Origin of the sequence: Erwinia sp. JUb26, assembly GCF_003751505.1 — a bacterium.
In the GTDB taxonomy this organism is placed as follows: Bacteria; Pseudomonadota; Gammaproteobacteria; order Enterobacterales; family Enterobacteriaceae; genus Erwinia.
In genome coordinates this window covers 113146-228488 of sequence record NZ_RJVB01000005.1, presented here as the reverse complement: position 1 = coordinate 228488, position 115343 = coordinate 113146, and the positions used below count along the sequence as shown (strand labels likewise).

The 115343-nt window shown below is 58.0% G+C and carries 100 protein-coding genes (2 of these 100 only partly in view); 56 read left to right on the top strand and 44 right to left on the bottom strand.

Going from position 1 to position 115343, the window contains the following annotated elements:
* The 6 genes from EC836_RS14670 to kdpD all read left to right on the top strand — a co-directional run.
* Nucleotides 1-596: the 3' portion of a DMT family transporter gene (locus EC836_RS14670; protein ID WP_123334368.1), read on the top strand. The gene continues 319 nt to the left of window position 1, outside the view; the window shows 596 of its 915 coding nt (coding positions 320-915); the start codon falls outside the window, past its left edge; its stop codon occupies nucleotides 594-596.
* A 112-nt stretch (nucleotides 597-708) separates the two neighbouring features.
* On the top strand, nucleotides 709-798 hold the full coding sequence (kdpF, locus tag EC836_RS14665) for a K(+)-transporting ATPase subunit F (protein WP_123334366.1): 90 nt from the start codon (nucleotides 709-711) through the stop codon (nucleotides 796-798).
* Nucleotides 798-2483 carry a potassium-transporting ATPase subunit KdpA gene (gene kdpA / locus EC836_RS14660; protein WP_123334364.1) on the top strand — a complete coding sequence of 562 codons (1686 nt, stop codon included), beginning with the start codon at nucleotides 798-800 and terminating at the stop codon, nucleotides 2481-2483. Before kdpF ends, kdpA begins: the two co-directional genes overlap by 1 nt.
* A gap of 18 nt (nucleotides 2484-2501) precedes the next feature.
* The gene (gene kdpB, locus EC836_RS14655) at nucleotides 2502-4550 is read left to right on the top strand and encodes a potassium-transporting ATPase subunit KdpB (protein ID WP_123334362.1); all 2049 of its coding nucleotides are present in this window, start codon (nucleotides 2502-2504) and stop codon (nucleotides 4548-4550) included.
* Between the two features lie 11 nt (nucleotides 4551-4561).
* Complete coding sequence (kdpC, locus tag EC836_RS14650) at nucleotides 4562-5128, top strand: potassium-transporting ATPase subunit KdpC (RefSeq protein ID WP_123334360.1); 567 nt, start codon at nucleotides 4562-4564, stop codon at nucleotides 5126-5128.
* Nucleotides 5129-5219: 91 nt separating this feature from the next.
* Nucleotides 5220-7910, top strand: a complete 2691-nt coding sequence (gene kdpD, locus EC836_RS14645; RefSeq protein ID WP_123334358.1) for a two-component system sensor histidine kinase KdpD — start codon at nucleotides 5220-5222, stop codon at nucleotides 7908-7910.
* Between the two features lie 166 nt (nucleotides 7911-8076).
* Here kdpD and EC836_RS14640 read toward each other — a convergent pair whose 3' ends face one another.
* The 6 genes from EC836_RS14640 to EC836_RS14615 all read right to left on the bottom strand — a co-directional run bounded on the left by EC836_RS14640 (nucleotide 8077) and on the right by EC836_RS14615 (nucleotide 12053).
* On the bottom strand, nucleotides 8077-8292 hold the full coding sequence (locus tag EC836_RS14640) for a YdgH/BhsA/McbA-like domain containing protein (protein ID WP_123334356.1): 216 nt from the start codon (nucleotides 8290-8292) through the stop codon (nucleotides 8077-8079).
* A gap of 312 nt (nucleotides 8293-8604) precedes the next feature.
* A complete protein-coding gene (locus tag EC836_RS14635) occupies nucleotides 8605-9003 on the bottom strand; it encodes a VOC family protein (RefSeq protein ID WP_123334354.1) in 399 nt (132 codons plus the stop codon).
* A gap of 16 nt (nucleotides 9004-9019) precedes the next feature.
* A complete protein-coding gene (locus EC836_RS14630; protein ID WP_123334353.1) occupies nucleotides 9020-9625 on the bottom strand; it encodes an alpha/beta hydrolase in 606 nt (201 codons plus the stop codon).
* A 20-nt stretch (nucleotides 9626-9645) separates the two neighbouring features.
* Nucleotides 9646-10605, bottom strand: a complete 960-nt coding sequence (locus EC836_RS14625) for a glutathione S-transferase family protein (protein ID WP_123334351.1) — start codon at nucleotides 10603-10605, stop codon at nucleotides 9646-9648.
* A 10-nt stretch (nucleotides 10606-10615) separates the two neighbouring features.
* A complete protein-coding gene (locus tag EC836_RS14620; protein WP_123334348.1) occupies nucleotides 10616-11032 on the bottom strand; it encodes a DoxX family protein in 417 nt (138 codons plus the stop codon).
* A gap of 112 nt (nucleotides 11033-11144) precedes the next feature.
* Nucleotides 11145-12053 (bottom strand): LysR family transcriptional regulator, encoded by a 909-nt coding sequence (locus EC836_RS14615; protein WP_123334346.1) that lies wholly within the window; start codon nucleotides 12051-12053, stop codon nucleotides 11145-11147.
* A 224-nt stretch (nucleotides 12054-12277) separates the two neighbouring features.
* Here EC836_RS14615 and EC836_RS14610 point away from each other — a divergent pair, with 224 nt between their 5' ends.
* Nucleotides 12278-14110, top strand: coding sequence for an ABC transporter ATP-binding protein (locus EC836_RS14610; RefSeq protein ID WP_123334344.1), 1833 nt, complete (start codon nucleotides 12278-12280; stop codon nucleotides 14108-14110).
* A 2-nt stretch (nucleotides 14111-14112) separates the two neighbouring features.
* Here the strand turns inward: EC836_RS14610 and EC836_RS14605 are convergent, their stop codons facing one another.
* Entirely contained in the window at nucleotides 14113-15240 is a 1128-nt protein-coding gene (locus tag EC836_RS14605) for a GNAT family N-acetyltransferase (RefSeq protein WP_123334342.1), read from the bottom strand.
* A 203-nt stretch (nucleotides 15241-15443) separates the two neighbouring features.
* Here EC836_RS14605 and EC836_RS14600 point away from each other — a divergent pair, with 203 nt between their 5' ends.
* Entirely contained in the window at nucleotides 15444-16349 is a 906-nt protein-coding gene (locus EC836_RS14600; RefSeq protein WP_123334340.1) for a siderophore-interacting protein, read from the top strand.
* Between the two features lie 8 nt (nucleotides 16350-16357).
* On the opposite strand, the gene EC836_RS14595 is transcribed toward EC836_RS14600, so the two are convergent.
* On the bottom strand, nucleotides 16358-17260 hold the full coding sequence (locus EC836_RS14595) for a LysR family transcriptional regulator (RefSeq protein ID WP_123334338.1): 903 nt from the start codon (nucleotides 17258-17260) through the stop codon (nucleotides 16358-16360).
* Nucleotides 17261-17478: 218 nt separating this feature from the next.
* Between EC836_RS14595 and EC836_RS14590 the strand changes: the two genes are divergently transcribed.
* Together EC836_RS14590 and EC836_RS14585 are read left to right on the top strand one after the other, a co-directional pair.
* A complete protein-coding gene (locus EC836_RS14590) occupies nucleotides 17479-17811 on the top strand; it encodes a helix-turn-helix domain-containing protein (protein ID WP_123334335.1) in 333 nt (110 codons plus the stop codon).
* Between the two features lie 158 nt (nucleotides 17812-17969).
* Nucleotides 17970-18479, top strand: coding sequence for a TIGR00645 family protein (locus EC836_RS14585; protein WP_123334333.1), 510 nt, complete (start codon nucleotides 17970-17972; stop codon nucleotides 18477-18479).
* A 30-nt stretch (nucleotides 18480-18509) separates the two neighbouring features.
* Here the strand turns inward: EC836_RS14585 and EC836_RS14580 are convergent, their stop codons facing one another.
* Nucleotides 18510-20498, bottom strand: a complete 1989-nt coding sequence (locus EC836_RS14580; protein WP_123334331.1) for a sigma-54-dependent Fis family transcriptional regulator — start codon at nucleotides 20496-20498, stop codon at nucleotides 18510-18512.
* A gap of 187 nt (nucleotides 20499-20685) precedes the next feature.
* Between EC836_RS14580 and EC836_RS14575 the strand changes: the two genes are divergently transcribed.
* From EC836_RS14575 to EC836_RS14550, 6 genes are all read left to right on the top strand, one after another.
* Nucleotides 20686-21699 (top strand): Gfo/Idh/MocA family oxidoreductase, encoded by a 1014-nt coding sequence (locus EC836_RS14575; RefSeq protein ID WP_123334329.1) that lies wholly within the window; start codon nucleotides 20686-20688, stop codon nucleotides 21697-21699.
* A gap of 11 nt (nucleotides 21700-21710) precedes the next feature.
* The gene (locus EC836_RS14570; protein ID WP_123334327.1) at nucleotides 21711-22487 is read left to right on the top strand and encodes a TIM barrel protein; all 777 of its coding nucleotides are present in this window, start codon (nucleotides 21711-21713) and stop codon (nucleotides 22485-22487) included.
* A gap of 110 nt (nucleotides 22488-22597) precedes the next feature.
* Nucleotides 22598-23521, top strand: coding sequence for a substrate-binding domain-containing protein (locus EC836_RS14565; RefSeq protein ID WP_123334324.1), 924 nt, complete (start codon nucleotides 22598-22600; stop codon nucleotides 23519-23521).
* 198 nt (nucleotides 23522-23719) lie between these two features.
* Nucleotides 23720-24616, top strand: coding sequence for an alpha/beta hydrolase (locus EC836_RS14560; protein ID WP_123334322.1), 897 nt, complete (start codon nucleotides 23720-23722; stop codon nucleotides 24614-24616).
* A gap of 194 nt (nucleotides 24617-24810) precedes the next feature.
* On the top strand, nucleotides 24811-25128 hold the full coding sequence (locus tag EC836_RS14555; protein ID WP_199735179.1) for a CopG family ribbon-helix-helix protein: 318 nt from the start codon (nucleotides 24811-24813) through the stop codon (nucleotides 25126-25128).
* On the top strand, nucleotides 25128-25439 hold the full coding sequence (locus EC836_RS14550; RefSeq protein ID WP_123334320.1) for a type II toxin-antitoxin system RelE/ParE family toxin: 312 nt from the start codon (nucleotides 25128-25130) through the stop codon (nucleotides 25437-25439). The genes EC836_RS14555 and EC836_RS14550 overlap by 1 nt, the downstream gene beginning before the upstream one ends.
* A 110-nt stretch (nucleotides 25440-25549) precedes the next feature.
* Here EC836_RS14550 and EC836_RS14545 read toward each other — a convergent pair whose 3' ends face one another.
* Complete coding sequence (locus EC836_RS14545) at nucleotides 25550-26368, bottom strand: alpha/beta fold hydrolase (RefSeq protein WP_123334318.1); 819 nt, start codon at nucleotides 26366-26368, stop codon at nucleotides 25550-25552.
* A 301-nt stretch (nucleotides 26369-26669) separates the two neighbouring features.
* Here EC836_RS14545 and EC836_RS14540 point away from each other — a divergent pair, with 301 nt between their 5' ends.
* From EC836_RS14540 to EC836_RS14530, 3 genes are read left to right on the top strand one after another with little or no spacing between them, the layout of a single operon-like run.
* Nucleotides 26670-27311, top strand: coding sequence for a hydrolase (locus EC836_RS14540; RefSeq protein ID WP_105593567.1), 642 nt, complete (start codon nucleotides 26670-26672; stop codon nucleotides 27309-27311).
* A gap of 54 nt (nucleotides 27312-27365) precedes the next feature.
* A complete protein-coding gene (locus EC836_RS14535) occupies nucleotides 27366-27782 on the top strand; it encodes a DoxX family protein (RefSeq protein ID WP_123334316.1) in 417 nt (138 codons plus the stop codon).
* Nucleotides 27779-29359, top strand: coding sequence for an MFS transporter (locus tag EC836_RS14530; protein WP_123334314.1), 1581 nt, complete (start codon nucleotides 27779-27781; stop codon nucleotides 29357-29359). The genes EC836_RS14535 and EC836_RS14530 overlap by 4 nt, the downstream gene beginning before the upstream one ends.
* Here EC836_RS14530 and EC836_RS14525 read toward each other — a convergent pair.
* Nucleotides 29353-30390 carry a LacI family DNA-binding transcriptional regulator gene (locus EC836_RS14525; protein WP_123334312.1) on the bottom strand — a complete coding sequence of 346 codons (1038 nt, stop codon included), beginning with the start codon at nucleotides 30388-30390 and terminating at the stop codon, nucleotides 29353-29355. The genes EC836_RS14530 and EC836_RS14525 overlap by 7 nt on opposite strands.
* A 447-nt stretch (nucleotides 30391-30837) precedes the next feature.
* Between EC836_RS14525 and EC836_RS14520 the strand changes: the two genes are divergently transcribed.
* A complete protein-coding gene (locus EC836_RS14520; RefSeq protein ID WP_123334310.1) occupies nucleotides 30838-33210 on the top strand; it encodes a membrane-bound PQQ-dependent dehydrogenase, glucose/quinate/shikimate family in 2373 nt (790 codons plus the stop codon).
* Between the two features lie 113 nt (nucleotides 33211-33323).
* On the opposite strand, the gene EC836_RS14515 is transcribed toward EC836_RS14520, so the two are convergent.
* Genes EC836_RS14515 through EC836_RS14505 form a run of 3 tightly spaced genes read right to left on the bottom strand, consistent with a single transcriptional unit; the run spans nucleotide 33324 to nucleotide 36456 of the window.
* Nucleotides 33324-35192, bottom strand: a complete 1869-nt coding sequence (locus tag EC836_RS14515; RefSeq protein ID WP_123334308.1) for an amidohydrolase — start codon at nucleotides 35190-35192, stop codon at nucleotides 33324-33326.
* Nucleotides 35185-35769 carry an antibiotic biosynthesis monooxygenase gene (locus tag EC836_RS14510; protein ID WP_123334305.1) on the bottom strand — a complete coding sequence of 195 codons (585 nt, stop codon included), beginning with the start codon at nucleotides 35767-35769 and terminating at the stop codon, nucleotides 35185-35187. Before EC836_RS14510 ends, EC836_RS14515 begins: the two co-directional genes overlap by 8 nt.
* A 45-nt stretch (nucleotides 35770-35814) precedes the next feature.
* Nucleotides 35815-36456 carry a hydrolase gene (locus EC836_RS14505; RefSeq protein ID WP_123334303.1) on the bottom strand — a complete coding sequence of 214 codons (642 nt, stop codon included), beginning with the start codon at nucleotides 36454-36456 and terminating at the stop codon, nucleotides 35815-35817.
* Between the two features lie 130 nt (nucleotides 36457-36586).
* On the opposite strand from EC836_RS14505, the gene EC836_RS14500 reads away from it, so the two are divergent.
* A complete protein-coding gene (locus EC836_RS14500) occupies nucleotides 36587-37495 on the top strand; it encodes a LysR family transcriptional regulator (protein ID WP_123334301.1) in 909 nt (302 codons plus the stop codon).
* A 119-nt stretch (nucleotides 37496-37614) separates the two neighbouring features.
* Here the strand turns inward: EC836_RS14500 and EC836_RS14495 are convergent, their stop codons facing one another.
* The 7 genes from EC836_RS14495 to EC836_RS14465 all read right to left on the bottom strand — a co-directional run bounded on the left by EC836_RS14495 (nucleotide 37615) and on the right by EC836_RS14465 (nucleotide 45701).
* The gene (locus tag EC836_RS14495) at nucleotides 37615-39102 is read right to left on the bottom strand and encodes an FGGY-family carbohydrate kinase (protein WP_123334299.1); all 1488 of its coding nucleotides are present in this window, start codon (nucleotides 39100-39102) and stop codon (nucleotides 37615-37617) included.
* Complete coding sequence (locus tag EC836_RS14490) at nucleotides 39099-39992, bottom strand: L-ribulose-5-phosphate 3-epimerase (RefSeq protein ID WP_123334297.1); 894 nt, start codon at nucleotides 39990-39992, stop codon at nucleotides 39099-39101. Before EC836_RS14490 ends, EC836_RS14495 begins: the two co-directional genes overlap by 4 nt.
* Nucleotides 39992-41038: an ABC transporter permease gene (locus EC836_RS14485; protein ID WP_123334295.1), complete on the bottom strand. Its 1047-nt coding sequence runs from the start codon at nucleotides 41036-41038 to the stop codon at nucleotides 39992-39994. The genes EC836_RS14490 and EC836_RS14485 overlap by 1 nt, the downstream gene beginning before the upstream one ends.
* A gap of 13 nt (nucleotides 41039-41051) precedes the next feature.
* Nucleotides 41052-42038, bottom strand: coding sequence for an ABC transporter permease (locus tag EC836_RS14480; protein WP_123334293.1), 987 nt, complete (start codon nucleotides 42036-42038; stop codon nucleotides 41052-41054).
* Nucleotides 42031-43545, bottom strand: coding sequence for a sugar ABC transporter ATP-binding protein (locus EC836_RS14475; protein WP_123334291.1), 1515 nt, complete (start codon nucleotides 43543-43545; stop codon nucleotides 42031-42033). Before EC836_RS14475 ends, EC836_RS14480 begins: the two co-directional genes overlap by 8 nt.
* Before the next feature lie 67 nt (nucleotides 43546-43612).
* Entirely contained in the window at nucleotides 43613-44617 is a 1005-nt protein-coding gene (locus tag EC836_RS14470) for a substrate-binding domain-containing protein (protein ID WP_123334289.1), read from the bottom strand.
* A gap of 274 nt (nucleotides 44618-44891) precedes the next feature.
* Complete coding sequence (locus EC836_RS14465) at nucleotides 44892-45701, bottom strand: DeoR/GlpR family DNA-binding transcription regulator (RefSeq protein ID WP_123334287.1); 810 nt, start codon at nucleotides 45699-45701, stop codon at nucleotides 44892-44894.
* Between the two features lie 439 nt (nucleotides 45702-46140).
* On the opposite strand from EC836_RS14465, the gene araD reads away from it, so the two are divergent.
* Together araD and EC836_RS14455 are read left to right on the top strand one after the other, a co-directional pair.
* Nucleotides 46141-46836 (top strand): L-ribulose-5-phosphate 4-epimerase, encoded by a 696-nt coding sequence (gene araD, locus EC836_RS14460; protein ID WP_123334285.1) that lies wholly within the window; start codon nucleotides 46141-46143, stop codon nucleotides 46834-46836.
* 450 nt (nucleotides 46837-47286) lie between these two features.
* A complete protein-coding gene (locus tag EC836_RS14455) occupies nucleotides 47287-47922 on the top strand; it encodes an acyl-homoserine-lactone synthase (protein WP_123334283.1) in 636 nt (211 codons plus the stop codon).
* A gap of 6 nt (nucleotides 47923-47928) precedes the next feature.
* On the opposite strand, the gene EC836_RS14450 is transcribed toward EC836_RS14455, so the two are convergent.
* Together EC836_RS14450 and gorA are read right to left on the bottom strand one after the other, a co-directional pair.
* Entirely contained in the window at nucleotides 47929-48651 is a 723-nt protein-coding gene (locus tag EC836_RS14450) for an autoinducer binding domain-containing protein (protein ID WP_370347849.1), read from the bottom strand.
* A gap of 694 nt (nucleotides 48652-49345) precedes the next feature.
* The gene (gene gorA, locus EC836_RS14445; RefSeq protein WP_123334281.1) at nucleotides 49346-50698 is read right to left on the bottom strand and encodes a glutathione-disulfide reductase; all 1353 of its coding nucleotides are present in this window, start codon (nucleotides 50696-50698) and stop codon (nucleotides 49346-49348) included.
* Nucleotides 50699-50899: 201 nt separating this feature from the next.
* Here gorA and rnz point away from each other — a divergent pair, with 201 nt between their 5' ends.
* Nucleotides 50900-51814 carry a ribonuclease Z gene (gene rnz, locus EC836_RS14440; RefSeq protein WP_123334279.1) on the top strand — a complete coding sequence of 305 codons (915 nt, stop codon included), beginning with the start codon at nucleotides 50900-50902 and terminating at the stop codon, nucleotides 51812-51814.
* 924 nt (nucleotides 51815-52738) lie between these two features.
* Here the strand turns inward: rnz and EC836_RS14435 are convergent.
* Together EC836_RS14435 and EC836_RS14430 are read right to left on the bottom strand one after the other, a co-directional pair.
* Nucleotides 52739-53581 carry a 23S rRNA (adenine(2030)-N(6))-methyltransferase RlmJ gene (locus tag EC836_RS14435; RefSeq protein ID WP_123334277.1) on the bottom strand — a complete coding sequence of 281 codons (843 nt, stop codon included), beginning with the start codon at nucleotides 53579-53581 and terminating at the stop codon, nucleotides 52739-52741.
* A 139-nt stretch (nucleotides 53582-53720) separates the two neighbouring features.
* Entirely contained in the window at nucleotides 53721-54545 is an 825-nt protein-coding gene (locus EC836_RS14430; RefSeq protein WP_123334697.1) for a CPBP family intramembrane glutamic endopeptidase, read from the bottom strand.
* A 226-nt stretch (nucleotides 54546-54771) separates the two neighbouring features.
* Between EC836_RS14430 and prlC the strand changes: the two genes are divergently transcribed.
* Complete coding sequence (gene prlC / locus EC836_RS14425; protein WP_123334275.1) at nucleotides 54772-56814, top strand: oligopeptidase A; 2043 nt, start codon at nucleotides 54772-54774, stop codon at nucleotides 56812-56814.
* A 6-nt stretch (nucleotides 56815-56820) separates the two neighbouring features.
* Nucleotides 56821-57573, top strand: coding sequence for a 16S rRNA (guanine(1516)-N(2))-methyltransferase RsmJ (rsmJ, locus tag EC836_RS14420; protein WP_123334273.1), 753 nt, complete (start codon nucleotides 56821-56823; stop codon nucleotides 57571-57573).
* An 88-nt stretch (nucleotides 57574-57661) separates the two neighbouring features.
* Here rsmJ and EC836_RS14415 read toward each other — a convergent pair whose 3' ends face one another.
* On the bottom strand, nucleotides 57662-58858 hold the full coding sequence (locus tag EC836_RS14415; protein ID WP_123334271.1) for an NAD(P)/FAD-dependent oxidoreductase: 1197 nt from the start codon (nucleotides 58856-58858) through the stop codon (nucleotides 57662-57664).
* A 133-nt stretch (nucleotides 58859-58991) separates the two neighbouring features.
* Here EC836_RS14415 and EC836_RS14410 point away from each other — a divergent pair, with 133 nt between their 5' ends.
* Nucleotides 58992-59495: an Rrf2 family transcriptional regulator gene (locus EC836_RS14410; RefSeq protein WP_123334269.1), complete on the top strand. Its 504-nt coding sequence runs from the start codon at nucleotides 58992-58994 to the stop codon at nucleotides 59493-59495.
* A 39-nt stretch (nucleotides 59496-59534) separates the two neighbouring features.
* On the opposite strand, the gene uspA is transcribed toward EC836_RS14410, so the two are convergent.
* Nucleotides 59535-59972 carry a universal stress protein UspA gene (gene uspA / locus EC836_RS14405; protein WP_123334267.1) on the bottom strand — a complete coding sequence of 146 codons (438 nt, stop codon included), beginning with the start codon at nucleotides 59970-59972 and terminating at the stop codon, nucleotides 59535-59537.
* A gap of 332 nt (nucleotides 59973-60304) precedes the next feature.
* Between uspA and uspB the strand changes: the two genes are divergently transcribed.
* Nucleotides 60305-60640, top strand: a complete 336-nt coding sequence (uspB, locus tag EC836_RS14395; RefSeq protein ID WP_123334264.1) for a universal stress protein UspB — start codon at nucleotides 60305-60307, stop codon at nucleotides 60638-60640.
* Between the two features lie 82 nt (nucleotides 60641-60722).
* On the opposite strand, the gene pitA is transcribed toward uspB, so the two are convergent.
* The gene (gene pitA / locus EC836_RS14390; protein ID WP_148050379.1) at nucleotides 60723-62222 is read right to left on the bottom strand and encodes an inorganic phosphate transporter PitA; all 1500 of its coding nucleotides are present in this window, start codon (nucleotides 62220-62222) and stop codon (nucleotides 60723-60725) included.
* Between the two features lie 242 nt (nucleotides 62223-62464).
* On the opposite strand from pitA, the gene EC836_RS14385 reads away from it, so the two are divergent.
* On the top strand, nucleotides 62465-63649 hold the full coding sequence (locus EC836_RS14385) for an NAD(P)/FAD-dependent oxidoreductase (RefSeq protein ID WP_123334260.1): 1185 nt from the start codon (nucleotides 62465-62467) through the stop codon (nucleotides 63647-63649).
* 94 nt (nucleotides 63650-63743) lie between these two features.
* Here the strand turns inward: EC836_RS14385 and EC836_RS14380 are convergent, their stop codons facing one another.
* Nucleotides 63744-64478 (bottom strand): FadR/GntR family transcriptional regulator, encoded by a 735-nt coding sequence (locus EC836_RS14380; RefSeq protein WP_123334258.1) that lies wholly within the window; start codon nucleotides 64476-64478, stop codon nucleotides 63744-63746.
* 275 nt (nucleotides 64479-64753) lie between these two features.
* Here EC836_RS14380 and EC836_RS14375 point away from each other — a divergent pair, with 275 nt between their 5' ends.
* The 8 genes from EC836_RS14375 to EC836_RS14340 all read left to right on the top strand — a co-directional run bounded on the left by EC836_RS14375 (nucleotide 64754) and on the right by EC836_RS14340 (nucleotide 70801).
* Nucleotides 64754-65281 (top strand): RidA family protein, encoded by a 528-nt coding sequence (locus EC836_RS14375; RefSeq protein ID WP_123334256.1) that lies wholly within the window; start codon nucleotides 64754-64756, stop codon nucleotides 65279-65281.
* A complete protein-coding gene (locus tag EC836_RS14370) occupies nucleotides 65265-65927 on the top strand; it encodes an amino acid ABC transporter permease (protein WP_123334254.1) in 663 nt (220 codons plus the stop codon). Before EC836_RS14375 ends, EC836_RS14370 begins: the two co-directional genes overlap by 17 nt.
* Before the next feature lie 2 nt (nucleotides 65928-65929).
* Nucleotides 65930-66586, top strand: a complete 657-nt coding sequence (locus tag EC836_RS14365; protein ID WP_123334252.1) for an amino acid ABC transporter permease — start codon at nucleotides 65930-65932, stop codon at nucleotides 66584-66586.
* A complete protein-coding gene (locus EC836_RS14360) occupies nucleotides 66567-67295 on the top strand; it encodes an amino acid ABC transporter ATP-binding protein (protein ID WP_123334250.1) in 729 nt (242 codons plus the stop codon). Before EC836_RS14365 ends, EC836_RS14360 begins: the two co-directional genes overlap by 20 nt.
* 17 nt (nucleotides 67296-67312) lie before the next feature.
* A complete protein-coding gene (locus EC836_RS14355) occupies nucleotides 67313-68086 on the top strand; it encodes a transporter substrate-binding domain-containing protein (protein ID WP_123334248.1) in 774 nt (257 codons plus the stop codon).
* A gap of 14 nt (nucleotides 68087-68100) precedes the next feature.
* Nucleotides 68101-69108 (top strand): succinylglutamate desuccinylase/aspartoacylase family protein, encoded by a 1008-nt coding sequence (locus EC836_RS14350; protein ID WP_123334246.1) that lies wholly within the window; start codon nucleotides 68101-68103, stop codon nucleotides 69106-69108.
* Complete coding sequence (locus tag EC836_RS14345) at nucleotides 69105-70049, top strand: threonine/serine dehydratase (protein ID WP_123334244.1); 945 nt, start codon at nucleotides 69105-69107, stop codon at nucleotides 70047-70049. Before EC836_RS14350 ends, EC836_RS14345 begins: the two co-directional genes overlap by 4 nt.
* A 116-nt stretch (nucleotides 70050-70165) precedes the next feature.
* Nucleotides 70166-70801 (top strand): hypothetical protein, encoded by a 636-nt coding sequence (locus EC836_RS14340; RefSeq protein ID WP_123334242.1) that lies wholly within the window; start codon nucleotides 70166-70168, stop codon nucleotides 70799-70801.
* Between the two features lie 129 nt (nucleotides 70802-70930).
* Here EC836_RS14340 and EC836_RS14335 read toward each other — a convergent pair whose 3' ends face one another.
* A complete protein-coding gene (locus EC836_RS14335) occupies nucleotides 70931-71413 on the bottom strand; it encodes an Lrp/AsnC family transcriptional regulator (RefSeq protein ID WP_123334240.1) in 483 nt (160 codons plus the stop codon).
* A gap of 119 nt (nucleotides 71414-71532) precedes the next feature.
* On the opposite strand from EC836_RS14335, the gene EC836_RS14330 reads away from it, so the two are divergent.
* From EC836_RS14330 to EC836_RS14300, 7 genes are all read left to right on the top strand, one after another.
* Entirely contained in the window at nucleotides 71533-72723 is a 1191-nt protein-coding gene (locus tag EC836_RS14330) for a diaminopropionate ammonia-lyase (RefSeq protein WP_123334238.1), read from the top strand.
* Nucleotides 72720-73940 carry a M20 family metallo-hydrolase gene (locus EC836_RS14325; protein ID WP_123334236.1) on the top strand — a complete coding sequence of 407 codons (1221 nt, stop codon included), beginning with the start codon at nucleotides 72720-72722 and terminating at the stop codon, nucleotides 73938-73940. Before EC836_RS14330 ends, EC836_RS14325 begins: the two co-directional genes overlap by 4 nt.
* A 32-nt stretch (nucleotides 73941-73972) precedes the next feature.
* Nucleotides 73973-75133: a Xaa-Pro peptidase family protein gene (locus EC836_RS14320; protein WP_123334233.1), complete on the top strand. Its 1161-nt coding sequence runs from the start codon at nucleotides 73973-73975 to the stop codon at nucleotides 75131-75133.
* 30 nt (nucleotides 75134-75163) lie between these two features.
* Nucleotides 75164-75997 carry a transporter substrate-binding domain-containing protein gene (locus tag EC836_RS14315; protein WP_123334231.1) on the top strand — a complete coding sequence of 278 codons (834 nt, stop codon included), beginning with the start codon at nucleotides 75164-75166 and terminating at the stop codon, nucleotides 75995-75997.
* Nucleotides 75998-76063: 66 nt separating this feature from the next.
* A complete protein-coding gene (locus EC836_RS14310) occupies nucleotides 76064-77572 on the top strand; it encodes an amino acid ABC transporter permease/ATP-binding protein (protein ID WP_123334229.1) in 1509 nt (502 codons plus the stop codon).
* 62 nt (nucleotides 77573-77634) lie between these two features.
* Nucleotides 77635-78450, top strand: a complete 816-nt coding sequence (locus EC836_RS14305; protein WP_123334227.1) for an urea carboxylase-associated family protein — start codon at nucleotides 77635-77637, stop codon at nucleotides 78448-78450.
* A 231-nt stretch (nucleotides 78451-78681) separates the two neighbouring features.
* Nucleotides 78682-80400: an ABC transporter ATP-binding protein gene (locus EC836_RS14300; protein ID WP_123334225.1), complete on the top strand. Its 1719-nt coding sequence runs from the start codon at nucleotides 78682-78684 to the stop codon at nucleotides 80398-80400.
* A gap of 1220 nt (nucleotides 80401-81620) precedes the next feature.
* Here EC836_RS14300 and EC836_RS14295 read toward each other — a convergent pair.
* Genes EC836_RS14295 through EC836_RS14285 form a run of 3 tightly spaced genes read right to left on the bottom strand, consistent with a single transcriptional unit; the run spans nucleotide 81621 to nucleotide 84558 of the window.
* Nucleotides 81621-82913 carry an FAD-binding oxidoreductase gene (locus EC836_RS14295; RefSeq protein ID WP_123334695.1) on the bottom strand — a complete coding sequence of 431 codons (1293 nt, stop codon included), beginning with the start codon at nucleotides 82911-82913 and terminating at the stop codon, nucleotides 81621-81623.
* 28 nt (nucleotides 82914-82941) lie between these two features.
* Nucleotides 82942-83364, bottom strand: a complete 423-nt coding sequence (locus EC836_RS14290) for a Rid family hydrolase (protein ID WP_123334223.1) — start codon at nucleotides 83362-83364, stop codon at nucleotides 82942-82944.
* A 54-nt stretch (nucleotides 83365-83418) separates the two neighbouring features.
* The gene (locus EC836_RS14285; protein ID WP_123334221.1) at nucleotides 83419-84558 is read right to left on the bottom strand and encodes a tyramine oxidase subunit B; all 1140 of its coding nucleotides are present in this window, start codon (nucleotides 84556-84558) and stop codon (nucleotides 83419-83421) included.
* A gap of 168 nt (nucleotides 84559-84726) precedes the next feature.
* Between EC836_RS14285 and EC836_RS14280 the strand changes: the two genes are divergently transcribed.
* Together EC836_RS14280 and EC836_RS14275 are read left to right on the top strand one after the other, a co-directional pair.
* Complete coding sequence (locus EC836_RS14280) at nucleotides 84727-85560, top strand: helix-turn-helix domain-containing protein (protein WP_123334219.1); 834 nt, start codon at nucleotides 84727-84729, stop codon at nucleotides 85558-85560.
* A gap of 193 nt (nucleotides 85561-85753) precedes the next feature.
* The gene (locus EC836_RS14275; RefSeq protein WP_123334217.1) at nucleotides 85754-87145 is read left to right on the top strand and encodes an APC family permease; all 1392 of its coding nucleotides are present in this window, start codon (nucleotides 85754-85756) and stop codon (nucleotides 87143-87145) included.
* Nucleotides 87146-88205: 1060 nt separating this feature from the next.
* Here the strand turns inward: EC836_RS14275 and EC836_RS25085 are convergent.
* Nucleotides 88206-88340, bottom strand: a complete 135-nt coding sequence (locus tag EC836_RS25085; RefSeq protein ID WP_255416844.1) for a hypothetical protein — start codon at nucleotides 88338-88340, stop codon at nucleotides 88206-88208.
* Between the two features lie 438 nt (nucleotides 88341-88778).
* Between EC836_RS25085 and EC836_RS14270 the strand changes: the two genes are divergently transcribed.
* The 5 genes from EC836_RS14270 (at nucleotide 88779) to EC836_RS14250 (ending at nucleotide 96805) form a co-directional block, all read left to right on the top strand.
* Nucleotides 88779-91169, top strand: a complete 2391-nt coding sequence (locus tag EC836_RS14270; RefSeq protein ID WP_123334215.1) for a membrane-bound PQQ-dependent dehydrogenase, glucose/quinate/shikimate family — start codon at nucleotides 88779-88781, stop codon at nucleotides 91167-91169.
* 161 nt (nucleotides 91170-91330) lie between these two features.
* Complete coding sequence (locus tag EC836_RS14265) at nucleotides 91331-93520, top strand: TonB-dependent siderophore receptor (RefSeq protein WP_123334213.1); 2190 nt, start codon at nucleotides 91331-91333, stop codon at nucleotides 93518-93520.
* A 37-nt stretch (nucleotides 93521-93557) separates the two neighbouring features.
* Nucleotides 93558-94559, top strand: coding sequence for an ABC transporter substrate-binding protein (locus EC836_RS14260; protein WP_123334211.1), 1002 nt, complete (start codon nucleotides 93558-93560; stop codon nucleotides 94557-94559).
* A 130-nt stretch (nucleotides 94560-94689) separates the two neighbouring features.
* Nucleotides 94690-96180, top strand: coding sequence for an MFS transporter (locus EC836_RS14255; RefSeq protein ID WP_123334209.1), 1491 nt, complete (start codon nucleotides 94690-94692; stop codon nucleotides 96178-96180).
* A 25-nt stretch (nucleotides 96181-96205) separates the two neighbouring features.
* Entirely contained in the window at nucleotides 96206-96805 is a 600-nt protein-coding gene (locus EC836_RS14250; RefSeq protein WP_123334207.1) for a TetR/AcrR family transcriptional regulator, read from the top strand.
* 52 nt (nucleotides 96806-96857) lie between these two features.
* Here EC836_RS14250 and EC836_RS14245 read toward each other — a convergent pair whose 3' ends face one another.
* From EC836_RS14245 to EC836_RS14225, 5 genes are all read right to left on the bottom strand, one after another.
* Nucleotides 96858-97943 carry a sensor domain-containing diguanylate cyclase gene (locus EC836_RS14245; protein WP_123334205.1) on the bottom strand — a complete coding sequence of 362 codons (1086 nt, stop codon included), beginning with the start codon at nucleotides 97941-97943 and terminating at the stop codon, nucleotides 96858-96860.
* 133 nt (nucleotides 97944-98076) lie between these two features.
* Nucleotides 98077-100242, bottom strand: a complete 2166-nt coding sequence (fhuE, locus tag EC836_RS14240) for a ferric-rhodotorulic acid/ferric-coprogen receptor FhuE (protein WP_123334203.1) — start codon at nucleotides 100240-100242, stop codon at nucleotides 98077-98079.
* A 380-nt stretch (nucleotides 100243-100622) separates the two neighbouring features.
* Complete coding sequence (locus EC836_RS14235) at nucleotides 100623-101639, bottom strand: NAD(P)-dependent alcohol dehydrogenase (RefSeq protein WP_123334201.1); 1017 nt, start codon at nucleotides 101637-101639, stop codon at nucleotides 100623-100625.
* Nucleotides 101640-102002: 363 nt separating this feature from the next.
* Entirely contained in the window at nucleotides 102003-103505 is a 1503-nt protein-coding gene (proP, locus tag EC836_RS14230; protein WP_199735186.1) for a glycine betaine/L-proline transporter ProP, read from the bottom strand.
* Between the two features lie 320 nt (nucleotides 103506-103825).
* Nucleotides 103826-105409 carry an EAL domain-containing protein gene (locus EC836_RS14225; RefSeq protein WP_123334198.1) on the bottom strand — a complete coding sequence of 528 codons (1584 nt, stop codon included), beginning with the start codon at nucleotides 105407-105409 and terminating at the stop codon, nucleotides 103826-103828.
* Between EC836_RS14225 and EC836_RS24625 the strand changes: the two genes are divergently transcribed.
* Both EC836_RS24625 and EC836_RS14220 read left to right on the top strand, forming a co-directional pair.
* Nucleotides 105409-105633: a hypothetical protein gene (locus EC836_RS24625; RefSeq protein WP_148050378.1), complete on the top strand. Its 225-nt coding sequence runs from the start codon at nucleotides 105409-105411 to the stop codon at nucleotides 105631-105633. The two genes, EC836_RS14225 and EC836_RS24625, sit on opposite strands and share 1 nt — an antisense overlap.
* A 93-nt stretch (nucleotides 105634-105726) precedes the next feature.
* Nucleotides 105727-106056, top strand: a complete 330-nt coding sequence (locus EC836_RS14220) for a DHCW motif cupin fold protein (RefSeq protein WP_123334196.1) — start codon at nucleotides 105727-105729, stop codon at nucleotides 106054-106056.
* On the opposite strand, the gene EC836_RS14215 is transcribed toward EC836_RS14220, so the two are convergent.
* The 4 genes from EC836_RS14215 to EC836_RS14200 all read right to left on the bottom strand — a co-directional run bounded on the left by EC836_RS14215 (nucleotide 106057) and on the right by EC836_RS14200 (nucleotide 110554).
* Nucleotides 106057-107094, bottom strand: a complete 1038-nt coding sequence (locus EC836_RS14215; protein ID WP_123334194.1) for an AI-2E family transporter — start codon at nucleotides 107092-107094, stop codon at nucleotides 106057-106059.
* Between the two features lie 81 nt (nucleotides 107095-107175).
* Nucleotides 107176-108831 carry an iron ABC transporter permease gene (locus EC836_RS14210; RefSeq protein WP_123334192.1) on the bottom strand — a complete coding sequence of 552 codons (1656 nt, stop codon included), beginning with the start codon at nucleotides 108829-108831 and terminating at the stop codon, nucleotides 107176-107178.
* 47 nt (nucleotides 108832-108878) lie between these two features.
* On the bottom strand, nucleotides 108879-109853 hold the full coding sequence (locus EC836_RS14205) for an ABC transporter substrate-binding protein (RefSeq protein WP_199735177.1): 975 nt from the start codon (nucleotides 109851-109853) through the stop codon (nucleotides 108879-108881).
* Nucleotides 109850-110554: an ABC transporter ATP-binding protein gene (locus EC836_RS14200; RefSeq protein WP_123334188.1), complete on the bottom strand. Its 705-nt coding sequence runs from the start codon at nucleotides 110552-110554 to the stop codon at nucleotides 109850-109852. Before EC836_RS14200 ends, EC836_RS14205 begins: the two co-directional genes overlap by 4 nt.
* Nucleotides 110555-110814: 260 nt before the next feature.
* Here EC836_RS14200 and EC836_RS14195 point away from each other — a divergent pair, with 260 nt between their 5' ends.
* Complete coding sequence (locus tag EC836_RS14195; protein WP_123334186.1) at nucleotides 110815-112008, top strand: MFS transporter; 1194 nt, start codon at nucleotides 110815-110817, stop codon at nucleotides 112006-112008.
* Nucleotides 112009-112115: 107 nt separating this feature from the next.
* On the opposite strand, the gene EC836_RS14190 is transcribed toward EC836_RS14195, so the two are convergent.
* The gene (locus EC836_RS14190) at nucleotides 112116-112931 is read right to left on the bottom strand and encodes a TIM barrel protein (RefSeq protein ID WP_123334184.1); all 816 of its coding nucleotides are present in this window, start codon (nucleotides 112929-112931) and stop codon (nucleotides 112116-112118) included.
* Between the two features lie 498 nt (nucleotides 112932-113429).
* Between EC836_RS14190 and EC836_RS14185 the strand changes: the two genes are divergently transcribed.
* Both EC836_RS14185 and iolB read left to right on the top strand, forming a co-directional pair.
* Nucleotides 113430-114935: a CoA-acylating methylmalonate-semialdehyde dehydrogenase gene (locus tag EC836_RS14185; protein ID WP_123334182.1), complete on the top strand. Its 1506-nt coding sequence runs from the start codon at nucleotides 113430-113432 to the stop codon at nucleotides 114933-114935.
* Nucleotides 114936-115000: 65 nt separating this feature from the next.
* Nucleotides 115001-115343 carry the 5' portion of a 5-deoxy-glucuronate isomerase gene (iolB, locus tag EC836_RS14180; protein ID WP_123334180.1) on the top strand. It continues 476 nt past the right edge of the window, so only the first 343 of its 819 coding nucleotides appear in the window; its start codon is at nucleotides 115001-115003; the stop codon falls past the right edge of the window.

The window sequence follows — 115343 nt, the reverse complement described above, 5'->3', positions numbered from 1 at the left end:
TGATCGGTGGCCTGCTGTTCAGCGAACAGTTTACGCTGCGCAAGCTGGGTGGCGTGGTGCTGGGATTATCGGGGATCGTGCTGCTGACCACCACCGGCAGCCTGGCGCTGACCCACGATGTGCTGCTGGGCATCGCCGCGTGTCTGGTCGCCACCGCCTGTTACGCGATGGCCGGGTTCCTCACCAAAAAATGGATCGGCGATCGCGGCGGGCTGGATGCCAAACTGGTGGCGCTCGGCAGCCAGATGGGGGCCACCCTGTTTATGCTGCCGATCTTTATCACCTCGGTCGCCGTCCAGCCCGCGGTGGACTGGCAGCATCCCGGCGTCTGGCTGTGCGTGCTGGCGCTGGGGCTGGTATGTACCGCCTGGGCCTATATCCTGTTCTTCCGGCTGATTGCCGATATCGGCCCGCTGAAAACCCTCACCGTCACCTTCCTGATCCCCCCTTTTGGCGTGCTGTGGGGCTATCTGTTCCTGGGCGAGACCATCTCCAGCGGCTTTATCGGCGGCGGACTGGTGATTATCGTGGCGGTGTGGCTGGTGACCGGCGGCGTGAAGCCGAAGGCGCAGATTAAGGATGTCTCGCTGAAGTGAAAAGTTAGTCCATTTTTATACTTTTTTTACACCCTGACCCCGCATTTTTACACCAACTTTGCACGCCGCTCGCAACAATATCAGCCATCTGAAACGCCTCTGGAGGTGTGCTGTGAGCGCTGCTGCTATAACCGGCATTGTGCTGGTGTTTGCCCTGTTGGGTTATCTGATTTATGCCCTGCTTAACGCGGAGGAGTTCTGATGGCTGCCTCCGCCTTTTTACTGATCGGCTGTTACATGGTGCTGCTGCTGGTGCTTGCCCGTCCGTTAGGCCGCGGGCTGGCGTGGCTGATTGCCGACCGTTCCGTGCCGGGGTTGGCCGCTACCGAGCGCCTGCTGTGGCGGGTGAGCGGCGTTGCGCCGGGGGGAATGAACTGGCAGCGCTATCTGCTGGCAATCCTGCTGTTTAACGCCCTTGGACTGGTGCTGCTGTTCCTGATGCTGCTCAATCAGAGCCACCTGCCGCTCAATCCGCAGGGGCTGCCGGGGCTGAGCTGGCATCTGGCGCTGAACACCGCGGTCAGCTTTGTCACCAATACCAACTGGCAGTCCTACGCCGGGGAAAGCACCCTGAGCTATTTCAGCCAGATGGTCGGCTTAACCGTGCAGAACTTCCTCTCCGCCGCCACCGGTATCGCCGTGGCCTTCGCGCTGATCCGGGGCTTTGCCAATCGCGCGCTGGACGATCTGGGCAACGCCTGGCGTGATATCACCCGCATCACCCTTTATGTGCTGCTGCCGCTCTCCCTGCTGATGGCGCTGTTCCTGGTCAGCCAGGGCGTGCTGCAAAACCTGCATGGCTACGTGGAACTGACCACGCTGGAGGGCGCGAAGCAGGTGCTGCCGATGGGGCCGGTGGCCTCGCAGGAGGCGATTAAAATGCTGGGCACCAACGGCGGCGGTTTCTTTAATGCCAACTCCGCGCATCCGTTTGAGAACCCCACCGCGCTGAGTAATTTTGTGCAGATGCTGGCAATTTTCCTGATCCCGGCTGCGCTGTGCTTTGCCTTCGGCGACGCGCTGCGCGACCGGCGTCAGGGCCATACGCTGCTGTGGGCGATGTCGCTGATGTTTATCGCCGCCGTGGCGGTGGTGATGTGGGCGGAGCTACAGGGCAACCCGCACTTCCTGACGCTGGGGGCGGATAGCGCCGCCAACATGGAAGGGAAAGAGACGCGGTTTGGCATCCTCAACTCCAGCCTGTTTGCGGTGATCACCACCGCCGCCTCCTGCGGTGCGGTGAACGCGATGCACGACTCCTTTACCGCGCTGGGCGGCATGGTGCCGATGTGGCTGATGCAGATCGGTGAAGTGGTGTTTGGCGGCGTGGGCGCGGGGCTGTACGGCATGCTGCTGTTCGTGCTGCTGGCGGTGTTTATCGCCGGGCTGATGATCGGTCGCTCGCCGGAGTACCTCGGCAAAAAAATCGACGTCCGGGAGATGAAAATGACCGCGCTGGCGATCCTGGTGACGCCGACGCTGGTGCTGTTGGGCACTGCGCTGGCGATGATGACCGACGCCGGACGCAGCGCGATGCTGAACCCCGGCACCCACGGTTTTTCCGAGGTGCTGTACGCGGTTTCCTCGGCGGCCAACAACAACGGCAGCGCCTTCGGTGGCCTCAGCGCCAACACGCCGTTCTGGAACCTGCTGCTGGCGTTCTGCATGCTGGTGGGCCGCTTCGGCATCATCATTCCGGTGCTGGCCATCGCCGGTTCCCTGGCGTGCAAAAAAATCCAGCCGCAGGGCAACGGCACCCTGCCTACCCACGGCGCGCTGTTTATTGCCCTGCTGATTGGCACCGTGCTGCTGGTGGGCGCGCTGACCTTTATCCCGGCACTGGCCCTGGGGCCGGTGGCGGAACATCTGCACATGCTCAGTCGTTAACGAGCGGAGAATCATAAGATGAGTCGGAATCAACAGGCGCTGTTTGACGGCGCACTGATGAGCGTGGCGCTGCTTGATGCGCTGAAAAAACTGGACCCGCGCGTACAGGTGCGTAACCCGGTGATGTTTGTGGTGTGGTTGGGTAGCGTCATCACCACGCTGCTGGCGATCGCCATGGCGGCAGGGAAAACGCCGGGCGAGCCAGGCTTCACCGCCGCCATCTCCCTGTGGCTGTGGTTCACCGTGCTGTTCGCTAACTTCGCCGAAGCGCTGGCGGAAGGGCGCAGCAAGGCGCAGGCCAATAGCCTGAAGGGCGTGACCAAAACCAGCTTTGCCAAAAAGCTCAGCGAGGCGCGCTTCGGGGCCAGCCATCAGCCGGTGGCGGCGGACAGCCTGCGCAAAGGCGACTGGGTGCTGGTGGAAGCCGGGGACATTATCCCCTGCGACGGCGAAGTGCTGTCCGGCGGCGCGTCGGTGGATGAAAGTGCGATCACCGGGGAGTCTGCGCCGGTGATCCGCGAATCCGGCGGGGATTTTTCCTCGGTGACCGGCGGGACGCGCATACTCTCCGACTGGCTGGTGGTTCAGTGCAGCGTGAATCCGGGGGAAACCTTCCTCGATCGAATGATTGCCATGGTGGAAGGTGCAACGCGGCGTAAAACGCCGAACGAGATCGCCCTGACCATCCTGCTGGTGGCGTTGACCATTGTCTTCCTGCTGGCCACCGCGACGCTGTATCCGTTCTCCGCCTGGGGCGGCAGCACGGTCAGCATCACCGTGCTGGTGGCGCTGCTGGTCTGCCTGATCCCTACCACTATCGGCGGCCTGCTGTCGGCGATCGGCGTGGCGGGCATGAGCCGCATGCTGGCGGCCAACGTCATTGCGACCAGCGGCCGCGCGGTTGAGGCTGCGGGTGACGTTGACGTGCTGATGCTGGATAAAACCGGCACCATCACCCTCGGCAACCGTCAGGCGACGCAGTTTCTGCCCGCACCGGGCGTCACGGCGGAACAGCTGGCCGATGCGGCGCAGCTGGCCTCGCTGGCCGATGAAACCCCGGAAGGGCGCAGCATCGTGGTGCTGGCGAAGCAGAAATTTAATCTGCGCGAACGCGATCTGAGCAGCCTGGACGCCACCTTTATTCCGTTCTCGGCGCAGACGCGCATGAGCGGGGTCAACGTGCAGCAGAGGGCCGTGCGCAAGGGCGCGGTGGATGCAGTGCGCCGCCATATCGACAGCAACGGCGGCCAGTTCCCACAGGAAGTGAACGGCCTGGTGGAACAGGTGGCGCGGGCGGGCGGTACGCCGCTGGTGGTGTGCGACGGCGCGAAAGTCATGGGCGTGGTGGAGCTGAAGGATATCGTGAAAGGCGGCATCAAAGAACGCTTCGCTGAAATGCGCAAAATGGGTATTAAAACCATCATGATCACCGGCGATAACCCGCTGACCGCCGCCGCCATCGCCGCCGAAGCCGGGGTGGATGACTTCCTGTCGGAAGCCACGCCGGAAGCCAAGCTGGCGTTGATCCGCCAGTACCAGGCGGAAGGACGCCTGGTGGCGATGACCGGCGACGGCACCAACGATGCCCCGGCGCTGGCGCAGGCTGACGTTGCTGTGGCGATGAACTCCGGTACCCAGGCGGCGAAAGAGGCGGGGAACATGGTCGATCTGGACTCCAACCCGACCAAGCTGCTGGAGGTGGTGCATATCGGCAAGCAGATGCTGATGACCCGCGGTTCGCTGACTACCTTCAGCATCGCCAACGACGTGGCGAAGTATTTCGCCATCATCCCGGCGGCTTTTGCAGCGACCTATCCGCAGCTGAATATGCTCAACGTGATGCACCTGCATTCCCCCGCCTCGGCGATGCTGTCGGCGGTGATCTTTAACGCGCTGATTATCGTGTTTCTGATCCCACTGGCGCTGAAGGGCGTGAGCTATCGTCCGCTGAGCGCGGCGGCGCTGCTGCGCCGTAACCTGTGGCTGTACGGCGTGGGCGGGCTGCTGGTGCCGTTCGCCGGTATTAAGCTTATCGATATGCTGCTGACCGTGACCGGTCTGGCGTAAGGAGAACCATCATGAGTCAATGTCGCCCTGCACTGTTTTTACTGTTAATACTGACGCTGATTGTCGGCGTGTTTTATCCTTTACTGACCACCGGGCTGGCACAGTGGTGGTTCCCGCATCAGGCCATCGGTTCGCCGATCGAGCAGGGGGGTGAAATCCGCGGCTCCGCGCTGATTGGGCAGAACTTCAGCCAGCCGGGCTACTTCCAGGGGCGTCCTTCGGCCACCGGCGATGCACCCTATAATCCGCTGGCCTCCTCCGGCAGCAACCTGGCGGCGAGTAATCCGGCGCTTGACCAGGCGCTGGAACAGCGTGTTGCGGCGCTGCGTGCGGCCAACCCGCAGGCCGTCGGACCGATACCGGTGGATCTGCTGACCGCGTCCGGCAGCGGGCTTGACCCGGCGATTTCACCGCAGGCGGCGCGCTGGCAGGCTCCCCGCATTGCCGCCGCAAGGCAGCTGCCGCTGGGCGTGGTGCAGAAGCTGATTGAGCAGCAGATCCACACGCCGGTGCCGGCGTTTATCGGCGATCCGACGGTCAACGTACTGGCGCTGAATCTGGCGCTGGATGCGATGTAGTCGCAAGACCGCCTTAATGGGCTGATACAACGAGCCGTATCGCGATCTTAATCCGGTGCGGTTTTTCGCCGTTTTGATCACAGGGAGCATTATGAACGATGAACTCCAGCGCCCGGATCCGGACGCGCTGCTGCGCCAGGCGGCGGATGAAGGCCGTGGGAAACTGAAAATCTACTTCGGTGCCTGCGCCGGGGTAGGGAAAACCTGGTCGATGCTGCAGGAAGCCCAGCGCCTGCGCGGCCAGGGGCTCGACGTTCTGGTCGGCGTCGTTGAAACCCACGATCGCCCGGAAACCGCGGCGCTGCTGGCCGGGCTGACTGTGTTACCCAGGCGCGCCACCGGTCAGCAGCGCTACCCGGAGTTCGATCTTGATGCCGCACTGGCCCGCCATCCGGCGGTAATCCTCATGGACGAGCTGGCGCACAGCAACGCGCGCGGCTCGCGCCATCCCAAGCGCTGGCAGGATATCGAAGAGCTGCTGGATGCGGGCATCGACGTGATGACCACGGTTAACGTTCAGCACCTCGAAAGCCTGAACGATGTGGTGGGCGGCGTGACCGGTATTCGGGTACGGGAAACGGTGCCGGACCCGTTCTTCGACGCCGCCGACGAAGTGGTGCTGGTAGATCTGCCGCCGGACGATCTGCGCCAGCGGCTGAAAGAGGGTAAAGTTTATATCGGTGCGGGGGCAGAGCGCGCCATCGAAAACTTCTTCCGCAAGGGCAACCTGATTGCCCTGCGCGAGCTGGCGCTGCGCCGTACCGCCGATCGTGTTGACGACCAGATGCGCGCCTGGCGCGATACCCTGGGGCGGGAAAAAGTCTGGCACACCCGCGATGCGATCCTGCTGTGCATCGGCGACAACGGCGGCAGCGAAAAGCTGGTGCGCAGCGCCGCCAGGCTGGCCGGTCGCCTCGACTGCGTCTGGCACGCGGTGTACGTGGAAACCCCGCGTCTGTACCGTCTGCCGGAAGCGCGGCGGCGCGGTATTCTGCGCACGCTGCAGCTGGCGCGCGATCTCGGCGCGGAAACCGCCACCCTCTCCGATACCCGCGAAGCCCGCGCGGTGCTGCGCTACGCCCGCGATCACAACCTCGGCAAAATTATCCTTGGCCGCCGCCCCAGTAAACGCTGGTGGCGCGAACGCTTTGCCGATCGCCTTGGGGAGCTGGGGCCGGACCTCGATATTTTGATCGTCGCCCTCGACGATCCGCCTGCGGATATTGGCCCGCCGCTGGCAAGACAGAACGCGGCGAACGACAACCGCTGGCGCACGCAGCTGCACGGCTGTGTGGCGGCATTGCTGCTCTGTACGCTGGTCACGCTGGCGGGGCGCTGGCTGCTGCCGCGCGTCGATTCCGTCAATCTGGTGATGGTTTATCTGCTGGCGGTAGTGGTGGTGGCGCTGCGCTATGGCCGCTGGCCGTCGGTGGTGGCCACGCTGCTGAATATCATCGCCTTCGACCTCGTGTTTGTGGCCCCCACCGGCACTATGGCGGTGTCGGATGTGCAGTATCTGGTGACCTTCGGCGTGATGCTGGCGGTGGGGATTATCGTTGGGAATCTGACGGCGGGCGTTCGTTATCAGGCAAGGGTGGCGCGCTATCGCGAGCAGCGGGCGCAGCACCTGTACGGTATGGCAAAAGCGCTCAGCCGGGCGCTCAGCCAGCAGGATATCGCCGCCATCCTGCAGCGCAGTCTGGAAAGTACGTTACAAGCCCGCAGCGAACTGCATCTGCCCGATGAAAAGGGCGAGCTGAAGGTGGTGGGCGAATCCCATCTCAGCACCCAGCCGGATCGCGCCATCGCCCACTGGAGCTTTACCAAAGGCCAGCCCGCCGGTGCCGGGACCGACACGTTGCCCGGCGTACCCTGGCAGATGCTGCCGTTAAAAAGCGGCAGTGATACCCTCGGCCTGCTGATCCTTGAACCGCTGAATCTGCGCCAGCTGATGATCCCGGAACAGCAGCGACTGGTGGAAACCTTTACCGTGCTGATCGCCAACGCCCTGGAGCGCATGGCCCTCAGCCAGCGCGAGGCGGCCTCAAGGCTGGCGGCCGAGCGCGAACAGCTGCGCAACGCGTTATTATCCGCGCTTTCCCACGACCTGCGTACGCCGCTGACGGTGCTGTTCGGCCAGGCGGAAATCCTGACCCTGGATCTCGCCAGCGAGAACTCGCCGTATGCACCGCAGGCCAGCGCGCTGCGCGAACAGACGCTGAACACCATCCGGCTGGTCAATAACCTGCTGGATATGGCGCGGCTACAGTCCGGCGGTTTCCACCTCAAGCGCGAGTGGCTGGCGCTGGATGAGCTGATTGGCAGTACGCTGCGCATGATGAATGCCTCGCTGGCCGACCGCAGCGTGCAGCTGGATCTGCCGCCTGAGCTGCTGCTGATTGACGTGGATGCGCCGCTGATGGAGCGCGTGCTGGCGAATCTGCTGGAGAACGCCTTGAAATATGCCGGGGCGGAAGCCGAGCTGGGGATCCGTGCCAGACGAATTGAGGCGCAGCCGGGTGACGCGTCGCGGCTTGAACTCACCGTTTGGGACAGCGGTCCGGGAATTCCCGTGGGCCAGGAGCGGCAGATTTTTGAGAAATTCTCTCGCGGCAACAAAGAATCTTCGGTGCCGGGTGTGGGGCTGGGGTTAGCAATCTGTCAGGCGATTGTGGCGATGCATGACGGGGACATTTATGCTGAGAACCGTCCGCAGGGTGGGGTAAGTTTTGTTATTTCGCTGCCGATGGCGACACCGCCGGAGCTTGAGGATTACGAGTGAGCTTGAGGATGAAGAAGATGGACGAATAAGGTGAATGAAGCAACTTAGCTGATTTTATCTTCTCTCAGTGCGGCATGACTCTCGTTTAAAACATTTCCGAACGCTGAAAACCAGAAGAGGCCGCCCATCGGACGGCCTCTTCTGGCATATCCTTATGCGACCATTTTTATTTGATCAGTTCCGCAGAAACGTATGCGCCGTTTTCAACGCGTGCGCTGGTAATTTTATAGCCTGCACCCGCCTGCTGAGCCTGAGCGGCAATTTTCGCTTCGGCGCCGTCAAGGGTAGAGGAGGTGGCAGTAACGCTCTGAGCAAAGCTACCGAAAGACATCAGTGACAGAGCAGCAACGGCAGCAACAGACAGGGTTTTAATGGTTTTCATGGTCATATTCCTTAATTTGTATGGTGAGGAGGTTGTTTGCCTCCGATGACCAAATAGTAACTCTAGTTACTATAAGTTAATTAACAATAAGTGCGGTAATCATGATCGTGCTAACTTTTCAATGAATGCATGATATGGGTCAGCCCTGGTTCAGTCAGTGAACTCAGGAGATTGGCTGTCGTCAGGGAAGGGTCAGGCGATGGACATTCGTCAGAAGATAAGCATGATGCCGGGCAGCAGGCAGCAGGCAGCAGGCAGCAGTGCTAAGGGATAATCTCGCCGGGCAGGGGGATTTCAGTCCGGCGATAAGACTTATTGCAGGTTTTGGTACAGATCCCAGCGGTTGCCGTAGAGATCCTCAAACACCACCACCGTGCCGTACTCTTCCTGCCGGGGTTCTTCACAGAAGTGGACGCCGGCCGCTTTCATCGCGTGGTAGTCGCGCCAGAAATCATCCGTTTGCAGGAACAGGAAAACTCGCCCGCCGCACTGGTTGCCGATAAAAGTTTCCTGTCGGTCGTTAGAGGCGCGCGCCAGCAGCAGATTACAGTCGCTCTCCGGGTTTGGCGTGACCACCACCCAGCGTTTGCCCGGCTGCGGCGTGTCTTCAACCAGCGTGAAGCCGAGCTTGTTGGTGTAGTAATCAATCGCCCGATCGTAGTCGTCGACCACGATGGCGACGTATCCCATGCATCTTTTTTGTGTTCTCAAAACCTTATCCTTCCTTTCAGCTCAAATTCAAACGCCCGGCAATAAACTCCGCCGCAAGCTGCGCCCCGCGTGCCGAAATGGTGTGCCCGGTACCCGGCTCGAAGTCGCTGCGGGTGCTGACGCCCAGATCGCGCAGCGTCTCCGCCGCCGCTTCGCTCTCCGCCACCGGGATCACGCCGTCGGCCATACCGTGGATCAGCAGCACCGGGGTATTGAGCGCCGGAGTCAGCGGCTGCGGTGAGGCCAGGCGGCCGGAAAAGGCCACGATCCCGGCGACCGGCCAGCGGCCGGACACCAGCGCATCCAGCGCCATAATCGACCCCTGCGAGAAGCCGACCAGCACCACCTGGTCGAGCTTATCGGTCATCTGATGCTGCTCCAGAATTGCCGTCAGCTCGCGGTCAAATGCCTCCCGCGCCTCGGCCACGCGCGCCGGGCGGTTAGACGGCGTAATGCCGGCCAGGCTGAACCACTGATAGCCCGCGCCGTGCTCAAAATGGAACGGCGCGTCAGGGCTGGCGAAACTCACGCCCGGCAGGATCGGCGCCCAGTGGCGGCCCAGCCCGGCAAGATCGTTGCCGTTGCTGCCCACGCCGTGCAGTAAAATAACCAGACCTGTCATAACATTTCTCCTGATGCAGATCACACACCGTACGCGGTCATATCGGGACCGGCAGGCACAATTCCATTCGGGTTCAGGCTCTTAATCGAGTAATAGCCCTGTTTAATATGGTCGATGCTCACCGTTTCGCGAACGCCCGGCAGCGCCAGCATACGCAGCAGATAGCCGTTAAGCGACGGGTAATCACGCAGCTGGCGCTGATTACACTTGAAGATACCGTGATAGGCCACGTCAAAGCGGATAAGGGTCACGAACAGCCGGATATCGGCCTCGGTCAGCGACTCACCAAACAGCCACGGGCCGCGCTGGCTCAGGCGCATATCCAGCGTATCGAGCATGCCGAACACGTCGCGATAGGCCTCGCGGTAGCTGATTTCGGTGGTGGCAAACCCGGCACGATACACGCCGTTGTTCAGGCGCGGATAGATTTCTGCGTTCAGCGCGTCGATCTCGTCCCGCAGGTCCTGCGGGCAGAGGTCAAGGTCGTTGCTCGCCAGGCTGCCGAAACCGCTGTTGAACATGCGCAAAATATCGGCGGACTCGTTGCTGACGATGGTACCGGTTTTCTTATCCCACAGCACCGGCACGGTGGCGCGCCCGGTGAAGCTGTCATCGGCGCGAGTATACAGCTGATGCAGATACGTCGCGTGATTCAGCGTGTCCCGATTCGCGCCGGGATAGTCGCCGAAGCGCCAGCCTTCATCGGTCAGCTTCGGCTCCACCACCGACACGCTGACCACGTCCTGCAGGCCTTTCAGGCTGCGGGCGATCAGCGTGCGCGATGCCCACGGGCAGATCAGCGCCACGTAAAGGTGGTAGCGATCCGCCTCGGCAACAAACCCGCCGTCGCCGGTGGGGCCGGGTGCGCCGTCGGGCGTCACCCAGTGGCGGAAGCTGGAGGTCTGGCGCACAAAGCCGCCTTTCTCATCGGTGGCCTGCACCGGGTGCCAGTCCGCCGTCCATTTACCGTTTACCAGCATAGCAACTTCCTTAACGCAGACGTGAAGAAGGCAGGGAGGCTTTCAGCGCGTATTTACCGTCGCCGATCAGCGCCAGTACCACCAGGCTGATGGCCCAGAATACCGGGTATTCCCAGCCGCCGTTCGGGTTAGTGAACCAGAAGCCCGCCGGGCCGTGTACGGTGAAAATCGCACCGAGCAGCACCGGGATCAGCACAATCGCGGCGATGCGCGGGCGGTAGCCAACGATCAACGCCACCGCACCGAGAATTTCCCAGACGATAGTCACGTATGCCAGACCACCGGGCAGGCCCAGCGAGGCGAAGAATTTCGCGGTGCCGGCGGGCGTAAAGACAAACAGTTTCAGACCGGCATGGGCCAGGAACAGGATGCCGAGAGAAAGACGCAGAATGAGCGCGGCCCAGGGAGCGGTGCGGGTATCAGTCATATTATTTACCTTCAGTGTGTCACAGGGGAGTTGATGAAAAGCACTCTACACTGATTCCCTGACGCTGATTATCCCGCCATAAACGCAAACATTCCTTCCATTTTGGAAGTAATTACCAGCCGCGATCCCACTCCGGCTCACCGGCGTAGTGGCTGACCAGGAAGTCGATTAGCGCCCGGACTTTATGGGCCAGATGGCGCGCCGGGGGATACACGGCATACAGTCCGAGCGGGGGGATTTCGCTGTGGCGCAGCAGGGGGCGGATGGTGCCCGCCCGCAGCGCCGGACCGGCAATAAACGTCGGCAGGCGGGCCACGCCCAGCCCGCTCAGCGCCGCGGTCAGGCTGGCTTCGGCGTTGGAAAAATGCAGCCGGCCGCGCACCGGCAGGGTGACCGCTTCGCCGTCAACGCTGAACGGCCAGTTGAACGGATCGCGGAAGTTGGTATCGATAATGCAGCTATGATCGGCTAACTGCTGATAGCGGGTAGGCGTGCCGCGTTCGTTCAGGTATTCATCGCTGGCGGCAATCACCACCCGCATATCGCTGAGGTGGCGGGCGATCAGGCGGCTGTCGCTCAGCCTGCCGATGCGGATCGCCACGTCAAAGCCTTCATCCACGATGTTGACCACCCGGTCGGAGAAGTTAACGTCCAGTTCGATTTCCGGGTAGTCGCGGGCAAACGCAATCAGTGCCGGGGCCAGCTGGCTGGCACCGAAGGTGATCGGCGCGCTGAGTTTGATGCGCCCGGTCGGTTTCCCCGCCGCGTGGCGCACCGAGGCATCCAGCGCGTCCCACTCTTCCAGAAGATTTTTAATGCGGTCAAAGTAGGCCAACCCGACTTCGGTCGGCGACAGGGCGCGGGTGCTGCGCTTGAGCAGCTGCACGCCAAGCTCGCTTTCCAGCCTGGCGACCAGCTTGGAGGCCTGGCCGCTGCTGGTGCCCAGCCGCGCGGCCGCCGCCGCAAAACTGCCCAGTTCCATTACCGCTACAAACATCCGATCGCAGTCCAGACGTTCCACATGCTTTTCCTGAATTCGAGGGGCAGAAATGCCTGCGGATAGAATTTTCCAGTCCACAGGCGCTGGGGCTATTAAAGCAGCCTTTGCGGCCGTTGTGCAGCCAGCAAACTGTCTTTCACCGCCCGGCCGGTGGATTTTTTACGACACAAAGGCACTGACTGACGCCTGACGATCGGCCTGATGCACTAAGCTTCAGGGTTCCGTTGGTCAACTGAGCCTGTCTTATGTTTTATCACCGTGTTGAAAGGATGATTGATACCTTCAGGGAAGCCCGGGGCACCACGCCGCCCGACAGCGTGTGGCCCTTCTATCTGTTCTATCTGCGCCAGGTGTGGCCGGTCTTTGCGCTGCTGCTGGTGATTGGCCTGATTGCGTCCTTGATCGAAGTTTCGCTGTTTCGCTATCTCAGCCGGATTATCGATCTGGTCAACAGCACCCCAGCCGCCAGCTTCTTTCAGGATCACTACGGCGAACTGCTGTGGATGGCGGCGGTCGCGCTGCTGCTGCGCCCGCTGTTTATCGGCCTGCACGATCTGCTGGTGCATCAGACCATTAACCCCGGCATGACCAACATGATCCGCTGGCAGCATCATAACTACGTGCTGCGCCAGAGCCTGAACTTCTTCCAGAACGACTTTGCCGGGCGCATTGCCCAGCGCATTATGCAGACCGGCAGCGCGCTGCGCGATTCCGCGGTGCAGATGGTCGATGCGCTGTGGCACGTGGTGATCTACGCGGTGACCACGCTGGTGCTGTTCGCCGAAGCCGACTGGCGGCTGACCATTCCGCTGATTATCTGGATTATCGGCTACGTACTGTGCCTGAAGTATTTCGTGCCGAAAATCAAAGCGCGTTCGGTGGCCTCCTCGGATTCGCGCTCGCGGCTGATGGGCTTTATCGTGGATGGCTATACCAATATTGCCACCCTCAAACTGTTTGCCCACGGCGATCTGGAACGACGCTACGCGCGTGAAGCGCTGGAAGATCAGACGCAGAAAACCCGCAGCCAGGGGCGGATGGTCACCGGGATGGACGTGGTCGTCACCACGCTGAACGGCCTGCTGATCGTCAGCACCACCGGGCTGTCGCTGTGGCTGTGGGGCCAGTCGCTGATCAGCGTCGGTGCGATTGCGCTGGCCACCGGGCTGGTTATTCGCATCGTCAATATGTCCGGCTGGATCATGTGGGTGGTGAACGGCATTTTTGAAAACATCGGCATGGTGCAGGACGGGCTGAAAACCATCTCCCAGCCGCTGAGCGTCAGTGATAAACCCGATGCGGCGGCGCTGGATGTCAGCCGTGGCGAAATCCGCTTTGACGGCATTACCTTTAACTACGGCGGCGAGCGGCGGGTGATTGATGACCTGCAGCTGACTATTCGCCCCGGCGAGAAAATTGGTCTGATTGGCCCGTCGGGTGCCGGGAAATCGACGCTGGTTAACCTGCTGCTGCGCCTCTATGACCTTAACGGCGGGCGCATACTGATCGACGGGCAGAACATTGCCGACGTCAGCCAGGAAAGCCTGCGCGCACAGATTGGCATGATTACTCAGGATACCTCGCTGCTGCACCGCTCAATCCGCGAAAACCTGCTGTATGGCCGCCCCGGCGCCAGCGAAGAGGAGATGCTGCAGGCGATCCACCGGGCGAAGGCCGATGAGTTTATTCCGCTGCTGTCGGATCTCCAGGGCCGCACCGGGCTGGATGCACACGTCGGCGAACGCGGCGTGAAGCTCTCCGGCGGCCAACGGCAGCGTATCGCCATCGCCCGCGTGCTGCTGAAGGATGCGCCCATCCTGATTATGGATGAGGCCACCTCGGCGCTGGATTCCGAAGTGGAAGCGGCGATTCAGGAAAGTCTGGAAGGGCTGATGGGCGGCAAAACGGTGATTGCCATCGCCCACCGACTGTCGACCATCGCTCGTATGGACCGGCTGGTGGTGCTGGAGCAGGGGCGCATTGTTGAGATCGGCAGCCACGCCGAGCTGCTGGCGCAGGACGGCCTGTATGCGCGGCTGTGGCGGCATCAGACCGGCGGCTTCGTCGGCGAGCCGTAGCGCTATCCGGCGTTAAGCCGGTACGGCAGCGCGTCGCGGGCTTCCCCCGCCCAGGCGCGCACGCCGTCGCGCTCCTGCTGCAGAAAATCCGCCACGGCGTCGTGCAGCCCGCCGTGGCGCAGCAGGTGCCAGGATTCAGTCAACACCGGTTCAAAACCACGTATCAGCTTGTGCTCCCCCTGTGCCCCGGCGTCAAAGCGCTGCAGTCCGTTATCGATCGCATACTCCATCCCCTGATAGAAACAGGTTTCAAAGTGCAGGTGGTTGAACTCCGCCAGGCAGCCCCAGTAGCGGCCATAGAAGGTGCTGCCGTCGACCAGGCTCAGCGCCATCGCCACCGGCTGGCTATGCTGGCTGGCGATGGTGATGCGGAGCGATCCCGGCATACGTTCCGCCAGCAGGCTGAAGAACTGGCGGGTGAGATAGGGCTGACGACCGCGAACGAAGTAGGTGTTGGCGTAGCAGGTGTAGACAAAATCCCACTGCGCTTCGCTCAACTGATGTCCCTGATACCAGCCAAACTCAATGCCCTGCTGGCGCACGCCTTCGCGCTCCTTGCGCAGCTGTTTACGCTTGCGCGAGGTTAGCGCGTCGAGAAAATCCTGGAAGTCTCGGTAGCCGCGATTGTGCCAGTGATACTGGCAGCCGAGGCGAGGCAGCCAGCGGCTATCCTCCGCCAGCCGATCGCCGAGCGAAGCGTCGTTAAAGTTGATATGGCCGCTGTAAAAACCGTGCCCGGCGAGAAAGTCGGGCAGCGCCTGCAGCAGCCGGCCGGCGGCCTGTGTTTCGCCCAGCAGCCGCGCGCCGCCGACCGGGCTGAACGGTACCGCCGACAGCCACTTGGGATAGTACGGAATGCCCGCCCGCTGGCTGGCATCCGCCCAGGCGTGATCGAAGACGTATTCGCCCATGGAGTGCCGCTTGCCGTAGCCCGGCATTGCCGCCAGCACGCGGTCGCCTTCGCGCCACAGCACATGCTGCGGCTGCCAGCCGCTGCGCCCGCCAACCGAGCCGCTCTCTTCCAGCGCGCTGAGAAAAGCGTGGCGCATAAAGGGCTGATCGTTGGGGGCCAGGGCATCCCACAGACTGGCCGGGATATCGGCCAGCTGCGTCAGAAGGCTTAACGACATCGATAGACTCCGCGATAAAGAAAAACCTTACGTTGAACGCTTTCGCGACGGAGATCAACGCCTTCCGCCCGGGTGGCACACGCGGATAAATTGCGCGCTGCGCATATTGGGTAATACGCATTCTCATTATCATTTGCCTTTGCTATTCTTGCTGCCCTCATGTGCGGCACGCGCGCACGGCTTTCGGTTAACAAGGTGGATCTATGGCTGCTCAGAGTTATCGCTTATTCAATGTCGTACTGGCGCGCAAGCAGGTACTGTCTCCTTCGATGCTGTGCTGCGTGTTTAGCGGTGAGGAAGTGCGCCAGATGAAGATGGACGCGCCGGACCAGCGCATCAAACTGCTGCTGCCCGCACCCAGCGGCAAGCACTTTGAGCCGGTCGATAACGGCCTGACGTGGTGGGAGAACATGGGCAAGCTGGCGGTGGAAGATCGCCCGATCATGCGCACCTACACCATTCGCCACGTTAACGCCGACGCCGAGGTGCCGGAGATGGAAGTGGAATTCGTGATGCACGGCACCGAAGGCCCGGCCTCGGCCTGGGCGCTGGACGCGCAGCCGGGTGATGCGATGCAGATTGCCGCACCGAACCGGGAATACGGCGAGGACAGCGGCGGCTACGAATGGAACCCGCACGCGCAGGTGAAGCAGGGGCTGGTGGTGGCGGATGAAACCGCGCTGCCGGCGGCGAAGGCTATTCTTGAGCAGCTCTCCAGCTGGCAGAACCCGCCACAGCTGCAGGTGTTTCTGGAAGTGCCCGAACGCGGCGACTGCGTCGATCTCAGCCAGTACGCCTTTGCCGATATTCACTGGCTGCCGCGTGACGCCAGCGGAGCCAGCTACGGCGAGGCATTGCTGAGCGCGGTGCGCGAGCACGTGCGCCTGCCGGACAGTGCGCTGTCGCGCGAAGATCTGCGCGAAGAGGCCGAAGGGCAGCTGGTGTGGGACCGCGCCGATCATGATGACGTTCGCTTCCACGGCTGGGTGGCGGCAGAGTCCAGTGCGGTGAAGCACCTGCGCCGCTATCTGATCGGCGAGCGCGGCCTGGCTCAGGACTGCATCAGCTTTATGGCCTACTGGAGCCGTGGCCCGCGCCGCAAAGGCTGATCGCCGCGTCAGTTCTCCATCAGTACCGGGCAGGCTTCTTTCAGCGTGTTATAGAACCAGGTCTTGGCGGTGATGTCGCCGATCTCGGTATGGCCGTAGAGATAAACCTCCAGATTCGGCAGCTGGAACGGCAGTTCGACGATCCGCCCGTTGCCGCGGGCGGCATAGATTTTCGCCGCGCTGAGCGGAATGGTCACCAGCAGTTCGCTGCTGGCGATAATCTCGCCCAGCGCGGTAAAGTGCGGCACTTCCAGCGCGATGCGCCGCTCAAAGCCATACTCCTTAATCTGCGCCTCCACCATATGATGCCCGCTGATGGTCGACACGATAATGTGCTGCTCGGCCAGATAGTCATGTAGCGTCAGCTCGCCGCCGATACGCGGATGCTGGTTATTCACCAGGCAGACGTAGCGCTCGTCCATAATTCTGTCGCGCTGGGCAATCGGTGAAATACTTTCGTTGCGGCTGCACAGCGTGGCATCCACTTTCCCGGTCAGCAGCCATTCATCAATACGCATCATCTCGATCGGCATCACTTCCAGCTGCACATTCGGCGCCAGCTCGCGCAGATGCTTAACCAGCCTCGGCAGCAGCAGCTGTTCGCCGAGGTCGGACAGCGCGAGGCTAAATTTGTGAAAAGATGTTTCCGGAGAGAAGCTGCGGGTATCCGCCACGGCTTTTTCAATCCCGCTGAGCGACTGCTTAAACACCTTGTACAGATGGCTGGCGACCGGCGTCGGCAGCATCCCTTTTCGGCTGCGCTTAAACAGTTCGTTATCCGTCGCAGACCGCAGCCGGGCTAGCGCATAGCTAGCAGAAGGCTGTGTGATGAACAGGCGATCGGCAGCAACGCTGACGCTGCGGGTTTCATAAATGGCAATGAATACCCGGACCAGATTGAGATCCATCATAGAGTTATATCATTCCTGTCTATATCAGCAGATTCAAATTATCTATTTGAGCTATTTTAAACTTGCTAATAACATCCTTTCTACTTTTTATTGATATGTTCCGTTAATTTTTGCATATCACCTGTTTCAACTTATAAATCAAAAAGATAATTCCATCGTAAAATATGAATGGCAGAAGCAGATGCGGGTAATTCGCTGCCGTTGTGGAGTGTGTAGAAATGAAAAATGAAATCGTAGACGTTATCGTGGACTGGATCGATCAGCATCTGGAAGAGGGCCTGAATATCGAGGCCGTGGCGGCAAAATCGGGCTACTCCAAGTGGCACCTGCAGCGCGCGTTTAAAGAAAAAAAGGGCATTACGCTGGCGAGCTTTATCCGCAGCCGCCGACTGGATCAGGCCGCACAGTGCCTGATTAATTCCACCAAAAGCATTATGACCATTTCGATGGATCTGGGCTTCTCTTCCCAGCAGTGCTTCCAGCGGGTGTTTAAAAAGCACTTCAACGTCACCCCGCGCGACTACCGCGTGCAGTATCGCCAGTATCACTAACGCCGTCGGCCATTCGCTGGCCGGTCTCCTTCGCTGCGGGATTATCTTCCCGCAACGTAAAGTCGTTTAAATTGTTCCCGTTCCCGCCTCTCCCCCTGCTTAAAGTTCATCGACCATCAGTTATACTGTGCGCCGTGTTGAACTCTGAACTGGATGCTATGGAACGTTTCGTTGAAAATCTGATTTACACCTCACGTTGGCTGTTGGCTCCAATCTACCTTGGGCTGTCGCTGGGCCTGCTGGCGCTGGGCATTAAGTTTTTCCAGGAAGTCTTCCACCTGCTGCCGCATGTGCTGGAGATGTCCGAAAACGACATGGTGCTGATGCTGCTGTCGATGATCGACATGACCCTGGTCGGCGGACTGCTGGTGATGGTGATGCTTTCCGGCTATGAAAACTTCGTTTCCAAGCTGGATATTGATGAGCACCGCGAGAAGCTTAGCTGGCTGGGAAAAATGGACTCCGGCTCGCTGAAGAACAAAGTCGCGGCGTCGATTGTGGCGATCTCCTCGATCCACCTGCTGCGGATCTTTATGGACGCGCGCAACGTGCCCGACAACAAGCTGCTGTGGTATGTGATTATTCACCTGACCTTCGTGCTGTCCGCCTTTGTGATGGGTTACCTCGACAGCATGTCGCGCAAAGATAAAGACAAAACGTTAATCTGATTCGCTCAGACTCTCGCCGGTAGCGCTGCGCTACCGGCGAAACTCATCCACGCTTATCGCGTACTTCTTCAGTTTGTTATACAGCCCGGCACGCGACAGGCCCATCTGTTGTGCGGCCTGCCGCAGATTGCCGTTGAGCGAATTTAGCGTGGCAATAATATGCACCCGCTCATTCTCATCCAGCCGGACAGTATGGGTGGCGGTGCTCCGTGAAACCGCCAACTCCGGCGGTAAGCGGCCCGCCTGGATCACCTCTTCCGGCAGGTCACCGGCGTCAATATGCAGCCCGTCATGGGTGTTGATCACCCGCTCAATAATATTTTCCAGCTCGCGCACGTTGCCCGGCCACGGATAGCGGCACAGCGCCTCTATCGCTCCTGAAGTAAACTGCACGTTCACCTTTTTCAGCTGGGTGCAGACCTTTTCGCGGAACCATTCGGTGAGCGCCGGAATATCGCTGCTGCGCTCGCGCAGGGCCGGAATAGGAATCGAGATGACGTTCAGCCGGTAGTACAGATCGCGGCGAAACGCGCCGGTTTCCACCGCCTTCAGCAGGTTGCAGTTGGTGGCGGCAATAATCCGCACGTTCACCTTCACCGCCTGCGACGCGCCGATGCGCACCACCTCACTCTCCTGCAATACGCGCAGCAGGCTGGTTTGCGCCTCCAGCGGCATATCGCCAATCTCATCGAGGAATAAGGTGCCGCCGTCGGCCAGCTCAAATTTCCCCGCCGCCCCGCCGCGCCGCGATCCGGTAAACGCGCCGTCGGCGTAACCAAACAGCTCGCTCTGGACCAAATCGCGCGGCAGCGCGCCGCAGTTCACGGCGATAAACGCCTCGCCGCTGCGCGGGCTTTCGTTATGGATCGCCTGAGCAAACAGCTCTTTGCCGGTGCCGCTTTCGCCGGTCAGCAGGACAGTACTGTCGCTGCGGCAGCTGCTGCGCGCTTTTTCCATTGCCACCATCAGCGCCGGTGCACTGCCGCACAGCATGTCAAAGGTATAGCTGGCGTTAACGCCCATCACCCGGCGGGTAATGGCGCGGATACGCTGGTTTTCCCGCAGGGCGATAATCTTGCCACCGGTTGGCGCGGGCATCACCGACACCAGGCAGGAGACGTGCTGATTTTCTGACGGTACAAACACCACTTCACGGTCGTTGCAGAAGGTCATGGTCGCCAGCCGTGCGTTTTGCGGATTCAGCACCGCGTCCACCTGATGACCGGTGCGGGCGAAGCCGTGAAAGATCTGCCGCGCGTAGCGGTTGATGGTTTTGATCGTCCCGCTGCGATCCAGCACGATCACCCCTTCATTCAGTGTTTCCAGGATCGACTTCTGCTCCGCCAGCAGGGCGCGGAGGATCAGCTGCTGGCCCACCGCTTCCGCCGCCGCCTGCACGGTGCCAAGGGTGTGATAGTGGAAGTTATCCTGGGTGGCGGTCAGCGTCAGTACGGCAATCATCCGCCCATCGGCATCGCGGATCGGCGCGGCGGCACAGGGATAGTGGCGGCTGCGCAGGGCAAACTTCCAGTTTTCACCGCTGAGCAGATAGACCAGCCGCTGCTGCTTCAGGCATCGCGCGGTGCAGTTGGTCCCCATTTCGGATTCACGCAGGATGCTGCCCACCGGGGTGATATCCAGACCGCAGTAGGAGAGGGTGATACCGTTGGCGTCGGTGAGATTGATATGGCCGTCGGGATTATAGGCCAGCAGATTTTCCATAATGCTTCTGGCGACTTCAATCAGCACGGCGTTATCCGTCAGTATCTGCTTCACCTCGTCCTGTGGCGGGAAGGTATAGGCAAAAAAATCCGGGTCGATACCGGCATCGCGGCTGTATTGCCACGAGTGCAGAATGTCGGGGCGCACAAAGGCCGGCTCTTTGCCAGCATCAAAATCACGGCGGGCCTGCTCAAGCAGTGCATCCCAGCGCCGGGCTTCCTGACTGTTCTCCGGCAGGCTCAGTTTGCCGTCGCCCGCTTCGCCTATGGCGGCGGTGACGATAGGTGGATGACTCATGCTCTTCCCTCCGCTAAATGGAATGTCCATTTTATCGACATGTTAACTTGACATGTTTTTTTTATGTCCATTTTGTGATCGCAGTGGGCAGAGAAAAGCGCGCCGTCAGGGGTTTGTCAGGCTGGCATAGCGTTTGCTTATATCAAAGACACAACGAATGTCTGCCAGTAACCTGAAGGGGAACAAGATGTCTGCAACAAAAAAAATCGTGCGCGTAGGTCTGATTGGCGCGGGACGGATGGGGAGCTTCCACGCCACCTCTCTGGCTCAGCGTATACCGGGTGCGGTGCTGGCGGCGGTGGCCGATCCGGTACCGGGGGCCGCACAGCGCCTGGCGGAAAAACTCGGCGTGGAAAGCTTCTACAGCGAGCCGCAGGCAATGCTCGACAGCCCGGACATTGACGCGGTGGTGATCGTTTCCCCGGCGCGTACCCATGCTGAACTGGTGGTCGCCGCCGCGCGCGCCGGTAAGCACGTCTTCTGTGAAAAACCGATGGCCGTGACCCTTGAAGAAGCCGATCGCGCCATTGCCGCCGCTCGCGAAGCCGGTGTGGTGCTGCAGGTGGGCTTTAACCGCCGCTTCGCCAGCGGATTCGCCGCCGCGCTGGCGGAAATCAAGGCCGGTAAAATCGGCACCCCGCAGCTGCTGCGCTCGCTGACCCGCGACCCGGCCCCGCTGCGCGATCCTACGCCGATCCCACCGTGGACGATCTATCTGGAAACGCTGATCCACGACTTTGACACCCTGCTGCACTGCAACCCGGGCGCGAAGCCGGTGGAAGTCTATGCCATGGCCGATGCGCTGGTGCGCCCGGACTTTAAAGACAAAGGCCTGCTGGATACCTCCGTGGTCACCATCCGCTTTGATAACGGTGCAATCGCCATTGCCGAAGCCAACTTCCAGGCGGTGTACGGCTACGACGTCCGCGGCGAAGTGTTTGGCAGCAACGGCATGCTGCAAATCGGCAATATCAACGTTAACAACGCGGTGCGTTACACGGCGGAAGGCATCTCGATTGATACCTCGCGCCAGGATACCGACCTGCTGGCCGACGCCTACGTTGCGGAACTGACCGAGTTTGTGCGCTGCGCCGCCACTGGCGAAACCCCGCGTGCCACCGGTGAAGATGCGCGTAACGCGCTGGCGATTGCGCTGGCCTGTATCGCCTCCGTGCAGCAGAACCTCCCGGTTAAATTATAAGGATCGCCACCATGTCCGATTACAGCCTGTCCGTCAGTGCCGAAATGGTTTTCCTCGATCTGCCATTTATTGAACGCGTGCAGCGCATTCACCAGTTGGGCTTCGGCGTGGAGATCTGGCACTGGGAAAACAAAGATATCGCTGCATTGGCGGCGACCGGTGCGCGCTTCACCTCAATGACCGGTTATCTGACCGGCAACCTGACCGACGATGCGGAAATTGAAAACCTGCTGAGCAGCGCCGAAGAGTCGCTGGCGGTGGCCGCGCGGCTGAACTGCCCGTCGCTGAACCTGCACGGCACCGGGCTGGATAACAAGGGCCTGCCGGTGAAGCCGGTGGATATCGTCACCGGCGAGATGTGGGTGAAAGCGGTGAGAACGCTGGAGAAGCTGGCGGCGCTGGGCGAGAAAGCCGGCCGGGTGTTCACTCTGGAAAACCTCAATACCGCTGTCGATCATCCGCGTACGCCGTTCGCCAAAGCGGCGGATACCCTGGCGCTGGTAGAAGCGGTTAACAGCCCGTATCTGAAGATGAATCTGGACCTCTACCACGCGCAGATCGGCGAGGGCAACCTGATTGAGCTGGTGCAGCGCAGCGGCGGTGCTATTGGTGAAATTCAGGTGGCGGACGTGCCGGGCCGCTGTGAGCCGGGCACCGGAGAGATCAACTATCGCGCGGTGGCGAAGGCGCTGCGTGCCATGAATTACCGGGGGGTAATTGCGCTGGAAGGCTGGGCGTCAGGGGACAGTGAAACCGCCCTGGCAAGCTTTAAAGCGCACTTTGAGTAATGCAGTACCGATGCGGCCAGCCCTGGCCGCAATTTTTTAAGCAATCAGTCGTTCATCAGTAGTTTGCAGTTAAAAAATAATAACTTACCTACACCTACAGGAATCACGCTATGAACACGAAAAAAATCGCACTGCTCGTTTGCGCTATGGCGCTGGCACCGGCATCCCAGGCGAAAGACCTGCGCATTGGCGTTGCGCTGGCCAACTTCGATCTTAACTTTGTTTCTATTCTGCGCACCCAGATGGCGAATGAGATGAAGAAGGAGAATATTCAGGGACAGTTTGAAGATGCCAAGGGCGATGTGGCGGTGCAGGTTCAGCAGGTTGAGAACTTCATTAATCAGGGCGTTGACGCGATTATTCTCAACCCGGTGGATACTCAGGGCGTGAAAAGAATGATGGATGCGGCCACCAAAGCCAATATCCCGCTGATCTTCGTGAACCGTAAGCCGGAAGTTGAGCTGACCGGCAAGATGGCCTACGTCGGCTCCGACTCGATGCTGGGCGGCCAGATGGAGATGGAAGCGCTGGCGAAAAAGATGAATTACAAAGGCAACGTCGCCATTCTGATGGGCGCGCTGTCGGCGGAGGAAGCGCGCCAGCGTACCAAAGCCACGGAAGAAGTGATCGCTAAGTATAAAGATATGAAAGTGATCGAGAAGCAGTCTGCCCAGTGGATGCGTAACGAAGCGGTGGATGTGACCTCCGGCTGGCTACTCTCCGGCGAAAAAATCGATGCGATTGCCGCTAACAACGATGAAATGGCCATCGGTGCAATTATGGCGCTCGGCCAGAGCGGTAAAAAAGATATCCTGGTCGCCGGTATCGACGGCACCCCGGATGCCCTGCAGTTTATTAAAAACGGCAAGCTGGCATTAACCGTGTTCCAGGATGCGGCGGGCCAGGGCGTGGGCGCTGTCACCATGGCGAAGCAGGTGATCGACGGTAAAAATACCGACAAATTTATGTGGATCCCGTATCAGGTGATCACCAAAGAAAACTACGAAGCATTCACCAAAAAGAACGTGAAGTAATCTTCCCGCCGGGTCCTGAATCAGCAGGACCCGCTATTGCGTTTTCCCGTCTGAGTAATCCCACATTTAGTGATGAAAAAAGTGTGACCCCTGTAGCATTTTGCCACGGTTGTGAATACTATTTCGCCACTGAGAACCGCCGTCCTGGCGCTCAACGATACCTTCCCTGTTTCCTGCTGAGAATGTTGGATATGTACGATGATTAGTCGCCGCCGCCTGCTGCTCGGCTCCGGCGCGTTTGTCCTTGCTATGAGCACCGATAACCTGTTCGCCCGTCAGGACTTTTTCCCACTGTGGCCGGAAGAACCGCCGGGCGGCGGCGGGCCGAAAGGGGCGCTGCGCATTTCGCCTAACGGCTCGTGGTCGAATATCGTCAGCCCCGGCATTCAGCGTTTTCAGCCGGAAGAACCGAACGGTAAAGCCGTACTGATTGCCGCCGGTGGCGGATATCGCTGGATAGGTATGGGGCGCGAAGGCTGGCCGGTAGCGCGATGGCTGGCCTCGAAGGGTTACACCGCCTACGTACTCAGCTATCGTCTGCCCGGCGAACACTGGCAGGACGGTAACCTGGTGGCGCTGCAGGATGCCCAGCGGGCGATCCGCCTGGTGCGTTCAATGGAGCGTAGCGTACATCTGCTCGGGTTTTCCGCCGGGGGGCACCTGTTCGGCATGGCCGCCGCCCGACCCGACTATAACGCCTATCAGCCGCAGGATGCGCTGGACCAGCTGTCGCTGAAGGTTGAGAGCGTGGGGCTGATTTATCCGGTGATCACCCTCGAACCCCCTTACACCCATACCAATACCCATCTGTCGCTGGTCGGTAACCATCCTTCTCCCGCCGAAGAGGCCAGCTGGTCGGTGCAGAACTACGTGACTCGCGCCTATCCGCCGCTGTTTATGGCGCAGGCGGAAGACGACACCACCTCCAACCCGGAAAACAGCGTGATCATGCACGATACCTGCCGCCGGATGGGCGTTTCGGTCCAGATGATCCGCATTTCCAAGGGCGGCCACGGTTTTGGGCTGGGTAAAGTGGGCACGCCGGCCGCAATTTGGGATGAAGCCTACGCGGTGTGGCTGGCGGCACGCGGGTGATTTTTTGCTTTTCCGTAGCCGTTGGATTTTAGGCTGCGAATTTGCGAGCGGCCTCGGTTAATCGGTCAAAATACCAGCGCTAACGGACAAGCTGTGGCATAAATAGCGGTGTCTATTCACATGGAGTCGCGCAGATTTTTCAGGCGTGTGGCACAGAACCCGACTGCTGGCGGGTGAGATCAGGATGATTTAGTATGATTAGAATTGAAGCACATTATGAGAGCTCCATTATGGGACAGACAAAAACACGTGCGGTTAGCGCCTGTGTTACCCTGGAAATGGCAGAGAAACTCGATCGGATAGCGGCGGACTACAGTTGCTCACAGGAAATGCTGATAAAGCAGGCCCTACAGGATTTAATTGACCAGGAAGAGCAGCGTCATCAGATGACGCTGGAAGCACTGGCCGCTGTGGATGAAGGCCGCGTTGTTGCCCATGATGATGTGATGCAATGGGCGACAAGTTTAGGCACAGAGAAGCCCTTATCGGTACCCAAATCCGGTAAACGGTAATGGCGTTGCTTTGGACGCAGCCGGCGATTGACGACCTCGACCGTATTTATCGCTTTCTGGAACAGGTTAATCCTCTGGCCGCTGCTGGCGCGGTACAATCGCTGGTAACGGCTGCAAATAATCTTACTGTCTATCCGCGCAGTGGAGCCGCTTTAAAGGCGTATCATCCGCGAGACGTTCGGCGACTCATCCTCGGGCATTATGAAATGCGCTATGAGTTTCAAGAAGAGACGGTCTCCATTCTTCGCATATGGCATACCCGGGAGCATCGTTTGATCAATGGCACTGAACCTGACAAACAAGAGCTTTGATTATCGGCTAACCATTTTGTGCAGCGATCGATGCTACCTGCGTGCCGAAAAAAATGAGCAATAAAAAAGGGGGCGATTGCAATAATCGCCCCCTTTAATGAGAAGTAAAATTAGCGCTGCAGGAAGGCCAGCAGATCCTGATTCAGCTGGTCCTGATGCGTTACCGCGAAGCCGTGTGGCGCATTGTCGTAGACCTTCAGCGTTGATCCTTTGATCATCTCCGCCGCCTGTTTGCCGGTGGTTTCAAACGGCACGATCTGGTCGTTGCTGCCGTGGATAACCAGTGTCGGCACGTCAATTTTCGCCATATCACCGCGGAAATCGGTTTCCGAGAAGGCGGTCACACAGTCAATGGTGCCTTTCAGCGAGGCCAGCAGGGCGATATTCAGCGTCTGGGTCAGTACGCCTTCAGAGACGGTCTGGCCTGCGTTGGTGCCGAAGAACGGCGTGTTAAAGTCGCTGATAAACTGAGCGCGGTCTTTACGCAGGCCGTCACGGATACCGGCGAACACCGACTGCTCAACCCCTTGCGGGTAGTCTTCAGTCTGGCCGAAGATTGGCGTTACGGCCCCCAGCAGAACCAGCGCGTTGATGCGCTCGCTGCCGTAGCGGCCAATGTAGCGGGACACATCACCGCCGCCCATAGAGAAGCCCACCAGGGTCACGTCGTTCAGGTCAAGGTGCTGGATCAGGTCGTGAATGTCGGAAGCGAACGTATCGTAGTTGTATCCTTCCCACGGCTGCTCCGAACGGCCAAAACCACGGCGGTCAAAGGCAATTACGCGGTAGCCGCGCTCGGCGAGGAAATTCATCTGGCTGTCCCACATGTCGGCATCCAGCGGCCAGCCGTGGCTGAACAGTACCGGCTTACCTGTACCCCAGTCTTTGTAATAGATTTGCGTGCCGTCCTGCGTGTTGAATGTGCTCATGGTTATTTCCTCGAATCGTTAATTAGGTTAATTACGTCTTGTTGGAATGAATCTTAGATGCCCTGCCGAATGATAGATACCGGATAGATTTTGATAACTTGTTAGAAAATTCTTATCAACTTATCTGACTGATATAGATGGATAAACTCTTCTATATAATGGCTAAAAACCTGTCAAAAAAATCTTAACGAGTTGCTAAATTCTTTCCGCTATCTGCTTTTCATCTCCTGCCGTAATCTTATTTCCAGCAGCACAACATCACTCACAAAATTGAAAAACGAAATATTAAGAGGAATTGAAAATGTCTAAATTCGACCTGCTGGACCCACAGAACTCTACCCTGATTTTCATCGACCACCAGCCGCAGATGTCCTTCGGCGTTGCCAATATCGATCGCCAGCAGCTTAAAAATAACACCGTTGCTTTAGCCAAAGCGGGCAAGATTTTTAACGTGCCGACTATTTATACCTCTGTTGAAACCGAAAGCTTCAGCGGCTACATCTGGCCGGAGCTGCTGGCGGTTCACCCGGAGTCCACCCCGATTGAGCGTACCTCAATGAACTCCTGGGAAGATGAAGCCTTTGTGAAAGCCGTAAAAGCCACCGGCCGCAAAAAACTGATTATCTCCGCCCTGTGGACCGAAGTGTGTCTGACCTTCCCGGCGCTGATGGCGCTGAAAGAAGGCTTCGAAGTTTACGTGGTGACCGACACTTCCGGCGGCACCAGCGTCGATGCCCACGAGCGCTCGATTGACCGCATGGTGCAGGCCGGTGCGGTACCGGTGACCTGGCAGCAGGTGCTGCTGGAGTACCAGCGCGACTGGTCACGCAAAGAGACCTACGACGCGGTGATGGACCTGGTGCGCGAGCACAGCGGTGCCTACGGCATGGGCGTGGATTACGCCTACACCCTGGTTCACAAAGCCCCGGCCCGTAAGGCCTGATCCATTAACCCGGTGCCGGAACTGGCCTGAAGGCGGTTCCGGCAGGAGAGAATCATGCGTAATGCCCTTATTCCTGCTTTAACGTCTCGCGTGCCGTTCCCGGCCGTTCGCTGGCTGGCGCTGTTAGCCCTCTGTTCCGCCTATATTCAGGGCGGCCTGGTCAAGCTACTGGATTTCCCCGGAGCGATAGCCGAGATGCAGCATTTTGGTCTGTCGCCTGCGGCTCCGATGGCCGCTGCGGTGATTGTGCTGGAACTGGGCGCATCACTGATGATCCTTAGCGGCCGCCTGCGCTGGCTGGGCGCGTTGGCCCTGGCGCTGTTTACCTTCTCAGCCACCTTTATGGCTAACGCCTTCTGGCAGGTGCCGGTGGCGGATCGCGGCATGGTGATGAACGGATTTTTTGAACACCTCGGACTGGCGGGTGCGCTGGTGTATGTCGCCTGCAATGATTTGAGGAACAGCAAATGACCACCCCAACGCAATCAGGGGCCTTCGCTCCGCTGAAACAGGGTCTGTTTGCCGCTATCTGGGCGGCGACCATACTCGGCAACACCGGGAGCTTTATGCGCGACGTCGCCAGCTCCTGGCTGGTGACCGGACTCTCTTCCAACCCGGCCGCCGTCGCGCTGATGCAGACCGCCGCAACCTTACCGATTTTCCTGCTGGCGATCCCTGCGGGGGTGCTGTCGGATATTCTTGACCGCCGCCGCCTGCTGATTTTCGTGCAGCTGCTGCTGGCCAGCGTCAGTGGAACGCTGCTGATTTTGTCGCATAACAATATGCTGACCGTAGAGTATCTGGTGGCGTTAACCTTTATCGGCGGGATTGGTGCCGCGCTGATGGGGCCAGCCTGGCAGGCGATTGTGCCGGAGCTGGTGCCGCGCCCGCAGCTGAAAAACGCCGTCGCGCTCAACTCGCTGGGAATTAATATTGCCCGTGCGGTGGGGCCGGCTGCCGGTGGTCTGCTGCTGGCGGCACTGGGTGCCTGGGCGGCCTACGGCGCTGATGTAATGAGCTATGTGTTTGTTATCGCCGCGCTGATCTGGTGGAAACGCCCACATAAAGCGCAAAATGAACTGTCCGAGCATTTCCTCGGCGCATTCCGGGCGGGGATTCGTTATGTGAAGGCCAGCCGCGAACTGCACCGCGTGCTGCTGCGTGCGGCCATCTACTTCTTCTTTGCCAGCGCAATCTGGGCGATGCTGCCGCTGGTGGCGCGTAACCTGCTGCAGGGCAGCGCCGGATTCTACGGCATTATGCTGGGCGCGGTAGGAACCGGCGCCATCGTCGGTGCGCTGATTATGCCTGCGCTGCGTCAGCGGATGAACGTTGACGGACTGATGCTGTTCTCTGCTGTGCTCTCTGCGGTGGTGATGGTGGTGATTGCCCTGCTGCCGATAAAAGCGCTGGCGCTGCCGCTGATGATCCTGCTGGGCGTGAGCTGGATCACCGCGCTGACCTCGCTGAACGGTGTGGCGCAGGCGGTTCTGCCGGACTGGGTGCGTGGCCGTGGACTGGCGGTCTACCTGATGATTTTCAACGGTGCGATGGCGGCGGGCAGCCTGGTCTGGGGCCTGGTCGGCCAGCAGATTGGCCTGGTGCCGACGCTGGTTATTGCTGCACTGCTGCTGCTGGTTTCCGCGCTGCTGTGTCTGCGTCTGAAACTGCCGGCCGGTGAAGCGGATCTTCAGCCTTCCGGCCACTGGGATGCACCGGAGCTAAGCGGTGACGTGACCACGGATCGCGGTCCGGTGATGATTCAGATTGAGTATCAGGTGGCGGTGGAAGATCGCCCGGCGTTCCTGGCAGAGATTAAGAAGCTGTCGCTGACGCGCCGCCGTGACGGAGCCTATGCCTGGGGAATTGCGGAACACAGCCACGATAGCGGCACGCTGATGGAGTGGTTCCTGGTGGAGTCCTGGCACGAGCACCTGCGCCAGCACCAGCGGGTATCGAATGCCGATGCCGATTTACAGAGCAGCGTGACCCGCTTCCATCAGGGAGAGGACAAACCGAAGGTGCATCACTTTATTTCTCTTCACTGATGGGGGTCGGCTGCAGGGTTTAGATGGGACTGGCGGATACGCAGTTCGCCGTACCGCCACGGACCTTGCTCGTCAGCCTGGGCACCTAACAGACGGTTCAGCGCTTCGGCAATTTGCAGGTCGGAGCGCTGCGCCCAGGTGGTCAGATTCCAGGTGGTGGTTCGCGCCTCTTCCACGTCATCAAAGCCGACGATGCCGATGTGCAGGTCGGCATCATAATCACGAATCGCCTGTATTGCCCCGAAAGCCAGCACGTCGTTCTCGCAAAACAGCGCATCAATCCGCGATTCAGCGGGCGTGACCCGTAAATAGTCACTCATGGCGCGATACGCAATTTCGCGATCGTAGTGGTTACATTTCAGCAGGATATCCAGCTTTTTCCCCGTCGCCTGTAACACCGATTCATAGCCTTCCATGCGCAGTAAATGAGTGGTCACCGTGTTGCGGCCTTCCATATAGCCAAAGCGCTGATAGCCCTGATCCAGCAGTAGCTGACCCATCTCCTTCCCGGCGGCGAAGCCGTCAATATTGACCACTTCGACATCCGCCGTGTCGGTGTTGCGGCAGACGTGAACCGAGGGCACCTGATGTATGCTTTCCGCCGTCAGGATCAGTTCGTCGCTGAGGATGGTGGCGAGAAACAGCAGCCCATCAACCTGCAGCTGCCCGGCCATTTCCAGCACCGAACGATAGTTCTCCTGCGAGTCTGTGTTCAAAAGCAGCATCATATAGCCGCGCTCATTCAACTGGTGGCTGACTTCGCTAAGCATTTTAAGGGTGTGCGGGTTGTTAAACTCATCGGTGACCACGCCGATAATGTTGGTTTTGCGCTGTTTCAGCCCTCTGGCCAGCAGGTTAGGGCGAAATCCCAGCCGGTTAGCGGCTTCCAGTACCTGTTCCCGCACTTTCGGTGAGATTGAAGCGCCGTTTTTGAAGGCGCGCAGGACCGTCCATTTTGATACACCAACCAGTTCGGCAACGTCACTGGCGGTGGCTTTCTGCTGCTGCTTCTCTCTCACTCTGTTTTTCATCGTTTTTATCTTCGTGGCCTCAGATCGCGAGCCACAGAATAAACAAAACCTCACCGGGGAGACAGCACGCGCTGGCGATAGTGTTAGCTACGTCGTTTCTTCACCGTATAAATTGAGAACAATTATCGTTGCTACCGTTGGCAAAGTTTTGCCAACGGTAGCAAACTCCGGTAACATTTGATCTCAGTCACAAACAACAAACATTACTGCATCATATTTTTAAATAAATTAACCAGACAGACTCAAATCCACAGCAAATGTAATGGGTTAGGGATGAGTGTTGCCTGCGTTCAGAGAATATGCCGCAGAAGGGGTGCAGAGGGGGGACGAAATCCGGGAATTACGTATTTAAAATCAAATAATTAGAATTAACACTACATTGTGCTGGGCAAAAGTCGTTTTCCCTATCTTCCTGAATGACTTTTTCTTAATGGAAAATATCTGATCATGAATAACAGTAAAAAAATTGTGGTTACACTCATCGGGATTGCGCTTCTGCTGCTGGGCTTAGGCCTGGCGGCGGGCGGCGCGTACCTGATCTCTCTGGGCGGTTCCTGGTTCTATCTGCCTGCCGGTCTGGCAATGGCCGCCAGCGGTCTGGGTCTGATCCGCCAGAAAGGCTGGGCGCTGTATGTTGCCTGGGCACTGCTGATCGTCAGCCTGATCTGGGCATTTAGCGAAGTCGGTACCGACTTCTGGCAGCTGGTGCCGCGTACGGTTACTTTCCTGGTGGTTGCGCTGCTGGTGACGCTGAGTGCGCCAACCCTGCGTAAAGCCGATCTGGGCCGCGTGATTTCCTGCAAGCTGGCCGCCGGCGTTTCTGCGGTGCTGGCGCTCGGTATCATCGCTATCTTTGCCGGTATGTTCCGTCCGCATCCTGAAGTGGAAGCCACCGCAGACAACGTGCCGGTGCTGGATGAGAAAGCGGCGGATGACAGCGGCAATGACTGGACCGCCTACGGCCGTAATACCGGCGGGCAGCGTTTCGCGCAGTTCGACCAGATCAACACCGCTAACGTGAAAGATCTGAAAGTGGCGTGGACCTATCACACCGGCGATCTGGCGATTAACGGTTCTGAGTACCAGACCACTCCACTGAAAGTCGGCAACACCATGTACGTGTGTACGCCGCTGAACAAGGTGATTGCGCTGGATCCGGTGACGGGCAAAGAGAAGTGGCGCTTCGATCCGAAAATCGAAGAAACCGCCGGTAATAAAACCTGGAAACGCTGCCGTGGCGTGGCGTATACCGAGCTGAGCGAGGCGCCGCAGGACGGCAGCCAACCGGCGATTGCTGGCAACAAGCGTATTATCAGCACCACGAACGATGGCCGCATCTTCTCGCTGGATGCCGAAACCGGCAAGCTGGATGAGAGCTTCGGTGACAAAGGCTTTGTTAACCTGCTGAACGGCCTGGGCCCGACCGCGCACGGCTCTTACTACCTGACTTCTGCGCCGTTGGCTGCCGATGGCGTGGTGATGGTGGGCGGTAAGCTGAACGACAACCTGACCACCGGTGAGGCGTCCGGCGTGGTTCGCGGCTATGATTCACGCAGCGGTAAACTGCTGTGGGCATGGGATGCGTCGCGCGGTGCAAAAGACAGCACGCCGCTGCCGGAAGGCGAAATCTACCCGATCGAAACCCCGAACTTCTGGGGCACGGCGGCCTACGATGCGAAGCTGGGCATTGCCTACTTCCCTACCGGCAACCAGACTCCAGACTTCTGGACCGGCAACCGCCATCCTTACTCTGACGAGTACAACGACTCCGTAGTGGCCGTTGAGCTGAAAACCGGTAAAGAAGTGTGGCACTTCCGCACCGCGAATCAGGATCAGTTCGACTACGACGTTTCTTCCCAGCCGATTCTGTACGATATGCCGGGCAAAGACGGTACCGTTACGCCGGTGCTGATCCAGCTGACCAAACGTGGCCAGGTATTTGTGCTGGACCGCCGTACCGGTAAGCCGGTAGTGGAAGTGGAACAGCGCAAAGTGTCTACCGACGCAATGCCGGGCATGAAAGTGGCCGAAACCCAGCCGTACTCGGCAATTTCCGTGGGTACCAAGGCGCTGAAAGAGTCCGATATGTGGGGCGCATCAATCTTCGACCAGCTCTACTGCCGCGTGCAGTTCAAAGAGATGCGTTGGGAAGGCGAGTTCACTCCGCTGTCTGATAAAAAACGTACGCTGATCTACCCGGGCTACTACGGTGGCTTTAACTGGGGCGGCGGCGCGATTGACGTCTCTACCGGTACGCTGATCGTTAACGATATCCGTATGGCGCAGTGGGGCCAGTTTATCAAGCGTGAAGATGCCGATGCCCGTGGCCTGCAGGCAACCACCGAAGGGGAATACTCCGAGCAGCTGGGCACCCCGTGGGGCGTTGAGCGCGGCATGTTTATCTCTCCGCTGGGCGTGCCGTGCTTCAAGCCGCCGTTCGGTTCGATGACCGCTATCGATCTGGCGACCGGTAAAACCCGCTGGCAGGTGCCGATGGGCACCATCAAAGATGCGCCAATCCACGGCGTCGCGCCGGGTCTGGACATCCCTCTGGGTATGCCAACCATGGGCGGCCCGCTGGTGACTAAAGGCGGCCTGACCTTCTTCCACGGTTCTCTGGACTACTACGTGCGCGCACTGGATAACAACACCGGTAAAGAGCTGTGGCGTGGTCGTCTGCCGGTAGGTGGACAGGGCGCACCGATGACCTACATCGGTGAAGACGGCAAGCAGTACATTGTGGTGGTTGCGGGCGGCGCAACCCGTACCGGAACCAACGACAACCGTGGCGATGACGTGATCGCTTACGCGCTGCCGTAACTTTCCGTTAAACGATCGAGCCGGGCTAAGCTGACGCTTAGCCCGGCTTTTTTTATAACTGAGGGATTACAGCGAAGGGGCGTGCAGCAGCTGGAGGCGGCCAGATGACGCTATCAGAACGCAAAGCAGGAGCAGCCCAGCGCGCCCCAGAAGGCATTGTCATCCGATACCGGCACCGTTGAGCGGCGCGCCACGTCGTGCGAGTGGCTGTGCACACCGCAGGGGCCGCTGCACTGGTGCGGCTGTGAGGCGAAAGCGGCACGGCCGTTAGCCTGCGGTGGCGCGCTGCGGTAGTGGCCGGGTACGGTGACCACGGGTGACCACTCCGGCAGCACCGGCACCGGCGGCGGCGACAGCGGGGTGAAGCCGCCAGCGGCGTAAACGATTTCGCCATCGACCACGGTCAGCACCGATTCAATACCTTTAATCGCCTCTTCCGTGACGCTGAAGTAGTCCTGCGACAGAATCGCGAGGTCCGCCAGCTGGCCTACTTTAATCTGGCCCTTTTTACCCTGCTCGCTGGAGAACCAGGAGCTGCCCTGGGTCCACAGCATCAGCGCGGTTTCACGATCCAGACGGGCACTGTCGTCGTACATCGCCATGCCGCCCACGGTGCGGCCGGAAACCAGCCAGTAAAGCGCGGTCCACGGGTTGTAGCTGGCCACGCGGGTGGCGTCGGTACCCAGACCTACCGGCACGCCGGCGTTGAGCATTTTGGCGACCGGCGGCGTGTGCTTCACGGCTTCTTTACCGTAGCGATCGGCGAAGTATTCCCCCTGGAAGGCCATGCGGTGCTGCACCGCGATACCGCCACCGAGCGCCTTAACGCGATCGATATTGGCTTCGGTAATGGTTTCCGCATGGTCAAAGAACCAGTGCAGGCCGTTGAACGGAATATCGCGGTTCACTTTCTCGAACACGTCCAGCATCCGGCTGATGGATTCGTTGTAAGTGGCGTGCAGGCGGAACGGCCAGCGGTGCTCAACCAGGTGGCGTACCACGCGCTCCAGCTCATCTTCCATGCCCGGCGCCAGATCCGGGCGCGGTTCCAGGAAATCCTCGAAGTCGGCGGCGGAGAACACCAGCATTTCACCGGCACCATTGTGGCGATAGAAGTCGGTTCCCTGGCCCGGTTTCAGCATATCGGTCCACTTCTCGAAATCTTCCAGCTCGTGGCCGGGGCGCTGGGTAAACAGGTTGTAGGCGATGCGCACCGTCAGCTGCTTTTTCGCGTGCAGCTCCGAGATCACTTCGTAATCGTCCGGGTAGTTCTGGAAACCGCCGCCCGCATCAATGGCGCTGGTCAGGCCCAGGCGGTTCAGCTCGCGCATGAACTGGCGGGTGGAGTTCACCTGCTGGTCCAGCGGCAGCTTCGGCCCTTTTGCCAGGGTTGAATACAGCAGCATCGCATTCGGGCGGGCAATCAGCATGCCGGTCGGATTGCCGTTGCTGTCGCGCTGGATCTCGCCGCCAGGCGGGTTCGGCGTATCGCGGGTGTAGCCCACCACGCGCAGTGCGGCGCGATTCAGCAGGGCACGGTCGTACAGGTGCAGGATAAATACCGGGGTGTCCGGCGCGGCTTCATTGATCTCATCCAGCGTTGGCATGCGGCGCTCAGCAAACTGGAATTCGTTCCAGCCGCCGACAACGCGCACCCACTGCGGGTTCGGAGTGCGCAGTGCCTGCTCTTTCAGCATTCGCAGCGCGTCGGCCAGCGAAGGCACCCCTTCCCAGCGCAGTTCGAGGTTGTAGTTCAGGCCGCCGCGGATCAGGTGCAGGTGCGAGTCGTTCAGGCCCGGAATACCGGTGTGGCCCTTCAGATCGACGACTTTGGTGTCGTTACCGGCGAACTGCATCACTTCCGCTTCGCTACCCACGGCAAGAAACTTGCCGTCTTTGATGGCCACGGCGGTCGCCAGCGGTTTTTCGCGATCGACGGTGTGGAAGTTGCCGTTGGTCAGGATCAATGAAGCACTATTCATTATTACTCTCCAGGTTCGACTTCCCACGCGGGGCGAGCCAGTTAGCGAATAGACGTGTTACCACCGGCATCCACAGAAACACCACCAGGGCGACAACGGATGCGTCGTTAAGTAAATGTCCCCACGGCGTGCCTTTAGCCGCGGGCAGAACCGCCCCCCAGAACCACGGCACCAGATTGGTGGAGGGATAGATAACCCCGAGGGTGATCAGAAACTGCTTCCACTTTTTCGGTGCCTTACGCTCCGGGGTGGGCGGGGTAAACCAGAATGCCGCGCCCGGCCGCAGTTCAATATGCTCCGGGCCGCACAGCATGGCCGGCAGTTCGGCGATCAGCGCATGGCGCTGGGTTGAGTTAATCCAGCGATAAAGATTATCCAGCGTGTCGAACCTGATCAGAACCGTGTAGGTCTGTTCGCCGTGAACCGGCCTTAAAATATTAACGCCGAGGTGGCCGTCGAATAATGCCGCCTGCGGCATCACTTTTTCCAGCCACTGTTCATACACCGGCTGCTTACCCGGCAGCAGACGGTGGGTGATGACCAGGGTAACGTGCTCAGGCTGATGTGGATAATCCATGTTACTCTCCTAAACGCCCCCGGATGCGATCCGGGGGCCGGGGGATCAGGCTTTACGGGCCGGGGCTTTGTGGACCATGGTGTAGGCGTAATCTACGCCCATGCCGTAGGCACCGCTGTGCTCGCGCACCAGGTCCATCACCGCGTCGTAGGTCTCTTTGCGTGACCAGTCGCGCTGGTACTCCAGCAGCACCTGCTGCCAGGTCACCGGTACTGCACCGGCCTGCACCATGCGGTCGATGGAGCGCTCGTGGGCATCGACGCTTGTGCCGCCGGAAGTGTCGGTCACCACGTAAACTTCGAAGCCCTCTTTCAGCGCCATCAGCGCCGGGAAGGTCAGACACACTTCAGTCCACAGGGCGGAGATAATCAGCTTTTTACGGCCGGTGGCTTTTACGGCTTTCACAAAGGCTTCATCTTCCCAGGAGTTCATCGAGGTACGTTCAATCGGCGTAGACTCCGGGTGAACCGCCAGCAGTTCTGGCCAGATGTAGCCGCTGAAGCTTTCGGTTTCGACCGAGGTATAAATAGTCGGCACGTTAAAAATTTTGCCTGCTTTGGCTAAAGCAACGGTGTTATTTTTAAGCTGCTGGCGATCGATGTTGGCGACGCCGAAAGACATTTGTGGCTGGTGGTCGATGAAAATCAGGGTGGAGTTCTGTGGGTCCAGCAGGTCAAATTTAGACATTTTTAAATCCTCGTTAAGTTGTTGGTTTGCAGTTCGTCTTGCGTGTTTACACAATACGAGAGGCGCGCTTTGGTTGATAACGGAAAGAATTTAGGTTGTTGTTAAACAATTTTTGGGTTTGGGGAACACCATGCGATTAAACCTTGAAGCGCTGCTGATTCTGGATGCGCTGGACCGGCACGGCACCTTTGCCGCAGCGGCGGCCAGGCTGTTTAAAACGGCCTCCGCGCTGAGCTATACCGTGCAGAAAATGGAAAGTGACCTGAATATCACGCTGCTGGATCGCTCCGGCCATCGCGCGACATTCACGCCAACCGGCAGGCTGATGCTGGAGAAAGGACGCGTCTTATTACGGGCAGTGGGCGAGCTTGAGCAGCAGGCGCAGTACGTGGAAAGCGGCTGGGAGAGCAAGCTCACCATCAGTCTGGATGCCTCTGTGCCGTTTTCACTGCTCTCCGGGCTGATCGACGAGTTTTACCAGCAGCACCAGCACACGCGGCTGATGTTCCGCCACGATGTGCTGGCCGGATGCTGGGAAGCGCTGAGCTACGGCGATGCCGATATTGTGTTTGGTGCCGTGCAGCAGCCCGCGCGCCACGCGGGCGTTGAGTGTGTGCCTATCGGCTGGCTGGAATATGTCTTTGCCATTGCGCCGGAGCATCCGCTGGCCGCGCTGCCCGCGCCGCTGCTGCGCGATCAGATCCGCCAGTACCGTGCCGTAGTCGTGCGCGACAGTTCGCGACATGCGGAGGGGATGGACCTGAGGATCCTCGACGATCAGCCGATCCTCAGCGTGCATAGCTTCAGCGATAAGGTGCAGGCGCAGGTGGCGGGGCTCGGCTGCGGCTATCTGCCGCGCTATCTGGCCGCACCGCATCTGGAAAGCGGTGCGCTGGTGGAGCGCCAGCTTGATAGCGAAACCCGCCGCGACCAGGCGTTCCTGGCATGGAAGTCCAGCGCCACCGGCAACGCGGCGATGTGGTGGCGCGAGCGGCTACAGAACTTCAACGGTATTCACGAAGTGTACGTTCCGGCCTGACGGGGCGGTTTGCGCGGCGGCGTCTGCCATTCCCCCTCTTCCTGCCGGGGGGATGGCAGTTCTCCCACTGGTTTTCATCGAGAAACCGATCGCTGGTGGGCTGTCAGGCGACTGCGCGATCAGACGATATCCTTCACCTCACTTAACGCCCCGGCAATCCGCTTAAAGCGTTCAAAGCGTTTTCTCAGCATCGCGTGTTTGGCCGGGTTCGGCTCCAGGCGAAGGGTGGGCGGCTGGCAGTGCTGCATCGCCGTCTGGAAATCGCTGTATTCGCCCGCGCCGACCGCCGCGCAGATCGCCGCCGCGCGGCAGCCGGACTGTTTCACGTCTACAATTTCCAGCGGCAGGTTGCTGGCGTCACAGAACATCTGCATCCAGATATCCGAATGCGTGGGGCCGCCGGTAAAGCGGATGATGGCGCTGCCCGCGGCCAGATCCTGCACGCGATCCTGATGCAGCAGATGGGAGAAAACGATGCCCTGATAGATGGCATAGATCATATCTTCCCGGCCGTGGTGGCCGCTCAGCCCCAGGAAACCGCCGTGCAGGCTGTCGTGGAAGTTGGAGCCGTACAGCCATGGATAAAACAGAATATCGCTGTCCTTTTCATAGCCCTCCTTCGCCCACTGATTAAACTGCCGGTAGCTGTCCGGCAGATCCGGGAAGAACTGCTTCACAAACCAGGCGAGGTTGCTGGCGGAAGTCGGGCTGCCTTCGTGGACGAAGAAAGTGCCGGGAATGCAGTATTTGCCCCACACGTAAGGGTAATCCGATGGCTCAATGCGGTCGAAAACGCGGGTGGCGATGCTCCAGGTGCCCGCCACGGCGCTCAGGCAGGAACTGTCGTGCACGCCCGACGCCAGCGCTGCGCCGACGACGTCAAACAGCCCGCCAAAGACCGGCGTTCCGGCTTTCAGTCCGCACTGCGCGGCGGCCTGCTCGGTAACGTATCCGGCGCAGTCGGCGGAACCGATTACCGGCGGGGCCTTCTCCGCCATCTCAGCAATACCGAAGATGTTAAACAGCGCAGGGTCGAACGCTCCTTCTTGCTGGTTAAACAGGTTACTGCCGGAGATGTTGGTCTCTTCGCAGGCAAACTCGCCGGTCAGGCAGTAGCGAATGTAGTCGTGGACCATCAGAATATAGCCCGCGCGCTGATAGTTCTCTGGCTCATGCTCTTTCAGCCAGCCGAGCAGCGCCGCCGGATGTGACGGCCACAGCTGTTGCAGGCTGCGCCCGTAAGCTTCGGCATCGCGGCCTTCACTTTTCCAGCGGCTGACCAGCGGCTGCGCGCGTGAGTCGGAGGAAACGATGCCGTTACGCACCGGCTGGCCCTGCTTATCCACCAGATAAAGCCCTTTACCGTGGGCGGAGAAGCTCACGCCGCGAATGGCTTCCGCCGCGATGCCGCTTTCCGCCAGCGCCTGGCGAATCACCCGGCCAGTGGCGGACCACAGCTCGGCCATATCGCGCTCGCAGAAGCCCATCTGTTCGCTGAGCAGCGGAACCGCCAGCTCAACGACTTTGACCTCCTGGCCGTCGGCGGTATAAATCCCCGCTTTGGTCACCGTCCCGCCTAAATCAACGCCCATATAGTAGTGGCTCATACTGCCTCCGGGCTGAGCAGCGCGCCACGGGTTTCACCCCAGCCTGCTGCGGCCATTTTGTCTTCAATCCACTGACGGGCGCGAATGATTTCCAGCAGCGGCTCGTCCGCTTTCTCCGTCCACATCTCAATCAGGAAGGTGCCGCGATAGTTCAGGCGGCGCAGGGTTTTAAAGAACTGCACAAAATCAACGCAGCCCTCGCCGAACGGCACATCGCGGAACTGGCCCGGTGAATCCGGCGTGACCGGCAGCGTATCTTTCAGGTGGATAGCCGCAATCCGATCGATGCCGCCGGTCAGCTCGCTGTCCACCTCGTTGCCCCAGGCCGTCAGATTGCCGATATCCGGATAAACCGTGAACCACGGCGAGTTAATTTTCTGATTTAGCGCCTGCCACTTGCTGATGGAGTTCATAAACGGCGTATCCATAATTTCCACCGCGCACATCACCTGCGCTCCGGCGGCCAGCTCAACGGCCCAGGCCACGGACTCCTCGAAGCGGGCGATGGTGTCGTCGTCCTGCGGTTCGTAATAGACGTCGTAACCGGCCAGCTGGATGGTGCGGATGCCCAGATCCTGCGCCAGACGCACGGCTTTCTCCATAATGGCATACGCCTGCCGGCGGGTTTCTGCATCGCGGCTGCCAAACGGGAAGCGGCGGTGCGCCGACAGGCACAGGGTGGGAATGCGCACGCCGGTCTGCTGGATCGCCCGGATAATCTCCATGCGTTCCGCCTGCGTCCAGTCCAGTCGCGCGAGGCGTTCATCGCTTTCATCCACCGACATCTCGACGAAATCAAACCCGCAGGATTTCGCCACGGCCAGCTTTTCCACCCAGCTGGTCCCTTTCGGCAGCGCTTTTTCGTAAATCCCTAATGGATGCCTACGCATTATCTTTCCCCACGTGTTGCCAGCAGCTGCTGGTGTTTTTTCCTGTTCAGCTTCATCGCCCGCTGCGCCTGCCATTTGTTTTTAAAGAATTTGAACGCCAGGGCGAAAATCAGCGTGATGCCCCACACCGCCAGGTTGAAGTGCAGGCTGACACCCGCCAGGCTCAGCCCGGTGGCGATCACCTGCAGCACCAGCAGCGCGCAGAAGACGTGGACAACTTTGCCCACGCCGCCGAACGGGTCGGTTCCGCCCAGCACAATCGCCAGCACCGTCAGCAGCAGATACGAATCGCCGTAGCCCATGCGCGCCGAGTTGAAGCGGGCCATCATGATCAGCCCCGCCAGCACGCACAGCAGGCTGGAAATAGCGTAAATCGCCATCATGATGCGGTCGGTGCGGATGCCGCTGAACCAGGTGGCGTTGATGTTGCTGCCGCACATATAGATATTTTTGCCAAGGCGCGTTCTGCCCAGCAGCAGGGCGAGAAAGACGGTGGCGACAAGAAAGATAATCAGCGGAACCGGGATCCCCCCGATCACCTCCGATCCCATGCTGCGCACGATCGGCGGCATGCCGCTCAGCGCCGCGCCTTTGGTCAGATACACCCCAACGCCGCTGATAATCGTCATGCTGCCGAGCGTCACCAGAATCGGGTGCGCGCCGATGCGGGAAATCATCAGCCCGGTCAGTACGCCGATCAGCACCGCAATCACCGCCGCGCCCAGCAGCGCCAGCAGCAGCCACATCAGCTGCACGCCGATACTGGCATCAACCGGCACGTAGTGGATCAGCAGCCAGGCCATAAACAGGCTGGTGAGGTTGGCCGTGCCGATAATCGACAGATTCAGGCCGCCGCTCAGCATCGGTACAAACATCGCAAAGGTCAGCAGGCCCAGCTCCGGCAGCTGAAACGCAATGCTCAGAAAGGTATTTTCGGTCAGAAAGCGGCCCGGCATCGCCAGTGAAAAGGCTACCGTGGCAATCAGGCAGATACCGAGCAGCCCGGTGCTGGTCCCGTCCAGGGGTAAAAACGATTTATTTTTCATTCAACAGTCTCCGTCAGACGAAGCCGACATCGGTTTCTTTGCGCTTCTTGTAGTGGGTGACGCAGATAGCCGCGACAATAACGACGCCAATCACGATGTTGACGAAATAGCTGGAAACGCCAATCAGGTTCAGGCCGTTTTTCAAAATGCCGATCAGGAATACGCCCATCAGGGTGCCGATCACTGAACCCCTGCCGCCGGAGAGGCTGGCTCCGCCCAACACCGCTGCCGCCAGCACGTCCAGCTCGCCGCCGACCAGCGCATTAGGCACCACTTCGCTCATACGATAGGCCTGCAGCATGCCGCCAATCGCCGCCGCCGCACCCAGGTAGCCATAGGCAAACAGATAGATAACGGAGACGCGGATACCGATGCGACGTGCGGATTCATTGCTGCCGCCGACGGCGTAGAGCTGCCGACCGATATGGGTTTTATTCAGCAGCAGCCAGGTCAGCAGTGCCATGCCGAGCATGACCACCACCGGCAGGCCCACCTGGTAGCTTTCCCCACCGAATTCGAAGGGCAGGATGGTGCGCTGGTTAACCCACCAGTCGGGCAGGTCGTAGATACTGTGGCCGTTGGTGATCCACATCAGCATGCCGAACAGCAGCGACTGCATGCTGATGGTGATAATGATCGAGACAATATTGAGGTAGTAGATAAGAACGGCGTTGATCAGGCCGAAGACGATGCCGCAGGCAATCGCCAGCACGATGCACAGCAGCGGGCTGGCGATGACATCGTTCAGCAGCAGCGAGGCAATGACATACTGGGCGACGGACGCCACGGCGGCGAAGGAAATATCAATGCCGCCGGTCACCAGCACCACAAACAGGCCCAGCGCAAAAATGCCGGTCACGGCATAACTTTCGGTTAAGTCCAGCAGGTTCTGAATCGACAAAAACTCACTGCTTAACGTCGAAAACAGCACCAGCATTAAGACGATAACCCAGCCCAGCCAGCCTTCGACCGAACGTGGCAATTTAAAAATGTTAGCCATTGATGGCCTCCGCGAGTTGATGTTCGCTCAGCGTTGAAGGAATTAACTCGTTGACGATCTTTCCCTGCTGCATATGCAGCACGCGATCGCAGTTGTAATAGGCTTCCGGGGCTTCATCGGTGATCAGAAGCACGGAAATACCGACGCCGGAGAGGCGGTGGATCAGCTTGTAAATACTGTCTTTCGCGCCGATATCCACGCCGACGGTGGGGGCATCGAGAATTAATACTTTTGGCCGGGTGAGGATCCACTTGGCCAGCACCACCTTCTGCTGATTGCCGCCGGAAAGGGTCGAAAGCGGGTTATCCGGGTTGGTCACCTTGATATCCAGGTCCTTAATCCATTCCTGCACCAGCGCGTCTTTGCGCTGCTCGTCAATCAGGTGCCACGGCGTTTTGATCTCATCGAGAATGGAAATCACCATATTATCGGCCACCGACTGCGGCAGAATGGCCCCCAGCGTCAGCCGGTCTTCCGAGACATAGGCAATACCCATTTCCCGCGCCTGGGTGTTGTCTTTGAGCCGCACCTTTTTACCGTCGAGCAGGATCTCGCCACGGTCAGGGTGGGTGATACCAAACAGGCTCAGCGCCAGCTCGGTGCGGCCGGACCCCAGCAGGCCGCACAGGCCAAGCACCTCTCCCCGGTGCAGCCGCAGGGATATATCGTCATACTGGCCTTTCCGGCTGAGGTTATTCAGCTCCAGCACCACCTTGCCGAGTTCGGCGTTCGGCAGCTTCTGCTGGTGCTCAATGACCAGTCCGGTCATCAGCTCGGTAATTTTTTCGGTGGAGAGGGCGGCCGCGTCCCAGGTGCCGATCTTCTCGCCGTCGCGAATGACGGTAATGCGGTCGGAAATCTCTTTCACTTCATCCAGACGGTGGCTGACGAAGACTACGGTGATATTTTTATCCCGCAGGTAGTTCACCGTGCGCAGCAGCTGGTTCACTTCCGTGCGCGTCAGCGAGGCGGTGGGCTCATCCATAATCACCAGCCGGGCGTCGGCAACCAGCGCGCGGCAGATGGCAATCTGCTGGCGCTGCGCAATCGGCAGATGCTGCACCAGCGCGTCCGGATCGATATTGAACGCCAGCTCGCTGAGGATCTGCTGCGCTTTTTCCCGGAGTTTTTTTTGCTTAAACCAGCCGAAATAGCCCTTCAGGTTATATTCGAAGGCGATGTTTTCGGCGACGGTCAGGTTTGGAAACAGCGACAGGTCCTGATAAATGACCTGAATGCCTAAAGCCCTCGCGCGGTCCGGCGTCAGGCGGGAATGGGTTTTGTCATCAATGATGATTTCGCTACCGGCATCGGGTGCGTAGACGCCGCTGATGGTTTTAATCAGCGTGCTTTTACCGCAGCCATTGGCCCCGGCCAGGCAGTGGACTTCGCCTTTATTTAAGGTCAGCGTGATGTTTTTTAATGCCTGATGGCCGCCAAAGCTTTTTGATAGCGCGTTCAGCGTAATCAGCGGGGCGGCATTATCGGCATGGTTATTATTCAGCATGGTTCTTGCCCTGGTGTCAGACGTGAATAAAGCCGGAGCGCAACGGCTCCGGCGATACGGCTCAGGGTCAGAGGCCCAGTTTCACCAGACGTTTGGTGTTTTCCACATCCAGTTTTTCCGGGTTATCGCTGAGGATGGTGTTGCCTTTAATTTTGATTTCGCCCATGTCGCCCAGCTTAACGCCGTCTTTGATCGGCTCACCGTTCATCATCGCGGTCGCCACCTGCACAAAGACCTTGCCGGCGGTCATCGGGTTAGAGATATAGCCGCCGTCGATCGCGCCTTTCTCCAGCAGTTTGATGCCCTGGCCCGGGGTGAAGGTGCCGAAGACGCAGATGTCTTTATTTTTCTTGCGCTTGTCGATAGCGCGGCCTGCGCCGATCGGGCCCTGAGAGCCGAAGGACATAATGCCTTTCAGATCTTTGTGTTTGGACATCAGGTCGTTGGCGGTACGCATAGAGTCGTCCACCGATTCGGCGACGCCAAAGCGGTCCTCAACCAGCTGCATTTTCGGATAGTGTTCTTTCTGGTAGGCGATGGCGGCGTTGGCCCAGTCGTTCACCAGCGGTACGGTCAGGCTGCCCACGAACATGGCATATTTACCTTCCTCACCCATACAGGCGGCCATATCTTTCATATGGTTAGCGCCCATGGTCTGGGTGTCCAGCAGCTCGAAGTCCCAGTCCGCATTGGCCTGCGCCGGGGATTCGTGGGTAATCACCTTAATGCCCGCTTCCTGCGCGCGTTTCAGCACCGGCTCCAGCACTTTGGCGTCGTTTGGCACCACGCCGATGACGTCAACTTTCTTGGCGATCAAATCTTCAATGGCACGCACCTGCTCGGCCGGGTCGGCGGTAGTTGGCCCCACCTGCCAGGCGTTAACGCCTAACGCTTTACCTTCTTCTTTAATCCCCTGCTCCATCACGTTAAACCAGGGAATTCCCCCCACTTTCACCACCACGCCCATGGTAAAAGGCTTGTTGGCTTTTTGAGGGACCGCTGCGTCATCGGCCTGGGTGGAAAATGAAGCGATCAGTGAGGCGATTACACAGGGTAAGAGTAATTTTTTCATTATTAGATCCTCAGAAGGTTATTTTAATTATCATCGTTGCTGAACAGTGCATTATTCGGTTTGTTTACCCTTCGCCATGACACCGCATGTTGCTTAATGAAATGAGCGGCTACGGATAACGCAAAGCACGCAACAATCCGCTTTAGCTATTTCATAAAAAATGGCGGGGTATTCAGGTTCAGGTTATTTATTGCAACTTTCACTGGTATTGACGGTAATAAACCATTCTGACTAAATGCGTCAGAATGAGTGTGGGTTTATTTCGCAATGAATGCTATTTGTCGACTTCAATTACGTTAAATTGCGGGCTGGGTCCCCAGTTTCTTTCTTCAGCCACTTTATTAGTGATTAATATATCAATGTCGTCGAGCATGCAGATTTTACAAAATGCGAACTGATCGAATTTACTGGCGTCGGCCAGCAGAATTTTCTTGCCGGAAACCTGCAGCATCACCTGCTTTAAGCGGGCGTTAATTTCACTGCCGTCGCGAATGCCGTTTTCCAGATTCAGCCCCTGGCAGGAAAAAAAGAAGGTATTAATCTGGAAGTTACGGATCGCGCTTTCGGCCACTGGGCCGTGGAAGTCGTCGTGGCGCTCCGAGTATTCGCCGCCGCAGCCGATGATGCGCACCTTATCGCGGCAGGCCAGCGCCTGGATGATTTTGACCGAATTGGTCACCACGGTGATATCAATATCCGGGATCTGCCGCGCCAGGAACCAGCAGGTGCTGCTGTTATCCAGCAGAATGCAGTCGCCCGGGTGAATAAACTGTAGCGCCGCCTTGGCCAGCTTCATTTTAACGTCGGGATGCTCTTCCGTTCTTTTACGTAAAGACTCAGCCCGGTCGATAGTATCCGCCTTATAGAACGCGTCCTGTACGGGCCGGGTGCGGTCATCATAGTCATCCAGCGACACCGCGCCGCCAAAGCTGCGTATCAGCTTTTTATTCCGCTCCAGCAGATTCAAATCGCGGCGGATAGTCTCCTGCGAAACGCTACACATGGTCGACAGTTCGGCAACCAGCGCGGAGCCATTCTGTTGCACATAGCTACAAATCATCTTGTAACGTTCAGCCTGTAACATAAATAGCCCGATTCCATTGCTTATCACATGATCTAATACTCTTACTTTTCAGTTATTTTTAAAGTGACTGATTTCAAGAAACCCGTTAGCGGTTTTTTCCATACACCTTAATGTGATTGATATCACTATATAATGATGATGGTGCCAGGATATATGCATTTTAATGTGACTTTTATCACGCAATATCGGGCATTAGCGCAGATAAAAAATCACCGACAGGTTTAAATCAACATAAACGGTCATGCTTTGATTGCCCATTTGTGACCGATTACGGCCGATTGTATTTGTTTGCCGGGTCTCATCCCAGCCGGAGGCTTTTCGCAGCAGTCTATTAGACGTAACGTAATAAAAGATCACTCCCTTCTTGAAAAGCGAAATGGATATTTCCAGAGACGAATAAATTCTCTGGGAATAAAATTTTTATTACGTGAGGTAAACAATGCTGCAGGAATTAAAACAACAGGTGTTTGACGCTAATCTATTATTACCCGCCCACAAGCTGGTCACCTTTACCTGGGGAAACGTCAGCGGCATCGATCGCCAGCGTGGTCTGGTGGTGATTAAACCTTCCGGCGTGGAGTATAAAGATATGACGCCGCAGGACATGGTGGTGGTCGATCTGCAAACCGGAAAAGTAGTGGAGGGTGATAAGAAACCCTCTTCCGATACCGCGACGCATCTGGTGCTGTATCGCGCCTTTGAGCATATCGGCGGCGTGGTGCACACTCACTCACGCCACGCCACCATCTGGGCACAGGCCGGTCAGCCGCTGAAGGCGCTGGGCACTACCCACGCAGACTATTTCTACGGCACCATTCCCTGCACCCGACTGATGCGTGATGAGGAGATTAACGGGCAGTATGAGCATGACACCGGCAACGTGATTGTTGAAACGCTGAATCAGCAGGGAATTAGCGCAAAGGATATTCCTGCCGTGCTGGTCAACGGCCACGGTCCGTTTGCCTGGGGCACCGATGCGGACAATGCGGTACATAATGCCGTGGTGCTGGAGGAGATCGCCTATATGAATCTGTTTACCCGCCAGCTGCAGCCCGGCGTGGACAGCATGCAGCAGACGCTGCTGGATAAGCACTATTTGCGTAAGCACGGGGCGAATGCCTATTACGGGCAGTAATCGCTTTCTCCGCCGGGAATAATTTTTCATCCGTTCTGGTATGGTGGATCTGCCATACCAGATTGACGTATCGAAAACGAGCCAGCGCCGATCGTTACAGTTACGGTTTATTCTATAGGGGACTGTTTTTTCTTAGAGATACACTGGTTTATAATTGAATTTCAGTGTTTTTGTTTTGATAAATACGTCTTGAGTCGAATTTCAATATATTAAATAATGATTTTTCGTTATTAATACCCTCCGTGTGATTTCCGTTGCGTAGCGGACGTCTTATCTCCATCCATTGCTACCAATATCTCTCCAGTACAATCATTACCCTCATTATTTTCCCGTTTTATTCTAATGGCGAAATGCCATAAAAAAGAATTACTATCGGTGTGCCCCGGCATGCTATGAATGAAGCTTCGCTGATGTTACCGGATTTTTATTTAAATTCTAAAAGGTAACATTATGTTTAATATTTATGCTGTAAACTATTCACTGTTGGATAACGAGAAAACGGAAGATCTTTTTATGCTGAGAAAGAACACCTTTAAAGATCGTCTGCAATGGGCCGTCACCTGTTCGGATGGTATGGAACGCGATGAATTCGATAATGAAAAGACGGATTATATATTTGGAGCAGAAAATGGAGTGATATTATGCGGCACAAGGATGATTGATATGAAGGAGAATAATATGTTGAATGATACATTTTCTGGGTTTTTTAATAAGGTCAATATCCCTGAAGGGAATTTTGTGGAGTCGACGCGTTTCTTCGTGGACAAGGAGAGAACCCACTCACTACTGGGTGGAAAATATCCGGTAACCATGAGCCTGTTCCTGTCACTGATTAACTACGCACAAGAGCGCCACTATGACGGCATCCTGGCGGTTGCCAGCCACTCGATGATGGCGATTATCAGGCGTTCTGGCTGGAACGTCACGGTGCTGGAAATCGGCATGTCTGAAAAAAATGAACCCGTTTATCTCCTGCTTGGGCATATTGATGCGAAGAGCCAGGAAAAATTAAAGGCGAAAATCAGACGCTATGAACAGCAGGATGAGCAGGAACTTAACGCCTGGCCATTGCCGTTTGCCGTATAATAACCCTTAATTAACCGGTTTAATCAGCTGAAGTTCCACGCCTAAACGCACAGCATGCCGGGCATTGGCGACTCCCAGCTTTTTAACGATATTCGACATATGGAATTTTACCGTACGCACGGTTATTCCAAGAATGATACCGGTTTCCTGATAGGTTTTACCAACGCTTGCCCAGTAGAGAATTTCATTCTCTCGCTCGGTGAACCCTGCCGTTTTTTCTTTACCTGATGAATTTTTCTCAGAAAGCGAATTTAAGGCCAGATAGGTTTCATGGACCGAGGCCAGTAAAATCGAGAGATCCCCTTTATTCTGAATCAGAGTCTGCATCACTTCGGCACTGTTCTCGGGGGGGAGGATAAAGGACAGCGTGACCAGATTATTATTATAATCGTGCAATACAAAGGTGTAGCCGTTGACTAAGCCAAATGCTTTGGCCTGAGTAAAGGGATCGGTGAGGTTAAATCCTGAGCTGACCAACAGATTTTCATCCCAGGCAAACGGCGTGAGGCGGTTAAGCGCGGTGATGACCACCGGGTCGGTGTACTGTAGCGAATTTTCGCGATAGCGTTGCACCCATTCATCGGGGTAATTTGTCACCCCAAAAATGCACGACATATCCTTTTTGGAAAGCACCACGTAGGCCCAGGTCAACGGTCCCAATTCATTTAAGGTGTTCTCAAGGAAACGCCTGATAACCTCCTCAACATTTTCTTCACTTCTCATTAACATGCACCGTCTCCTTGACAGCGATCGCGTGATGAACAGCAATATAGGGTAAAGAATGTGTTGCCTGTTGGATGAGGCGATGTAAGCTCTTCATATCTTCTACCAGTCAGGGTATCGACAAAAGGTACAGTCACAACCTGTACTTTTGGTCAGATTATTTATCAGACTAATTGTATTAATATCATGTACAGAATTACAGCGTGGTACGCATTGTAGTATAAAAATCCCCGACGCGTTTTATATTTGTTGGGGAAAAAGTGCCAACCACCAGGGAAAATGATTTACTAAAAATATAAAAAACGATAAAAGCGCAACCGTCAATGGTTGTGCTTTTTTTTATGTCCGTACGGCATATTGTCAGTACAATATCCTGTTTTCACCCACTGTTTATCAGGGGTTAGAATCGAACAGCGATCTGTTTTTGTCAAAAATATCGTTTCACAGAGGGATTAAATATGCCCCTGTCTTCCGGTCTTTTTTATTCACGTAGTGAAATAATGACTGAGACGTCCAAAAGTTCATCACCTGCGGTACATGTCTGGCGATAAAATCAGAATTCGTTAGCAATATCGCATATTCAGGTAAGCAAATCGTGGGGGTGACGTGCGAGGAATTATTATTTCAACCCTATTCTATTAATGAAATCGGCAGACGCGGCACACCCGCAGCTATCGCCACGGGTGTACCGGTAACGCTATTAACGCATGGTCACGAATTCTTCCGCACCGGTTGGGTGGATCGCAACGGTGTTATCGAAGTCTTTCTTGGTTGCGCCCATTTTCAGCGCTACCGCGAAGCCCTGTAGCATTTCGTCCATGCCGTAGCCGATACCGTGAATACCGACAATTTTCTCATCGGCACCGACGCAGACCAGCTTCATACGGCAAGGCTGACGGTGCTGAGTGACGGCGGTGTACATCGCGGTAAAGGCGGATTTGTACACTTTCACTTGGTCATCACCAAACTTCTCGCGCGCTTCCGGTTCGGTCAGGCCCACGGTGCCGATCGGCGGATGGCTGAATACCACGGTTGGCACGTTGCTGTAATCCAGATGCTCGTCCGGCTTGTTGTTGAACAGGCGTTCGGACAGGCGACGACCTGCGGCAACCGCCACCGGAGTCAACTCTACCGCGCCGGTGTTATCACCTACCGCGTAGATGCCTTTCACGTTGGTATTCTGGAACTTATCAACGTTGATATAGCCCTTGTCGTTCAGCGCAACGCCGGTCACGTCCAGGTTCAGGTTGTCGGTCATCGGCTCGCGGCCAATCGCCCAAATCAGGCAGTCAACGGTCTGCTCTTTGCCGTTTTCCAGCTGGAGTGTCAGGCTGCCGTCGGCATTCTTCACCACCGCTTTCGGAATGGATTCGGTGTGCAGCGTCGGGCCTTCGGTATTGATCACTTCCAGCAGCGTATCAACGATCAGCGGATCGAACGTACGCAGCGGCGCGTGTTTACGAACGAACAGGTGGGTTTCAGAACCCAGCGCGTTCAGCACGCCGGCAATTTCTACCGCGATATAGCCAGCACCCACCACGGCGGTGCGTTTTGGTAGCGCCTGCAGTTCAAAGAAACCGTCGGAGTTGATGCCGTACTCAGCACCCGGGATCTTCGGCTGAACCGGACGGCCGCCGGTAGCAATCAGGATATGGTCAGCGGTAATTTTTTCACCGTTCACTTCCACGGTATGCGCATCAACAAAACGCGCGAAGCCTTTGATGACATCCACGTTGTTTTTACCCAGTACGTTATCGTACGAGGTGTGAATACGGTCGATATAGGCGCTGCGGTTCTTCAGCAGCACGTCCCAGTTATGCTGGTTAACGGTGGTGTCGAAGCCGTAGTCCGGGCCGTATTGATGAATGGCTTCGGCAATTTGCGCGGCGTGCCACATTACTTTCTTCGGTACGCAGCCCACGTTCACGCAGGTACCGCCGAGATCTTTCGCTTCGATCAGCGCACATTTCTGTCCGTACATGGCCGCACGGTTGATGGAGGCGATACCGCCGCTGCCGCCGCCGATGGCGAGATAGTCATAATGTTTGGTCATCGAATCTTCCAGTTCAGTAAGTGAATTATTTTTCTGGGCATAAGTGTAACGCCACTCGGCCAAATGCCGCAAAGATTGCGTCTATGATTGCGATAGGGCGGAGGGCTAAACTCCCGGCATCCGCGGAATAACTAATGTTAAACTCGCACGATATGATCCTGCCCGCAGCAGGTAACCACGCGATGACGGAGTAAAAAGCGTATGGAACTGCAGTTTTTAGGTACGGGGGCCGGTACGCCGAGCCGCGAACGCAACGTCACTAGCATCTCGCTGAACCTGAGTGAATACCATCGTGGCTGCTGGCTGTTTGACTGCGGGGAAGGGACCCAGCATCAGATCCTGCGCACGCCGATTAAGCCCGGAAAAATCGAGAAAATTTTTATCACCCATCTGCACGGCGACCATATTTTTGGCCTGCCGGGTTTGCTGACCAGCCGTTCGATGAACGGTGCCGCCGAGCCATTAACGCTTTACGGCCCGGTGGGGATTAAGACCTTTGTGGAAACCGCGCTGCAGCTGAGCGGTTCGTGGCTGACATTCCCGCTGGAGATCGTTGAGATTACCGCCGGGGAGGTGTGCAACGATGAGCAGTTTCGCGTCACGGCGTTTCCGCTGACTCACCCGGTGGAGTGCTACGGCTACCGGATTGACGAGCATGATAAACCCGGCGCGCTGGATGCGGATCGGCTGAAAGCGGACGGTTTCCTGCCCGGCCCTTACTATTACGATTTAAAGCAGGGGCGCAGCGTGACGCTCGACGATGGTCGGGTGGTGAACGGCTGGGACTACGTTGGCAGCTCGGTCAAAGGGCGCAGTCTGGCGATCTTTGGCGATACCGCGCCGACGGCGGCGGCAACCGAATTGGCGGCGGGTGTCGATCTGATGGTGCATGAGGCGACGCTGGAAGTGGCGATGGAGGAAAAGGCCAACGGGCGCGGTCATTCATCGACGGTGCAGGCGGCCAGGGTGGCGAAGGAGAGCGGCGCGAAGCGGCTGATTATCACCCATCTGAGTTCACGCTATTTACGCCATGACTGTGAGCGGCTGTTGGATGAGTGTCGGGCGATATTTCCGGCGACGGAGATGGCGCACGATTTTGCGGTGTTTGTTGTCTGATGGTGGCTGAGTGGCTGCGCTGACGGGTCGCTGTGCTGTCTGGCACCAAGGGGTTCGCGCTGACGGGTCACTATGCAGTTTGACGCTATAGTGCCTGCGCTGACGGGTCGCTGCCCCGTCTGGCGGTCCTCGCGCCACGCGTTGCGTGGTTCCTTCGCGTCGTTCGTCAGCCGGTCGTACCGGCTCGGACGTCACGTCCCTGTGCCGACCGAGCCTTGCGCCCGCGTCCTGCGGGCACATCCTGGCTTTCTCTTTCCGCTCAGGGCTGTGGATTGCCAGCCGTGACAGCGACCCGTCAGCGCTGTGATTTCTGGTATTACCTGCAAGGGATAATCCAGCCTGGCGTTAAATGTTGCAGATAAGCCGCTAATGTCCCCGTCCCGGCATGGCTTTCCATCCTCGTTTTACGGGTAAGTTCTGGTTATCTCTCTCCGCTCGGCGCTGCGGATATGGCAAAGTGCCTTACATAGAAAACCGGATTGCCTGAAGTAAATTCACACAAAAGTTAGATAAATCACTTTCTTATGATTGTGAGGGAGAAGGAGGGGGAGCTGTGCATTTACCTGCGTACCTGCGTACCTGCGTATCGGCTAACCGTTGAGCGTTGAGCGTTGAGAAAGCAAAGCAGATTTATCGAGTGAAGACTGAACGCCGGCTTAACGAATAGCAAGCACGAAAACTGAAGGAGAACGGCCTCTGCGGCGGCAAAGTGGCAATCCGCAGCGCTGAGGTGGAGGCAGCTGGCCAGGAGACGACAGCAGGGACGCTGGCGTCAGTTTGAGCGCGGGCAGGAAGCCCGCTCTCAAACGGTCCGTCGGCCAGATGCCGGAGACGAGGGCACCGCGCAAAGCGCGGCGCGAGGACCGCCCGACGCCGCCGCAGAGGCCGTGCTCCCGCACGATGCGCCCCGCGAACCAGCAGCAGTTACTCCGGAACGATCCACTCAACCTTAGAATGCCCGGTCCCGGACGGCACCAGCACTTTTTCCAGCCACGGCAGCACGTTTTTCATCTGCTGCTCCAGCTTCCACGGCGGGTTAACCACAATCATTCCCGATGCGGTCATGCCGAAACGATCGCTGTCCGGGCGCACGCCCAGCTCGATTTGCAGAATACGACGGATGCCGGTGGCTTCCAGATCTTTGCACATGCGCTTAATCTGCTGACGCAGCACCACCGGATACCACAGCGCGTAAACGCCGGTACCGAAGCGCTTATAGCCCTCTTCGATGCCCTTCACCACCGCCTGATAGTCGCTTTTCAGCTCGTACGGCGGGTCGATCAGCACAAAACCACGGCGGGACAGCGGCGGCAGCTTGGCCTTCAGCTGCTGATAGCCGTCGGCACGATCGGTACGTGCGCGGCTGTCCTTCAGAAACTCGCCGCGCAGCAGCGGAAAATCGCTGGAATGCAGTTCGGTCAGCTGCAGCTTGTCATACTCGCGCAGCAGATAGCGGGCAATCAGCGGCGAACCCGGGTAGTAGCGCAGCTTGCCGTTGGGGTTGAGATCCTTGACCGCTTTGATATACGGCTCCAGCTCGGCAGGCAGATCGTCCTGCTGCCAGATACGTGCGATGCCTTCCAGATATTCGCCGGTACGCTCCGCATGCTCGCCGCTCAGCAGATAGCGGCCGGCACCTGCATGGGTGTCGAGGTAGAGATAAGGTTTATCTTTCTCGTTAAGCGAACTGATAATCAGGCTTTGTACGGTGTGTTTCAGTACATCGGCATGGTTACCGGCATGAAAACTGTGGCGATAGCTGAGCATTATTTATCCTGTTGATTTTATGCGGCTTTAATTGATGGTGAATCAATTTTCTACAATTATTACCCCACGGATTACCCTACAGAACGGCGCACAGCAACGGATGCAGGAAAAAGCATGAGAACGAATTGCGCCGATTATATCAGGTCGGCAGGCGTTGCCATACAGGATAGGTGAAGAACAGCAGGTGCAGCATATTAAAGGAAAAATGCACCAGCGTAGCGACCCACAGGCGGCCGCTCCACAGCCAGGCAAGGCCGTAAATCACCCCCGTCAGCGTGGCGAAAAATACCAGCATTAACCCACCGGAGAAGTGCGCCAGGCCAAATAATACCGAGGCAATGACCAGCGCCCGCTTATCACCGATTAACGGACTCAGGCGCTGCTGGATATAGCCACGGAACAGGGCTTCCTCCGCCAGGCAGACGAAAAACAGGTTGGCCAGCATAAAGGAGCCTATCCATCCCGGCACATGGGGTTCTACCCGCAGCGCGCCGAGCACGGTCGCCACCAACAGCAAAAGAGGCATCGACAGCAGCAGTATCAGCCACCACAGCGGATTCTGCGGCGGCTGTGAAGGGCGGGCGAACAGCGTCGGCATGCAGCCGAGCAGCAGGAAAGGGATTAGCGCTTTATCAAGGTTAAAAGAGAAGGTGAACGGCAGGCTCTGTGGCCCGGCCTGCACGCCCGAGGCGGCGATCTGATTATTAAAGCCGGGGATTAAATGCAGTACCAGCGCGATAGCGCCTGACACCAGCAGGATCTCCCCCGGCAGCGCAAATGGCGTTGGCCGCTGGCGATATCCCCAGCACAGGGCAATGCCGAACATGCCGCCGAGGGCGATAATCCCCGGTGGCAACAGCGTTTGATTGACGATGGCGATAGCCAGGGTAATCACCAATAACACCAGCGCGCTGCGCAGACTAAATGACAAAAACAGCAGAGACAGCGCCAGCAATAACCACATCATTTCACTCCCTGTTTAAATGAGTAATACGGCGTAACAAAGCGAAAGAGTATGCAATGCTGAATCTGCACCAGCAAAGCCGAAAGTGCGGTGAGCACGGGCTCCGATGGCGGATGAAGGGCAGATGTTACGTTGGCCACCATTGATTTTCGCTACACTTAGCCTCATGTTAAAGAAATCGTGCGTAAAAACGCGCTCCTTACACCGATTAAAGGACTACTGCGCTATGACCAACCCGTTACTCTCTTCTTTTACTCTCCCTCCGTTTTCCGCCATCAAGCCTGAACATGTGGTTCCTGCCGTGACCCAGGCGCTGGATGATTGCCGTGCGGCGGTTGAGAAAGCCGTGGCCCAGGGCGCGCCCTACAGCTGGGATAACTTGGTGCAGCCGCTGGCGGAAGTGGACGATCGTTTAAGTCGCCTGTTCTCCCCGGTCAGCCACCTGAATTCGGTAAAAAACAGCCCGGAGCTGCGCCAGGCCTACGAACAAACCCTGCCGCTGCTGTCGGAATACAGCACCTGGGCGGGCCAGCATGAAGGGCTTTATCAGGCATATCGTGACCTGAAAGAGGGCAGCCATTACGCCGCGCTCGATCTGGCACAGAAAAAAGCGGTGGATAATGCCCTGCGCGATTTCGAACTGTCCGGTATCGGCCTGTCGAAAGAGAAGCAGCAGCGCTACGGTGAAATCGCCGCACGCCTTTCCGAACTGGGGTCGACCTACAGCAACAACGTGCTGGATGCGACCATGGGCTGGAGCAAGCTGATTAGTGACGAAAGCGAGCTGTCCGGCATGCCGGAAAGCGCACTGGCCGCCGCGAAAGCGCAGGCGGAAGCCAAAGAGCAGCAGGGCTGGCTGTTGACCCTGGACATCCCAAGCTACCTGCCGGTGATGACCTACTGCGACAACCAGGCGCTGCGTGAAGAACTGTACCGCGCCTATTCCACCCGTGCCTCCGATCAGGGGCCAAACGCCGGTAAGTGGGATAACAGCGAAGTGATGGCCGAGGAGCTGGCGCTGCGCCACGAGCTGGCTCAGCTGCTGGGCTTTGACTCCTTCGCGCATAAATCACTGGCGACCAAGATGGCGGAAAGCCCGGCGCAGGTGATCGACTTCCTGACCGATCTGGCGAAACGCGCCCGCCCACAGGCGGAGCAGGAGCTGGCCGAGCTGCGTGCCTTTGCGAAAAAAGAGTTCGGTGTGGACGATTTACAGCCGTGGGATCTGACTTACTACGGTGAAAAACAGAAACAGCACCTGTACTCCATCAGCGACGAACAACTGCGCCCGTACTTCCCGGAGCAGCGCGCGCTGAGCGGCCTGTTTGAAGTGGTGAAACGCATTTACGGCATCACCGCCAGCGAGCGCAAAGATGTCGATGTGTATCACCCCGACGTGCGCTTCTTCGACCTGTTTGACGAAAGCGGCGAGCTGCGCGGCAGCTTCTATCTGGACCTCTACGCGCGCGAGCACAAGCGCGGCGGCGCCTGGATGGACGACTGCGTTGGTCAGATGCGCAAAGCCGACGGCAGCCTGCAAAAGCCGGTGGCCTATCTGACCTGTAACTTCAACCGCCCGCTCGGCGGCAAGCCTGCGCTGTTCACCCACAACGAAGTGACCACCCTGTTCCATGAATTCGGTCACGGTCTGCACCACATGCTGACCCGCATTGAAACCCCGGGCGTATCCGGCATCAGCGGTGTGCCGTGGGATGCGGTCGAGCTGCCGAGCCAGTTTATGGAAAACTGGTGCTGGGAGCCGGAAGCGCTGGCGTTTATCTCCGGTCATTATGAAACCGGTGAGCCGCTGCCGCAGGAACTGCTGGAAAAAATGCTGGCTGCGAAAAACTACCAGGCCGCGCTGTTTATCCTGCGCCAGCTGGAGTTCGGCCTGTTCGACTTCCGCCTGCACACCGAGTTCGACCCGGCGAAAGGGGCACAGATCCTGGAAACGCTGAAAGAAGTGAAATCGCTGGTGGCCGTCGTACCGGGCCCGTCGTGGGGCCGCTTCCCGCACGCCTTCAGCCACGTCTTTGCCGGTGGCTATGCCGCAGGCTACTACAGCTATCTGTGGGCGGATGTGCTGGCGGCGGACGCGTACTCGCGCTTCGAACAGGAAGGGATCTTCAACCGCGAAACCGGGCAGTCGTTCCTGGATAACATCCTGACGCGCGGCGGTTCCGAGGAGCCGATGGAGCTGTTCAAACGCTTCCGTGGCCGCGAGCCGCAGCTGGATGCGATGCTGAAACACTACGGCATCAAGGGATAAGCAGTTTTGAACATCTGTTTACTGGATGAAACGGGCACCGGAAACGGTGCCTTATCTATTCTGGCTGACCGCTGGCAGCTGACGCATGACGACGCTGCCCCGATGGCGCTGGTGATGACCGCCACGCATCTTGAACTGCGCAAGCGCGACGAGCCGAAGCTCGGCGGCATTTTCGTTGATTTCGTCGGCGGCGCGATGGCGCATCGCCGCAAATTCGGCGGCGGGCGCGGTGAGGCGGTGGCGAAAGCCGTCGGCATTAAAAGCGGCTATCTGCCGGATGTGGTTGATGCCACGGCCGGGCTGGGGCGCGATGCGTTTGTGCTGGCATCCGTCGGCTGTCGCGTGAGGATGCTGGAGCGTAATCCGGTGGTGGCGGCCCTGCTGGATGATGGCCTGGCGCGAGGCTATGCCGATGCGGAGATCGGTCCGTGGCTGCGCGAGCGGCTGACGCTGCTGCACGCCTCCAGCCTGACGGCGCTGACGGATATCTCGCCACGGCCGCAGGTGGTGTACCTCGACCCGATGTTTCCACACAAGCAGAAAAGCGCGCTGGTGAAGAAAGAGATGCGGGTGTTTCAGTCGCTGGTGGGGCCGGATCTGGATGCCGACGGGCTGCTGCACCCGGCGCGTCAGCTGGCGACCAAACGCGTGGTCGTTAAGCGCCCGGACTACGCGCCGCCGCTGGCCGATGTGGCCACGCCGAACGCGGTGATCACCAAAGGCCATCGGTTTGATATTTATGCGCCGTTAACAGCGTAACGGCGCGATTTGAACAGAGGGCACAGCCTGCGGTTAACATCCCAGGCCGTGCCCTTTTTTTTGCTATCGGCCCAGTGCTAACCAGCGATCACACAAACGGCGCGAGCGGGTCGGCGATGCGGAACGCGGTGGCTTTATCGGCGGCCGGTGGGTAGATCAGTTCACTGACGATCGACACCTTAAGCTTTTTCGCTTCCGCACGCGTCAGCTTGACCTGCTGATCCCAGCCTTCGCTGTAGACCGCGCCCCACGCGCCAAGATCGAGGCAGGTAACGTAATTTTCCTGACGATAGGGCAGCGGGGTGATATCCAGCAGGCTCGCCGCCGCGTTATTACCGGCAAATTTACCGAGCTGAATGGCGTGCTGGCAGGTCATCAGCGCGTGGTTGCCGCTGTCGTCGGTGGCGGCATAGGCCACGTCACCGGTGGCATAAATCTCTTCATGGCCGATGACCTGCAGCTGGGCGTTAACGTGCAGTCGGCCCTGGCGGTCACGCGGCGCGTCAATCTGCGCCGTCAGATCGTTGGCCTGTACACCAACGGTCCAGATAACGGTCTGCGCGGCAATAGTCTGCCCGTCCTTCAGCGTCACCCCCTCCGTTGTCACCTGTTCCACTTCCGCATTGACCCGCCACTCCACGCCCAGCTCGGCGGAAGCGTCGATAATCACATTGCGTAGCTCCTCGCTGAATCGCGCCGCAGGCTGAGGGCCACGCTCAATGACCACTACGCGGGTTTTTGCCTGTGCGCCGAGGATCTCGCGCAGGCGTGCCGGCAGTTCGGTCGCCATCTCAATCCCGGTAAAACCGCCGCCGCAGACTACCACGGTGTTGCGCGTCTCGCTGTCCGGGCGCTGCGCCAGACTGTTAAGGTGCTGCTCCAGTACCTCGGCGCTCTCCAGCTGGTCAAGGTCGAACGCGTGCTCTGCCACGCCCGCCACCTGCGAACGATTAACGTGGCTGCCGCTGGCCAGAATCAGGCGGTCATAGCGCTGCTGCTGCGTCATGCCGGATTCGTCACGCCAGTTAACCCGGCGAGCCGTCGCATCGATCTGGCTGACCTTGCCGCGCAGGAACGTGACTCCGGTGACGTCGAACAGCGGCTGCAAAGGGGCGACCAGCGAACGCACGGCGCTTTCATAAAAACGCGGGCGCACGCGCAGTTCGGGCTGTGGGGCGATAACGGTGATGTCGATATCGGTATTGCCCTCCGCCAGCCGTGCGGCGCTCAGCGCTGACCACATCCCCGAGAAACCTGCACCGACTATCAGAATCTGTTTACGCATTTTACTGTCACTCTTGTTACGGTTATTAACTCGGATTATATTGGTCGTAGTTTAAAAAGACAAAGGTGATTTGTGCGCACGGTGGTGCTGAAAACGCTACACTAGCGCGAGTTGAAAGGGTTGAGATAAGTGCATGGCATTCTATAGTTCTGGCGTTGAGTACGGCATTCACAGCCTGATGTTTATGGTTGATAACAGCGGGGACGCGCGTGAGATGAGCGTGCGGGAGATTGCCGATCTGCAAAATGTGCCTTACGACTATCTGGCTAAAATCTTTACCCGCCTGTCAAAAGCGGGGCTGGTGCGCAGCAGCGAAGGCAAGGGCGGCGGCTTTCAGCTGGCGCATCCTGCCGCAAATATCACGCTGCTCGACGTGGTGAATGCCATTGATGGCGATAAACAGGTTTTTGCCTGCCGTGAGATCCGCCAGCGCACCGCCGTTTTTGATGAAACACCGCCGGAGTGGGCCTGTTCGGGAATTTGCGGGGTGCGTTCGGTGATGGAGATGGCGCAGCAGCGCATGGAAGAATCGCTGGCGCAGCACTCTATACGGGATCTGGCGCTGAAGATGTACCGTAAGGCCCCACCGACGTTTGTGGTGGACGTTCAGGAGTGGATTGAAGCTCGGCGGGAATAAGAAAGGCCGGGCGAACCCGGCCTGTGCAACAAAACGAAATTAATCTTCGTCTTCGTCGTTCAGCGGCACAATCAGCATATCAATGTGCACGGTATTGATCAGCTGGCGGGCAGAAGACATCAGCTTGCTCCAGAAATCCTGGTGGTGGCCGCAGACCACTAAATCCACCTGATACTGCTTAATGGCATCAACCAGCACCTGGCCGAGATCGCCGCTGCCGCTGAGGGTTTCAGTAATCGGATAACCGGCGCTGTTCGACAGCTCGGTCAGCGCGGTGTGGGTTTCTTCCGAAATCCGTTTCTGCATATCACCCAGGTTAACGTCGATCAGACCGGTATAAAGATCTGAATAATTCACATCAACGTGGATCAATGAGACTTTTGCATCGTAAGGGCGAGCCATCGATACTGCTTTATCAACCAGCAGTTTACTTTCAGGCGACAGGTCAACAGCAATCAGAATGTGTTTGTAAGCCATGATGAATACTCCTTTTCGCGTAAGTTCTGATACATGCGGGATACGATTCAGTATAGCGAAAATTGTTAAAGGATGTTGTGGCAGCCTGCGGGCTTTGCGAACAGGATCAACATGAAATTTCCTCCGTTTATCGCGGATGCGGTACAGAGTGCTGGAAAAATTTTGTGCAGATCTCCTACACTGATAAGAGGCGCCAGTGAGCGCTTTCTTATCGCCTCGTCCGGCGGACCGCCGAATCTGGCCGATATCGATAACAGGGGCAGTTCAACCATCGCAGGGCGCAGCGGCTTGCCCGCTTTTCGTTTTCTGTGATGAATGGCCGGGAGGGGATCATGATCAGCACCATCGCGCTTTTCTGGGCTCTTTGTGTTGTTTGTGTGGTGAATATGGTGCGCTATTTCTCTTCGCTGCGCGCCTTGCTTGTGGTGTTACGCGGTTGCGATCCTTTGCTGTATCAGTACGTCGATGGGGCGGGGTTCTTTACCTCGCACGGGCAGCCGGGCAAGCAGGTTCGGCTGGTGTACTACATCTGGGCCCAGCGCTATCTCGATCATCATGACGATGAATTTATCCGCCGCTGTCAGCGCGTGCGCGGCCAGTTTATTCTGACCAGTTCCCTCTGCGGGCTGGTGGTGATCAGCCTGATTGGCCTGGCTATCTGGCATTAAGCGCGGCGCGCTGGCATAAAAAAAGCGGACCGAAGTCCGCTTTCAACTATTCTTGCGTGGCGGGCAACGCCGCCACGCTGCCTTAAATTAGCTTCAGCGCAATCCAGTACAGCACACCGGAAAGAACAATCGACACCGGCAGGGTAAACACCCACGCCAGCAGGATGTTCTTGATAGTGCGCCCCTGCACGCCGCCGCCGTCAACCAGCATCGTACCCGCCACCGAAGAGGAGAGAACGTGAGTGGTTGAAACCGGCATACCGGTATAACTTGCTACGCCAATCGATACCGCCGCCGTCATCTGCGCCGACATCCCCTGAGCGTAAGTCATGCCTTTCTTACCGATTTTTTCACCGATAGTGGTGGCAACACGACGCCAGCCAACCATAGTGCCTAACGACAGAGCCAGAGCCACCGCTACGATAATCCATACCGGAGCATACTCGATGGTGTTCAGCAAATCGCCTTTCAGCTTGGTCAGGAAGCGTTTATCGTCCGCGCTGGTTTCCGGCAGTTTCGCCGCCTTTTCCGCCGTATCCGAGATACACATCAGCATGCGGCGCAGGTGGCTGCGCTGCTCAACGGTCAGTGAATCGTAGCTGGACAGGTCGTTCAGCAGTCCCTGAGCACGCTGGATAACCGGCAGCGCGCGCGCGGCATCACAGTGGAACTCCTGAGGACCGGACGGAATTTCTTCCGGCGACGGGATCGCCGGTGGCGACATCTCAATGATGTGCGTCAGCGAAGCGGCGTGCTGCTGGTAATACTGCTCCAGATGGTTAACGGCATCACGCGTACGGGTGATGTCATAACCGGTGGAATTCATATTGACCACAAAGCCTGCCGGAGCCACGCCAATCAGCACCAGCATAATCAGACCAATGCCTTTCTGGCCGTCATTTGCACCGTGTGAATAGCTGACGCCAATCGCGGAAACGATCAGGGCGATACGGGTCCAGAACGGGGGCTTTTTCTTGCCATCGATCTTTTCACGTTCCGCTGGAGTCATGTGGACACGCATGCGCTTTTTGTTACCACTCCAGTAACGACGCAGCAGGAACACCAGTCCGCCAGCAACAACCAGGCCAACAATCGGCGAGATAATCAATGACATAAAGATGCCAATCATTTTCGGCACGTTCAGCGCATCCACAACCGAGGTTCCGGTCAGCAACGCGTTAGTCAGGCCGATACCGATAATGGCACCAATCAGGGTGTGGGAGCTGGAAGCCGGTAACCCAAAATACCAGGTTCCGAGATTCCATATAATGGCGGCAAGCAGCATGGAAAAGACCATTGCCAGCCCGTGAGCCGATCCAACGTTCAATAACAGATCGGTGGGTAACAGATGGACAATGGCATAAGCTACGCTCAGGCCGCCCAACAGTACACCAAAGAAGTTGAACACCCCCGCCATGACGACCGCTAACTGCGAGCGCATTGCACGGGTGTAGATCACGGTTGCGACCGCGTTGGCTGTATCGTGGAAGCCGTTAATTGCTTCATAAATCAATACAAACAACAAAGCCAGAACCAGTAACAGGCCGGTGTGAAAATCAAGACCAGCAAATAGATGTAGCATAAGCGTTACGCCATTTAGGAGGACATGAACGCGGCGCATTATCAGCGACAAACCGCACCGGGGGAAAGTGAAATATAGACTTTTTTTGACATTAATGTGTCAGTACAGTGACAATACCCCAAGAAAACTATGGTAAATCATTAAGTTACAAATTGTTTCCGCTCAGGTTTCGCCTGATGCTGGTATCCCTCCCGCCAACTCTCTACAATCAGCGTTTTTGTCGGGCAGTGCCGGGGTGAGCAGTGGAAAAATATGACGTTATCGTAATTGGCGCGGGGGCTGCGGGCCTGTTTTGCGCGGCGCAGGCGGGCCAGAAAGGGCTCCGCGTACTGCTGATTGATAATGGCAAAAAGGCCGGTCGCAAGATCCTGATGTCCGGCGGTGGCCGCTGCAACTTCACCAACCTGTATACTGAACCGGCGGCGTATCTCTCGCACAACCCTCACTTTAGTAAATCCGCCCTGGCGCGTTATACCCAGTGGGATTTTATCGATATGGTCAATCGCCACGGCATCGCCTGGCATGAGAAAACCCTCGGCCAGCTGTTCTGTGATGATTCTGCCCAGCAGATCGTCGATCTACTGCTGAAAGAGTGCGAGGCGGGTAACGTCGCACTGCGGCTGCGTAGCGAAGTGATGTCGGTGGTGCGTGACGATGCGGGCTATACGCTGCAGCTCAACGGCGAAGAGGTACAGGCGGCAAAACTGGTGATCGCCAGCGGCGGCCTGTCGATGCCGGGGTTGGGCGCATCGCCGTTTGGCTACAAAATTGCCGAACAGTTCGGCCTGAAGGTATTCCCGACCCGCGCCGGACTGGTGCCGTTCACCCTGCACAAGCCGCTGCTGGAACAGCTGCAGACGCTCTCCGGCGTGTCGGTGCCGTCGGTGATGACGGCGGAAGACGGCACGGTGTTTAAAGAAGCGCTGCTGTTTACCCATCGCGGCCTGTCCGGCCCGGCGGTGCTGCAGCTTTCCAGCTACTGGCAGCCGGGCGAGTTTGTCACCATCGACCTGTCACCGCAGCAGGACATCGACGCATTTATTAATGAAGAGCGTAATCAGCACCCGAACCAGAGCCTGAAAAATACCCTGGCGAAACTGCTGCCTAAGCGACTGGTCGAGTGCCTGCAGCTGCTGGGCCATGTGCCGGAATGCACCCTGAAACAGCTCAACAGCCGCCAGCAGAACGATCTGGCAACCACGCTGCACCAGTGGCGCGTGCAGCCGAACGGTACCGAAGGCTACCGCACGGCCGAAGTGACCCTGGGCGGCGTGGATACCACGCAGCTGTCTTCTAAAACCATGGAAGCCCGCGACGTGCCGGGGCTGTACTTTATTGGGGAAGTGGTGGACGTGACCGGCTGGCTGGGCGGATATAACTTCCAGTGGGCGTGGAGTTCGGCCTGGGCCTGCGCGCAGGCGCTGTGATTGCACTTTGGCGTTACGTTATCGCTTCATGCCAGCTCCGGGCAGCATGATGCGGCATGCCACGATAGTGAAAAGTGGCATAGCCCGATCTACATCACCCGTACAGGCTGAGTGACACAAGGATCCGCGTGAAGTAATCATCCGCGCGTTTTTGTGCCAGTTTACCGTCTCTGGCTTCCAGCGCGTCGACAAGAGGGACTAGCTCTTTCAGCGTTTGCTCTCTGACGATGCTGCTGACGGCGGCATGAACAGCGTGCTGACCGTCATACTGTACGGCGCGGCGGTCGGCGATGACGTTGTCAAAAATCTGTATCAGAAAACGGTTACGCGTTGCCGCAAACATCGCCTGATGAACGGCATAGATATGCTCTTTGTAGATAATCCATTCCTGAGCCTCGCGGATACCCTCCAGATGAAGCCTCATTCTGGCAAAATCTTCATCGGTGGCGCGACTCGCAACCATATTCATCATCATCGGCTCAAACAGCAGTCGGCCTTCTAAAATCTCGGTATAGGTCGGGACTTCCTGATGCCACGCCGCAACGGGACGATCGGTCACGTTCAGCTGCTGTTCTAAATTCTCAGACAGATAGGAGCCGCTCCCGACCTTACGCGTCACTAATCCCTGCGTGGACATCATCGCCAGAACGTTGCGAATCGTGCTGCGGGAAGTCTCAAAGCGCCGGGCCAATTCTCGTTCGTTGGGGAGTTTATCCCCGGCTTTCAGAGCGCCATCCTTAATTGCCTGCATAATGGAACGATAAACGCTAACCGCAGCCGTTTTATCGTGGCCCACTATGCGCTGGGAGATGTCATCGTTGCTATCCATCCTGTGACTCCAATCAATGCGCATGAATGGCTGACCAATTCGAAAGTAATCTGAACATTATAACCTTCCACAAGGTCGTAATTGAAAGGTTTATTTATCATCATATCCGCTGCTTATCGGCCCCTTGTTCCGCAACGGCCTCTGATCGCGGTGCTTATCTCATTATGTGAGGCACTACGCATTCACGCATATTAAATACTTATTGGTAAACCATTATGGTTGACCATTAAAAACCATGATGCTCATAATGCCTGAAATTCAATACGGGCTAATAAATGAACGCATCCATTTCCGAACCTCAACGACAGACTGATATCAGCCTTGATGACCATTTACGGGAACTGGGTATTGAACTGCCTCCGGTTCCTGCTCCCGTCGCAAATTTTGTGACCTATCGGATTTTTGGCAACTTTCTCTATCTCTCCGGGCAGGGACCGCTGGAAGCCAACGGCCATTTACATACCGGAAAAGTGGGCAGTGAAGTGAGCGTGGAAGACGCTTATCGCCATGCGCGTCTCACCGGGCTGAACCTGCTTGCCGTCGTCAGGCAGGCGACGGGCGATCTGGGCACCGTGAAAAGTGTTGTAAAGCTTCTGGGGTGGGTCAATGCCGGGGACGGTTTCAAAGAGCATCCGCAGGTCATCAATGGCTGTTCGGATCTGTTTGTGCAGGTGTTTGGCGAAGCGATTGGCCGGGGAGCGCGCTCTGCCATCGGGGCGGGTTCACTGCCGCAAAACCAGACCGTGGAAATAGAAGCCATTCTGGAAATTGAGGGGGTCATTGCCGATGGATTACGCATTTGATTTTGCCTCTTTGCTGCCCTATGCCGGGATCATGGCCAAAGGACTGATGGAAACCGCGATTTATGCGGCGCTGTCTATTCTTTTCGGCCTAATGATGGGCACCGGCTGTGCACTGACGCTGGTCTATGCCAGCAAAGCGTGGCGGCGGCTGGTGCGCTGCTATGTGGAGTTCTTCCGCAATACGCCTTCCCTGGTGCAGCTGTTTCTTATTTATTTCGGCCTTCCGGTGATTGGCCTGCATCTCTCACCCCCGGTTGCCGGTGTCATTGCGCTTTCTCTCTATTGCGGCGCTTACATGACCGAAATTTTACGCGCCGGGCTGATATCGCTCCCGCGCGGCCTGACCGAAGCGGGAGAAGCGCTGGGCCTGCCGAGAAGACACATCATCAGCCATGTGCTGGCACTGCCCGCGCTGCAGAATATTTTCCCTGCCCTGGCAAGCCAGATGGTGCTGACGCTGATCGGCACCAGCCTTATTTCGCAAATCGGCGTTGAGGAGATATTCCACAGTGGCAGCTTCGTTGAATCCCGCACTTTCCGCAGCTTTGAGATCTACATGGTGATCTGCGGTCTGTACTTTTTTGCCGTCAGCCTGATGAAAGTGTTGCTCAGGATTGTCTGGTATCGCTTTCAGGCAAGGAGGTAACCATGCGCGGTATTTCAATCAATGACATCTGGATGATCGTCGGCGCACTTCGCTGGACCCTGCTGCTGGCGCTAACGACGTTTGCTCTCGGCTCGGTTATTGGGCTGATGGTGGCGATGGCGCGTTCCTCTCACCAAAAGTGGCTTCAGGGGATCGCCTGGTTCTATGTGGAGCTGATTCAGGGGATCCCTCTGCTGGGGATGCTGTTTCTGCTTTTCTTTGGTTTGCCGACCCTGTTTGGCATTGATGTGAGCTCATTTATGGCCGCAACAATCGCCTTCTCGCTTTCTGCGGGCGCATTTTTAGGTGAAATATGGCGAGGAAGCATTGCAGCAGTCCCGAAAGGACAATGGGAGGCCTCGCTGTCGCTGGGTATTTCCCGTTTGCAGATGATGCGCAAGGTCATCCTTCCGCAGGCATTTCGTCTGTCGCTCCCGCCGACCATCGGTTTTTCGGTCCAGTTAATTAAAAACACATCGTTAGCAGCACTGGTGGGGTTCGTTGAGCTAACCCGTTCCGGGCAGATTGTGAGTGGTTCAACACTGCAACCCTTGCTGGTCTATCTGCTCGTGGCGCTTTGTTACTTTGCTCTCTGTTTTCCCCTGGCAAGACTTTCTCTTCATCTGGAGGCTCGTTTTCATGTCACTGGTCGTCATTGATTCAGTCAGGAAAAGCTTCGGGCAGAACGACGTTCTGCGCGGCATCAGCACCACCATTGAGCGTGGAGACATTATTTCAATCATCGGCAAGAGTGGTTCCGGCAAAAGCACGCTTCTGCGCTGTATCAACGGCCTGGAGAAGCTGGACGGTGGGTCAATTAATGTCGGCGGCATGGAGGTCGGCGGCTCTGCTGCTGAGCTGCAAAAGCTGCGGCAGAACGTCGGCATGGTTTTCCAGAGCTTCAATCTGTTCCCGCATCTCACCGCCGCGGAAAACGTCATGCTGGCCCCCTTATTGACCCGACGCATCACGAAAGCCGAAGCGCCTGCTCTGGCGAAGCGCCTGCTGGAACAGGTTGGTTTGGGGCAAAAAGCCGACGCCTTCCCCTCCTCTTTATCGGGCGGGCAGCAGCAGCGCGTGGCCATTGCGCGTGCTCTGGCGATGTCGCCGGAGGTGATGCTCTTTGATGAGGCGACATCGGCGCTGGATCCCGAGTTGGTTGGCGAGGTGCTGCGCGTCATGGAGGACCTGGCGAAGCAGGGAATGACGATGATCGCGGTAACGCATGAAATGGCATTTGCCCGCAAAGTTTCCAGCAAGGTGATTTTCATGCATCAGGGTGAAGTCTGGGAAAGCGGACCTCCCGACCAGATCTTTGGCGCACCTCGTACACCGGAATTACAACGATTCATACAAATTCCTGCTTAATCACACCGGAGAAATTCATGAAAAAATTATGCAAGACACTGGCACTGCTGGCTTTTTGTTCATTGCCTCTCCTGGCAAAGGCCAGCTCGCTGGACGATATTAAATCGCGTGGCGTACTGCGTGTTGCCACCACGGTTGATGCTGCACCGTGGGGATTCACCGACAGCAACGGAAAACCGACCGGGCTGGATGTCGATATTGCCCAGAAACTGGCCGATAACCTCGGCGTGAAACTGCAATTACAGCAGGTCACCGGAGCCAACCGTATTCCTTATCTGATGTCGCGCAAAGTCGATGTGCTTATCGCTGCGCTGGGCTCCAGCCCGGAGCGGGCAAAACTGGTGACGTTCTCCGAGCCTTACGCCGCGGTTTACCTTGGCGTCTATGGCGGCAGCAGCGTGCAGAAGGTTGCAAAGCTGGATGAGCTGGGCAACCGCACCATTGCCGTACCGAAAGGTTCCACGCCGGATTTGACGCTCAGTGAGTTATATCCGCAGGGGAATTATCTGCGCCTTGAGGATACCGCCTCCGCCATCAGCGCGTTCCTGTCGGGTCAGGCTCCGCTATTTGCCGAAAATAACCTGATCGCTCAAAAGGTCGGTCAGGAGAACCCGGATAAACAGATCGCGCTGAAATTCCTGCTGCGTAAAAGCCCCGCCTATATTGCCATTCGTCCAGGGCAGCCTGAGTTGATGGCAGCGATTAACCAGTTTATTGAGAAAAGCAGCAAAGATGGAGAGCTGCCGGCGCTGCGGCAGAAATGGTTTAACGACGCGCAAAACGATCTGTAAACGGAGCAGTCACTATGTCCACAGTTTTCACCAATATCGATTTTAATCAGCAGGGTAAGCAGGTTGGTTTCGCCCACCTGCCGCTGTCTGCCCACAATGATGCCTGGGGGACGATTGCGATGCCGCTGGCCGTGATTGCCAATGGCCAGGGCCCTACCGTGCTTATTACGGGTGCTATACATGGCGATGAGTACGAAGGCCCGATTATCATCAACGAGCTGATCCGTCATCTCACGGCTGAACGCGTTCAGGGCAAACTGATACTGCTTCCCTGTGCCAATACGCCCGCTCTACGGGCATCAATGCGCGTCAGCCCCGTCGACAACAAAAATCTGGCGCGCGTTTTTCCCGGGAATCCGTGGGGAACACCGACAGAGCAAATTGCTGCGTGGATCCATGATTCGATTTTCCCCCTGTGCGACTTCTATATCGATCTGCACAGCGGCGGGAGTTCACTCTTTATTGACGAGAGCGCACAGGTGGTGGTCACCGACGATTTATGCCCCGAGGTCCGCGAAAAAAGTGAGGCGATGGCTCGCGCCTTTGCCGCCAAACTTACCGTGGTCACCAATAACATGGGCGATCCGCGCACCAGCTGTGGCGCGGCGGCAAATCTGGGTATACCCGCAATTGCCGCAGAGATGGGCAGCAATGGCAGCGTCTCGCCACTCGGCGTACAGCGCACCCGGTTTGCGGTGGAGCGGGTATTGAATCACCTGGGTTTAATCAAGACGGAAACCCAACCGGCGGAGCCCTCATTACAGGTCTTCATTCCCGCCGGGGGCAATCTTCTTTCGCCCGGTGATGGCTGGTTTGAGCCCGTCATGGCAATCGGTGACGAGGTTCAGGCGGGTGATTTGGCGGGATGGCTTCACCGCCTCTCCGAACCGGAAGCCGTACCTCTGGCCGTGCACTTTCAGGTGAAGGGGCGCGTCTATTCTCAGCGTACGTTTGGAGCCACGTCTCAGGGGAACAGCCTGGCGGTCCTGGTACAAAATCTGTCTGAAAAGGAAAACTCATGAGCCAGAACATCACACTGTCAGACTATCAGGCGGCTCTGGACCGCGTGCGGGCGTGGGTGCGTAAAACTCCGCTGGTTGAAACCGCCCCCTGGCAGCCGGTGCCGGAGATTGAGCTGAGGCTGAAGGCCGAGTGCTGTCAGGTTACCGGTTCTTTTAAAGCCCGAGGCGCATTCAACCGTGTTCTCAGCCTTGCGGATGCCGTGCGCAAGCAGGGATTAGCCACCGCGTCAGGTGGAAATTTTGGTGCGGCCGTCGCCTACGTCGGGCAGCAACTGGCGATCCCGGCAGATGTCTTCGTGATGAATACCAGTACCGAGCTAACGCGAAAGCGCATTGAAAGCTACGGCGCAAAACTGACCGTTGAGGGCGATTTCTGGGATCAAAGCTGGGATGCGGCGGGTACGCGGGTGCAGGAAACCGGCGGGGCACTGCTGCATCCTTATGCCGATCGGGATGTGGTGGTGGGGCAGGGCACCATGGCGCTGGAAATCCTTGAGCAGTGGCCGGAGGTGGATACCCTGGTGGTTTCCATTGGCGGTGGCGGGCTGATTGCCGGGGTGGCGCAGGCGGCCAAACTGCTAAAACCTGGGATCCGGATCGTGGGCGTTGAAGCGGCGGGATGCCCGATGATGTGGACCAGCCGTCAGCAACAGAAAATCGTCAAACTGGAGAATGTTAAAACCCTCGTTCCTATTCTGGCCGCGCGTTCAACGGAAGAAATTAACTTTACGCTGACAGAACAGTACGTTGATGAAATCGTTCTGGTTCCCGAGGACCAGGTTGAGGACTCCGCGCGGGAAGTGTGGGCCGCGACGGGGCTGGCGATTGAATTAGGCGCAGCCACCGCCGTAGCGGCCGTAACAAGGAAGCTGTTTGCCACCCGGCCGGGTGAAAAGATTGCTGTCGTCCTGTGCGGTAGCGGGAACAACGGCATGACCTAGCGTTGTCCAAAACAGAAGCCGGGCACTTTGTCTGAAAAGCCATGGATCGGCTGATTTCGCCCCTCGTAAATGCTAAGGTGCTCGGCTGTTAAGGCGATTTTGAGATGAAGGGCTGAATGATGGAAGTGCTAAGCTCCAGCGATCCACTTTACACATTGTTCATGCACCCGAAATCAAAGCTGATCGTCAGCCGCTTCCGCAGCCTGGCCGGTGAAAAGAAGATGAGCGAGTGGCAGGTTTTTAACGTGCTGCTGGTGGGTTTTCTGAACTGTTGGGCCGTCAGATCGGACACCTTCAGGATTAACATTGAATTCGCCAAATCGAGCAACTTCGATTTCCTGTTCGACAAGATCGCTGTGCGGGTGTCGATCGAGGGGATGTCGGGAGATGTTAATCTGCTGGGGCCGGACTTTTCGTTGCCGCAGTACGATTCTCCCTATGAGTTTTGCCGCCTGGTGAATAAAAAAGAGTACGACTCGCGCACCACCTACCTTGGCATGCACGGTAAGGCGTACCATAAAGCCAACTTCCTCAGCCTGCCGCAGCAGGACGGTCAGTTCGCCCTGACCTGGGAAGGCACGGTGATGGTGTACGACAAGGCCTTCTTCCATCCGAAGAACTACGCTACGACGTTGGGCTTTTTGCAGGACGATCTGCATCGCATCGTTTCCGAGGCGTTAGTCAAAAGATTCAACCAGTTCTCCGCGCTGTACGATTATGTCTTCCGGCCGCTGCGGGCCAGAGAAGCGTAATTCCGATCGGCACGATCTGTTGCCGATCGCTCCAGTTCGGGTTATTTCAGCAGCGCACCCATGTTGAGTGACTTTTTATCTTGCTCTGTAATCGTATCGCATTTGTAAAATACGTTATTCTTATTACCGTTATATAGCGCTTAAATATAAGTCCTGAGAAGACTTAACCCTTTCCATCGCAACGTAGGTTCTGAAACGTCGAACGTTGCCGCCCTCAAAAAATAACTCCCGGGTGAGTCGCTCATATTCCTGCATATCCTTAACCGCCAGAATTAACACGAAATCAATGTCGCCGGTAACGTAATAACAGTGCTGGATTTGCGGGCACTTCATAAACCGTTCCCGGATTTCATCCAGTTCTTTGACCGCTTCATTCTCAACGGAAACATTAACAATTATCGTGTTATTTATTCCTAACAGGTCAGGGGATAATACGCTTTTGTTATGGGTGACGTAGCCAGTGGTTTTTAATCGCTGTAATCGTTTAGCGACTGCCGGTAATGAAAGATTAATTTTATCGGCAATTTCCCTCACTGGTGTGCTGTTATCGTGTTGAATTATATTCAGTATTTTTCTGTCAAAGTCGTCGATTGATTTTAGCGATTTAGCCATCACCGTGCCCTCAATTTGGCGGGAGAGAAAATTTCTCTTTTTTTGTCATTATTACGACAGCACTTATCTTATCGGGGATCTTATATTCTCTCGGTCACTTTGACAGCAAGGATAGAGAGATGCAACTTCATATAAATGCTTCTGACCAACTGCTGAGTTCCCACGATGCACCGGAATGCGATCCTTTTCGTTCTGAACATATTGCGGAAATTAATCATCATCTGGGCTGTTTCGACTATGCGGAAACGCCCCTGTATCGATTGACCGATCTGGCGAGATCGTTAGGCGTTGCGGATCTTTATATTAAAGATGAAGGTCAGCGCTCCTCACTGCGCAGTTTCAAAACGCTGGGCGGCGCGCATGCGGTGATTCGGCTGGTTCTGGCGGTGGCGGGAAAGGCGCTGGCTCGAACGGTGGCACCCTCTGAAGCAGATAGCCCCGAAGTGCGCGACGTTGCCCGGCAGATCACCATTACCTGTGCAACGGACGGCAACCACGGTCGTGCCGTTGCCGCGGCGGCAACGCGACTCGGCTGCCGCTCGGTGATTTATATCCACAGTGGCGTCAGCGAAAGCCGTGCGCAGGCGATAGCCGCGCAGGGCGCTGAAGTGATCCGCGTGAAGGGCAACTATGACGATTCGGTGGCGTTTACCACCCGCACCGCTGCAGAAAACGGCTGGCACGTGGTATCTGACACCTCATGGCCCGGTTACGAAATCATTCCGACCTGGGTGATGCAGGGCTATTTGCCGATGGCGGATGAGCTGATGGAACAGATTGCCGCCGCGGGAAAATCGGCGACCCACGTTTTCCTGCAGGCGGGCGTGGGCGGATTTGCCGCTGCGGTCGGTGCCCATATCCGCAGCCGGACCGGCGAGCGGCCACCGAAATTTATCGTGGTCGAACCCGAACGTGCGGCCTGCCTGTTTCACAGCAGCATCAGCAACCGTAGCGTCCGCGTTGATGAAAGCGAATCGACCGTGATGGGCATGCTGGAATGCTACGAGCCGTCCATGCTGGCCTGGAAAATCCTCGAAAAAACCGCCACGGCGTTTATCACCGTATCCGACGACTGCGGACTGCGCGCCATGGCGCGCCTGGCCACGCCGCTGGGCAACGATCCGGCCATCCAGGGCGGTGAAAGCGGCGCTGCCGGCCTGGCCGGTCTTCACGCCTGCGCCGACTCCGCCCGAGCGCGCGCGCTGCTGGGCCTGGATCAGCACTCCGTGGTGCTGCTGATCAATACCGAGGGCGCGACGGATGAAACGCTGTATGCCTCGCTGCTGAAGCAGGGAAGGGCGCTGCTATGACGCCTGAAATCAACGGCGATCGCCTGCTGGCGCGGCTGGAAGCGCTGGCCGCCATCGGCAGGAACCGCAGCGGTGAACTGACCCGTCTGGCGCTGAGCGATGAAGATACCCGTGCCAGAGCACAGGTAATACTGTGGCTGGAGGAGGCAGGATCCCGGGTATGGGTCGATCGCATTGGCAATATTCACGCCGTCTGCTCCGGTGAAAATACGCAGCCAGCGGTGTGTACCGGATCGCATATCGATACGGTGATTAATGCCGGAACGCTGGACGGCAGCTTCGGCGTGCTGGCCGGTATTGAGCTGCTGCAAACCCTTCACGAGCAGGGGCTGAAACCCACCACGTCGATTGAAGTCATCGTCTTCACCAATGAAGAGGGCGTCAGGTTTACCCCGGACCTGCTGGGTTCGCGGGTAATGGTCAAAGACGTCAGCCTCAGCGAGGCGTTAGCCGTGGAGTCCCGCACCGGCGAGCAGTTTGGCAACGAGCTGAAGCGCAGCGGCAGCGGCGGCGATGCGGACCCGTGGCGGCATCTGCCGGGCAGCTTCGTTGAGCTGCATATCGAACAGGGGCCGCTGCTGGAGGCAACAAACAACCAAATCGGCATCGTCGAAGGCGTGCAGGGGCATTCCTGGTGGCAGGTTGAGGTGCAGGGGCAGGCTAACCACGCCGGAACCACGCCGATGCATTTGCGACGGGATGCCGGACAGGCGGCCATGCGTCTGGCGCAAAGCCTGTCTGAGCATGCCGCACTGCAGGGAGTGCCCGCCGTGGCAACCGTCGGCACGTTGAGCCTGGTGCCTGGCGCCATCAACGTGGTTCCCGGACTGGCTCGTTTTACCGTCGATTTTCGCGATGCCAGCGCCGATGTGCTGCGGCAGGCCGATATCCGCCTGCACCAGGAAGCACGCCAGCTTGAGGACGACGGCTTTCGCGTGGATCTGCGCAGTATTTCCCGCGCGGAGCCGGTGTTTTTCTCCGCCGACATCGTGACGGCTATCAGCGATGCGGCGAGCGCCAGAACGCCGCGCACGATGCGGATGATTTCCGGCGCAAGCCACGACGCACAAATGATATCGAGGATCTGCCCGACCGCGATGATTTTTGTCCCCAGCGTGGGCGGCATCAGTCATCACCCGGCAGAAGCAACCGCAGTAGCCGACCTGATAATGGGCGCGCAGATCCTTGCCGACGTTGTCTGGACGCTTGCCAACTAACTCTTCATTCAGACCGTTACCAGGAGTTCACTATGGAACTGGCCTTTCCAGCACAGGAATTTGAAGCACGTTTGACCCGTGTGCAGGCAGAAATGCGTGAGCATCAGCTTGATGCCCTGCTGGTCACCTCGCCGCCTAACTTCCGCTACTTCAGCGGTTTTGACAGCCAGTTCTGGGAAAGCCCCACCCGGCCGTGGTTTTTCCTCATCCCCGCCGAGGGACTCTGTACCGCGATTGTTCCCGAAATCGGTGCGCCGCTGCTGAAGGGCAGCTGGATCGGCGACACGTTGAGCTGGCCGGCACCGTGCCCGGCGGACGACGGCGTGACGCTGCTGGCCGGTGCGCTGGAACGGCTGCCGAAGCGTTTTGGCCGCATCGGCATGGAGTTTGGCCGCGAATCTGCGGTACGCATGCCGCTGAACGACCTGTTCCTGCTGAAAGAGCGGCTGACCGGTTTTGAACTGGTCGATGGCTCACCCTGCATCTGGACTATCCGCGCCGTGAAGTCAGCGGCGGAAGTGGCGTATATCCATCAGTCCTGCACCGTGGTTTGCGATGCCTTCGATAAGCTGCCGGGCTATGCCCGCTGCGGCCTCAGCGAGCGCGAAATCGGCCAGCGGCTGACCGCCGATATCATTCTGGGCGGTGCCCACTCGGTGCCCTTTATGGCGGCGGCATCGGGCTGGGGCGGCTACGAACAGATTATCTCACGCCCGTCAGGCCGCACCCTGAACGACGGTGACATTCTGATTATTGACGTGGGGGCGACGGTCAACGGCTACTTCTGCGACTTCGACCGCAACTTTGGTTTTGGCCAGGTGCCGGATGCGGCGCTCCGGGCGAACGAAGCGCTGTGGGACGCCACCGATGCGGCGATTAAGCTGGCCGTGCCGGGCACCACCACCACCGATCTCTGGCGCTGCATGAGCGGCGTGCTGGAGAAGGCGGGCGCGCAGGGCTACAACGTGGGCCGACTGGGCCACGGTCTGGGATTACAGCTGACCGAACCGCCATCGCATATGCCGGGTGATAACACCGTTCTGCAAGAGGGCATGGTGATTACCATCGAGCCGGGCATGGAATATGCGCCGGGGAAAATGCTGGTTCATGAAGAAAATATTCATATCACCGCGTCCGGCCCGCAGATCCTGACCCGACGCGCACCGCGTGAATTGATTGTTATCGGTCGTTAATTCTTTTTCTGACACATCAGGGGGTTCACCATGGTTTGTAAATATAAAATCACCACCGTTAAAGCGCTGCTGGCAATCACACTCACCGGCCTGTTAGGCAGTGCGCAGGCGGCGGTCAACACCAAACAGGAAGGGATCCTGAGCATCGGTTCCGACTTAACGTGGGCACCCTATGATTACCTGGTCGATGGCGAGGCCGCGGGTTTTGATGCGGATTTAATGAAGGAAATGGCGGCCTCGCTCGGCCTGAAAACCAAAACCGAAGATACGCGATTTGCCAGCCTGATCCTCGGCCTTACCGGGCATCACTACGACGTGATTGCCTCGGCGCTGTATATCACCCCGGAGCGCGCAAAGCAGATTAACTACATTCCCTACCTGAAAACCGGGGGATCGTTAATGACGCTGAAAGGCAGCGAGTTTATGCCGCAAACGCAGAAAGACCTGTGCGGTAAGAAAGTCGCTTCGCTGAAAGGCGCGGCCTGGGTTCCGGCGCTGCATAAGCTCTCCGTCGGATACTGCGCGGAAAATAAGCTCGGGTCTATCACCGTGCAGGAATATCCCTCTTCACCGCTGGCGGCTCAGGCACTGCTTTCGCGTGCGGCCGACGTACAGTTTGACGATGCCGCCGTCTCGCAGATGATGGTCGATCAAACCAAAGGACGTCTGCAAATCACCTCAAAAGAGATTCTGGAGCCGGTGATTATCGGCCTCGGCGTGGCGAAGGGGAACGACTCGCTGCTGGCTGCCCTCACCTCGGCGCTGGAAGAGCAGAAGAAGAACGGCAACTATCAGGTGCTGCTGAAGAAATACAACCTCCAGGAACCGTCGGCGGAAGAGATTGCCGCCGCGTACAAAGGTTAACCCCCACCCAGCCCGGAGCCATGCACGGCGCATGGCTCCCAACTATTTTCTTGCGGAGAATGGGAAATGACCTTTGACTGGAACTATCTGCTGGGCCTGTTCGTGGACAAATCTTTCTGGCAGGCGACCGGAACCGTGGTGGAACTCAGCCTTTATGCCTGGGTGCTTGGCATTGTGTTTGGCTTTTTTCTGGCGCTGGCAAAGCAGTCAAAAAATCCATTCCTCAGCTACTTTGCCCGCGGCTATATCTGGTTTTTCCGTAGCCTGCCGCTGCTGGTCCTGCTGATTTTTGTCTACAACCTGCCGCAGTTCTTCGCCTCCACCAGTGCATTTCTGGGCAACCCGTTTATCGCCGGTCTGGTGGCGCTGGTGCTGAGTGAATCGGCGTATATTGCCGAGATCCATCGCGGCGGGCTGCTGTCGATCCCGAAAGGTCAGCTGGAAGCCGGTAAGGCGCTCGGCATCCGTTATCCTGGCGTGCAGCGGTTAATCGTGGTGCCGCAGGCCTTTCGCGTGGCGCTACCCACGCTGATTAACGAATACATCTCGATTGTGAAGCTCACTTCGCTGGTGTCGGTAATCTCTCTCGCAGAGATCCTGCTGGTGGGCGAGCAGCTATACACGCAGAACTTCCTGATCCTGGAAACGCTGACGGCGGTCGCATTTTACTATGTGCTGGTGGTGACGGTGTTCGGCCTGCTGCTGCAGCAGTTGGAAAAACGCCTCGATATCGCCAGAAGAACGCCCGGTATCACCAATGAGTTTAACGTTCCCCCGGCACAGGTCGCCACGCGCCGCAGGCTGAATATTCAGCCCGAGGGCGAGTTTGCGCTGGAACTGAAGCGTGGGCAGAAGTTTTACGGCGAAAATGAGGTGATCAAAAACGTCAGCCTGAAGGTGAAATGGGGCGAGGTGATCTCGATTATCGGCCCCTCCGGTTCGGGCAAGACCACGCTGATCCGCTGCCTGAACGGCCTGGAAACGCTGAATAACGGCGCCGTGTGGCTGCAAAACAAACCGTTCCTGATCGGCTCCTGGTCCGGTGAAAAATATGATGAAAAGAACCATCTCAGCCGCATCGTCCACGTCGGTATGGTCTTCCAGGGTTTCAATTTATTCTCACACCTGACGGTGCTGGAAAACGTCATGCTGGCACCGCTTTATCACCGGCACGACACCCGCATCGCCATCCGCCTGCTGAGCCTGGCGATGCTGCAAAAAGTGGGACTCGCGGAGCACGCGAATAAATATCCGCATCAGCTCTCCGGCGGCCAGCAGCAGCGGGTGGCGATTGCCCGAGCGCTGGCCATGCAGCCTTCGGTGATGCTGTTCGATGAGCCGACTTCCGCGCTGGATCCTGAACTGGTGGGCGAAGTGCTGAAGGTGATTGAGGAGCTGGCAAAAGAGGGCATGACGATGGTGATCGTGACTCATGAGATGAACTTTGCCTTCAGCGTATCGGACCGGATTATCTATATGGAAAAGGGCGAAGTCATACACGACGCCACGCCAGCGGAATTAAAGCAGGACAGCCAGCCAGAAAGGCTACAGCGGTTTATTGGCAGGGTGGGATAACGCCTGCAACCCGCTACCGCATTCATCCACAAAATCATCGTCAGTTGTAAAAGGAGTGTTCTATGCCGTCTTATCCCGCCGCTTATCAAAGCACCACCGGCTCGGCGTTAGATGTCGATCGTGATTTTTATCAGGGGCTGGCCGACGGTAAACGCCGGTTAATCCGTCAGGAGCTTGTGCCGATCCGCAGCGGATTTGCCTGGGAAGTTCCCGCCGGGCACCTGTTTCGTATCACCACCCCGGAAGGCCCGCAGGTTGGCGACCTGAACATCTGGAATCGTGATAATCCCCGCGAGCGGATGTGGGTTGCGCGCACGCGCCAGCTGCAGCGTGCGCACCTCTCCACCTTCGACCGGCTGTGGTCAAATCTGCCGTTTCTGCGCCCGATAGCCACGATTACCGCAGACAGCCTGGCGGATTACGGCATCGATGAACACGGTGGACGGGTACACGATCTGCTGGGCACCCGCTGCGATCCCTACGTCAATAAGATGCTGACCGGGGAGGACTGCGATGTTCACTGCCACTCCAACCTGACGCGCGCGGTGCAGCCGTGGGGATTAAGTGAGTTTGACGTCCACGACGTGATGAATGTATTCCAGTGCACCGGGCTGAATGATGAGGATAAGTACTTTATGAAGGCCTGCCCGGCAAAGCGCGGCGACTACCTGGAGTTCTTTGCCGAGATCGACCTGCTCTGCGCCATCTCCACCTGCCCGGGCGGCGACCTGTCGCTGGCGATGTGGGGCGATGAGGCGCAGGATACGCTGTCGGTCTGCCGCCCGCTGGGCATTGAGATTTATCAGCCCGAGGCATCGCTGCTAACAAACTGGCAGCCGCCGCTGTCGCCGGACTATTGCGGCAACCACGGTATTTGACCTACGGTCACTGGCATCGCTGCTGCCTGCTTAAAGGCTTACCCAGGGCTGGGTTAAATAACGCTGAGATTATTCCCGGTTAACTTTCCGGGAATAGCTGCAAATTAATCCCTACCCTTTTCAGGGCGTAATTAAAACGACTTGATATTCCCGCACAATGTTATAATCCCGCCGAAAATTACCGCACCCGCCGTCCGGCATTAAAAAATTATAGTGAATATTGAGGGAGTTATGCTCAGGCGTTTTTTTAGTTATTACGTACCCTACAAGAAGCTTTTTCTGCTCGATTTTGGCTGCGCCATTCTTGCCGGGCTGCTGGAGCTTTCTTTCCCGATGGCCGTTCGCGCCTTTATCGATAAGCTGCTGCCCAACCAGGACTGGGGGATGATTATTGTGGCCTCGGCTGCACTGCTGGCGATCTACCTGATTAACACCGGGCTGATGGCGGTGGTGAACTACTGGGGGCACGCGCTGGGCGTCGGCATTGAGACCGATATGCGCCAGCAGGCGTTCCAGCATTTGCAGAAGCTGTCGCTGGGCTATTACGACAACGTGAAAACCGGCCACATTATTACTCACGTCACCAAAGACCTGGAAGAAGTGGGAGAAATCGCCCACCACGGTCCGGAAGATCTGTTTATTGCGGTGATGACCTTTATTGGCGCCTTTATTCTGATGGCGACGGTGCATATGCCCCTGGCGCTGATGACCATTATTATCGTGCCGTCGATGACCTGGCTGGTCAGCCGACACGGCAGCCAGATGACCAACACCTGGCGCAAACTGTTTGGCCAGATCGGTGATTTCAACGCCCGTATCGAAGAGAGCATCGGCGGCGTGCGCGTGGTGAAGGCGTTTGCCAACGAGCATCAGGAAGAGAAGCTGTTTGCCCGCGATAACGTGAATTACAAAACCACCAAGCTGCAGGCCTACCGCATTATGACCGCCAGCATGACGCTGAGCTATCTCAGCACCCGTCTGGTTCAGCTGGTGATTATGGTGGCGGGCACGTGGTACGTGCTGAAGGGTGAGCTGAGCTACGGCGGCTTTATCGGCTTCCTGCTGCTGGTGGAGGTGTTTTTCCGCCCGGTGCAGAAGATTTCGTCGGTAATGGGGAGCTATCCGAAGGGGATTGCCGGTTTCCGCCGCTTCACCCAGCTGCTGGATACCGCGCCGGATATTACCGATAAGCCGGATGCGCGCGTGGTCAGCTCGCTGCAGGGCGATATTGAGTTTGATAATGTCACCTTCGGCTACAGCGCCGGTTCGACGGTGCTGAAGGATCTGAATCTGACCATCCGCGCCGGTGAAACGGTGGCGTTTGTCGGGCCGAGCGGAGCGGGTAAAACCACGCTGTGCTCGCTGCTGCCGCGTTTTTATGACGTGCAGCAGGGGGCGATTCGGGTCGACGGTCTGGATATTCGCGATATGACCCAGCAGTCGCTGCGCGGTCAGATCGGGATTGTGCAGCAGGACGTGTTCCTGTTTGGCGGTTCGATTCGCGAGAATATTGCCTATGGTCGTCTGCACGCAACGGAAGAGGAGATCTGGCAGGCGGCGACCCGCGCGCGGTTGGCGGATCTGATCAACAGTCTGCCGGACGGTCTGGATACGATCGTGGGCGAGCGCGGCGTGAAGCTGTCCGGCGGTCAGAAGCAGCGTATTTCGATTGCCCGCGTGTTCCTGAAGAATCCGCCGATTCTGATTCTGGATGAGGCGACGTCGGCGCTGGATACGGCGACGGAGCAGGCGATTCAGCAGTCGCTGTCCGAGCTGTCGGTGGGGCGCACGTCGCTGATTATTGCACACCGTTTGACGACGATTCAGAATGCCGATCGGATTATTGTGGTGGACGATAGTGGGATTGTGGAGCAGGGCAGTCATAAGCAGCTGCTGGAGCGCCGGGGGCGTTATGCGCATTTGTATGATGCGCAGCTGACACGGGCGTAGTTTTTCCGACAATTTGGAGGTGGATGTATGTGTCTCCAGTTTGTTGTCTGGCACCGTGGTGCTTAGGTGCTTAGGTGCTTAGGTGCTTAGGTGCTTAGGTGCTTACGGTGACTGCGCGGACGGGTGGCGGCTACGACTGGCGGTCCTCGCGCCACGCTCTGCGTGGTCCCTTCACGTCGTTCGTCAGCCGGTCGGACCGGCTCAGACGGCACATCCGTGTGCCGACCGAGCCTTGCGCCCGCGTCCTGCGGGCTTATCCTGGCTTCCTCTCTCCGCTCAGCGCTGCGGATTGCCCGTCGTAGCCGCCACCCGTCCACGCCGTGACTGTTGAGTTGTCTTTAGGCTGAACTCGTCATTAAGCAGCGGTAACTATGTCCCGAGAAGGTGCACAGCCTCTGCCGGGGATACCGGGCAATCCGTAAATCTAGAGTAGGTTCGGCTAGTTTGTGTTGTCTGGTGCCTGAGTGCCTGCGCTGACGGGTGGCGGCTACGGCTGGCGGTCCTCGCGCCACGCGCTGCGTGGTGCCTTCACGTCGTTCGTCAGCCGGGCGGACCGGCTCAGACGGCACATCCGTGTGCCGACCGAGCCTTGCGCACGCGTCCTGAGGGCTTATCCTGGCTTCCTCTCTCCGTTCAGCGCTGCGGATTGCCCGCCGTAGCCGCCACCCGTCCACGCCGTGACTGTTGAGCCGCTTTCAGAGCAAAACATTTGCATAGCGAAGCCTGTTGCTGCCTTGCGCTACATTCCGGCTCAATACTCATACTGAGTGCATTCGGCTAAACGGTTCATTAAGCAGCGACAACAATTTCCTGAAGGTGCACAGCCTCTGCCGGGGATACCGGGCAATCCGCAGCGCTGAGGTGGAAGCAGCTGGCCAGGAGACACCGACAGGACGTCGGTGTCAGGCGAAGTCGGGTCAGGGACGACACGTCTTCGGCGGTCCGCCCGGCCGGATGCTGAAACCGAAGGCATCACGCAGCGCGTGACGCGAGGACCGCCCGGGAGCACCGGCAGAGGCTGGGAACCCGGCACCGTTTTATCCGCGACTAAATTTGCCAAGCCGCCCGGCCGGATGCTGAAACCGAAGGCATCACGCAACGCGTGACGCGAGGACCGCCCGGAAGCCCCGGCAGAGGCTGGGAACCCAGCACGGTTTTATCCGCGACATCGGCAGAGGCTGGGAACCCGGCACGGTTTTATCCGCGACCCGGCATCACCCTCAAAACCGATCGAACCGGTACGGCGCAGGATCGATCAGCGGCGCATGCCCACACACCAAATCCGCCGCCAGCTGCCCTGCCGCCGGTGAAGTGCCGAAACCGTGCCCGGAAAAACCGGTCGCCAGCGTCAGACCGGGCAACTTCGCCACCGGGCCGATAACCGGATTGGAATCCGGCGTCACATCGATTGTCCCGGCCCAGGCTTCGGCAATTTCCGCCTGAGCAAACACCGGCCACGCCGCCCGGAGGTTGGTTAACGCCTCCTGATTCAGCGATGCATTGACCGCTGGATCTATCGTGCGTACCCGCTCGAACGGCGTGCGACTGCTGGCCCGCCAGCGCCGCGCCAGCATCAGATTGCGGACAAACGGCGTGCCGATTTTAATCCGTAGAAAGTCGCGCTGCGCCCGTAGCTGCGGCAGATAGCGCGTTCCCAGCAGCAGATGATCCAGCGTCAGCGAAGCGTCCAGCGCCCCGCGCTGGGTGACGATAAAGCCGCCGTCGATATGCTTGCGAAAGGAGAAATCCGGCGCGCCGACGGCAATCTCCGTCGGCCCGTCCATCGGCTTCGTGCGCAGCACCGAGCACACCAGCGGTAGCACCGGCAGCGAAATCCCCAGATTGCCCAGCAGGCGCCTTGACCAGATCCCCCCGGCCAGCAATACCTGCTCACAGCGGATTTCTCCCCGTTCAGTCACCACGCCGCTGACCCTGCCCGCTGCCGTGGTCAGCGTGCGCACCGCGCAGTGCTCAACAATCACCGCCCCTTTGGCCATCGCCGCGCGGGCAATGGCGCTGGAGGCCAGCGTCGGCTCCGCCCGCCCGTCGGAGGGGGTGAAGATCCCCCCGGCCCACTGGCTGCCGCCGCCCGGCACCTGACCAGCGATCTGCTGCGCGCTTAGCAGGCGGGAATCAAGCTGCAGAGGACTGACCGATTTCAGCCAGCCTTCGTACATCGCCATCTGCGCATCCGTGCGGGCGGCAAACATAATCCCCGCCTGGCGGTAGCCAACATCGCTGCCGACCCGCGCGGGCATCTCGGCCCATAGCCGATCGGCGGCCTGCGCCAGCGGAATATCCTCGGCCAGGCGGCTGGTTTTGCGCACCCAGCCGAGATTTCGGGAGGACTGTTCACCCGCAATGCGGCCCTTTTCCAGCACCACCACCGGAATATTGCGCTCCGCCAGCGTCAGCGCCGCCGTCAGGCCGACTATGCCACCGCCAATAATCACCACCGTGGTTTCCGGCGGGAAGTTCGCGGACGTTTGTACCGGCGTTATCGCAGGTGCCATCGCCATCACCTTCTTATGCTGAGTGGAATTAGAGAGAAACGTTAATATTTTCAACGCTGGCCGTGGAAGCGCCACGGTAGGCGGTGACCTCCAGTTCCACTTTGTACACCGTGGAACCCAGCGGCGGGCAGGTAGCCGTTAAGGCGGGATCTATACCGCGGAATTTCTCGCCGACGATGGCCATCACCGTATGGATATCGGCAGGATCCTGAATAAAGAGACGTGAACAAATCACGTCAGCCAGTGTGGCATCAACCGCCGCCAGCGCCTGTTCAACATTGGCAAACACCTGCTGCGTCTGCTCGGCAATGTCCTCGGGGATCTCTTTGGTCTGCGGGTTGCGCCCGGCGGTATTGGAAACGTAGATCCAGTTATCGACGGCCACTACGCGCGAGTAGCTGGCTTTTTCTTCGAAGATCGATCCGGTTTTTACTTTGATGATTCTGGTCATGTAGTTATTCCATTCAGGTGAAAATGTCAGGGGTATTGGCGTGTGAAAATCGGTTCAGCTCAGCGCCGGGCTGTCCCACAGGTTCAGCTTGACGCCGATGTTGTTAGCCAGCGCATTGCGGTAAACCACCGTGCCCCAGGCCACATCCTCGACCGGCATTCCCCCGACCGACATAATGATGATCTCTTCGTCATTCAGGCGGCCCGGCGCGTCCCCGGCGATGATTTTGCCGATGTCTTCCAGCTGCTCGGGAGCCAGCTGCCCGGCGGCAAGCATGTCCATAAAGCGCACGCCGATAACCGGGATGGTATGGTGGGCGGGTTTGGGCACCTCTTCGTACCAGGCGTGATACAGGCCGGTGTTATCCAGCACCTTGCGTACCTCGGGCTGCTCCATCCCTTCGTCGATATTGCACAGCGCGGGCATCGCGAGGAACGCACCGGGCTTCACCCATTCGCGTTTCACGATCGGATAGGTCGCCGGATCGCCCACTTCGCCGGAGCTGCAGTAGGTGACGATATCGGATCCGCGCACCACCTCTTCGAGGGTATCCACCACCTTCACGGTGGCGATCTGCGGCCAGGTGGCGGCCACCCAGGAGATAAAATTATCCAGGCTGCGCTGCCCGCGCCCTTTCACCTTGATGGTATCGATCTGCGGGCAGACGGCGAGAAACGCGGCGACGGCGGTTTTGCCCATCACGCCCGGCCCCAGCAGGCCAATCACTTTGGAATCTTTACGCGCCAGATGACGGGCACCGACCCCCGGCACCGCGCCGGTGCGGTAGGCGGACAGCAGGTTAGCGGACATATGCGCCAGCGGCGCACCGGTGTCGGCGTCGTTGAGGGTGAACATCAGGATCGAGCGCGGTAACCCCTTCTGGCGGTTGGCGATGTTCGAGCCGTACCACTTCACTCCGGCAGTGCAAAAGCTGCCGCCGAGGTAGGCGGGCATCGCCATCAGACGGCGATCGGCCGTCGGTTTCGGCATGGTGGGAAACGGCGAGTTTTCAGGGAAGGTGACCATCGCGCCGTGGGAGTCGTTGTTGGCCCCGGCCATGCGATAGTCGCCCTGATACAGCAGGCCGAACATCTCCTCCATCGTATCGACACAGCTCGCCATATCGGTGACTCCGGCGCGGATCATGTCCTGCTCGGAAAGGTAGAGAAAATCAATTCTGGTGTTGTCGGTCATCTCGGTCGCCTCTGGAAAACGGGTGATAGCGCAGGAATTGCGTTTATGAATATCGTGCGGCTGCCAGGGCTGTATTGAATATTTGCGACACGCGCCGAAAAGCGCCAAAACGGAAGTGGCACCCCGATTGCATTGACTGACCATCATCATTGCTATGCGGGAATGCCTATGTCACACGATCTTGTCTGCGGCCAGAGCGCCGTTATCCAGCCGGAACAGCCGTGGTTTGTGCTTAGCGCAGCGCATCAGTATTCGCTGATGGCCTCCCGACATCCGGCCATTGCGCACTTCTACAGTTTTGACGTGGCGCACTCCGCCAGCCTGACGCTGGCGATCCCGGACGGCTGCGTGGATATCGTGTTTGACTGTGATGCGGTTAAGCCGGTCGCGCGGGTATGCGGCACCACGCTGGAGGCGCGCAGCGCGGAGCTCATCCGCGATCACCGCTACTTCGGCGTACGCTTCGCGCCGGGGGTGGTTCCGGACTTTCTCGATCTGGTGGCGGAGGAGTTAACCGACCGTGAGTTTAACTTTCTGGACGTGGTGCCGGATGCCCGGCTGGCCTGCGAGCAGATCCTGCGTCATTCGCAGTTCTCGCGACAGATAGAGTTGTTTAATCAGCACTTTACCTCGCGACTGGTGCGCAAGACGTCCGCCGTGACCGGGGTGAGTATTCAAACGATCCTGCGGCAAAAGGGCAATATTCGCATTGAGCAGCTGGAGTCGCTGACCGGCTACACCTGCCGGACCATTCAGCGCCAGTTCAGGCAGGATACCGGGATGTCGCCGAAAACCTTTGGCCGCATTATGCGCTGCCAGGCTGCGTTGAACAGCCTGCATCAGCAGGGCGCGGTATCGTTTTCCGACCTCGCGCTGGACCTGGGTTTCAGCGACCAGTCGCACTTCCTGCGCGAGTTCAAAAAACTGGTCAGCACCACACCGCTGGACTATCAGCGCCGCACGCTGCACGAGTCCTACAACGGTCGTATTCGTCATCACTGAGCCCCGGTCGTTAGCGCAAGGTTAGCGACCCGTTAGCAGAAAGTAGCACTGAAATGGTGCAGGTGTTGCACCGCCGTACTGTCCGATTTTTTCTATCGCCGCCCTCACCGCTGGGAAATGATGCATATCAGTTCCCAGCTCAGAAAAGCGCGCTTCTCTGAGTTCGATTTCACTCTGTAATAAGGCGCTGGCGATGAGTAACTCAAGCGGTTTACGAAAAAATACCCTCGGACTTTCCTCCCTGGTGTTCTTTGTTGTGGCGGCGGCCTCACCCCTTACCGGGGTCGTCGGCGGGCTGCCGGTGGCGATTTTCACCGGCAACGGCGGCGGCATACCGGTTGTTTATATTATCGCCTGCCTGATCCTGATGCTGTTTTCCGTCGGCTATCTGACCATGAGCCGCTACGTCACCGATGCAGGGGCGTTCTATACCTATATCTCGAAGGGGCTGGGCGAAAGCTGGGGCGCATCGGCTTCGATGCTGGCGCTGCTGGCCTATTTCTCGGTGCAGACGGCGATTATGGCGATGCTCGGTTTCTTCAGCAGCCTGTTCCTGGAACAGCATCTGGCCGCACACATTCCCTGGTGGGCACTGAGCATGCTGTTTGCGGTGATTGCCTGGGTGCTGGGCATCAAGCGGGTTGAGGTCGGCGGCAAGCTGCTGGGCGTGCTGATGCTGGCCGAGGTGGCGATTGTGCTGCTGACCGACGTGATGATTCTGTTGAAAAAGAGCGGCCCGCTGAACTTCAGCTCGTTTGAGCCCTCGGTGTTTATGCACGGCAATCTCGGCATTGCCTTTGTATTTTCCATCGCCGCATTTATCGGCTTTGAGTCCACGGCGATCTATGCCGAGGAGTGCCGCGATCCGAAGAAAACCATTCCGCGCGCCACCATTTGTGCGCTGGTGATTATTACCGCCTTCTTCTGTTTTACCAGCTGGTCGTTTGTGCAGGTCTACGGCTTTGAGCAGATTGCGGCGATTGCCAGTAAAGATCCCGGCAACTTCGTGTTTGATATCACCCGGCAGTACGTCGGCCAGTGGGCGGTTGAAACCATGTCGGTGCTGCTGATTACCAGCTTGTTTGCCGCCACGCTGGCCTTCCACAACAATATTTCGCGCTATATCTACAGCATCAGCCGCGACGGGTTGATCTGGAAGGAGCTGTCGGAGACGCATCCGACCAACGGAACGCCGCACAAGGCCAGCCATATGCACAGTGTGATTTTACTGCTGCTGCTGGTGGGGATGGGCAGTACCAATATGGATCCGATGGTGCATATTTTCGCCTTCGGTTCGGCGATTGCCACGCTGGCGATTCTGATGCTGCAGGTGGGGGTTTCGGCGGCGGTTATCGTGTTTTTCCGTTATCGCGTTAAGCATGATAACGGCGCGTGGCAGGTGTTCTGGGCACCGCTGCTGGCGATTATTTTTATGCTGATAACGATTGTGTTGGTGATTGATAATTTGCAGTTGATTAGCGGCAGTGATTCGGCGCTGATTAAGTTTATTCCGTGGTTTATTGCGGCCTGCGCCTGTGCCGGGTATGTGATGTCGGGGAGGCGTCGGGCGGCTCGACAAATCTAGTCGCTCATAAAACGGTGCCGGGTTCTCAGCCTCTGCCGGGGCTCCCGGGCGGTCCTCGCGTCACGCGCTGCGTGATGCCTTCGGTTTCAGCATCCGGCCGGGCGGACCGCCGAAGACGTGTCGTCCCTGACCCGACGTCGCCTGACACCGACGTCCTGTCGGTGTCTCCTGGCCAGCCGCTTCCACCTCAGCGCTGCGGATTGCCCGGTATCCCCTGCTGTGCACCTTCATGGGATTTTTGTCGCTGTATTAGAAGAGTTAAGGCTATGGCGTCCAGCATGGGAATTCGGAGAAAGTGTTCTACTGGACAGACAGCTCAATAGTCACGGCCTGCGCCTGTGCCGGGTATGTGATGTCGGGGAGGCGTCGGGCGGCCCGATAAATCTAGTCGCTAATAAAACCGTGCCGGGTTCCCAGCCTCTGCCGGGGTTCCCGGGCGGTCCTCGCGCCACGCGCTGCGTGATGCCTTCAGTTTCAGCATCCGGGCGGGCGGACCGCCGAAGACGTGTCGTCCCTGACCCGACTTCGCCTGACACCGACGTCCTGTCGGTGTCTCCTGGCCAGCTGCTTCCACCTCAGCGCTGCGTATTGCCCGGTATCCCCGGCAGATGCTGTGCACCTTCATGGGATTTTTGTCGCTGTATTAGAAGAGTTAAGGCTTGCTCGCAGGTTGTTTTTCTTATTCACATCTCGGACGAGTTGCGGTTACGGTGAGCAACCCGCAGCGCTGTCTAAATAAAGGGCATCAGGGTGGCTATACAGCCTGGCACAACACCAATTTCCATTTGATGACTGACACAGATGTTGTCTGATCTGAAGACAACTCAAAAGTCACGGCGAGGACGGGTGGCGGCTACGACGGGCAATCCGCAGCGCTGAGCGGAGAGAGGAAGCCAGGATAAGCCCGCAGGACGCGGGCGCAAGGCTCGGTCGGCACACGGATGTGCCGTCTGAGCCGGTCCGCCCGGCTGACGAACGACGTGAAGGGACCACGCAGAGCGTGGCGCGAGGACCGCCAGCCGTAGCCGCCACCCGCCCACGCAGGTACTCAGGCACCAGACTATACAAACCAGCCGAATTCACCCCAGACCTGCGGATTGTCCGGTCTCCCCAGCCGTAGCCGCCACCCGTCCACGCAGTCACTATCGCACCAGACGGCACAAACCAGCATTCCCCACGCATCATAATAATCCATGCGCCATTCTGTTGAGAGTAATGCGGAGTTTCTGAGGGGTTTTAATATAATCCCTCAGGTTTTCTATAACGGCAGATAATTATTTAACGGAACTCTCCATTTTGTATTTAATCAAAATGTGCTGTTTATTTATTTCATATTTAATTTGCTGTTTAACCGGGATTTTACGAAGTAATAACGGAGGGTGTTGCTAACAGGACGTTATTTATTCTCTGTATTTCTCACTGGCTATCTTTATTTTTCTCTGTGAAATATATCCAATAAAATATTCTCCTGCATTTTATAAGGGTTATATTTTCGTGCATCTCACTGGTTTGAAATGTATCTTAAAAATTATGGTATTTATTTACCATGTCTATGGCTTTCACTTGCGGACCGGCACACTCGTGTCGGTCAGAGTGGTTCTGTTATTTTAATAATTAAAAAGGGATTCTTCTCATGTCATCTACAGGTGGTTCAGGGGGGCGCGTGAATAAGTTTTTCCCAATACTGGTTCTGGTATTTGGATTACTTACCGCCGTCACCGGGATATATTTTCTGATTGGTGGATGGAAACTCGCCGCGCTGGGCGGGTCTTTGTACTATATCATCGCCGGCGTGGCCTATCTGCTTCTTCTGGTTATGCTGGTGCTGAAAAAGCGCCCCGGACTCACGCTGTCGATTGTTATATTCGTGGCGACGGCAGTCTGGGCCTTAATTGAGGTCGGCGGCGTGGCTTACTGGCCGCTGATGGCGCGTCTGGTGGTTCCGGCGATTATCCTGATGCTCAGCCTGTGGGTCTTTCCCGCGCTGGCGAAGGAAATCCGCCCCAAACGCGCGGTGCATCTCAGCGGCTGGGGCGTATTTGTCTGCCTGCTAGGCGTGCTGGCCGGTGCGTTTGTGCCGCACGGCAAGATCTATCATCCCGACGCGGCGGCCAGTCAGCCCGCGGCCCTGGACGGAGAATATAAGGCGCAGGCGGATCAGGACTGGGATCATCTTTCCCGCAACGCCAGCGGCACCCGTTTCGCGGCCGTTGACCAGATCACCCCGGAAAATGTGAATAAGCTGCAGGTGGCATGGACTTATCGCACCGGCCGCATCCTGGAAGGCAAAGTCGCCGGGGTTGATGAAAATACCCCGCTGCAGATCGGCAACGTGCTTTACACCTGTACGCCGCAGAATGTGGTCGCCGCCGTGGATGCCGATACCGGTAAATCAATCTGGCGGGTCGATCCGAAAGCCGCTGCTACATCGCACGTCACCTGCCGCAGCGTCGGCTACTACGACCTCGATAAAGATGCGTCACTTTCCAGTGAGGAAAAAGCGCAGTCACCCGCCGAGTGCCGTCGTCGTATCATCGTGACTACCATTGACGCCCGCATGATGGCGCTGGATGCGAAAACCGGCAGTGCCTGTACAGACTTTGGCAATGCGGGCACGGTCGATCTGCGTGTCGGCATGGCGCCGACGGAAAACGGTCAGGGTTACCATCCGAGCGGTACGCCGGTGATCATGGGCCACCTGACCGTGTTTGGCACCTGGATCCACGATCACTCGGATAACGACGCCTCGGGCGTGGTGCGTGCTTATGATGTGCGTAGCGGTGCGCTGGTCTGGTCGTGGAATGCCGAGGAAGATGCACCGGATGCGGTGAATCACACCGGCGGCACGCCAAACGTCTGGGCACCGGCGACCTACGATCGCGACCTGAATACGGTTTACCTGCCGACCGGCATGGGGCCGCCTGACTACTGGGGCGGCAAACGTACGCCGTCGGCCGAGAAGTTCTCTTCCGCCGTCGTGGCCGTTGATGCCACCACCGGTAAGACTAAGTGGATCTTCCAGACCGTACACCACGACGTTTGGGACTATGACGTGCCGTCGCAGCCGGTGATGTACGAGATGAAGAATGAGGAAGGCGAGCGCGTTCCCGTTCTGATTCAGACCACCAAAATGGGCCAGATCTTCGTGCTGGACCGTCGGACAGGTAAACCGGCCAGTAAGGTGGAAGAGCTGCCGGTGACCACCACGCCGACCGGGCAGAATGACCATATGTCGCCGACCCAGCCGTTCTCGACAAATATGCCAAGCCTGGGCCTGTCGACGCTGAAAGAGAGCGAAATGTGGGGGATCACGCCATTTGACCAGCTTGAGTGCCGCATCACCTTCAAGTCCGCGCGCTATAACGGCATCTATACGCCATCGGGAGAATCCGACTATATCCAGTTCCCAGGCACCTTGGGCGGGATGAACTGGGGCGGTATTTCCATCGATGAACGTAACGGCATGATGTACGTTAACGACATCCGCATGGGCAAAGTGATGGCGCTGAAGACGGAAGAGCAGGCCAAAACCTATAAAGGCTCGCCGATCCGCTCGATGCTGGCCAAACCTTACGTCGGTCTGAAATCGGACTTCTTTATGTCGTCGCTGGGCGTTCCCTGCCAGAATCCGCCGTTCGGTACGCTGAGCGCGATTGACCTGAATACCAAGAAGCTGGTGTGGCAGGTTCCGGTCGGCACCGTTGAGGACACCGGCCCGCTGGGGATGAAAACCCATCTGCCGATGCCAATTGGTATGCCGACGCTGGGCGGCCCGACCGCGACGGCCGGTGGCGTGGTGTTCTTCGCGGGCACCCAGGATAACTATATGCGCGCCTTCAACAGCAAAACCGGCGAAGAGATCTGGAAATACCGTCTGCCGGTTGGCGCGACTGCGTCTCCGCTGGTGTATAAGTCACCGCAGACCGGCAAACAGTACGTGGTCATTTCCGCCGGTGGCGCTGCGCATGCGGCTGAACTGGGCGATTATCTGATTGCCTTCTCACTGCCGGACAGCCAAAAGTAAGCAGAACTGAATGAGCAAACCGATGCCGCACTCCCGTGCGGCATTTTTTTTACTCCACCCTTACCCTGAGGCAATGTGGCGCCAAAGTGTGATCGTGATCACTAAATGTCCATAGTATCGATCGTAATATATCATTTTATATAACGACAGCTAACTCCTTAATGAAAAACATATTTTTCGGCGCGATTTTTGTCGCGCTGCCGGGCTTCGCTGCCCAAAATGCCGTATCTGCTACGTCCTCTGCCAGCACTGAAAACAGCAAAGAACAGCAAATCCTCGTCACCGCCAGCGCGCCTCGCGATCTGATCGATGAAAGCAGAGCCGGCGCTGGCTTCACCACCGCCGAGACCGATCTGGGGCCGCTGGGCAGTAAAGACCGGCTGGAAACGCCGTATTCCACCACCACCGTTACCCACGAAATGATTGATAATCAGCAGGCGAAAAGCGTCAGCGAACTGCTGAAGTATTCGCCCAGCACGCAGATGCAGGCGCGTGGCGGCATGGACGTCGGCCGCCCGCAAAGCCGCGGCATGCAGGGCAGCGTGGTGTCCAACAGTCGCCTGGATGGCCTGAATATTGTTTCTACCACCGCGTTTCCGGTAGAAATGCTGGAGCGGCTGGACGTGCTGAACAGCCTGACCGGTGCGCTTTACGGCCCGGCCAGCCCCGCCGGGCAGTTTAACTTCGTCGCCAAGCGCCCGACCGAGCAGACGCTGCGCCGCGTCACCCTTGGCTATCAGAGCCGTAACGCTTACAGCGGGCATATCGACCTCGGCGGCCATTTTGACGATGAGAATAAGTTCGGCTATCGCCTGAATCTGCTGGATGAAGAGGGTGAAGGCAACGTCGACGACAGCACCCTGCGCCGCAAGCTGGTGTCGCTGGCGCTGGACTGGAATATCAGCCCCGGTACGCAATTACAGCTGGATGCCAGCCACTATGAGTTCCTGCAAAAAGGCTACGTCAGCGGCTTCAGCTACGGCACTGGTATCGACCTGCCAAAAGCACCGAATCCGAATAACAAAAATTACACGCTGCCGACCACCGGTAACGATCTGACCACCGACACGATCAGCAGCCATCTGATCCACTACTTCGATAACAGCTGGTCGATGACCGCCGGCGTGGGCTATCAGCAGGCCGACCGCGCGATGCGTACCGTGTCGAACACCCTGACCAGCAACAGCGGAACCATCAGCCGCTCGGTGACCGACTCCGCCGCCGCAGGCCGCTTCCGCGTGCTGAGCAATATGCTGACGCTGAACGGTCACGTTGATACCGGCAGCATCGGCCACGATCTGGCCTTTGCCACCAGCGGCTACGTCTGGTCTATCTACTCGGCGAAGGGCAGCAGCCAGCGCTACAGCCTGGGCACTAGCAACTACTACGATCCGTCGGCAATGCAGGAGCCGGGCGACGGGCGGATCATCAACAGCGGCGCGCGCTACCGCACCAGCGTGACCAGTCAGCAGAGCGTAACCATCGGCGATACGCTGACCTTTAACCCGCGCTGGTCGGCGATGGCCTACCTTAGCCAGAGCTGGCTGGAAACCCGTAGCTATAACAACCAGGCGGCGAAAACCGACCAGGTTAACGAAGACGGACTCAGCCCGAACCTGGCGCTGATGTACAAAATCACCCCGTCGGTGATGGCCTATATCAGCTATGCCGACTCGCTGGAGCAGGGCGGCACCGCGCCGACCGGCCAGGGGGTGAAAAACGAAGGCACCACCCTCGATCCGTACCGCAGCGAGCAGTATGAAATCGGCCTGAAGGCGGATGTGAGCGGCATGAATCTGGGCGCGGCGCTGTTCCGACTGAAGCGTCCGTTTGCTTACGTCGATCCCGACGACATGGTTTACAAAGAGCAGGGCGACCAGCTGAATAAAGGGCTGGAGCTGACCGCCAGCGGCAATCTGTGGCAGGGGCTGAACGTCTACAGCGGCGTGACCTTCCTCGATCCGAAACTGAAAAACACCGTTTCTGAAGATACCAGTAACAAGCGGGTGGTGGGCGTGCCGAAGGTGCAGTCTAACCTGCTGGTGGAGTACAACCTGCCGTCTATGCCGGAACTGGTTTACAGCGCGAATCTGCACTACACCGGTAAGCGCGCGGCTAACAACACCAACAGCACCTGGGCCGGGAGCTATACCACGCTGGATCTGGGCACCCGCTACAGCACCCGCATAAGCAATGTTCCGGCCACGCTGCGCCTGATGGTGAATAACGTCACTAATGAGCGCTATTGGGCGTCGATCTTCCCTGGCGACACCGACGGCAGCGGCAGTTCCGCCAGCGCCTTTGCCGGTACCGCCCGCGAGGTTCGCGCGTCGGTGACGTTTGACTTCTGATAACCGAGGGGCGCGCCTGCGGGTGCGCCAGATAACGATGATTTCATTACTTCAACGGCGGGCGCTCAGGCTGCTGGCCATCATGCTGCTGCCTGCCGCCGTGGCTGCGGCGGAGCCTGCGGGGCACACCGCCATCCGCGTGGCCACGCCCTGGCCCGCGCAGACCGCGACGATTGCCATGCTCGGCTACAGCCAGAATCTGGTGGGGACCTCGGTGGTGGCAAAGCGTATCCCGCTGCTGCTGCAAAGCTATCCGGAGCTGGCGAGGGTGCCGATTATCAGCGCCAACAACGGCCACGAAATCAGCGCCGAACAGGTGATTGCGCTCAACGCCCAGCTGCTAATCGTGCCTGAAAGCATGCGGCTGGCGCAGCCGGAAGCGCTGACGGCGGCGGGCATTTACACGCTGATGCTCAAGTCGAACTCGATGGCTGCCCTGCGCGAACGGGTCACCCGCACCGCGCAGGCGCTGGGGCCGGATGCGGTGGCGGTGGATGCACGTTACCAGCAATATTTCGACCGCAACGTGGCGCTGATCCGTGAACGCCTGAAGGATTTGCCGCCGAGCGAACGCGTCTCGTTGTATCACAGCATGGGCAGCCCGCTGACCAGCAGCGGTCGGCCTTCGCTTAATCAGGACTGGATGGATCTGGCCGGGGCGCGCAACGTGGCGGAACCGTGGTTCGGGCAGCGGAAAAACAGCAACGGTGAAGTGTCGCTGGAGCAGGTGGTGGCCGCCAATCCGCAGGTGATTGTGGCGATGAACCACCGCGATGCGGAAGAGATCCTGCACTCCCCGGCCTGGCAGGGCGTGGCGGCGGTGCAGCAGCATCGGGTGTATACCAACCCGCAGGGAATGTTCTGGTGGTGCCGGGAAACCAGCGAAGCCGCGCTGCAAATTCTGTGGCTGGCGAAAACGCTCTATCCGGCGCGCTTTTCCGATATTGACATATATAAGGAAGTATTTGATTTTTATCATGACTTCTTCGATACCTCGCTGACCCCCGACCAGGTGACGGCGATTCTCAATCCGGTTTAGCTTCCACAGCCGTAAAAACTCCTCTTGATTTTGAGCGGGTGCTCAAGTAATTTCCCGGTCTTGAGCAACCGCTCAAAATTGCAGTGCGGCGCGAGGGCTGACGACCAGTGCCGCTCAGAGAGGGTTTCCAATGCACGTTAATAACCGCTGGCTGGTGCTGGCGATCGTCACCAGTACGCTATTTTTGATCGTCATCGATATGACGGTGCTGTACACCGCACTGCCGCGCATCATGCAGGATCTGGACGGTACGGCGGCGGATAAATTATGGATTATCAACGCCTACCCGCTGGTGGTGGCCGGACTGCTGCCGGGCGCGGGCATGCTCAGCGATCGCCTGGGCCATAAACGACTGTTTATCACCGGCCTGCCGCTGTTTGCCGTTGCCTCGTGGTGTGCGGCATTTTCACCCACCGCCGGGCTGCTGATTGCCTCCCGCGTGTTTCTGGCCGTGGGCGCGGCGATGATGATGCCCGCCACGCTGGCGATTGTGCGCCAGGTCTTTACCGATGAGCGCGAACGGGCGCTGGCCATCGGCATCTGGGCGGCGGTGGCGTCCGGTGCAGCGGCGCTCGGCCCGGTGCTGGGCGGGCTGCTGCTGGAGTACTTCTGGTGGGGATCGGTCTTTTTGATCAATGTGCCGGTGGTGATGCTGGTGCTGCCTTTCGCCTGCTGGCTGATCCCCCACTGCGGCGGCAACCGCCAGCGGCCTTTCGATCTGCTGGGTTCACTGCAAATTATGCTGGGCCTGGTCGGTGCGGTCTTTGCCCTGAAAGAGCTGAGCAATATCAACGCCTCGCTCTTTTCGGTTGTGGCTTCTGCCGCCGTCGGCGCGCTGTTCCTGACGTTGTTCGTGCGTCGCCAGCAGCGCGCCGCGCAGCCGATGATCGATTTCTCGCTGTTTCGCAACGGCGGCTTTTCCGGCGGCGTCATGATTGCCATCGTTTCAGGGGTTGCGCTGACCGGCGTTGAACTGGTGCTGACCCAGCGCCTGCAGCTGGTGCTGGGCCTGTCGCCGCTGATGTCGGCGCTGATGCTGCTGCCGCTGCCGGTGGCGTCGGTGCTGGCCGCTCCGCTGGCGGGTGTGTTGCTGCCGCGCTACGGTGAGCGTGCGGTGATCCTGTTCAGCTTTACGGTCTGCGGGCTGGGGATTATCAGCCTGCTGGCATTGTTTAACAGTGCGCTGGTCTGGCAGATGCTGGCGCTATTTGTTGCCGGGAGTGGTCTGGGCGCGATGTTTACCGCGGCCTCAACGTCCATCATGCTCAATACCCCGGAAGAAAAGGCCGGTATGGTGGCGGCGATTGAGGATGTATCCTGGGAGCTGGGTGGCGTGCTGGGCGTGACGCTACTGGGCGGGATGATGACCGCCGTTTACAGCTACGGCCTGACTTTGCCGGATGGATTAGTTCACGGGGAAGCGGCTTATGATAGCATTGACGAAGCCCTGCGCATTGCCGCCGGTATGGGGGTAGAGCGTGCTGACACGCTGATTGGCCTGGCACAGAACGCCTTCGATCGCGCCTATCTTGCCGTGCTGAGCAGCGCCGCAGTGCTGCTGTTGATCGCTTTTCTGGTTCTCCGGAGGGTGCTGCGTCCGGCTCATTGCCCCGGACAATAAATTCAGATGTGACACGGAATAAGAGATGAAAGAAACGGCGGAAGAGCTGAGGGCCAACATTCTCAGCAGCGCGATTGCGTTATTTATTGAGAAAGGCGTGGAAAAAGTCACCACGCGTGAACTGACCGAGCGCGTGGGGATCTCCCGTAGCCATATCTATCACTATTTCCGTGACTGGCAGACGCTGTGCCTGGAGGCGCTGACCGTCTATATGCAGGCCGATCTGGATAATCTGAAGGCGCGGGTTGCCGGCCTGCCTGCCAGAGAGCAGCTGCGTTTACTGATTAACAACTATCTTCCCGAGGTGCAGGATGCGGTCTGGCAGCTGTACGGATCGCTGTGGCAGCTGGCCGTGCATAATGAAGACTATGCCGCGCTGGCCCGGCTGATGGTTGACCGATGGCAGCAGCTGATGGCCGATATCATCGCGGCGGGCATCGACGAAGGCATGTTCAGCAGCCGCGACCCGGCGCGCATCACCCGCCAGCTGGGCGCGATCGTTAACGGCTACAGCGATCTGCTGATTGTCGAGCCTTCCGCCAGTGCGCGGCAGCAGGCGATGGAGGATATCGATGCCTTTATTGCGCAGGTGCTGCTGACGCCTCCGGCGGCGGCCAGTCGGTGACCCCGCTGGCGTGCAGCCTTCATCGCCGTTCAGAATGCGCTACGGCCAGATGTTATTGATTCACCGCTGCGTTTTCCGGCGCGGGCCGCCACAGCTGAACGCCGTTTCTGCCCGCGCGCTTCACGCTGTACAGGGCCAGATCGGCGCGGCTTAACCACTGCTGCAGGCTTTCCGCCTCGCTGGCGGCGGCAATGCCGATACTGATCGAGCAGTGGAAATCCGCCGAGGCAGGTAGCCGCAGCTGGGTAATCTTCTGCTGCAGGGTTTCGGCGAGTGTGAGGATCCCTACCTCATCCGCGTCGTGAACGATAACCCCTAATTCATCACCGCCAAACCGCGCCGGAATATCCTGCTCACCCGCTTCGTTGCGCAGCAGCGCGGAAATTTCCGCCAGCAGAAAATCCCCCGCTTCGTGACCAAAGGTGTCATTCACAGTTTTGAAGTTATCCACATCGAGCAGCAGCAGCCAGGCGCGGCACTCACCGCGCCGGGTGCGTAAATATTCACTTTCCAGCCGGCGATCGAACAGACGGCGGTTGGGAATGCCCAGGCTGGGATCCATCAGCGAGATGCGTTCCAGTTCGCGATTTTTACGCCGCAGCGTTAGGGTCAATTTATAAGAAACGGCACTAAGCACGAACATGTACCCAGCGGCCAGCGGCAGGGTTAACCAGACTGTACGGGTACTAAAGCTGGTCTGCCACGGCATGCCGTTCAGCATCCACATCGGGATAAAGATCAGTAAAAACGCCCGCATGGCGGACTGCAGCTGCAGCCAGCCGCCCACGGCGTAGCGATCGGAGGCCAGCACCGCGATGATAATCAGCGACGGCATCGGGCTGATGCCCATCATCGCTACCCAGAAACCGCCAAGGGCCGCATCGATGGTCAGATTACGCCGCTCGCTGGCGGTGGGATCGGCGGAGGACATCGCCACGCGATAAGCCACCCAGGGCCAGACAAAGGCGTTGATAAACAGCAGGACGTAAAAGGCGTTGCCTTTTTGTAGTTCCAGCAGCACCGAGATAATCGGATTAAAACAGAGAAATGTGCCCAGCTGACGCATGGCAAACATGCGGCGGATAAAGCGCGTTGAGCGCATTTTCAGATGGCTGTGATCGGGTGAATTATAGTGCATGAATAAGCAGTGTTTATCCGGTCCATGGTGCAGTGTATCGGGAAACCAATAACGCGGATCGTTTTTTTGCTAATCAGGATAAGAAATGCCAGCCGCCGTAGCGGACTGGCATCAAAAGGCAGGTTTTACCGCATCAGAAATTGTAGTTAGCCGAGACGGAGAAGTTGCGTGGCGCACCGTAAACGGCGTAGGTGCCCAGGTAGTCGTAATACTCTTTATCGAACAGGTTGTTGATGTTGGCCTGCACGGAAAGCTGTTTGGTCACCTGGTAGCGGCTGAACAGATTCACCAGCGTGTAGCTGCTCTGCTCGACCTGCGTTGAACCCAACGGCCCGGCGACGTTGTCCTGCCAGGTGTGGTTCTGCCAGTTCACGCCGCCGCCGACGGTCAGATCCTGCAGCATCGGCAGGCGGTAGCTGGTGAACAGCTTCGCCGTGGTGCGCGGCAGTTCAGGTTTTACCGCCGTGCCGTCACGCTGCTCGGCGATATAGCGCGATGCGCCAAAGGTCATCTGCCAGTTGTCGGTCAGCGCGCCGTTCACTTCAAACTCAACGCCACGGCTGACAGAATCCACCGCCTGATAGGCGTACTCGGTGGTGCCGGTAATAAAGCCGTAGGTGTTCACGCCGAGGTTATTCTGCTCGGTGCGGAACACGGACAGGGTGGCGGTCAGGCGGCTGTTTGCCCAGTCACCCTTCAGGCCGGCTTCATAGCTCTTACCGGTAACCGGGTCGAGGTAGCTGGCGCTGGCGTCGCGCGAGCTTTGCGGCTGGAAGATGGTGGTGTAGCTGGCGTACGCTGAATACGTGTCGTTAATGTCGTAAGTCAGACCGGCATAAGGCGCGATTTTATTGCTGTCTTTATCGCCGGAGGTCCCACGTGCGCTCCACTGGGTATAGCGCGCACCAACCAGCAGCGACAGCGGATCGGCCAGCGAGAAGCGTGCGGCAGTGTAGGCAGATTTCTGGCGAATGGTATCGTCATCTTCCACCGTCCAGTCGTTCCAGTCACCCTGAGGCGTGTTGCCATCCCAGTTGTTGTAGTCACCGTTGTAGGTCATGCCGTCAAAGAACGTGTTCATGAAGTAGTTTTTCTGGCGGCTGTAGCTGCCGCCGAGCATCAGCTCGTGGCTGCGGCCAAGCAGTTCAAATGGCCCGTTGGCATACACATCAACCGAGTCTACTTTACGCGTGCCTTTGTTCCAGCCGCTGAAGAGGTAGGCACCCTGACCGGTTTGCTGATCCGGGTAGCCGTACGGGTACATCAGCTTGCTGTCGAAGGTGGTTTTGCTGTGGCTGCCGTTAATCTGCGCCTGCCAGCCGTTATCAAACCTCTGCGTCAGGTTAGCGTAGACTTTGTTGCTCTGTTTGTCGGTGTAGGACCAGTCCGGCGCGGCGTTAAAGCTGCGGTCGTAATGGGTGCGCTCGCCGTTGCTGTACCAGGTCGGCAGCCCGCCCCAGCTCGGGTCGCGGGTTTCAGTCTGCTGGAAGTCCCAGCCGAGTGAAAGAGTGGTGGAATCGGTCAGATCGGCATCCACGATAGTGCTCAGGAAGCGCTTACGGTTGTGGTAGCGGTCCAGCCAGCTGTCGTTTTCCTGATAGCCGCCGATGGCGCGAGCACGCACGGTACCTTCTTCGTTTAGCGGCACGGTGACATCGCCAACATAGCGCTGTTTGTCCCAGCTGCCGGTTTCCGCAGACAGGCTGCCGGTCAGCTCTTTGCTGTCGGCGTGTTTACGCACCATGTTAACGGAAGCCGAAGGATAGCCGGAACCGGTGCTCAGGCTGTTAGCTCCACGAATCACTTCAATACGGTCGTAAATGGCGGTATCGGAGGCGTTATCGCCGAAGTCCCAGATATCATCCACCACGGTTGGGATGCCGTCGAACAGGTAGTTATTGATCAGATAACCACGTGACCAGTAAGAAGAGCGGTTGGAGTCGATATTAAACGCGGAGATACCGGTGGTATTGGTCAGCACGTCACCGACGCTTTGCAGCGCCTGATCCTGCATACGCTGTTTGCTGACGATGGTCGCCGACTGCGGAATGTCACGCAGCGCCAGCGGCATTTTAGTCCCGGCGGTGGTCACCGGAACGCTGTAGTCGGTATCGGCGGTTGGCGATGCTGCGCCGTCGTCAGCCTTCGCTTCTACGGTCAGGGTGTTTTCACTGGTCTCGGCGGCAAATACCGGCTGAAGTGCGGTAAGCACCAGCAGGGCGGCCAGAGTAGGTTTAAACAGGGAACATGCAGATGAATCTGCTGTACGGTGTTGCGGCAGGGTACGCGAAGAAGACAAAGTCGAGCCTCATTTATCAGTAATTTATTGACGCTTTTCCCGCACCGCGCGCTTTAAAATCCCAATAAATGGAAGGTCATTCTGGCGTGTTAATTTGTCCCTGTATTAACCGGTGAGGCGCATTTACGGCCCATTCCGCGCCGTAGTTCTCATCTTTATTAAAAAAGAGAATGAGAACTATATGTATTAGCGTTGTGCCTGTAAATGATTATCAGGCGCGAACGACAATTAAAGTTTCGGTTAGTTCCAGAATAACGAAATCTTAACAGTTGCCGTGAGGGCGAAATAAAAAAGCCACCTGCAGGAGGTGGCTGAAAGAAGGGAGTGCGCCGATAGGTTTACAGCGGCTGCGAGCCCGTGGGGCGGCAGTGGCGCAGCGATCAGAAGTCGGCTTTCAGCACCACGCGGAAATCGGCTTTACCGGCGCGCACGTGGTCCAGCGCATCGTTGATTTTCGACATCGGGAAGAATTCCACTTTTGGGGCAATATCGCGGCGCGAGGCCAGCTTAAGCAGCGAACGCAGCTGGCCCGGTGAACCGGTAGACGAGCCGGTAATCGCCTTATCGCCCATAATCAGGTCGAATGCGCTCACCTGGAACGGCTTCATCACCGCACCCACCGTGTGGAACTTACCCTGCGGTGCCAGCGCATTGAAGTAGGGCTGCCAGTCGAGGTCAACGGCGACGGTGCTGATAATCAGATCGAAACGGCCTGCCAGCGCCTTCAGTGCCTCAGGATCGCGGCTGTTCACCACCTCGTCTGCGCCCATGTCGAGGATCGATTGCTTTTTGGCCGGCGTGGAACTGAACGCCACCACTTCGGCACCCATCGCGCGCAGAATTTTAATCGCGATATGGCCCAGACCGCCGATGCCGATCACTCCGACCCGGCTGGTAGCGGTGATATTGCTCATCAGCAGCGGTTTAAAGACCGTGATGCCGCCGCACAGCAGCGGACCGGCGCTGGCCGCATCCAGGCTCTCCGGCAGCGGGATCACCCACTGCCAGTCGGCACGCAGCTTCTCGGCAAAGCCGCCGTGATTCAGGATGGTCGGCGTGCTGCCCTGCTGGCAGTTAACCTGCTCGCCGTTGATGCAGGCATCGCAGTGCTGGCAGCTTTTGGCCGTCCAGCCAATGCCAACACGCTGGCCGATTTTCAGGCCTTTGGTTTGTGCGGCTTCGCCGAGGGCCGCCACACGACCAATTACTTCATGCCCGGCGATAGTCGGGAACTGAGAAATACCCCACTCGTTATCGATCATCGACAGGTCAGAGTGGCAGACGCCGCAGTATTCCACTTCGACTTCCACTTCCTCTGCACCCAGCGCACCGGCTTCGTACTCGTACAGTTCCAGAGCCTGTCCTGCTGCCAGTGCCGCATAGCTTTTGATTTTCATGTTTCTTACCTCAGATTCAGTTTTCGGTCGAAGGGCAAGTGTAGCCGTTTAGTGAGTCAAAATGGTGTCTGCGCCGCACGTAAGGTTTATCTGAACAACTGACTGCGGGGAAAGTGGGCAACAGCGCGATATTTCACACTGTCTGGCCCGCATAAATTACGGTTCGGGCCATAGTGGAAAACTAAGCGGGTTGGGAATACTACAGCCTTGCGCCATTATGCTGACATACTGTGATCGGCACAGCGACGATGTTCACCAAACGAATGTGTTCATGCAGCGTGAACGCCAGGATGTCGTGAACAAAAAAGGGTGTAGCTGGCTACACCCTGGGGAGGGACGGCCGGCTGCGCACCGGCCGTTAAGTTACTCGTTAATACGTGGATGCTGGTCGATCAGACGCGAACGCTTCGCTTCCAGTTCGGCAATCTGATCGTTGATGTCTTCGATCTTCTGCTCGATATTGTCGTGATGCTCCTGCAAAATTTCCTTCGCCTCGGTGATATCCGACGCCGCCGGCGTCGCACCGCGCAGCGGCATATTCGCCGTCTCTTTCATCGTCAGGCCGGTCACCAGACCAATCACCGCGACGACCATCAGGTAATAGGCCGGCATATACAGATTGCTGGTTGTTTCAACGAGCCACGCCGCCAGCGTTGGCGTCAGGCCCGCAACCAGCACTGAAATATTGAAGGCGCTGGCTAAGGCGCTGTAGCGGATATGGGTCGGGAACATCGCTGGGAGCGTTGATGCCATTACGCCGGTGAAGCTGTTGAGGATCACCGCCAGCAGCAGCAGACCGGCAAAAATCAGCCCCATCACGCCGCTGTTAATCAGCATGAAGCAGGGAATAGCCAGCACCAGCAGCGCGATACTGCCGATAATCACAAACGGACGACGGCCAAACTTATCGCTCATCAGCCCCATCACCGGCTGCACAAACAGCATCCCCAGCATGATGGCGATAATAATCATCACCCCATGATCTTCCGAGTAGTGCAGGTTGTGCGACAGGTAGCTCGGCATATAGGTCAGCAGCATGTAGTAGGTGACGTTGGTGGCAATCACCAGGCCAACGCACGACAGCAGACTGCGCCAGTGTTTAGTGGCAATCTCTTTGAAGGAGATTTTCGGGCCATCGGCCAGGCCTTCACGGTCGCCCTGCTCCAGTTTTTCAACGTGCTGCTGAAACGCCGGGGTTTCTTCCAGCGCGTGACGCAGATACAGGCCAATAATGCCCAGTGGCAGCGCAACGAAGAACGGGATACGCCAGCCCCAGTCGAGAAACTTCGCTTCACCGATCACGGTGGAAATCAGTACCACCAGGCCCGCACCCAGCACGAAACCGGCGATCGAGCCGAAGTCCAGCCAGCTGCCCATAAAGCCGCGTTTGCGGTCCGGGGAGTATTCAGCAACAAAAATCGATGCACCGGTATATTCGCCACCCACCGAGAAGCCCTGCGCCATTTTACAGAGCAGCAGCAGGATCGGTGCCCAGATGCCGATAGAGGCATGAGAAGGGATCAGACCAATACAGAAGGTACTGACCGACATAATGATAATGGTGATGGAAAGGATTTTCTGGCGACCGTATTTATCGCCCAGTGCACCAAAGAACAGACCGCCAAGCGGGCGGATCAGGAACGGCACCGAGAAGGTGGCCAGCGCAGCGATCATCTGCACGCCGGGATCGGCTCCGGGGAAAAATACCTGGCCAAGGGCATAGGCAACAAAGCCGTAAACGCCGAAATCGAACCATTCCATGGCGTTACCCAGTGAGGCCGCGGTAATCGCTTTGCGTAACCGACTGTCGTCGATGATAGTGACGTCTTTTAAACCAATTGGTTTGACACGCTTCCTACGTGAAATCATATAAAGCACCCTGTAATTTTCTGATTCTAATCCCAAAATTCCGACATCACCGCGTGGATCAGAAGAGCTGACGGCGCGATAATGTGGGAAAAATCCTGCGGCAAAATGCGTCCGCGACGGGCTTCAATGGCGTACTTACACGGCCCAATCACGCACTTCGCCACCACTTAGTATATCTCGTCTGCGCGATGTCGCATTTTTTCGGGAAAAAATATCAGAAATTGTTATCAGGCGGATGTACAGCAGAACGGGCCGTTGGTGGGCGATCGAGCGCCGATATCGGCACCCGACCTGGTGAATATTCCAGCGTATGGGGATTAACCGGCGGGCGTAGCTTGTGGCACCGTGCCGTTGTGCTGTTGCAGCCATTCGGACAGTGCCGCGCTGTCCATCGGGCGGGCGAAGTAGTAGCCCTGAATAAACGTGACGCCGTGATTTTGCAGATAGCGCAGCTGCATTTCGTTTTCCACACCTTCCGCGACCACCTTCAACGCCAGTTTGTCGGCGAGGGAAATAATCGCATCCAGCACCGGGGTTTCGCCATCAACGGATTCAATGGTGTTCACGAAGCCGCGATCGATTTTCAGGTAATCCAGCGGGAAGGTTTGCAGGTAGGATAGCGCGCAGTGGCCGGTGCCGAAATCATCAATGGCAATGTTGATCCCTTCACGGCGCAGCTCGGCCAGCCGCTGGGCAACCATGCGATCTTCATTGATCAGGCTGCGTTCCGTCAGTTCGAGGGTGATCGTCGGCTTAAGATGATCCATCCCGGCGGCAAAGGCGCGAATATCGGCCAGGAAATCGTCATGCTGCAGATGATCCGCTGCCAGATTAACGCTGATATGAAAGCCCGGATCCAGCTGCCACCCGGCGGTGTCGCGGATGACCATCTCTAACAGATGGCGGGTCAGCGGCACAATCATGCCTTCGGATTCGGCAGCGGAAATAAACACGTCCGGCCGCACCCAGTGGCCGTCGGGGCGCTGCCAGCGCAGCAGTGCTTCGGCCCCGCTATATTTCTGCGTTTGCAGATTAAACACCGGCTGATAGTGAACGGAGAATTCATTACGGGCAATACCGCGGCGGATCTCATCGCGGAACGAGCCTTTGCGTTTCAGCCAATTGCTGGTCAGCGCAACAAACAGCAGGGAAAGGATCAGCGCCATGGGCATCAGGCTGAACAGCACCTGACGCCAGTTATTGAACAGCTCGCTGCGGGAGGAGGTGACGTTCAGGGTAATGGCATAGCGCTCTGAGTGGGTGTTAAGCGTGAAGTTGCCCCACTTTTTATCGTGCTGGCGAGTGGCCGGAACGCCGCTGAACATGGCAAATCCATCGCCAAATTTCATTGAAATATCGTAGTTGTGCCGCATACCGGCCGCCCAGATAAAATCAATCAAATACTGCCCGTCCACCAGCGCATAGCTGGCAAATCCGTCGCGGTCTTCATGCATAAACAGCACCGCAGGACGGTTGTTAACCCCGCGGGTTCCGGCGACGGAAAGGCTCCACAGGTCTTTATGATCCGGCGGTAACGGGCGGTGAATAATGTCTTCTATCGAGTCCTGGCGTTCGCCAAAGGAGGATGAGCAGGTGACGTTATCATCCTGAACCAGGCCCACTGAGCGAAAGTAGGGCTGTAGCGATCCATACTCGCGCAGCTCGTCTTTGATATCCGCGCAGCGATGATTTTTGAATTCCTGCAGGGAGGCGGTCATCACCCTTGCCCTGTCGCTGATATTTTCCGCCTGGGACATCAGCATTGAGCTGGTCAGGGTCAGCTGCCGCTTCACCATTTGTCGCGCTTCCAGCAGCGTGAACATCAGGCATAGCAGGATCGGTATCAGCCCTGCGGCGACCAGCCAGCGATGATCGTGCCTGGGTTTTTCAGTAGCAAGCAATGTGTTCTCCTGTTGATATTGGCGGCGGTAAAACAACAGCAGCAAAAATATTAATGAGGAAAGTGAGTATTATGGCAGCAACTTTACGTTGCTGCGCGGCGGCAGTCGCTGATTTAAGGAGAAAAATTCGCCTTAAGGGGGAAGTCAATGCCTGGATTTCTTATCCTGCATTTTACGCGATCGGCTATGGGCCATTTATTGTTGAAATCGACCTTTCCCGCTGAAAATCCCTCGCTAGCGGATTTTTTCGCCGGAAAGCAGTGTGCATGATCGAAAAAACCGGGTAATTTCAATGTTTAACCCCATGGAGTTTGGCAATGAAATTAAGCGATATTCCTTTTGGCACAACGGACTGGGCAACGATCGAGGCAACGGAGCATCCGGGCGAAACCGGCAGTGCACGGTGGCGGACGCAGCAGTTTGGCGAGGTGCGCGTGCGTCGGGTGGACTATACCCCCGGCTATCTGGCCGATCACTGGTGCAGTAAAGGGCATATTCTGCTGTGCCTGTCCGGGGAGCTGCATACTGAACTGGACGATGGCCGCATCTTTACCCTGCGAGCGGGGATGAGCTATCAGGTTGCGGATAACGCCGAAGCGCACCGTTCCTGGACCGAGAACGGCGCGCAGCTGTTTATCGTCGACTGATTATTTGGCCGGGCGGCCATTACCCAGCAGTATCGCCAGCTTGCTACCGCCCGGCGTCGTTTCCATTAAAATCTTGCAGACGCTGGTCAGTGGTACGGAAAGCAGCATGCCTACCGGGCCGAGCAGCCAGCCCCAGAAAATCAGCGATAAAAAGACCACCAGGCTCGACAGTCCCAGCCCGCGCCCCATCAGCCGTGGCTCCAGCATATTGCCGCACAGCATATGGATAGCGATAAACAGCGCGGCCACCAGCCCGGCATCCAGCGGCGTGTTCAGCAGCAACGCCTGCAATACCGGCGGGATCCCGGCAATCACCGGGCCGATGTTGGGAATATAGTTAAGCAGGAACGCCACCGCCCCCCACAGCAGGGCAAACTTCACCCCCAGCGCCAGCAGCACCAGCCAGACGGCGAAGCCGGTAATCAGGCCAATCAGCGTTTTTAACGCCAGATAATGCGTCACGCCCTTCAGCGCCCGGTGCAGCCCGGCAATGCGGATTTGCGGATTCACCAGCGCGTTGCGCAGCTTATAGGGCAGATGATGCACCTCAAACAGCATAAAAATGACCGTCATGACTACCAGGACCAGCTGGGTCATCGCGCCGGAAATCTGCGTAAACATACTGGTGGCGACGTTGACCATCGCGCCCGGATCGAGCCGCTGCATCAGCGATTCGCTGGAAAGCCGGATATGAAAGCGCGCGGCGGCGTGTTGCAACACCGCCAGCTTTTGCTCCGCCTGCGACTGAAGCTGCGGATAGATCGTGCTGAACTCATCCGCCGAGCTGGCGATCATGCCGACCAGCATGGCGAGAATCAGCAGGATCACCACCACCACCAGACTGATGGCCATGCCGCGGCGCAGGCCACGGCGCATCAGCGCGGTCACCAGCGGATTCAGAACGATGGCGAGGAACAGCGCCAGCAGGAAGGGCACTACGATCTCTGCCGAAAGCTTCAGCCCGGCGAGGATAACCACCAGGGTGGCCAGTTTTAGCAGGATGTTCTGCCCGATTTTCTCCTGTGGCAGTGGACTCATTGCGCCTCCGTTATTGACTGCTGTGCAGCAAGTGTAGCGGCTGCGGCAGTGAGTCCACCGTTTTTAGGAATGATCGTCCCGTTAAGTCCGTTCCCTGCGCTGCATCAGCGCCAGCGCGGTGAGCATCAGTACCAGCCCGGTAGTAATGGCAATGGTCGCCATCGCCATGCCCTGGCCGACGGAACCCTGCTCAAACTGTCGCCAGATAAAGACCGACACCGTCTGCATGCCCGCCGGCGCCAGCAGCAGCGAGGTGACCAGCTCGCGCGAGCCGATAGCAAACACCATCAGCATCGCCGCCAGCAGGCTGGGGAACACCAGCGGCAGCACGATGTAGCGCAGCGCCTGCAGCTGGCTGGCGCCGTGTACCCGCGCGGCCGGTTCCAGATTGCCGCCCAGCTGCTTTAGCGCGCTGCCGACGTAGCGTACCGGCCACGGCAGCAGCAGGCAGCAGTAGGAAAGCAGCAGGATCGGCCAGCTGTTATACGGCGTAACCGGCCAGAACGGCTGGTTCCACAGCAGAATCAGGCCGACGCCGACCACCACGCCGGGCAACACGGCGGGCAGCAGCGACAGCCCGTCGATGAATACCGCACCGCGAATTTTGCGCACCACCACCAGCCAGGCGGCAAGAAAGCCAATCACGCCGGTAATTAACGCTGCGGCAAACGCCAGACCCAGGCTGGTGGAGAGCGCATCCAGCGCATCACCGTGCTGGGCAAAGAGCGCGCTGAAGTGGCGCAGTGTGAAGTTCTCCAGCCGGATGCCGCCGGAAAGCGTGGAGAGCAGGGCGCTGAGCAGCATGGAGGACATCGGCATCACCACCACCACAAAGGCCACCAGGCTGAACAGCAACACCGCAGGTAAACGCCAGATCCCGAGGCTGGCGCCTTTATTCAGCGCGGGCTTGCCGGTAATGCTGGTGACTTCTTTATTGCCCACCAGCTTGCGCTGCAGGGTATAAGCCGCCAGCGCCACCAGCACCAGCAGCATCGACAATAGCGAGGAACCGGGCAGGTCGATCGGCCAGTCCGCCAGGCGCTCTTCAATGCCGACCGTCAGCATCACCACGCCCGCGCGGGAGCCGAGCGCGGCTGGCACGCCGTATTCCTCTATCGCCAGGGTAAATGAAAGCAGCACCCCGGCCGCCAGCGCGGGCAGCATCATCGGCAGCGTCACGTGCCAGAAGGCCCGCAGCGCGCTGGCACCGTGAACCCGCGCCACGATCGCCAGATGCTGGCCGCTGGCGAGCAGGCTGCGCGACACGGCAAAATAGACTACCGGGAAGATATTCAGGGTCATCACCAGCGCAATGCCGTTTTGGCTGAACAGCAGATCGTTAAGATCGACGCCGATCAGCTGATAAAGATAGCCGTTGTGCTGTAGCGCCAGCATCCAGCTGAGCGCGGCGATGTAGGGCGGCGTCAGGAACGGGATCAGCATCACCAGATCCCACAGGCGCGCCAGCGGCAGATTGAACAGCCCGCGCAGGGTGCCGAGGGGAATGCCGACCAGCGCGCTGAGCAGCGCCACCGTCAGGCCAATTTTTAGCGTACCGCTGAGCAGGGCGGGCAGCTGCGGGTCGCGCAGCAGTGCCGGAATCGGGCTGAATGCCCCGGCCAGCGAGCCCTGGGCCAGATGCGGAAACAGCGCCTGTAACAGAATAAACAGCAGCGGCAGCGCAACCAGCACCACCAGCAGCGCCACCGTGAGCAGCGGCATAAGACGAGAATTCATGGGCGATCCTGAAGAATGGCGCCACGGCGGGCGCCATCGGGTAGGGATTAAGGTTGCTTAAACAGGTCGGCAAAGCGCTTCAGCACGCTGCCGCGATCGGCACTGCCGCCGCTCTGTGCCGGAAGGATTTTCAGATCGCTCAGCAGCGGGCGCTTGGCGCCGACGTCTGAACGCGCAGGCATCAGCCAGGCATCGGCCACTTTCTGCTGGCCTTCAGCAGACAGCACGTAGTCAACAAAGGCTTTGGCATCTGCCGCATTCTGGCTGCTTTTCAGGATCATCATCGGGCGGGGAGCCACCACGGTGCCGCTGGCCGGGAAGATCACCTTGATCGCTTCGCCGTCCTGAATGCTGCTGTAGGAAACGTAGTCTACCGCGCCAAATACGGCGGCTTTCGCGCCCTGCAGCACCGGCGTCAGCGCCTGGGCGTTAGGACCGGCAATCACCATGCCGTTATCTTTCAGCTTGCTGAACAGCTGCCAGGCGCGATCGCCCATGCTGTTTTGCAGGCCAATCAGCAGGTCGAGGGAGGCACCGGACAGGGACGGATCCGGCGTGGTCACCTTACCCTTAAAGGCTTCGGCGGTCAGATCCTGCCACTCTTTTGGCTCCGGGGTGCCGCTTTTGGTATTCCAGACGATCCCCAGCGCGGAGATCCCCTGCGCCACGTAGTCGGCGGTTTTAAACTGCGCCGGAACTTTTTCCGCATTCGGGCTTTGGTACGGCAGCAGCCAGCCGCGCTGCTGCAGTTCTTCGGCGGTGTCCCAGGAGGCGGAGATCAGCACGTCCGCCTGTGGGTTAGCCTGCTCGGCTTCCAGTCGCGCCATCACCTTACCGGTGGTAGCCTGGAAAATATTCACTTTTACGCCGGTCTGCTTTTCAAAACCTGCGGCCAGCCCTTTTGCCAGCGATCCCGGACCGGCGGTGTAAACGGTCAGTGCCTGTGCGTCGGCGATCATCATGCCAGAAGTCAACAACATGGCGAAAATAGCTCCTGTCTTCATCGGTTTAAACAATGTCATGCGGGTTCCCCAGAGAGTGAAGTAACGGTTTGAATAGCAGAAACGGATCCTGCGGCCAGCCAGACGATGCGATCCGCCAGGATCTCCGCCTCGCGCCGGTCGTGGGTGACGTACACCGCGGTGGTGCCGAGCTGGCGCAGCAGCGTGGCCATCTCCAGGCACAGCGACTCGCGCAGATCGGTATCAAGATTGGAGAGCGGCTCATCGAACAGCAGGATTTTCGGCTCGGCGATAATCGCGCGGGCCAGCGCCACGCGCTGCTGCTGGCCGCCCGACAGATCGGACGGTTTACGGGCGGCGAAATCACCGAGGCCCACGCGCTGTAGCGCCTGCTTCACCCGCTGCTGGCGTTCATGGGCGGAGACCCGCCGCATCAGTAGGGGAAACGCCACGTTCTGCGCCACCGTCATATGCGGCCACAGGGCGTAATCCTGGAAAACCATGCCGATATCGCGCTGTTCGGGCGGCGTGCTTTTCGTGGCGTTGGCAATCAGGCGTTCGCCAAACTGCAGCGTGCCCTGCTGCGGCTCCAGCAGCCCGGCGAGAATTTTCAGCAGGGTGCTTTTGCCGCAGCCGGAAGGGCCGAGCAGGGCCACGATGGAACCGGGCTCGATCTCCAGATCGATATGATTGAGTACGCGGTGTTCGCCAAAGGCATAACCAATGCCTTTCAGCGAGACGGCGACGGGTGAACGGGTCATCGCATCACTCCATTATTGCGTGGGCGTGCCTGACCAGCTGCCGGCCGGGGCCGGTAGCGTGCGCTCACCTGAAGGAAGTTCAGGGGAGTAAAGACCATATTGTTATCCTCTTTGGGACTCTGTGGGGCGGAGTATAGAGAGGCTTTATGACGAAAATATGGCGGTTTTCTCACCCACAGCGGTGAAGAAAATTCCGTAGGACGCTAACGGTTCAGGTATAGTTGGGCTTCGAATTTTCTGCTTTGCGAGCCGTAATCTCCATGTCAGACCCGTCAGCAGGCGACGCCGCGCAGTCCGGCCTGCGCTTAAATCTGCGCATTATCTCCGTTGTTATCTTCAACTTTGCCAGCTATCTGACCATCGGGCTGCCGCTGGCGGTGCTGCCCGGCTACGTCCATGACGTGATGGGCTACAGCGCCTTCTGGGCCGGTCTGGTGATCAGCCTGCAGTACTTCGCCACGCTGCTCAGCCGCCCGCATGCCGGGCGCTTTGCCGATCTCTGGGGGCCGAAGAAAGTAGTGATTTTCGGCCTGTTCGGCGCGCTGATTTGCGGTATCTGCTACGCGCTGGCGGCGCTGTCCAGTGCGATACCGCTGCTCAGCCTGCTGCTACTGTGCCTTGGCCGGGTGGTACTCGGTGTGGGGCAGAGCTTTGCCGGAACGGGGGCCACGCTGTGGGGCGTGGGGGTGGTGGGGTCGCTGCATATCGGCCGGGTGATCTCGTGGAACGGGATTTTCACCTACGGCGCGATGGCTATCGGTGCCCCGCTGGGCGTAGCAATCTACATGTGGGGCGGCCTGCTGCTGCTTGCGGCGATTGTGATTGCCATTGCGCTGGTGGCCATCGTGCTGGCCTTCCCGCGGCCGTCGGTGAAAACCAGCAAGGGAAAACCGCTACCGTTCCGTGCGGTGCTCGGGCGTATCTGGGGCTATGGCCTGATTCTGGCGATGGGATCGGTCGGTTTTGGGGTGATCGCCACCTTTATTACCCTGTTTTATCAGGATAAAGGCTGGCAGGGTGCGGCCTTTGCCCTGACGCTGTTCAGCGTGGCGTTTGTCGGTACCCGTATGCTGTTCCCCAATGCGATCAACCGTCACGGCGGGCTGAACGTGGCGCTGGTCTGTTTTGCCGTTGAGGCCTTAGGGCTGCTGATGGTCTGGGGCTCGTGGGAGCCGTGGATGGCGAAAGTGGGGGCGCTGCTGACCGGTGCCGGCTTCTCGCTGGTGTTCCCGGCGATTGGCGTGGTGGCGGTGAAAGTGGTGCCGCCGCAGAATCAGGGCAGCGCGCTGGCAACCTATACGGCCTTTATGGATCTGGCGCTGGGAATAACCGGGCCGCTGGCCGGGCTGATTATGAGCTATGCCGGGGTGCCGGTAATCTATCTGCTGAGCAGCCTGCTGGTGTGCCTGGCGATACTGGCGACGCTTAGGCTAAAACGGGTGACGAGCGCATAAAAAAATGCGGCCCTGGAAGGCCGCTAAGTGACACAGATAAGAGATGAAATCCGGCCGGTTGGCCGGATTTTCCGTGAGGGCCGGGTAATCACCCGACCACGGGATTTTTAGCCCTGCAGCAGCGCGATGCTCTGGCGAATTTCGCGCTCGATGTCCGCTGCGGTCCAGTTGTCCATGCTGGAAGCAAACGGCTCGAAGGCGTAGATGCCTTTGTAGCCCAGCTTCTCCAGGCGCTGTACCTGCGATACGCTCTTCAGACGGTCACCTTCGCTCAGCATGATGCGCTCTTCGTCGGTCAGCTTGCTGACTTCACGATCGTCTTCCACGCCGGACAGGTGCACCAGCCCGATGCGATTCACATCCAGACCCGCAGCGAAATCCTGCTCCGCGCCTTCATACAGGTGGTGGTGGAAGGTATCCAGCACCAGCGTAAACGGCACGTCGGCCTGGTCGATCAGCGCCAGCGCCTGGCCTGCGGAGCGCAGTGAGCTGACCGGGAAGCCCAGCGGCTCAACCAGCCCTTTAATGCCGTAGCGGTCAAACAGCGGTGCCAGCGTGCGCAGCGCGTTGACGGTATCTTCCGCAGAAACCGGCGTGCCGTCGTTCAGCGGGCACATCACCAGCGCCTTCGCACCGATACCCTGCGCATCCTTCAGCAGCCCTTCAGCGCGCGCCAGCAGATCGTCGCTGATCTGGTTGAACGGATAGACGGCGTTGATGGTGATAATTTCCATGCCGTATTTTTCCGCCAGGTCTTTCACCTGCTGGTGACTGAGATCGTCAGTCACGCTGCCGCCCTTCATATCGTTACGCAGCTCAACCTTGTTCAGACCCAGCTTTTGTACCAGCTGGAAGAAGGCTTCAATGCTCAGTGCTGGGGCAATTTTACGGTTAATACAAATGCGGGTTGGATCGATAGCCATGTGCTGGCTCCTGTTTCAGTAGGGTAATAAAAAAAACTCCACCACAGGGCCGGTCTTACCCGATCCGCATGGTGCAGTAAAAGTACGCATAAGAAAACATTTATTTCATAGTTAGTGAATAATGAAATTTAAATTTTTAGATCCGCCTCTCAAAATTTCACCGTGCGGAAAAAAACACCAGCAAAAACACAGAGAAATCCCAGGCGAAAGCGCGAAGAATTCCGGGGGCGTTATCGTCACGTGGTAAAACCACTGTTCCGCATGGGGCCTGCGCTGGGGGCTTTTTGGCAGTGTCGGCAGGCAGGACCATTTACCCGGCAGGTCCCGACCGTGAAAAATGCGATCCATGCCGCTAAAACCGAATTTTCTAAAGTGAAATATTTGAAAAATTTATTCCAATATTATACTGTCATCCCACGCATTAGAGTTTTGCCCGGCCAGGTAGCGTTGTGATTCAGACTGCCTGCATGGGAACTATCACATCAAAGAGGCCAGAACATGACTATCGTAGGAAACTTTATTGGCGGTAAAACTTCCCTGAGCGCCAGCAGCGAAACCATCCCGGTTTACGATCCGGCGACCGGCAAAGTCATCCGTGAACTGACGCAGAGCACCAGCGACGAAGTGGCACACGCCATTGAAGTAGCCCACAACGCGTTCGATAGCTGGTCACGCACTTCTCCACTGCGCCGTGCCCGTATCCTGTTCAACTTTAAAACCCTGATGGAACAGCATCGTGACGAGCTGGCCGAACTGATCGTCAGCGAGCACGGTAAAGTCTGGTCAGATGCGCTGGGTGAACTGACCCGTGGTCTGGAAGTGGTTGAATTCGCCTGTGGTATTCCACACCTGATCAAAGGTGAGAACTCAGCGGACGTCGGTACCGGCGTTGACAGCTACTCACTGATGCAGCCGCTGGGCGTGGTTGCGGGTATCACTCCGTTCAACTTCCCGGCGATGGTGCCACTGTGGATGTTCCCAATTGCACTGGCCTGCGGTAACACCTTCGTTCTGAAGCCACCGGCTCTGGACCCGTCAGCCTCTGTCCGTATGGCCGAACTGCTGACCGAAGCGGGCCTGCCGGATGGTGTGTTCAACGTGATCCACAGCTCTAACGAAAACGCCGAGCAGCTGTACAAAGATCCACGCGTTCAGGCCGTGAGCTTCGTCGGTTCTTCCGGCGTTGCCGAGCACATCTACACCACCGCCAGCGCACACGGTAAGCGCGTGCAGGCGTTCGGCGCGGCGAAAAACCACGCTATCGTGATGCCGGATGCCGATCTGGATGCCACCGTGAACGCCATCATGGGCGGCGCGTTTGGTTCTGCCGGCGAGCGCTGCATGGCGCTGCCAGTAGTCGTTGCCGTGGGCGACGATACGGCTGACAAACTGATTGCTGCACTGACTCCGCTGGTGAAAGCCCTGCGCGTGGGCCCTGGCATTCATAAAGGCAAAGATGAAAACGAAATGGGGCCGGTGGTTTCCGCTGCGCACCAGAAGAAAGTGCTGGGCTACATCGACAAAGGTGAAGCGGAAGGCGCGAAACTGGTGGTTGACGGCCGTGGCATTCAGGTTGAAGGCAACCCGGAAGGCTACTACGTTGGCGGCACCCTGTTCGATAACGTCACCACCGACATGGTGATCTGGCGTGAAGAGATCTTCGGACCGGTTCTGAGCATCGTGCGTGCCCCTGACTACAAAACCGCGCTGGACCTGGTTAACAGCCACGAATTCGGTAACGGCAGCGCCATCTTCACCAGCAATGGCCACACCGGTCGTGACTTCGTGCGTGAAGTGCAGGCAGGCATGGTTGGCGTTAACGTACCGGTTCCGGTACCGATGGCTTTCCATAGCTTCGGCGGCTGGAAGCGTTCCGTCTTTGGCGCACTGAACGTGCACGGTCCGGACGGCGTGCGTTTCTACACCCGCATGAAGACCGCCACCGTTCGCTGGCCGAGCGGTCAGAAAACCGTGTCTGAGTTCAGCATGCCTACGCTGGGCTAATCCTTTTCACCAACAATCCGCGCCGTCGCGTAGTCTGCGGCGGCGCGGGCAAAGGACAAAGCAGCATGTCATTATTAAATAAAGCAAAGCAGCCCGATGCACAGGGCCGTATTCAGAACGTCACCCCGGAAAGTGCCGGCTGGCGTTATGTTGGCTTCGATGCTTATCTGCTGAAGAAAGGGCAGACCCTCCAGCTTGAAAGCGGTGATAAAGAGCTGTGTCTGGTGCTGGTTGCGGGTCTGGCTTCGGTGAAAACCCGTCAGGCCGAGTTCCCGAATATCGGTAAGCGTATGTCGCCGTTTGAGCGCACGCCGCCGTATTCCGTTTACGTGCCGCACAACGAACAAATTGAAGTGGTGGCAGAGTCCGATCTGGAGCTGGCGGTGTGTAATTCGCCAAGCCAGGGAA

Bases quoted from the DNA above. Each gene is read 5' to 3' on its own strand.
- kdpA (WP_123334364.1), top strand. From the start codon at position 798: ATGGCTGCCTCCGCCTTTTTACTGATCGGCTGTTACATGGTGCTGCTG.
- kdpB (WP_123334362.1), top strand. From the start codon at position 2,502: ATGAGTCGGAATCAACAGGCGCTGTTTGACGGCGCACTGATGAGCGTG.
- kdpC (WP_123334360.1), top strand. From the start codon at position 4,562: ATGAGTCAATGTCGCCCTGCACTGTTTTTACTGTTAATACTGACGCTG.
- kdpD (WP_123334358.1), top strand. From the start codon at position 5,220: ATGAACGATGAACTCCAGCGCCCGGATCCGGACGCGCTGCTGCGCCAG.
- EC836_RS14640 (WP_123334356.1), bottom strand. From the start codon at position 8,292: ATGAAAACCATTAAAACCCTGTCTGTTGCTGCCGTTGCTGCTCTGTCA.
- EC836_RS14630 (WP_123334353.1), bottom strand. From the start codon at position 9,625: ATGACAGGTCTGGTTATTTTACTGCACGGCGTGGGCAGCAACGGCAAC.
- EC836_RS14625 (WP_123334351.1), bottom strand. From the start codon at position 10,605: ATGCTGGTAAACGGTAAATGGACGGCGGACTGGCACCCGGTGCAGGCC.
- EC836_RS14620 (WP_123334348.1), bottom strand. From the start codon at position 11,032: ATGACTGATACCCGCACCGCTCCCTGGGCCGCGCTCATTCTGCGTCTT.
- EC836_RS14610 (WP_123334344.1), top strand. From the start codon at position 12,278: ATGTTTTATCACCGTGTTGAAAGGATGATTGATACCTTCAGGGAAGCC.
- EC836_RS14605 (WP_123334342.1), bottom strand. From the start codon at position 15,240: ATGTCGTTAAGCCTTCTGACGCAGCTGGCCGATATCCCGGCCAGTCTG.
- EC836_RS14600 (WP_123334340.1), top strand. From the start codon at position 15,444: ATGGCTGCTCAGAGTTATCGCTTATTCAATGTCGTACTGGCGCGCAAG.
- EC836_RS14595 (WP_123334338.1), bottom strand. From the start codon at position 17,260: ATGATGGATCTCAATCTGGTCCGGGTATTCATTGCCATTTATGAAACC.
- EC836_RS14590 (WP_123334335.1), top strand. From the start codon at position 17,479: ATGAAAAATGAAATCGTAGACGTTATCGTGGACTGGATCGATCAGCAT.
- EC836_RS14585 (WP_123334333.1), top strand. From the start codon at position 17,970: ATGGAACGTTTCGTTGAAAATCTGATTTACACCTCACGTTGGCTGTTG.
- EC836_RS14580 (WP_123334331.1), bottom strand. From the start codon at position 20,498: ATGAGTCATCCACCTATCGTCACCGCCGCCATAGGCGAAGCGGGCGAC.
- EC836_RS14575 (WP_123334329.1), top strand. From the start codon at position 20,686: ATGTCTGCAACAAAAAAAATCGTGCGCGTAGGTCTGATTGGCGCGGGA.
- EC836_RS14570 (WP_123334327.1), top strand. From the start codon at position 21,711: ATGTCCGATTACAGCCTGTCCGTCAGTGCCGAAATGGTTTTCCTCGAT.
- EC836_RS14565 (WP_123334324.1), top strand. From the start codon at position 22,598: ATGAACACGAAAAAAATCGCACTGCTCGTTTGCGCTATGGCGCTGGCA.
- EC836_RS14560 (WP_123334322.1), top strand. From the start codon at position 23,720: ATGATTAGTCGCCGCCGCCTGCTGCTCGGCTCCGGCGCGTTTGTCCTT.
- EC836_RS14555 (WP_199735179.1), top strand. From the start codon at position 24,811: ATGATTAGAATTGAAGCACATTATGAGAGCTCCATTATGGGACAGACA.
- EC836_RS14550 (WP_123334320.1), top strand. From the start codon at position 25,128: ATGGCGTTGCTTTGGACGCAGCCGGCGATTGACGACCTCGACCGTATT.
- EC836_RS14545 (WP_123334318.1), bottom strand. From the start codon at position 26,368: ATGAGCACATTCAACACGCAGGACGGCACGCAAATCTATTACAAAGAC.
- EC836_RS14540 (WP_105593567.1), top strand. From the start codon at position 26,670: ATGTCTAAATTCGACCTGCTGGACCCACAGAACTCTACCCTGATTTTC.
- EC836_RS14535 (WP_123334316.1), top strand. From the start codon at position 27,366: ATGCGTAATGCCCTTATTCCTGCTTTAACGTCTCGCGTGCCGTTCCCG.
- EC836_RS14530 (WP_123334314.1), top strand. From the start codon at position 27,779: ATGACCACCCCAACGCAATCAGGGGCCTTCGCTCCGCTGAAACAGGGT.
- EC836_RS14525 (WP_123334312.1), bottom strand. From the start codon at position 30,390: ATGAAAAACAGAGTGAGAGAGAAGCAGCAGCAGAAAGCCACCGCCAGT.
- EC836_RS14520 (WP_123334310.1), top strand. From the start codon at position 30,838: ATGAATAACAGTAAAAAAATTGTGGTTACACTCATCGGGATTGCGCTT.
- EC836_RS14515 (WP_123334308.1), bottom strand. From the start codon at position 35,192: ATGAATAGTGCTTCATTGATCCTGACCAACGGCAACTTCCACACCGTC.
- EC836_RS14510 (WP_123334305.1), bottom strand. From the start codon at position 35,769: ATGGATTATCCACATCAGCCTGAGCACGTTACCCTGGTCATCACCCAC.
- EC836_RS14505 (WP_123334303.1), bottom strand. From the start codon at position 36,456: ATGTCTAAATTTGACCTGCTGGACCCACAGAACTCCACCCTGATTTTC.
- EC836_RS14500 (WP_123334301.1), top strand. From the start codon at position 36,587: ATGCGATTAAACCTTGAAGCGCTGCTGATTCTGGATGCGCTGGACCGG.
- EC836_RS14495 (WP_123334299.1), bottom strand. From the start codon at position 39,102: ATGAGCCACTACTATATGGGCGTTGATTTAGGCGGGACGGTGACCAAA.
- EC836_RS14490 (WP_123334297.1), bottom strand. From the start codon at position 39,992: ATGCGTAGGCATCCATTAGGGATTTACGAAAAAGCGCTGCCGAAAGGG.
- EC836_RS14485 (WP_123334295.1), bottom strand. From the start codon at position 41,038: ATGAAAAATAAATCGTTTTTACCCCTGGACGGGACCAGCACCGGGCTG.
- EC836_RS14480 (WP_123334293.1), bottom strand. From the start codon at position 42,038: ATGGCTAACATTTTTAAATTGCCACGTTCGGTCGAAGGCTGGCTGGGC.
- EC836_RS14475 (WP_123334291.1), bottom strand. From the start codon at position 43,545: ATGCTGAATAATAACCATGCCGATAATGCCGCCCCGCTGATTACGCTG.
- EC836_RS14470 (WP_123334289.1), bottom strand. From the start codon at position 44,617: ATGAAAAAATTACTCTTACCCTGTGTAATCGCCTCACTGATCGCTTCA.
- EC836_RS14465 (WP_123334287.1), bottom strand. From the start codon at position 45,701: ATGTTACAGGCTGAACGTTACAAGATGATTTGTAGCTATGTGCAACAG.
- araD (WP_123334285.1), top strand. From the start codon at position 46,141: ATGCTGCAGGAATTAAAACAACAGGTGTTTGACGCTAATCTATTATTA.
- EC836_RS14455 (WP_123334283.1), top strand. From the start codon at position 47,287: ATGTTTAATATTTATGCTGTAAACTATTCACTGTTGGATAACGAGAAA.
- EC836_RS14450 (WP_370347849.1), bottom strand. From the start codon at position 48,651: ATGTTAATGAGAAGTGAAGAAAATGTTGAGGAGGTTATCAGGCGTTTC.
- gorA (WP_123334281.1), bottom strand. From the start codon at position 50,698: ATGACCAAACATTATGACTATCTCGCCATCGGCGGCGGCAGCGGCGGT.
- rnz (WP_123334279.1), top strand. From the start codon at position 50,900: ATGGAACTGCAGTTTTTAGGTACGGGGGCCGGTACGCCGAGCCGCGAA.
- EC836_RS14435 (WP_123334277.1), bottom strand. From the start codon at position 53,581: ATGCTCAGCTATCGCCACAGTTTTCATGCCGGTAACCATGCCGATGTA.
- EC836_RS14430 (WP_123334697.1), bottom strand. From the start codon at position 54,545: ATGTGGTTATTGCTGGCGCTGTCTCTGCTGTTTTTGTCATTTAGTCTG.
- prlC (WP_123334275.1), top strand. From the start codon at position 54,772: ATGACCAACCCGTTACTCTCTTCTTTTACTCTCCCTCCGTTTTCCGCC.
- EC836_RS14415 (WP_123334271.1), bottom strand. From the start codon at position 58,858: ATGCGTAAACAGATTCTGATAGTCGGTGCAGGTTTCTCGGGGATGTGG.
- EC836_RS14410 (WP_123334269.1), top strand. From the start codon at position 58,992: ATGGCATTCTATAGTTCTGGCGTTGAGTACGGCATTCACAGCCTGATG.
- uspA (WP_123334267.1), bottom strand. From the start codon at position 59,972: ATGGCTTACAAACACATTCTGATTGCTGTTGACCTGTCGCCTGAAAGT.
- uspB (WP_123334264.1), top strand. From the start codon at position 60,305: ATGATCAGCACCATCGCGCTTTTCTGGGCTCTTTGTGTTGTTTGTGTG.
- pitA (WP_148050379.1), bottom strand. From the start codon at position 62,222: ATGCTACATCTATTTGCTGGTCTTGATTTTCACACCGGCCTGTTACTG.
- EC836_RS14380 (WP_123334258.1), bottom strand. From the start codon at position 64,478: ATGGATAGCAACGATGACATCTCCCAGCGCATAGTGGGCCACGATAAA.
- EC836_RS14375 (WP_123334256.1), top strand. From the start codon at position 64,754: ATGAACGCATCCATTTCCGAACCTCAACGACAGACTGATATCAGCCTT.
- EC836_RS14370 (WP_123334254.1), top strand. From the start codon at position 65,265: ATGGATTACGCATTTGATTTTGCCTCTTTGCTGCCCTATGCCGGGATC.
- EC836_RS14365 (WP_123334252.1), top strand. From the start codon at position 65,930: ATGCGCGGTATTTCAATCAATGACATCTGGATGATCGTCGGCGCACTT.
- EC836_RS14360 (WP_123334250.1), top strand. From the start codon at position 66,567: ATGTCACTGGTCGTCATTGATTCAGTCAGGAAAAGCTTCGGGCAGAAC.
- EC836_RS14355 (WP_123334248.1), top strand. From the start codon at position 67,313: ATGAAAAAATTATGCAAGACACTGGCACTGCTGGCTTTTTGTTCATTG.
- EC836_RS14350 (WP_123334246.1), top strand. From the start codon at position 68,101: ATGTCCACAGTTTTCACCAATATCGATTTTAATCAGCAGGGTAAGCAG.
- EC836_RS14345 (WP_123334244.1), top strand. From the start codon at position 69,105: ATGAGCCAGAACATCACACTGTCAGACTATCAGGCGGCTCTGGACCGC.
- EC836_RS14340 (WP_123334242.1), top strand. From the start codon at position 70,166: ATGATGGAAGTGCTAAGCTCCAGCGATCCACTTTACACATTGTTCATG.
- EC836_RS14335 (WP_123334240.1), bottom strand. From the start codon at position 71,413: ATGGCTAAATCGCTAAAATCAATCGACGACTTTGACAGAAAAATACTG.
- EC836_RS14330 (WP_123334238.1), top strand. From the start codon at position 71,533: ATGCAACTTCATATAAATGCTTCTGACCAACTGCTGAGTTCCCACGAT.
- EC836_RS14325 (WP_123334236.1), top strand. From the start codon at position 72,720: ATGACGCCTGAAATCAACGGCGATCGCCTGCTGGCGCGGCTGGAAGCG.
- EC836_RS14320 (WP_123334233.1), top strand. From the start codon at position 73,973: ATGGAACTGGCCTTTCCAGCACAGGAATTTGAAGCACGTTTGACCCGT.
- EC836_RS14315 (WP_123334231.1), top strand. From the start codon at position 75,164: ATGGTTTGTAAATATAAAATCACCACCGTTAAAGCGCTGCTGGCAATC.
- EC836_RS14310 (WP_123334229.1), top strand. From the start codon at position 76,064: ATGACCTTTGACTGGAACTATCTGCTGGGCCTGTTCGTGGACAAATCT.
- EC836_RS14305 (WP_123334227.1), top strand. From the start codon at position 77,635: ATGCCGTCTTATCCCGCCGCTTATCAAAGCACCACCGGCTCGGCGTTA.
- EC836_RS14300 (WP_123334225.1), top strand. From the start codon at position 78,682: ATGCTCAGGCGTTTTTTTAGTTATTACGTACCCTACAAGAAGCTTTTT.
- EC836_RS14295 (WP_123334695.1), bottom strand. From the start codon at position 82,913: ATGGCACCTGCGATAACGCCGGTACAAACGTCCGCGAACTTCCCGCCG.
- EC836_RS14290 (WP_123334223.1), bottom strand. From the start codon at position 83,364: ATGACCAGAATCATCAAAGTAAAAACCGGATCGATCTTCGAAGAAAAA.
- EC836_RS14285 (WP_123334221.1), bottom strand. From the start codon at position 84,558: ATGACCGACAACACCAGAATTGATTTTCTCTACCTTTCCGAGCAGGAC.
- EC836_RS14280 (WP_123334219.1), top strand. From the start codon at position 84,727: ATGTCACACGATCTTGTCTGCGGCCAGAGCGCCGTTATCCAGCCGGAA.
- EC836_RS14275 (WP_123334217.1), top strand. From the start codon at position 85,754: ATGAGTAACTCAAGCGGTTTACGAAAAAATACCCTCGGACTTTCCTCC.
- EC836_RS25085 (WP_255416844.1), bottom strand. From the start codon at position 88,340: ATGGATTATTATGATGCGTGGGGAATGCTGGTTTGTGCCGTCTGGTGC.
- EC836_RS14270 (WP_123334215.1), top strand. From the start codon at position 88,779: ATGTCATCTACAGGTGGTTCAGGGGGGCGCGTGAATAAGTTTTTCCCA.
- EC836_RS14265 (WP_123334213.1), top strand. From the start codon at position 91,331: ATGAAAAACATATTTTTCGGCGCGATTTTTGTCGCGCTGCCGGGCTTC.
- EC836_RS14260 (WP_123334211.1), top strand. From the start codon at position 93,558: ATGATTTCATTACTTCAACGGCGGGCGCTCAGGCTGCTGGCCATCATG.
- EC836_RS14255 (WP_123334209.1), top strand. From the start codon at position 94,690: ATGCACGTTAATAACCGCTGGCTGGTGCTGGCGATCGTCACCAGTACG.
- EC836_RS14250 (WP_123334207.1), top strand. From the start codon at position 96,206: ATGAAAGAAACGGCGGAAGAGCTGAGGGCCAACATTCTCAGCAGCGCG.
- EC836_RS14245 (WP_123334205.1), bottom strand. From the start codon at position 97,943: ATGCACTATAATTCACCCGATCACAGCCATCTGAAAATGCGCTCAACG.
- EC836_RS14235 (WP_123334201.1), bottom strand. From the start codon at position 101,639: ATGAAAATCAAAAGCTATGCGGCACTGGCAGCAGGACAGGCTCTGGAA.
- EC836_RS24625 (WP_148050378.1), top strand. From the start codon at position 105,409: ATGTGTTCTCCTGTTGATATTGGCGGCGGTAAAACAACAGCAGCAAAA.
- EC836_RS14220 (WP_123334196.1), top strand. From the start codon at position 105,727: ATGAAATTAAGCGATATTCCTTTTGGCACAACGGACTGGGCAACGATC.
- EC836_RS14215 (WP_123334194.1), bottom strand. From the start codon at position 107,094: ATGAGTCCACTGCCACAGGAGAAAATCGGGCAGAACATCCTGCTAAAA.
- EC836_RS14210 (WP_123334192.1), bottom strand. From the start codon at position 108,831: ATGAATTCTCGTCTTATGCCGCTGCTCACGGTGGCGCTGCTGGTGGTG.
- EC836_RS14205 (WP_199735177.1), bottom strand. From the start codon at position 109,853: ATGACATTGTTTAAACCGATGAAGACAGGAGCTATTTTCGCCATGTTG.
- EC836_RS14200 (WP_123334188.1), bottom strand. From the start codon at position 110,554: ATGACCCGTTCACCCGTCGCCGTCTCGCTGAAAGGCATTGGTTATGCC.
- EC836_RS14195 (WP_123334186.1), top strand. From the start codon at position 110,815: ATGTCAGACCCGTCAGCAGGCGACGCCGCGCAGTCCGGCCTGCGCTTA.
- EC836_RS14190 (WP_123334184.1), bottom strand. From the start codon at position 112,931: ATGGCTATCGATCCAACCCGCATTTGTATTAACCGTAAAATTGCCCCA.
- EC836_RS14185 (WP_123334182.1), top strand. From the start codon at position 113,430: ATGACTATCGTAGGAAACTTTATTGGCGGTAAAACTTCCCTGAGCGCC.